The 93,237-nt window shown below is 56.7% G+C and carries 85 protein-coding genes; 47 read left to right on the top strand and 38 right to left on the bottom strand.

The genetic code is table 11. The features are described 5' to 3' along the window. The first annotated feature begins 164 nt into the window (after window positions 1-164). The 4 genes from metA (at window position 165) to aceK (ending at window position 6,115) form a co-directional block, all read left to right on the top strand. Window positions 165-1,094 (top strand): homoserine O-succinyltransferase, encoded by a 930-nt coding sequence (gene metA, locus N5C09_RS19700; protein ID WP_063865536.1) that lies wholly within the window; start codon window positions 165-167, stop codon window positions 1,092-1,094. Between the two features lie 270 nt (window positions 1,095-1,364). Beyond that, window positions 1,365-2,966, top strand: a complete 1,602-nt coding sequence (gene aceB / locus N5C09_RS19705; RefSeq protein WP_279749720.1) for a malate synthase A — start codon at window positions 1,365-1,367, stop codon at window positions 2,964-2,966. Between the two features lie 31 nt (window positions 2,967-2,997). After that, window positions 2,998-4,302 carry an isocitrate lyase gene (gene aceA, locus N5C09_RS19710; protein ID WP_063449886.1) on the top strand — a complete coding sequence of 435 codons (1,305 nt, stop codon included), beginning with the start codon at window positions 2,998-3,000 and terminating at the stop codon, window positions 4,300-4,302. A gap of 49 nt (window positions 4,303-4,351) precedes the next feature. After that, entirely contained in the window at window positions 4,352-6,115 is a 1,764-nt protein-coding gene (aceK, locus tag N5C09_RS19715; RefSeq protein WP_279749722.1) for a bifunctional isocitrate dehydrogenase kinase/phosphatase, read from the top strand. On the opposite strand, the gene iclR is transcribed toward aceK, so the two are convergent. Beyond that, on the bottom strand, window positions 6,069-6,896 hold the full coding sequence (gene iclR / locus N5C09_RS19720; RefSeq protein WP_000258962.1) for a glyoxylate bypass operon transcriptional repressor IclR: 828 nt from the start codon (window positions 6,894-6,896) through the stop codon (window positions 6,069-6,071). The two genes, aceK and iclR, sit on opposite strands and share 47 nt — an antisense overlap. Before the next feature lie 193 nt (window positions 6,897-7,089). On the opposite strand from iclR, the gene metH reads away from it, so the two are divergent. The 5 genes from metH to rluF all read left to right on the top strand — a co-directional run bounded on the left by metH (window position 7,090) and on the right by rluF (window position 14,255). After that, the gene (gene metH, locus N5C09_RS19725) at window positions 7,090-10,773 is read left to right on the top strand and encodes a methionine synthase (RefSeq protein ID WP_279749723.1); all 3,684 of its coding nucleotides are present in this window, start codon (window positions 7,090-7,092) and stop codon (window positions 10,771-10,773) included. 217 nt (window positions 10,774-10,990) lie between these two features. Next, entirely contained in the window at window positions 10,991-12,622 is a 1,632-nt protein-coding gene (locus N5C09_RS19730; RefSeq protein ID WP_102751035.1) for a Na/Pi cotransporter family protein, read from the top strand. 95 nt (window positions 12,623-12,717) lie between these two features. Continuing rightward, window positions 12,718-13,011: a type II toxin-antitoxin system CcdA family antitoxin gene (locus N5C09_RS19735; protein ID WP_279749724.1), complete on the top strand. Its 294-nt coding sequence runs from the start codon at window positions 12,718-12,720 to the stop codon at window positions 13,009-13,011. Continuing rightward, a complete protein-coding gene (locus N5C09_RS19740; protein ID WP_279749725.1) occupies window positions 13,011-13,328 on the top strand; it encodes a CcdB family protein in 318 nt (105 codons plus the stop codon). Before N5C09_RS19735 ends, N5C09_RS19740 begins: the two co-directional genes overlap by 1 nt. Window positions 13,329-13,382: 54 nt before the next feature. Then, on the top strand, window positions 13,383-14,255 hold the full coding sequence (rluF, locus tag N5C09_RS19745) for a 23S rRNA pseudouridine(2604) synthase RluF (RefSeq protein ID WP_022646725.1): 873 nt from the start codon (window positions 13,383-13,385) through the stop codon (window positions 14,253-14,255). Here rluF and N5C09_RS19750 read toward each other — a convergent pair whose 3' ends face one another. The 3 genes from N5C09_RS19750 to lysC form a co-directional block, all read right to left on the bottom strand. Continuing rightward, entirely contained in the window at window positions 14,256-14,528 is a 273-nt protein-coding gene (locus N5C09_RS19750; RefSeq protein WP_017382612.1) for a DUF3811 domain-containing protein, read from the bottom strand. It abuts the gene before it with no gap. A 50-nt stretch (window positions 14,529-14,578) separates the two neighbouring features. Beyond that, entirely contained in the window at window positions 14,579-15,523 is a 945-nt protein-coding gene (gene panS, locus N5C09_RS19755) for a ketopantoate/pantoate/pantothenate transporter PanS (RefSeq protein ID WP_279749726.1), read from the bottom strand. 93 nt (window positions 15,524-15,616) lie between these two features. Beyond that, entirely contained in the window at window positions 15,617-16,966 is a 1,350-nt protein-coding gene (gene lysC / locus N5C09_RS19760; protein ID WP_063449878.1) for a lysine-sensitive aspartokinase 3, read from the bottom strand. Window positions 16,967-17,340: 374 nt separating this feature from the next. Between lysC and pgi the strand changes: the two genes are divergently transcribed. The 6 genes from pgi (at window position 17,341) to psiE (ending at window position 23,685) form a co-directional block, all read left to right on the top strand. After that, the gene (gene pgi, locus N5C09_RS19765) at window positions 17,341-18,990 is read left to right on the top strand and encodes a glucose-6-phosphate isomerase (RefSeq protein WP_063449877.1); all 1,650 of its coding nucleotides are present in this window, start codon (window positions 17,341-17,343) and stop codon (window positions 18,988-18,990) included. Between the two features lie 365 nt (window positions 18,991-19,355). Continuing rightward, window positions 19,356-19,598 (top strand): exopolysaccharide production protein YjbE, encoded by a 243-nt coding sequence (gene yjbE / locus N5C09_RS19770; RefSeq protein ID WP_003860341.1) that lies wholly within the window; start codon window positions 19,356-19,358, stop codon window positions 19,596-19,598. Between the two features lie 63 nt (window positions 19,599-19,661). Beyond that, on the top strand, window positions 19,662-20,300 hold the full coding sequence (locus N5C09_RS19775; RefSeq protein WP_063449876.1) for a YjbF family lipoprotein: 639 nt from the start codon (window positions 19,662-19,664) through the stop codon (window positions 20,298-20,300). Further along, window positions 20,297-21,034 (top strand): capsule biosynthesis GfcC D2 domain-containing protein, encoded by a 738-nt coding sequence (locus N5C09_RS19780; RefSeq protein ID WP_204644088.1) that lies wholly within the window; start codon window positions 20,297-20,299, stop codon window positions 21,032-21,034. Before N5C09_RS19775 ends, N5C09_RS19780 begins: the two co-directional genes overlap by 4 nt. Then, entirely contained in the window at window positions 21,034-23,130 is a 2,097-nt protein-coding gene (locus tag N5C09_RS19785) for a YjbH domain-containing protein (protein ID WP_063449874.1), read from the top strand. The genes N5C09_RS19780 and N5C09_RS19785 overlap by 1 nt, the downstream gene beginning before the upstream one ends. Window positions 23,131-23,274: 144 nt before the next feature. Then, entirely contained in the window at window positions 23,275-23,685 is a 411-nt protein-coding gene (gene psiE / locus N5C09_RS19790; RefSeq protein ID WP_063449873.1) for a phosphate-starvation-inducible protein PsiE, read from the top strand. A gap of 96 nt (window positions 23,686-23,781) precedes the next feature. Here the strand turns inward: psiE and malG are convergent, their stop codons facing one another. The 3 genes from malG to malE form a co-directional block, all read right to left on the bottom strand. Continuing rightward, window positions 23,782-24,672, bottom strand: coding sequence for a maltose ABC transporter permease MalG (malG, locus tag N5C09_RS19795; RefSeq protein WP_279749727.1), 891 nt, complete (start codon window positions 24,670-24,672; stop codon window positions 23,782-23,784). A 14-nt stretch (window positions 24,673-24,686) separates the two neighbouring features. Further along, window positions 24,687-26,231: a maltose ABC transporter permease MalF gene (gene malF, locus N5C09_RS19800; RefSeq protein ID WP_193037757.1), complete on the bottom strand. Its 1,545-nt coding sequence runs from the start codon at window positions 26,229-26,231 to the stop codon at window positions 24,687-24,689. A gap of 116 nt (window positions 26,232-26,347) precedes the next feature. Beyond that, window positions 26,348-27,538, bottom strand: a complete 1,191-nt coding sequence (gene malE, locus N5C09_RS19805; RefSeq protein WP_063865508.1) for a maltose/maltodextrin ABC transporter substrate-binding protein MalE — start codon at window positions 27,536-27,538, stop codon at window positions 26,348-26,350. A 371-nt stretch (window positions 27,539-27,909) separates the two neighbouring features. Between malE and malK the strand changes: the two genes are divergently transcribed. From malK to ubiA, 5 genes are all read left to right on the top strand, one after another. Beyond that, on the top strand, window positions 27,910-29,019 hold the full coding sequence (gene malK / locus N5C09_RS19810; RefSeq protein WP_063449869.1) for a maltose/maltodextrin ABC transporter ATP-binding protein MalK: 1,110 nt from the start codon (window positions 27,910-27,912) through the stop codon (window positions 29,017-29,019). A 42-nt stretch (window positions 29,020-29,061) separates the two neighbouring features. After that, window positions 29,062-30,372 (top strand): maltoporin, encoded by a 1,311-nt coding sequence (locus N5C09_RS19815; RefSeq protein WP_026080558.1) that lies wholly within the window; start codon window positions 29,062-29,064, stop codon window positions 30,370-30,372. Window positions 30,373-30,486: 114 nt separating this feature from the next. Continuing rightward, window positions 30,487-31,425 (top strand): maltose operon protein MalM, encoded by a 939-nt coding sequence (malM, locus tag N5C09_RS19820; protein WP_063449868.1) that lies wholly within the window; start codon window positions 30,487-30,489, stop codon window positions 31,423-31,425. A gap of 172 nt (window positions 31,426-31,597) precedes the next feature. Continuing rightward, on the top strand, window positions 31,598-32,095 hold the full coding sequence (gene ubiC, locus N5C09_RS19825) for a chorismate lyase (RefSeq protein WP_279749728.1): 498 nt from the start codon (window positions 31,598-31,600) through the stop codon (window positions 32,093-32,095). 12 nt (window positions 32,096-32,107) lie between these two features. Continuing rightward, entirely contained in the window at window positions 32,108-32,977 is an 870-nt protein-coding gene (gene ubiA / locus N5C09_RS19830; protein WP_064910185.1) for a 4-hydroxybenzoate octaprenyltransferase, read from the top strand. A 90-nt stretch (window positions 32,978-33,067) separates the two neighbouring features. Here ubiA and plsB read toward each other — a convergent pair whose 3' ends face one another. Then, a complete protein-coding gene (plsB, locus tag N5C09_RS19835) occupies window positions 33,068-35,488 on the bottom strand; it encodes a glycerol-3-phosphate 1-O-acyltransferase PlsB (protein WP_063865506.1) in 2,421 nt (806 codons plus the stop codon). Window positions 35,489-35,642: 154 nt separating this feature from the next. Between plsB and N5C09_RS19840 the strand changes: the two genes are divergently transcribed. From N5C09_RS19840 to N5C09_RS19855, 4 genes are all read left to right on the top strand, one after another. After that, window positions 35,643-36,011, top strand: coding sequence for a diacylglycerol kinase (locus N5C09_RS19840; RefSeq protein WP_063449864.1), 369 nt, complete (start codon window positions 35,643-35,645; stop codon window positions 36,009-36,011). 108 nt (window positions 36,012-36,119) lie between these two features. Continuing rightward, a complete protein-coding gene (gene lexA, locus N5C09_RS19845) occupies window positions 36,120-36,728 on the top strand; it encodes a transcriptional repressor LexA (protein ID WP_279749729.1) in 609 nt (202 codons plus the stop codon). Between the two features lie 63 nt (window positions 36,729-36,791). Next, window positions 36,792-38,129 (top strand): MATE family efflux transporter DinF, encoded by a 1,338-nt coding sequence (gene dinF, locus N5C09_RS19850; RefSeq protein ID WP_193032836.1) that lies wholly within the window; start codon window positions 36,792-36,794, stop codon window positions 38,127-38,129. Window positions 38,130-38,248: 119 nt separating this feature from the next. After that, on the top strand, window positions 38,249-38,458 hold the full coding sequence (locus tag N5C09_RS19855; protein WP_003860314.1) for a CsbD family protein: 210 nt from the start codon (window positions 38,249-38,251) through the stop codon (window positions 38,456-38,458). 46 nt (window positions 38,459-38,504) lie between these two features. Here the strand turns inward: N5C09_RS19855 and zur are convergent, their stop codons facing one another. After that, complete coding sequence (gene zur, locus N5C09_RS19860) at window positions 38,505-39,017, bottom strand: zinc uptake transcriptional repressor Zur (protein ID WP_006810484.1); 513 nt, start codon at window positions 39,015-39,017, stop codon at window positions 38,505-38,507. Between the two features lie 116 nt (window positions 39,018-39,133). Between zur and N5C09_RS19865 the strand changes: the two genes are divergently transcribed. The 4 genes from N5C09_RS19865 (at window position 39,134) to pspG (ending at window position 42,558) form a co-directional block, all read left to right on the top strand. Beyond that, window positions 39,134-39,622 (top strand): cupin domain-containing protein, encoded by a 489-nt coding sequence (locus N5C09_RS19865; RefSeq protein WP_063449861.1) that lies wholly within the window; start codon window positions 39,134-39,136, stop codon window positions 39,620-39,622. Between the two features lie 168 nt (window positions 39,623-39,790). Beyond that, on the top strand, window positions 39,791-41,101 hold the full coding sequence (gene traF, locus N5C09_RS19870; RefSeq protein WP_063865504.1) for a conjugal transfer protein TraF: 1,311 nt from the start codon (window positions 39,791-39,793) through the stop codon (window positions 41,099-41,101). 82 nt (window positions 41,102-41,183) lie between these two features. Next, window positions 41,184-42,179, top strand: a complete 996-nt coding sequence (gene dusA / locus N5C09_RS19875) for a tRNA dihydrouridine(20/20a) synthase DusA (RefSeq protein ID WP_063449859.1) — start codon at window positions 41,184-41,186, stop codon at window positions 42,177-42,179. 136 nt (window positions 42,180-42,315) lie between these two features. Then, on the top strand, window positions 42,316-42,558 hold the full coding sequence (pspG, locus tag N5C09_RS19880; protein WP_112792373.1) for an envelope stress response protein PspG: 243 nt from the start codon (window positions 42,316-42,318) through the stop codon (window positions 42,556-42,558). Window positions 42,559-42,742: 184 nt separating this feature from the next. On the opposite strand, the gene N5C09_RS19885 is transcribed toward pspG, so the two are convergent. Beyond that, complete coding sequence (locus N5C09_RS19885; protein WP_063865502.1) at window positions 42,743-43,726, bottom strand: quinone oxidoreductase; 984 nt, start codon at window positions 43,724-43,726, stop codon at window positions 42,743-42,745. A 60-nt stretch (window positions 43,727-43,786) separates the two neighbouring features. Between N5C09_RS19885 and dnaB the strand changes: the two genes are divergently transcribed. The 6 genes from dnaB to N5C09_RS19915 all read left to right on the top strand — a co-directional run bounded on the left by dnaB (window position 43,787) and on the right by N5C09_RS19915 (window position 49,432). Continuing rightward, complete coding sequence (gene dnaB / locus N5C09_RS19890) at window positions 43,787-45,199, top strand: replicative DNA helicase (protein WP_003860298.1); 1,413 nt, start codon at window positions 43,787-43,789, stop codon at window positions 45,197-45,199. Window positions 45,200-45,215: 16 nt separating this feature from the next. Then, window positions 45,216-46,295 carry an alanine racemase gene (gene alr / locus N5C09_RS19895; RefSeq protein ID WP_279749730.1) on the top strand — a complete coding sequence of 360 codons (1,080 nt, stop codon included), beginning with the start codon at window positions 45,216-45,218 and terminating at the stop codon, window positions 46,293-46,295. 109 nt (window positions 46,296-46,404) lie between these two features. Then, on the top strand, window positions 46,405-47,598 hold the full coding sequence (gene tyrB, locus N5C09_RS19900; RefSeq protein WP_279749731.1) for an aromatic amino acid transaminase: 1,194 nt from the start codon (window positions 46,405-46,407) through the stop codon (window positions 47,596-47,598). Window positions 47,599-47,833: 235 nt separating this feature from the next. Continuing rightward, complete coding sequence (gene aphA / locus N5C09_RS19905) at window positions 47,834-48,547, top strand: acid phosphatase AphA (protein WP_107534472.1); 714 nt, start codon at window positions 47,834-47,836, stop codon at window positions 48,545-48,547. Between the two features lie 112 nt (window positions 48,548-48,659). Beyond that, window positions 48,660-49,076, top strand: coding sequence for a secondary thiamine-phosphate synthase enzyme YjbQ (locus tag N5C09_RS19910; protein WP_112792377.1), 417 nt, complete (start codon window positions 48,660-48,662; stop codon window positions 49,074-49,076). A gap of 2 nt (window positions 49,077-49,078) precedes the next feature. Next, entirely contained in the window at window positions 49,079-49,432 is a 354-nt protein-coding gene (locus N5C09_RS19915; protein ID WP_063449853.1) for an MmcQ/YjbR family DNA-binding protein, read from the top strand. Between the two features lie 3 nt (window positions 49,433-49,435). Here the strand turns inward: N5C09_RS19915 and uvrA are convergent, their stop codons facing one another. Then, a complete protein-coding gene (uvrA, locus tag N5C09_RS19920; protein ID WP_003860287.1) occupies window positions 49,436-52,258 on the bottom strand; it encodes an excinuclease ABC subunit UvrA in 2,823 nt (940 codons plus the stop codon). A gap of 251 nt (window positions 52,259-52,509) precedes the next feature. Between uvrA and ssb1 the strand changes: the two genes are divergently transcribed. Beyond that, window positions 52,510-53,040, top strand: coding sequence for a single-stranded DNA-binding protein SSB1 (ssb1, locus tag N5C09_RS19925; RefSeq protein WP_006810470.1), 531 nt, complete (start codon window positions 52,510-52,512; stop codon window positions 53,038-53,040). A 63-nt stretch (window positions 53,041-53,103) separates the two neighbouring features. On the opposite strand, the gene N5C09_RS19930 is transcribed toward ssb1, so the two are convergent. Then, entirely contained in the window at window positions 53,104-53,385 is a 282-nt protein-coding gene (locus N5C09_RS19930) for a YjcB family protein (RefSeq protein WP_022646751.1), read from the bottom strand. 782 nt (window positions 53,386-54,167) lie between these two features. On the opposite strand from N5C09_RS19930, the gene N5C09_RS19935 reads away from it, so the two are divergent. Beyond that, window positions 54,168-55,733 (top strand): EAL domain-containing protein, encoded by a 1,566-nt coding sequence (locus tag N5C09_RS19935; protein WP_279749732.1) that lies wholly within the window; start codon window positions 54,168-54,170, stop codon window positions 55,731-55,733. A gap of 6 nt (window positions 55,734-55,739) precedes the next feature. Here the strand turns inward: N5C09_RS19935 and soxS are convergent, their stop codons facing one another. Then, window positions 55,740-56,066: a superoxide response transcriptional regulator SoxS gene (gene soxS, locus N5C09_RS19940; RefSeq protein ID WP_003860277.1), complete on the bottom strand. Its 327-nt coding sequence runs from the start codon at window positions 56,064-56,066 to the stop codon at window positions 55,740-55,742. Window positions 56,067-56,164: 98 nt separating this feature from the next. Between soxS and soxR the strand changes: the two genes are divergently transcribed. The 4 genes from soxR to N5C09_RS19960 all read left to right on the top strand — a co-directional run bounded on the left by soxR (window position 56,165) and on the right by N5C09_RS19960 (window position 61,104). Beyond that, complete coding sequence (soxR, locus tag N5C09_RS19945; RefSeq protein ID WP_003860275.1) at window positions 56,165-56,623, top strand: redox-sensitive transcriptional activator SoxR; 459 nt, start codon at window positions 56,165-56,167, stop codon at window positions 56,621-56,623. A 362-nt stretch (window positions 56,624-56,985) separates the two neighbouring features. Continuing rightward, a complete protein-coding gene (locus N5C09_RS19950) occupies window positions 56,986-57,657 on the top strand; it encodes a glutathione S-transferase (protein ID WP_203465514.1) in 672 nt (223 codons plus the stop codon). A 297-nt stretch (window positions 57,658-57,954) separates the two neighbouring features. Next, window positions 57,955-59,304 (top strand): guanine/hypoxanthine transporter GhxP, encoded by a 1,350-nt coding sequence (ghxP, locus tag N5C09_RS19955; RefSeq protein WP_279749733.1) that lies wholly within the window; start codon window positions 57,955-57,957, stop codon window positions 59,302-59,304. A gap of 153 nt (window positions 59,305-59,457) precedes the next feature. Next, the gene (locus N5C09_RS19960) at window positions 59,458-61,104 is read left to right on the top strand and encodes a Na+/H+ antiporter (protein WP_063449847.1); all 1,647 of its coding nucleotides are present in this window, start codon (window positions 59,458-59,460) and stop codon (window positions 61,102-61,104) included. A gap of 81 nt (window positions 61,105-61,185) precedes the next feature. Here N5C09_RS19960 and N5C09_RS19965 read toward each other — a convergent pair whose 3' ends face one another. After that, the gene (locus N5C09_RS19965) at window positions 61,186-62,073 is read right to left on the bottom strand and encodes a LysR family transcriptional regulator (protein WP_063449846.1); all 888 of its coding nucleotides are present in this window, start codon (window positions 62,071-62,073) and stop codon (window positions 61,186-61,188) included. Between the two features lie 102 nt (window positions 62,074-62,175). Between N5C09_RS19965 and N5C09_RS19970 the strand changes: the two genes are divergently transcribed. Further along, window positions 62,176-62,586, top strand: coding sequence for a CidA/LrgA family protein (locus N5C09_RS19970; protein WP_063865496.1), 411 nt, complete (start codon window positions 62,176-62,178; stop codon window positions 62,584-62,586). Then, window positions 62,579-63,268, top strand: a complete 690-nt coding sequence (locus tag N5C09_RS19975; RefSeq protein ID WP_279749734.1) for an LrgB family protein — start codon at window positions 62,579-62,581, stop codon at window positions 63,266-63,268. The genes N5C09_RS19970 and N5C09_RS19975 overlap by 8 nt, the downstream gene beginning before the upstream one ends. Window positions 63,269-63,300: 32 nt before the next feature. On the opposite strand, the gene actP is transcribed toward N5C09_RS19975, so the two are convergent. The 3 genes from actP to acs all read right to left on the bottom strand — a co-directional run bounded on the left by actP (window position 63,301) and on the right by acs (window position 67,308). Further along, window positions 63,301-64,950, bottom strand: coding sequence for a cation/acetate symporter ActP (gene actP / locus N5C09_RS19980; protein ID WP_107534475.1), 1,650 nt, complete (start codon window positions 64,948-64,950; stop codon window positions 63,301-63,303). After that, window positions 64,947-65,261, bottom strand: a complete 315-nt coding sequence (locus N5C09_RS19985) for a DUF485 domain-containing protein (RefSeq protein ID WP_279749746.1) — start codon at window positions 65,259-65,261, stop codon at window positions 64,947-64,949. Before N5C09_RS19985 ends, actP begins: the two co-directional genes overlap by 4 nt. Before the next feature lie 88 nt (window positions 65,262-65,349). Further along, complete coding sequence (gene acs / locus N5C09_RS19990) at window positions 65,350-67,308, bottom strand: acetate--CoA ligase (protein ID WP_279749735.1); 1,959 nt, start codon at window positions 67,306-67,308, stop codon at window positions 65,350-65,352. Window positions 67,309-67,731: 423 nt separating this feature from the next. Here acs and gltP point away from each other — a divergent pair, with 423 nt between their 5' ends. Further along, entirely contained in the window at window positions 67,732-69,045 is a 1,314-nt protein-coding gene (gltP, locus tag N5C09_RS19995) for a glutamate/aspartate:proton symporter GltP (RefSeq protein ID WP_063449840.1), read from the top strand. An 80-nt stretch (window positions 69,046-69,125) separates the two neighbouring features. Here the strand turns inward: gltP and N5C09_RS20000 are convergent, their stop codons facing one another. The 3 genes from N5C09_RS20000 to fdhF form a co-directional block, all read right to left on the bottom strand. Beyond that, window positions 69,126-69,800 carry a tetratricopeptide repeat protein gene (locus tag N5C09_RS20000; protein ID WP_279749736.1) on the bottom strand — a complete coding sequence of 225 codons (675 nt, stop codon included), beginning with the start codon at window positions 69,798-69,800 and terminating at the stop codon, window positions 69,126-69,128. A gap of 121 nt (window positions 69,801-69,921) precedes the next feature. After that, window positions 69,922-70,074 carry a Hok/Gef family protein gene (locus tag N5C09_RS20005; protein WP_063865490.1) on the bottom strand — a complete coding sequence of 51 codons (153 nt, stop codon included), beginning with the start codon at window positions 70,072-70,074 and terminating at the stop codon, window positions 69,922-69,924. Between the two features lie 320 nt (window positions 70,075-70,394). Continuing rightward, the gene (gene fdhF / locus N5C09_RS20010; RefSeq protein ID WP_279749737.1) at window positions 70,395-72,542 is read right to left on the bottom strand and encodes a formate dehydrogenase subunit alpha; all 2,148 of its coding nucleotides are present in this window, start codon (window positions 72,540-72,542) and stop codon (window positions 70,395-70,397) included. Between the two features lie 305 nt (window positions 72,543-72,847). On the opposite strand from fdhF, the gene yjdP reads away from it, so the two are divergent. Continuing rightward, window positions 72,848-73,171, top strand: a complete 324-nt coding sequence (yjdP, locus tag N5C09_RS20015; protein ID WP_058652447.1) for a DDRRRQL repeat protein YjdP — start codon at window positions 72,848-72,850, stop codon at window positions 73,169-73,171. Between the two features lie 81 nt (window positions 73,172-73,252). Here yjdP and phnP read toward each other — a convergent pair whose 3' ends face one another. From phnP to N5C09_RS20095, 16 genes are all read right to left on the bottom strand, one after another. Next, entirely contained in the window at window positions 73,253-74,011 is a 759-nt protein-coding gene (gene phnP / locus N5C09_RS20020) for a phosphonate metabolism protein PhnP (RefSeq protein WP_279749738.1), read from the bottom strand. A gap of 9 nt (window positions 74,012-74,020) precedes the next feature. Further along, on the bottom strand, window positions 74,021-74,455 hold the full coding sequence (phnO, locus tag N5C09_RS20025; protein WP_063865487.1) for an aminoalkylphosphonate N-acetyltransferase: 435 nt from the start codon (window positions 74,453-74,455) through the stop codon (window positions 74,021-74,023). Beyond that, on the bottom strand, window positions 74,448-74,999 hold the full coding sequence (phnN, locus tag N5C09_RS20030) for a ribose 1,5-bisphosphokinase (RefSeq protein WP_107534481.1): 552 nt from the start codon (window positions 74,997-74,999) through the stop codon (window positions 74,448-74,450). Before phnN ends, phnO begins: the two co-directional genes overlap by 8 nt. Beyond that, the gene (phnM, locus tag N5C09_RS20035) at window positions 74,996-76,132 is read right to left on the bottom strand and encodes an alpha-D-ribose 1-methylphosphonate 5-triphosphate diphosphatase (protein WP_279749739.1); all 1,137 of its coding nucleotides are present in this window, start codon (window positions 76,130-76,132) and stop codon (window positions 74,996-74,998) included. The genes phnN and phnM overlap by 4 nt, the downstream gene beginning before the upstream one ends. Continuing rightward, complete coding sequence (phnL, locus tag N5C09_RS20040; RefSeq protein WP_279749740.1) at window positions 76,129-76,809, bottom strand: phosphonate C-P lyase system protein PhnL; 681 nt, start codon at window positions 76,807-76,809, stop codon at window positions 76,129-76,131. Before phnL ends, phnM begins: the two co-directional genes overlap by 4 nt. A gap of 106 nt (window positions 76,810-76,915) precedes the next feature. After that, the gene (gene phnK, locus N5C09_RS20045; RefSeq protein ID WP_063449830.1) at window positions 76,916-77,671 is read right to left on the bottom strand and encodes a phosphonate C-P lyase system protein PhnK; all 756 of its coding nucleotides are present in this window, start codon (window positions 77,669-77,671) and stop codon (window positions 76,916-76,918) included. After that, a complete protein-coding gene (phnJ, locus tag N5C09_RS20050) occupies window positions 77,668-78,513 on the bottom strand; it encodes an alpha-D-ribose 1-methylphosphonate 5-phosphate C-P-lyase PhnJ (RefSeq protein ID WP_063449829.1) in 846 nt (281 codons plus the stop codon). Before phnJ ends, phnK begins: the two co-directional genes overlap by 4 nt. Beyond that, on the bottom strand, window positions 78,506-79,570 hold the full coding sequence (locus N5C09_RS20055) for a carbon-phosphorus lyase complex subunit PhnI (protein WP_279749741.1): 1,065 nt from the start codon (window positions 79,568-79,570) through the stop codon (window positions 78,506-78,508). The genes phnJ and N5C09_RS20055 overlap by 8 nt, the downstream gene beginning before the upstream one ends. Next, window positions 79,570-80,154 carry a phosphonate C-P lyase system protein PhnH gene (gene phnH, locus N5C09_RS20060; protein WP_028015210.1) on the bottom strand — a complete coding sequence of 195 codons (585 nt, stop codon included), beginning with the start codon at window positions 80,152-80,154 and terminating at the stop codon, window positions 79,570-79,572. Before phnH ends, N5C09_RS20055 begins: the two co-directional genes overlap by 1 nt. Further along, on the bottom strand, window positions 80,151-80,603 hold the full coding sequence (phnG, locus tag N5C09_RS20065) for a phosphonate C-P lyase system protein PhnG (protein ID WP_063865482.1): 453 nt from the start codon (window positions 80,601-80,603) through the stop codon (window positions 80,151-80,153). Before phnG ends, phnH begins: the two co-directional genes overlap by 4 nt. Then, on the bottom strand, window positions 80,604-81,329 hold the full coding sequence (gene phnF, locus N5C09_RS20070; protein WP_063865481.1) for a phosphonate metabolism transcriptional regulator PhnF: 726 nt from the start codon (window positions 81,327-81,329) through the stop codon (window positions 80,604-80,606). Between the two features lie 20 nt (window positions 81,330-81,349). Beyond that, on the bottom strand, window positions 81,350-82,129 hold the full coding sequence (phnE, locus tag N5C09_RS20075; protein ID WP_032646912.1) for a phosphonate ABC transporter, permease protein PhnE: 780 nt from the start codon (window positions 82,127-82,129) through the stop codon (window positions 81,350-81,352). Window positions 82,130-82,231: 102 nt separating this feature from the next. Then, window positions 82,232-83,248: a phosphonate ABC transporter substrate-binding protein gene (gene phnD / locus N5C09_RS20080; protein ID WP_279749742.1), complete on the bottom strand. Its 1,017-nt coding sequence runs from the start codon at window positions 83,246-83,248 to the stop codon at window positions 82,232-82,234. 23 nt (window positions 83,249-83,271) lie between these two features. Further along, window positions 83,272-84,060, bottom strand: coding sequence for a phosphonate ABC transporter ATP-binding protein (gene phnC, locus N5C09_RS20085; RefSeq protein ID WP_063865479.1), 789 nt, complete (start codon window positions 84,058-84,060; stop codon window positions 83,272-83,274). 173 nt (window positions 84,061-84,233) lie between these two features. Next, complete coding sequence (gene yjdN / locus N5C09_RS20090; protein WP_131637909.1) at window positions 84,234-84,665, bottom strand: VOC family metalloprotein YjdN; 432 nt, start codon at window positions 84,663-84,665, stop codon at window positions 84,234-84,236. Window positions 84,666-84,745: 80 nt separating this feature from the next. Further along, entirely contained in the window at window positions 84,746-85,081 is a 336-nt protein-coding gene (locus tag N5C09_RS20095; RefSeq protein ID WP_063449823.1) for a zinc ribbon domain-containing protein YjdM, read from the bottom strand. Window positions 85,082-85,670: 589 nt separating this feature from the next. Here N5C09_RS20095 and crfC point away from each other — a divergent pair. Continuing rightward, window positions 85,671-88,025, top strand: coding sequence for a clamp-binding protein CrfC (gene crfC / locus N5C09_RS20100; RefSeq protein WP_279749743.1), 2,355 nt, complete (start codon window positions 85,671-85,673; stop codon window positions 88,023-88,025). Beyond that, window positions 88,022-88,900, top strand: a complete 879-nt coding sequence (locus N5C09_RS20105; protein WP_279749744.1) for a diguanylate cyclase regulator RdcB family protein — start codon at window positions 88,022-88,024, stop codon at window positions 88,898-88,900. The genes crfC and N5C09_RS20105 overlap by 4 nt, the downstream gene beginning before the upstream one ends. Before the next feature lie 32 nt (window positions 88,901-88,932). Here the strand turns inward: N5C09_RS20105 and kdgT are convergent, their stop codons facing one another. Further along, on the bottom strand, window positions 88,933-89,925 hold the full coding sequence (gene kdgT, locus N5C09_RS20110) for a 2-keto-3-deoxygluconate transporter (protein WP_063865474.1): 993 nt from the start codon (window positions 89,923-89,925) through the stop codon (window positions 88,933-88,935). 645 nt (window positions 89,926-90,570) lie between these two features. Between kdgT and proP the strand changes: the two genes are divergently transcribed. Next, on the top strand, window positions 90,571-92,073 hold the full coding sequence (proP, locus tag N5C09_RS20115; protein ID WP_063449819.1) for a glycine betaine/L-proline transporter ProP: 1,503 nt from the start codon (window positions 90,571-90,573) through the stop codon (window positions 92,071-92,073). Window positions 92,074-92,106: 33 nt separating this feature from the next. Here the strand turns inward: proP and N5C09_RS20120 are convergent, their stop codons facing one another. Continuing rightward, window positions 92,107-93,060, bottom strand: coding sequence for a nickel/cobalt transporter (locus N5C09_RS20120; RefSeq protein ID WP_279749745.1), 954 nt, complete (start codon window positions 93,058-93,060; stop codon window positions 92,107-92,109). Window positions 93,061-93,237 lie beyond the last annotated feature (177 nt).

Here is a 93,237-nt window from a genome sequence, read left to right on the forward strand (position 1 = left end):
TGTTTTTCCCCCTCTCCCTCTGGGTGAGGGCATCAAACCGCACCATCCCCTCCTTGAAACTTTCTCACCTTCTGCTTGCAGACTCGACATTAAGCCCGTTTCTGGGTATCGTTAGCTGTCTGGATGTCTAAACGTTTATACGTATGCTGTGAGGATTTAAGGTTATGCCGATTCGGGTGCAGGACGAGCTACCAGCCGTCAATTTCTTGCGTGAAGAGAACGTCTTTGTCATGACAACTTCACGTGCTTCTGGTCAGGAAATTCGCCCGCTGAAGGTGCTGATCCTCAATCTGATGCCAAAGAAGATCGAAACGGAGAACCAGTTCCTGCGTTTGCTTTCGAACTCTCCGCTTCAGGTTGATATCCAGCTGCTGCGCATCGATGCACGAGAATCACGCAACACGCCCGCCGAGCATCTGAATAACTTCTATTGTAATTTTGCGGACATCCGCGATGAGAACTTCGACGGACTGATCGTCACTGGCGCACCGCTGGGTCTGGTGGAATTTAATGACGTTGCCTACTGGCCGCAGATCAGACAGGTGCTGGAGTGGGCAAAAGATCACGTTACATCCACCTTGTTTGTCTGCTGGGCGGTACAAGCCGCGCTCAATATTCTCTATGGCATCCCTAAGCAAACCCGTAGCGAAAAGCTTTCTGGTGTGTATGAACATCACATCCTTCATCCTCACGCGCTGCTGACACGCGGCTTTGATGACACTTTCCTTGCGCCTCACTCCCGCTATGCCGATTTCCCGGCACAGCTGATCCGCGATTACACCGATCTGGAAATTCTGGCCGAAACGGAAGATGGCGATGCCTACCTGTTTGCCAGTAAAGACAAACGTATTGCGTTCGTTACCGGCCATCCTGAGTATGATCCCGACACCCTCGCGTCAGAGTATTTTCGTGATGTCGAGGCGGGTCTTAATCCGGATGTCCCGTACAACTATTTCCCGAAAAACGATCCGCAAAACAAACCAGGAGCCACCTGGCGCAGCCACGGAAATCTGCTGTTCACTAACTGGCTCAACTATTACGTCTACCAGATTACGCCGTACGATCTTCGCCACATGAATCCGACGCTGGAGTAATCGTCTGCATTAAACGATCCTAAAGCGTTTCAGCTATTCAGATCAGGCACCTTCGGGTGCCTTTTTTATTTCCGAAATCCTGTTCAACATGTCAGGAAACTTTAACTCTATATTAATCATCAAGTTGCGTTGCAATTAAAATTAAAATGGAAATTGTTTTTGATTTTGGAAAATTTATAGGTAGTCTTAATTCTGCTGAGCGAAAACTACACAACGATCTTTCGTTCGCATTGGGGGCGTGATTTTGGATCTTTGATGAGGAGCAGAACGATGACTCAACAGGCAACCACGGTCGATGAATTGACCTTTACCCAGCCGAATGGTGAGCAAGAACAGCAGATTTTGACGGCCGAAGCGGTAGAGTTCCTGACTGAACTGGTGACCCGCTTTACGCCACAGCGCAATAAACTGCTGGCGGCACGCATTCATCAGCAGCAGGAAATCGATAACGGCAAGTTGCCAAGCTTTATTTCGGAAACTGCTTCCATTCGTCATGGTGAGTGGAAAATTCGCGGAATTCCTGAAGATTTACAGGATCGTCGCGTGGAGATCACCGGCCCGGTAGAGCGCAAAATGGTGATCAACGCCATGAACGCCAACGTCAAAGTCTTTATGGCCGATTTTGAAGACTCGCTGGCACCGGACTGGCGGAAAGTGATCGACGGGCAGATCAATCTGCGCGACGCCGTCAACGGCACCATCAGCTACACCAACGAAGCCGGGAAAATCTACCAGCTCAAACCGAATCCGGCGGTGCTGATCTGTCGCGTACGCGGTCTGCATCTGCCTGAAAAACACGTTACCTGGCGCGGAGAAGCGATTCCGGGGAGCCTGTTCGACTTTGCGCTCTACTTCTTCCACAACCACAAAAGCCTGCTGGCGAAAGGCAGCGGCCCCTATTTCTATCTGCCGAAAACCCAGTCCTGGCAGGAAGCGGCGTGGTGGAGTGAAGTATTCAGCTACGCAGAAGACCGCTTCAGCCTGCCGCGCGGCACCATTAAAGCCACGCTGCTGATTGAAACCCTGCCTGCCGTATTCCAGATGCATGAGATCCTCCATGCGCTGCGCGACCATATTGTGGGCCTGAACTGCGGCCGCTGGGATTACATCTTCAGCTACATCAAGACGCTGAAAAACCATGCCGACCGGGTATTGCCGGATCGTCAGGTTGTCACCATGGATAAACCGTTCCTCAGCGCCTATTCGCGCCTGCTGATCAAGACCTGCCACAAACGCGGGGCGTTTGCGATGGGCGGCATGGCGGCGTTTATCCCGAGCAAAGACGCAGAGCGAAACAATCAGGTGCTCAACAAGGTGAAAGCCGACAAAGAGCTGGAAGCGCGTAACGGCCACGACGGAACGTGGATCGCGCACCCCGGCCTGGCCGATACGGCGATGGAGGTCTTTAACCGCGTGCTGGGCGACAACAAAAACCAGCTGTTTGTCACGCGCGAGGATGATGCCCCAACGGCTGAAGAACACCTGCTGGCACCGTGTGCGGGTGAACGCACGGAAGAGGGGATGCGCGCCAACATCCGCGTCGCCGTGCAGTACATCGAAGCGTGGATCTCAGGCAACGGCTGCGTGCCTATCTACGGCCTGATGGAAGATGCGGCGACGGCAGAGATCTCCCGCACCTCTATCTGGCAGTGGATCCACCATCAAAAAACGCTCAGCAACGGCAAACCGGTCACCAAAGCCCTGTTCCGTCAGATGCTGGCCGAAGAGATGCGGGTCATCCAGGACGAACTGGGCGAGCACCGCTTCAGCAGCGGGCGCTTTGACGACGCTGCGCGCCTGATGGAGCAAATCACCACCTCAGATGACTTAATCGACTTCCTGACCCTGCCGGGCTACCGCTTCCTGGCGTAATTCACCACATAACAATATGGAGCATCTGCACATGAAAACCCGTACCCAACAAATCGAAGAATTACAGAAAGAGTGGACTCAACCGCGCTGGGAAGGCATCCGTCGCCCGTACAGCGCAGAGGAAGTGGTGAAGTTACGCGGCTCGGTAAACCCGGAATGTACGCTGGCGCAGAACGGCGCGGCGAAAATGTGGGATCTGCTGCACGGGGGATCTAAAAAAGGCTATATCAACAGCCTCGGTGCTCTGACCGGCGGTCAGGCATTGCAGCAGGCGAAGGCCGGCATAGAAGCCATCTACCTTTCCGGCTGGCAGGTCGCGGCGGACGCCAACCTGGCCTCCAGCATGTATCCGGATCAATCTCTTTATCCGGCCAACTCGGTACCGTCGGTGGTGGATCGGATCAACAATACCTTCCGCCGCGCGGATCAGATCCAGTGGGCCGCAGGCATCGAGCCCAACGATCCGCGTTTTATTGATTACTTCCTGCCGATCGTGGCGGATGCGGAAGCGGGTTTCGGCGGCGTACTTAACGCCTTTGAACTGATGAAATCGATGATTGAGGCCGGTGCAGCGGCCGTTCACTTCGAAGATCAGCTGGCGTCGGTGAAGAAGTGCGGGCATATGGGCGGAAAAGTTCTCGTCCCGACCCAGGAAGCGATTCAGAAGCTGGTTGCCGCGCGTCTGGCTGCTGACGTGCTCGGCGTGCCGACGCTGGTGATTGCCCGTACCGATGCGGATGCGGCGGACCTGATCACCTCTGACTGCGATCCGTACGACAGCGAATTTATTACCGGCGAGCGCACCAGCGAGGGGTTCTATCGCACGCATGCCGGTATCGAACAGGCCATCAGCCGCGGTCTGGCCTATGCCCCTTACGCTGACCTGGTCTGGTGTGAAACCTCCACGCCGGATCTGGCGCTGGCGAAGCGTTTTGCCGATGCGATTCATGCGAAATATCCGGGCAAGCTGCTGGCCTATAACTGTTCGCCGTCCTTCAACTGGCAAAAAAATCTGGACGACACGACCATTGCCAGCTTCCAGCAGCAGCTGTCGGATATGGGCTACAAGTACCAGTTCATCACCCTGGCGGGTATCCACAGCATGTGGTTCAACATGTTCGACCTGGCGCACGCCTACGCGCAGGGCGAAGGCATGAAGCACTACGTTGAAAAGGTACAGCAGCCAGAATTTGCGGCAGGAAAAGAGGGCTATACCTTTGTTTCTCACCAGCAGGAAGTGGGAACCGGCTACTTCGACAATGTGACCACGATTATTCAGGGCGGCACTTCCTCCGTCACGGCATTAACGGGTTCAACCGAAGAAGCACAGTTCTAATTTTTCCCCCTCTCCCCTTTGGGGAGAGGGCCGGGGTGAGGGGGAATCTATGTCGCGTGGTCTGGAATTATTGATTGCCCAAACCATTCTTCAGGGCTTTGACGCCCAGTATGGCCGTTTTCTGGAAGTGACCTCCGGCGCGCAGCAGCGCTTTGAGCACGCCGACTGGCATGCGGTTCAGCAGGCTATGAAGCAGCGTATCCATCTTTATGACCACCACGTAGGCCTGGTGGTGGAGCAGCTGCGCTGTATTACCGACGGTAAAAGTCCGGATGCGGCATTTTTACTGCGCGTGAAAGAGTGTTACACCCATCTGTTACCCGACTACCCTCGCTTCGAGATTGCGGAGAGCTTTTTCAACTCCGTCTATTGCCGGTTATTTGACCACCGCTCATTATCTCCTGAGCGGTTATTTATCTTCAGCTCCCAGCCTGAGCGCCGCTTCCGTACCATTCCGCGTCCGCTGGCGAAAGATTTCTTTCCCGATCGCGGATGGGAAAAGCTCCTGCATCGCATCTTAACGGATTTGCCGCTGCGCCTGCCGTGGGAGAACAAACTCCGGGATATCGGCTATATCCATGCGCATCTCCGTGAAACCTACGGCGAGGAGGTGCTCAGCCGCAGCCATGTGCAGGTGGCTAACGAGCTGTTCTACCGGAATAAGGCCGCCTGGCTGGTGGGCAAACTGATTACGCCGACGGCCATTGTGCCGTTTCTGCTGCCCATTCACCGTACCGACGACGGCGAACTGTTTGTCGATACCTGCCTGACCACCAGCGCCGAGGCCAGCATCGTTTTTGGTTTCGCCCGCTCCTATTTCATGGTTTATGCTCCGCTGCCGGCCGCCCTGGTGGAGTGGCTGCGCGAGATCCTGCCGGGCAAAACCACCGCCGAGCTGTATATGGCGATCGGCTGCCAGAAGCATGCCAAAACGGAAAGTTATCGGGAGTATCTGCGCTATGTCACCGCGGCGGATGAGCAGTTTATCGAAGCGCCGGGTATCCGCGGCATGGTGATGCTGGTCTTCACGCTACCGGGCTTCGATCGGGTGTTTAAGGTGATTAAGGATAATTTCGCCCCGCAGAAAGAGATGACCGCCGCCCACGTCCGCGCCTGCTATCAGCTGGTAAAAGAGCACGATCGCGTCGGGCGAATGGCCGATACCCAGGAGTTTGAAAACTTTGTGCTGGATAAGCAGCAGATTGATCCGGCGCTCATGTCGCTGTTAATGCAGGAAGCGCCAACGAAAATCACCGATCTGGGCGATAAAATAGCAATTAGCCATCTCTACATTGAGCGCCGTATGGTGCCGCTCAACATCTGGCTGGAACAGTCAGAGGGCCAGGCTTTGCGTGATGCCATCGAAGAGTACGGCAACGCCATCCGTCAGCTCGCCGCCGCCAATATTTTTCCCGGCGATATGCTGTTTAAAAACTTCGGCGTCACCCGTCACGGGCGGGTGGTGTTCTACGATTACGATGAAATTTGCTACATGACCGAGGTAAACTTCCGCGACATACCGCCGCCGCGCTACCCGGAAGACGAGCTGTCCAGCGAGCCGTGGTACAGCGTTTCGCCGGGCGATGTGTTTCCCGAGGAGTTTCGCCACTGGCTGTGTGCGGACCCACGCATCGGGCCGTTATTTGAAGAGATGCATGAAGATCTGTTCCACGCCAGCTACTGGCGCGGGCTACAAACGCGGATCAAAAATGGGCATGTAGAAGATGTGTACGCTTACCGCCGCAAGCAGCGGTTTTGTGTGCGGTTTAACGAATCCCTCCATACGCCAGCGTCACCTCTTTCGCGGCCTTAATCACCAGCGCGCCCAGCTCGGTGACGCGATCGTCGGTCATGCGCGAAATCGGCCCGGAAATCGAGATAGCGGCGAACGGCTCGCGGTGCTCGTCGAAAATACAGGACGCGAGGCAGCGCAGGCCAAGGGCGTGTTCTTCGTCATCAAACGAATAGCCGCGCTTGCGGGTCAACGCCAGATCTTCTTTCAGATGCACCGGCGACACCAGCGTGGCGTGGGTGTAGGCGTGCAGCCCTTTACGGTGCAGCAGCCCGGTCACCTGCTCTTCACTCAGCTGCGACAGAAACGCTTTACCCGCCCCGGAGGCATGCATCGGCAGCTTGCCGCCAATCGGTGCGGACATGCGCATCAGCTGCGTGCACTGCACCTGGTCGATAATAATGGCCTGATGATCGCTCTGGTCCAGCACCGCAAGGTTGACCGTCTCGCCGGACTCTTCCATCAGCTTGCGCAGGATCGGGTGAACAATTGCCAGCAGGTTGCGGCTTTGCAGAAAACTGCTGCCGACAATAAACGCATGCGCGCCCACTGCCCAGTGTCCCAGCTCGCCCACCTGACGCACGAAACCCAGCTGCTGCATGGTCGTCAACAGACGGTGGGTAGTGGAGTTCGGTAATCCCGCCTGTTGCGCCAGCTCCGTCAGGGCCACGCTACCATGCGATTCGGCTATCCATTCCAGCAGCTTCAGGCCGCGCGTCAGGGACTGAACCTGTCCGCCGGGCTGTGCGGCAGGGTTGGCAGCAGGTTTTCTGCCGCGTTTAGCGGGAACGGTCGTAACCATGACGAACTCCTTTTTCTGTATCGTGGAAATCATTTTCGTTTTATTTGGTGAATTTGCAACCGCTTTCCTGACTGATCGGAGGAGTGATGGTGAACATGTCTCATGTTCCCGCCGTGTGGCTTTTCGGCCCTGCGAGATTATGCCAGTATGGAACGCAGCCTTTTGGCCATGTTGAGCGTTGTCGGGAGCAAGTGTGAGCAGCAAAGTAGAGCAACTGCGTGCGCAGTTAAATGAACGAATTCTGGTGCTGGACGGCGGCATGGGCACCATGATCCAGGGCTATCGTCTGAGCGAAGACGATTTCCGCGGCGAGCGCTTTGCCGACTGGCCTTGTGACCTGAAAGGAAACAATGACCTGCTGGTGTTGAGCAAACCGTCCGTCATCCGGGATATCCACAACGCCTACTTTGAAGCGGGTGCGGATATTGTAGAAACCAACACCTTCAACTCGACAACCATCGCCATGGCGGATTACCAGATGGAATCCCTGTCGGCGGAGATCAACTTTGAGGCGGCCAGGCTCGCCCGCGCCTGCGCCGACGAATGGACCGCCCGTACCCCGGATAAACCGCGCTACGTTGCCGGGGTGCTTGGCCCGACGAACCGCACCGCGTCAATTTCACCGGACGTAAACGATCCGGCGTTTCGTAACATCACCTTCGACCAACTGGTGGCCGCCTATCGTGAGTCTACTAAAGCGCTGGTGGAAGGCGGTTCCGACCTGATCCTGATTGAAACCGTATTCGACACCCTCAATGCCAAAGCCGCGATTTACGCGGTGAAAGAGGAGTTCGAGGCGCTGGGCATTGACCTGCCGATCATGATTTCCGGCACCATCACCGACGCCTCGGGGCGCACGCTTTCCGGCCAGACCACCGAAGCCTTCTATAACTCGCTGCGCCACGCTGAAGCCCTCTCCTTCGGCCTGAACTGCGCGCTGGGGCCAGACGAGCTGCGCCAGTACGTGCAGGAGCTTTCGCGCATCGCAGAATGCTACGTCACCGCCCACCCGAACGCCGGTCTGCCGAACGCGTTTGGCGAATACGATCTGGATGCCGACACCATGGCGGCGCAAATCCGCGAGTGGGCCGAGTCTGGCTTCCTGAACATCGTTGGCGGCTGCTGCGGCACCACGCCGGAGCACATCACCGCCATGAGCCGCGCCGTGGACGGGCTGCCGCCACGCAAGCTGCCCGAGCTTCCGGTTGCCTGTCGCCTTTCCGGCCTTGAGCCGTTGACCATCGGCGACGACAGCCTGTTTGTGAACGTGGGTGAACGTACGAACGTCACCGGTTCCGCAAAGTTTAAGCGCCTGATCAAAGAAGAGAAGTACAACGAAGCGCTGGACGTCGCCCGCCAGCAGGTCGAGAGCGGCGCGCAGATTATTGATATCAATATGGACGAGGGGATGCTCGACGCCGAAGCGGCGATGGTGCGTTTTCTCAACCTGATCGCCGGTGAGCCGGACATTGCCCGCGTGCCAATCATGATTGACTCCTCCAAATGGGACGTCATCGAAAAGGGGCTGAAATGCATTCAGGGTAAAGGCATCGTCAATTCCATTTCGATGAAGGAAGGGGTCGATACTTTTATTCACCACGCGAAGCTGGTGCGCCGCTACGGGGCCGCCGTGGTGGTGATGGCCTTCGATGAAGTGGGCCAGGCCGATACCCGCGAGCGCAAAATTGAGATATGCCGCCGCGCGTACAAGATTTTGACCGAAGAGGTGGGCTTCCCGGCGGAAGACATCATTTTCGACCCGAACATCTTCGCCGTCGCGACCGGCATTGAAGAGCACAACAATTACGCCCAGGACTTTATCGGCGCGTGTGAAGACATTAAACGCGAGCTGCCGCATGCGCTGATCTCCGGCGGCGTGTCGAACGTCTCGTTCTCGTTCCGTGGTAACGACCCGGTGCGTGAGGCGATCCACGCCGTGTTCCTCTACTACGCCATCCGCAACGGGATGGACATGGGGATCGTTAACGCGGGCCAGCTGGCGATTTACGACGACCTGCCGGCGGAGCTGCGCGACGCCGTCGAGGACGTGATCCTCAACCGTCGCGACGATGCCACCGAGCGCATGCTCGACATGGCGGAAAAATACCGCGGCAGCAAGTCGGATGAATCAGCCACCGTTCAGCAGGCCGAGTGGCGCGCCTGGGACGTGAAAAAGCGTCTGGAATACTCGCTGGTGAAAGGGATTACCGAGTTCATCGAGCAAGATACCGAGGAAGCGCGTCAGCAGGCAGCCCGCCCGATTGAGGTGATCGAAGGGCCGCTGATGGACGGCATGAACGTGGTCGGCGATCTGTTCGGCGAGGGCAAGATGTTCCTGCCGCAGGTGGTGAAATCCGCCCGCGTCATGAAGCAGGCTGTGGCTTATCTTGAACCCTTCATCGAAGCCAGCAAAGAGAAGGGCTCCAGTAACGGTAAAATGGTTATCGCCACCGTGAAGGGCGACGTGCACGACATCGGCAAAAACATTGTTGGCGTGGTGTTGCAGTGTAATAACTACGAGATTATTGACCTCGGGGTGATGGTTCCGGCGGATAAAATCCTCAAGACCGCACGCGAAGTCAACGCTGACCTGATTGGTCTTTCAGGGCTGATCACGCCGTCGCTGGACGAAATGGTCAACGTGGCGAAAGAGATGGAGCGTCAGGGCTTCACCATTCCGCTGCTGATTGGCGGGGCCACCACCTCGAAAGCCCACACGGCGGTGAAAATCGAGCAAAACTACAGCGGGCCGACGGTGTATGTCCAAAACGCCTCGCGCACCGTGGGAGTGGTCTCCGCGCTGCTTTCCGATACCCAGCGGGATGAGTTTGTCGCCCGCACCCGCAAAGAGTACGAAACCGTCCGCATTCAGCATGGCCGTAAGAAAACGCGCACGCCGCCGGTGACGCTCGCCGCCGCGCGCGATAACGACCTGGCCTTCGACTGGGCAAGCTATACGCCGCCGGTCGCGCACCGTCTGGGCGTGCAGGAGGTGGTCGCCAGCATCGAGACGCTGCGCAACTATATCGACTGGACGCCGTTCTTTATGACCTGGTCGCTGGCGGGCAAATATCCGCGCATCCTGGAAGACGAGGTGGTAGGCGAAGAGGCGAAGCGCCTGTTTAAAGACGCCAACGACATGCTCGACAGGCTGAGCGCAGAGAAAGCCCTCAATCCGCGCGGCGTGGTGGGCCTGTTCCCGGCAAACCGCGTGGGCGACGACGTGGAAATCTATCGCGATGAAACCCGTACCCACGTGCTGGCCGTGAGCCATCACCTGCGCCAGCAAACGGAGAAAGTGGGCTTTGCCAACTATTGTCTGGCGGATTTCGTTGCGCCGAAACTGAGCGGGAAAGCCGACTATATCGGCGCGTTTGCCGTCACCGGGGGTCTGGAAGAAGATGCGCTGGCGGATGCGTTCGACGCACAGCACGATGATTACAACAAAATCATGGTGAAAGCGATTGCCGACCGTCTGGCGGAAGCCTTTGCTGAATACCTGCACGAACGCGTACGTAAGGTGTACTGGGGCTACGCGGCGAATGAGAACCTCAGCAACGAGGAACTGATCCGCGAAAACTACCAGGGCATTCGTCCGGCACCGGGGTATCCGGCCTGTCCGGAACATACCGAGAAGGGCACTATCTGGAAACTGCTGGACGTAGAAGCGCATACGGGCATGAAGCTCACCGAGTCATTTGCCATGTGGCCGGGCGCGTCCGTTTCCGGATGGTACTTCAGCCACCCGGACAGCAAGTACTTCGCCGTGGCGCAGCTTCAGCGCGATCAGATTGAAGATTACGCCCAGCGTAAAGGCATGAGCGTGTCAGAGGTAGAACGCTGGCTGGCGCCGAATTTAGGCTACGACGCAGACTAACGTCACTTTTCCTTACAACAAACAGGGCACCTCCAGGGTGCCCTGTCTCTTTCTTACGTTTAAACCCTTATACTGGATGAAGGTTCTTATCACATTGCCCGGTGGCGCTGCGCTGACCGGGCCTACGCGTAGGCCGGATAAGGCGTAGCCGCCATCCGGCAAGACAACGCGCAACAAACCTCAGGAAAACAGATAACGATAAGGAGGAAAACCGACCGTGTTGACGTTGTTACACCTGCTCTCCGCAGTCGCACTGCTGGTATGGGGCACCCATATCGTTCGTACCGGCGTAATGCGCGTGTTTGGCGCACGTTTACGTACCGTTCTCAGCGGCAGCGTTGAGAAGAAGCCGCTCGCCTTCTGCGCGGGTATTGGCGTCACGGCGCTGGTGCAAAGCAGTAATGCTACCACCATGCTCGTCACTTCGTTTGTGGCGCAGGATCTGGTCGCCCTCGCTCCGGCGCTGGTGATCGTTCTCGGCGCTGATGTGGGGACCGCGCTGATGGCGCGTATCCTGACCTTCGATCTCTCCTGGCTGTCGCCGCTGCTGATTTTTATCGGCGTCATTTTCTTCCTCAGCCGTAAGCAAAGTCGTGCCGGGCAGCTCGGACGCGTCGGCATCGGCCTCGGGCTGATCCTGCTGGCGCTGGAGCTGATTGTGCAGGCGGTTACGCCGATCACCCAGGCCAACGGCGTGCAGGTCATCTTCGCCTCGTTAACCGGCGATATTATGCTGGATGCGCTGATTGGCGCGGTGTTTGCAATCGTCAGCTACTCCAGCCTGGCAGCCGTTCTGCTGACGGCGACGCTCACCGCTGCGGGGGCCATCTCTTTCCCGGTGGCGCTGTGCCTGGTGATCGGCGCCAACCTCGGTTCTGGCCTGCTGGCGATGCTCAACAACAGCGCCGCCAATGCTGCCGCCCGCCGCGTGGCGCTGGGAAGTTTACTGTTTAAGCTGGTGGGCAGCCTGATCATTCTGCCGTTTGTGCATCCGCTGGCCAACCTGATGGATAACATCTCTCTGCCGAAAGCGGAGCTGGTGATCTACTTCCACGTCTTCTACAACCTGGTGCGCTGCCTGGCGATGGTGCCGTTTGCTGCCCCAATGGCCCGCTTCTGCGAACGTCTGATTCGTGATGAACCGGAGCTGGACGCACGCCTCAAGCCGAAGCATCTGGATACCTCGGTGCTGGACACGCCCGCGCTGGCCATCGCCAACGCCGCCCGCGAAACGCTGCGCATGGGCGACGCGATGGAAACCATGCTCGAAGGGCTGAAAAAGGTGATGCACGGCGAGCCGCGCGAGGAGAAGGAGCTGCGCAGACTGGCGGACGATATCAACGTGCTGTACACCGCCATCAAGCTCTATCTGGCGCGCATCCCCCAGGACGAGCTGGCGGAAGAGGAGTCCCGCCGCTGGGCGGAAATCATTGAGATGTCGCTTAACCTGGAGCAGGCCTCGGACATCGTCGAGCGTATGGGCAGCGAAATCGCGGACAAATCCCTGGCCGCGCGTCGGGCCTTCTCCGTGGAAGGGCTGAAGGAGCTGGAAGCGCTGCACGAAAAGCTGGTGAGCAACCTGAAGCTGGCGATGTCGGTGTTCTTCTCCAGCGACGTGCCGAGCGCGCGCCGCCTGCGCCGCAACAAGCATCGTTTCCGCATTCTTAACCGCCGATACTCGCACGCTCACGTTGAGCGTCTGCACCAGCAGAACGTTCAGAGCATCGAGACCAGCTCCCTGCACCTGGGGCTGCTGGGGGATATGAAGCGTCTTAACTCGCTGTTCTGCGCGGTGGCGTATAGCGTGATGGAACAACCGGATGAAGACGACGAGCGGGATGAGTATTAATCTCTGAAAGCGCCTCGCAAAACCCATTTGCGAGGCGTGACACTCTATAAAGAGCATTTTACTCTTCAGACCTTACATTTTTAAGGGAATAGAAAATGCTCGTTTATTACGCTACACTTCGCCAATTCATGCGCATTCCAATGGAGGTTATCATGCGCACTACTAACGGCATAAAAAAATCCGTCAATGTTTCGTTAGCACCTGACATTCTTGAAGAAGCGCGACGTCTCAAACTCAATCTCTCTGCTGTACTCACTGCCGCCCTACAGGAACAGTTTCGTGCGCACCAGCGCGCAGAGTGGTTAGCAGAAAATAAAGCGTCTATAGAGGCCATCAACCAGTGGGTTGATGAAAACGGCTCTTTCAGCGACTTTCAGAGGTCATTCTGATGGAGCAATATTTTGCTTATGAGAATGCAGGGTATGGGAAAAATGCCTATCCATGGCTTATCAATATGCAGCACCCTGTTGCTAATGTGATGAAACATGTACTGGTTGCTCCCGCTGTAGAATTAAGCCAGCTGGGCGGCATTCGTCCGCCTGCGAAAGTGTGCCCTGTCGTTGAAATCGCGGGTAAGCCCTGCGTGGTCATGATGCATATGCTGTCAGGCATCTCTTCAAAAGAGTTAGGTGAACGCGTTTCCGATCTCACTGACAGCAGTGCTTCATTGCGTGATGCACTTGATTTTCTGATCAACGGTTACTAGGTCTTTTTTGTCAGCCACAAGGTAAGGTATATTTCGCCCTTCACAGGAGAAACTATGCTGCCAACTCAATCAACCCGATTAAACAAATACATTAGCGAGAGCGGGATCTGCTCACGTCGCGAGGCTGACCGTTACATTGAACAGGGGAACGTGTTTCTCAACGGCAAACGCGCCACCATCGGCGATCAGGTGGTGCCTGGCGATGTGGTTAAAGTGAATGGTCAGGTCATCGAACCCCGTGATGCCGAAGACCTGGTGTTTATCGCGTTGAACAAACCGGTTGGGATTGTCAGCACCACGGAAGATGGCGAGCGGGACAACATCGTTGATTTCGTTAACCACAGCAGCCGTATCTTCCCGATTGGTCGCCTGGATAAAGACTCTCAGGGGCTGATTTTCCTTACCAACCACGGCGACCTGGTGAACAAAATCCTGCGTGCCGGTAACGACCACGAGAAAGAGTACATCGTGACGGTGAACAAGCCGGTGACGGACGAGTTCATTCGCGGGATGGGCGCAGGCGTGCCGATTCTGGGCACCGTGACGAAGAAGTGCAAGGTCAAAAAAGAAGCGCCGTTTGCCTTCCGCATTACCCTGGTGCAGGGCTTAAACCGCCAGATCCGCCGCATGTGCGAGTATTTTGGTTATGAAGTGACGAAGCTGGAACGCACGCGCATCATGAACGTCAGCCTGTCCGGGATCCCGCTGGGCGAGTGGCGCGACCTGACGGACGACGAGCTGATCGAGCTGTTCAAGCTTATCGAAAACTCCTCGTCCGAAGCGAAGCCGAAAGCCAAAGCCAAACCGAAAACGCAGGCGATTAAACGTCCGGTGGTTAAGGCACCGCAGGCGGAAGAGAAAGGGCGAGGCAAGCCGGGTAACGGAAAACGCTTTACCCAGCCGGGGCGCAAAAAGAAAGGGCGCTGATTAGCGCCTTCCACGGGTTGATGTGCTGGCGGACCAGGAAAAGGTTGCCTCTGCATCCGGTTTATAAGCCTGCTCTTTTTTCAGCTTGCGGGCTTTTTTCGCCGCGGCATCACGTTGTGCCATCAGCTTGTCGATGTACTCTTTTTTAACCTGATTGGTTTCGGCATTCGTCAGCGTGCGGCCATGCGCGATGCGGGCGCGGTCGAGAAGCGTTTTCAGTTCGCGCTGCTCGGCTTCCGTCATGTCTTTCTGGGTCAATCGTGGTGTCGCCATTGCTGAAGCCTCCTGATGGGGAGGCTCCAGTGTAAAGCAAGCCGGGTTAATTAACCCTGTTTCAGCGCATCTTTTTTCGGTTGCTCATCAATCGGCTTACCGGACCAGTAGCCCGCCAGCAGCGAACCGGACAGGTTGTGCCAGACGGAGAACAGCGCGCCCGGCAGGGCTGCAAGCGGCGAGAAGTAAATTTTTCCGAGCGCCGCCGCCAGGCCGGAGTTCTGCATTCCCACTTCGATCGCCAGCGTGCGGCAGGTGGATTCGTCAAAGCCAAACAGCTTCCCGCCCCAGTATCCGCCCAGCAGGCCGATGGTGTTGTGCAGCACCACCGCGACGATCACCACAAAGCCCACCGAGGCAATGTGCGAGGCGGAACCGGCTACCACGGCGCTGATGATCGCCAGAATGCAGACCATCGAAAACGCGGGCAGGTACGGCTTAACCGCTTTCACCACGCGTGGGAACAGATGGTGAATAACCAGCCCCAGCGCAATCGGGATCACCACAATTTGCAGAATGCTGAGCAGCATGCCCATCACGTCCACCTGAATATGCGCGTCCACGTACAGGCGGGTTAACAGCGGTGTGGCAATCACGCCCACCAGCGTGGAAACGGACGAGATGGTGACGGACAGCGCCACGTCGCCTTTCGCCAGGAAGATCATCACGTTAGATGCCGTACCGCTGGCAACGCTGCCCACCAGCACCATCCCGGCGGAAAGGTCCGGTGGCATTTTGAAGGCCATCGCCAGCAGCCACGCCGCGAGCGGCATCACCAGGTAGTGCAGGAAAATACCCGCGGCAACCGGCGCCGGGCGAGACAGCACGCGTTTAAAATCGTCGATTTTCAGGTGTACGCCCATGCCGAGCATAATCAGCATCAGCAGCGTGGTGACCCACGGACCAATGCCCGTGAACGTGGTAGGGGTGTAATACGCGAGTATGGAGAGCAGCAGCGCCCATAGCGGGAACAGCCGGGTGATAGCGGATAACATAGTGAATTCCTTGCAGTATTGTCGTGTTGTTTTGTAATAAAAAAGCCGAGTCTGTGCCCGGCTTATTGGTATTGTTTATCGTGCTAACGAATTTTATTCAAACAAATTCTGATGAAGTTTCTGAACGACCTGCTCGGCCTGATCGGCAGGCACCAGGAAGCAGAGGTTATAGCTGGAGGCGCCGTAGCAAATCATGCGGATGCTGAACGGGTCGAGCACGCCGAAGACCTCTTTGCCCACGCCGCAGGCGCGCGACAGCTTGTTACCGATGATGGCAACCAGCGCCAGATCTTCTTCCACTTCCACGCGGCACAGTTCGGACAGCTCAATCAGCAGCGACTGCGTCAGCAGGGTATCGCCGGTAGAGGTGGAGCCGGTGGTGTCGAGCGTCAGTGCGATGCTCACTTCCGAGGTGGTGATCAGATCCACGGAGATATTATGGCGCGCCAGGATACCAAACACTTCTGCCAGGAAGCCGCGGGAGTGCAGCATATTATGGCTGTGCAGGGTGACCAGCGTCTGCTTGCGGCGCAGGGCCAGCGCGCGGAACAGCGGTGGGTTCTCGGTTTTCTTGCAGACCAGCGTCCCGCCCGCCTTTGGATCTTTACTGGAACCAACGAAAACCGGAATGTCGCTGCGCACGGCAGGCAGTAGCGTGGCCGGATGCAGCACTTTCGCGCCGAAGGTGGCCATTTCCGCCGCTTCTTCAAAGGCGATCACGTCAATACGTTTTGCCGCAGACACCACGCGCGGGTCGGTAGTGTAAATACCCGGCACGTCCGTCCAGATATCCACGCGGGTCGCGTGCAGGGCTTCGCCCAGCAGGGCGGCGGTGTAGTCGCTGCCGCCGCGGCCCAGCGTGGTGGTGCGTCCTTTGGCTTCGCTACCGATAAAGCCCTGGGTGATCACAATGCCTTCATCAAGGCGCGGGGCAAGCTGCTGGCTGGTCAGCTCGGCCAGCGCTTCCACGTCCGGCTCGGCGCGGCCAAAGCGGTCGCTGGTGCGCATCACTTTGCGCACGTCAAACCACTGCGCCTGAATATTGCGCTCGCGCATGATCTCAACGAACAGCAGGGTGGACATCAGCTCGCCGTGGCTGACCAGCTCGTCGGTCAGCGCGGTTGAGGTGGCCAGCGACGCGGCTTCTGCCAGGGTGGTGATATTTTCCAGCAGGCGTTCCACTTCCTCACGAATGACGTTCGGGTTTTGCAGACGCTCAAGGATGTCGAACTGAATTTTGCGTAGCGCATCCAGTTTCACGAAACGCTCGGTCGCCTCCAGTCCTTCAGACAGCGAAACCAGCAGGTTCGTCACGCCGGCTGAGGCGGACAGCACCACCAGGCGGGTATTCGGATCGGCCAGCACCACATCGGCGCTGCGGTTCATGGCAGCGTAGTCTGCCACACTGGTGCCGCCAAACTTGGCGACCACAAAACTCGTCATAACAACCTCGTGTCAGGGAATGAATAGAGCGACCTTGGCACAAGAGTGAAGCGAGGACAGGTGCAGGCGCAAAATACGGCCCTATAAATAAAATGCGGGGGAGGTCCTGTCAATGCTGGGATTATGCGGATTTTTCATGGGGGGGTACCCCTCAGAAACAGGACTTATAACAGGCCCATATTTTATGCTTCTTTTTACCCCCTTTTGACCGACATTTCGCCACGCCGGAAGGGCGCGACAGCAGCTATACTTTTCGGGTCTTTTCACCTGCGTTTGATGCAGACCAGGGCAATGGCATAAAAACCATCACAATTTTTATTTGCAGGCGCTACAATCGACCGCAGTCACAATTCTCAAATCAGAAGAGTATTGCTATGAAAAACATCAACCCAACGCAGACCGCTGCATGGCAGGCACTACAGAAACATTTTGATGAAATGAAAGACGTCACTATCGCGGATCTGTTCGCGAAAGATGCCGATCGTTTCAGCAAGTTCTCCGCCACCTTCGATGACCTGATGCTGGTGGATTTCTCCAAGAACCGTATCACCGAAGAGACGCTGGCGAAGCTGCAAGATCTGGCGAAAGAGACCGAGCTGGCTGATGCCATCAAATCCATGTTCTCTGGTGAGAAGATCAACCGCACCGAAGATCGTGCCGTACTGCACGTGGCGCTGCGTAACCGTAGCAATACTCCAATCATCGTTGACGGCAAAGATGTGATGCCGGAAGTGAACGCGGTGCTGGAAAAGATGAAAACCTTCTCTGAAGCGATCATCTCCGGCAGCTGGAAAGGCTACACCGGCAAGGCGATTACCGACGTGGTGAACATTGGTATCGGCGGCTCTGACCTCGGCCCGTTCATGGTGACCGAGGCGCTGCGCCCTTACAAAAACCACCTCAATATGCACTTCGTCTCTAACGTCGATGGGACCCACATCGCTGAAGTGCTGAAAAAAGTGAACCCGGAAACCACCCTGTTCCTGGTGGCGTCCAAAACCTTCACCACCCAGGAAACCATGACCAACGCCCACAGCGCGCGCGACTGGTTCCTGAAAACCGCGGGTGACGAAAAGCACGTCGCGAAACACTTTGCGGCGCTCTCCACCAACGGTAAAGCGGTGGGCGAGTTCGGCATTGATACGGCGAACATGTTCGAGTTCTGGGACTGGGTTGGCGGCCGCTACTCTCTGTGGTCTGCTATCGGCCTGTCCATCATTCTGTCCGTCGGCTTCGACAACTTCGTTGAGCTGCTCTCCGGTGCGCACGCGATGGACAAACACTTCTCCACCACCGCGCCTGAGAAAAACCTGCCGGTGCTACTGGCGCTGATCGGTATCTGGTACAACAACTTCTTCGGCGCTGAAACCGAAGCGATCCTGCCGTACGACCAGTATATGCACCGCTTTGCGGCCTACTTCCAGCAGGGCAACATGGAATCCAACGGTAAGTACGTTGACCGTAACGGCAACGCGGTGGATTACCAGACTGGCCCAATCATCTGGGGCGAGCCGGGCACCAACGGCCAGCATGCGTTCTACCAGCTGATCCACCAGGGTACCAAAATGGTACCGTGCGATTTCATCGCCCCGGCGATTACGCACAACCCGCTGTCCGACCACCATCAGAAGCTGCTGTCTAACTTCTTCGCCCAGACCGAAGCGCTGGCGTTCGGCAAATCCCGCGAGGTAGTTGAGCAGGAGTATCGTGACCAGGGTAAAGATCCGGCCACGCTGGACCACGTTGTGCCGTTCAAGGTGTTCGAAGGCAACCGTCCAACTAACTCCATCCTGCTGCGCGAAATCACCCCGTTCAGCCTGGGCGCGCTGATTGCGCTGTATGAGCACAAGATCTTCACCCAGGGCGCTATCCTCAATATCTTCACCTTTGACCAGTGGGGCGTTGAGCTTGGCAAACAGCTGGCAAACCGCATTCTGCCGGAGCTGGGCGACGATAAAGCAATCGACAGCCACGACAGCTCCACCAACGGTTTGATTAACCGCTATAAAGCATGGCGTGGGTAATAAATATGTCATGAAAAATGCCGGCGATATGCCGGCATTTTTTTATCGGATAATTCCTGATGTCTGTTAGTTAACTCAAATTTCGGGTCTGAGTTTAATCCGAAAAACGCGGCTAACCCGTTAATTGCTGCGGTTTATTTTAAGAAAATACGCAGAAATACTTTAGCATGTTTATATTATAACTAATTGATTTATATTGGTTATATATTTTATTTATTCTTCTTTCGTTTCATTTTTATCCATTAGTCCGAAAACCCTTTCCCTATTTCCCCGCACGGTAAACCCTCAGCGTTAGTTGTGTATACTCGAATCCGCCTGAATTTCTTTCGGGCAAATCTCCATTCATTCATTGAAGGGAAATTGTTATGAAGAAAGTACTGTATGGCATTTTTGCCATATCTGCACTTGCGGCGACATCTGTCTATGCAGCTCCGGTCCAGGTCGGGGAAGCAGCAGGGTCGGCAGCGACGTCTGCGTCTGCGGGGAGTTCTACCGCAGCCAGCACCAGCGCCGTAAGTTCAGCCGTGGGTGTCGCGCTGGCGGCAACCGGTGGCGGTGATGGCTCCAATACCGGAACCACGACCACTACGACGACCAGCACCCAGTAATACCGGGTGTTTTAATCATAACCACACTTCGGTGTGGTTATTTCGCCCCTTCGGAGAAGAGTCGTGAAGCGACCTGCAATCATCCTGATTTGCCTGCTGTTGCAGGCGTGCTCAGCTACCACTAAAGGGCTGGGCAACTCACTGTGGGACAGCATGTTCGGCACGCCGGGCGTGCATCTGACCGATGACGAACTTCAGAACATGCCGTATGCCAGCCAGTACATGCAGCTAAACGATGGCCCGCAACTGTTTGTGGTGCTCGCTTTCGATGAAAACGGGCAGCAGAAATGGGTGACGCAGGATCAGGCCACCATCGTCACGCAGCATGCCCGAATCGTGAAAACGTTGCTCGGCGGCGACAACCTGATCGAGGTGAATAACCTGGCTGAAGATCCGCTCATTAAGCCGAATCAGATTGTCGATGGCGCAAGCTGGACGCGCACGATGGGCTGGACCGAACACAAACAGGTGCGTTATGCCACGGCCCGCTCCACTTTCCGCTGGGACGGTACGGACAGCGTAAAGGTGGGCAGCGACGAAACGCAGGTTCGCGTGCTGGATGAAGAGGTGACAACCGACCAGGCCACCTGGCATAACCGCTTCTGGGTGGACGAAGAGGGGCAAATCCGCCAGTCCTTGCAGTATCTCGGTGCCGGTTTCTTCCCGGTGAAGACCACCCTGATCAAGGCGGCGAAATCATGAAAACGCTCATCCACGTTGCGCTTCTCGCCAGCCTTGCCTCACCGCTGGCGTGGTCTGCGGGAACGGTACAGGTCTACACCCCGGACAGTGAAAAACCCAAAACCTTAACCAATGCCGGGCATCTGCTCGATCTGGTGGGGCAGCCGAGACTGGCGAAAAGCTGGTGGACCGGGGGCGTTATCAGCGAGCGTCAGGCGACGATTGTCGCGGAACAAAGACATCAGGCGCTGCTCGCCAGATTATCCGGGCTGGCACAGCAGGAAGACGCCGACGATGCCGCGGCCATCAACAGCCTGCGCCAGCAGCTTCAGGCTCTGAAGGTGACGGGCCGGCAGAAGGTGAACCTCGATCCGGATGAGGTGCGCGTCGCGGAAAACGGCAATCCGTCGCTGGAGGGGGACTATACCCTGTGGCTTCCGGCTCAGCCTTCTACCGTCACCGTGATGGGGCTCATCAGCAGCCCTGGCATTAAGCCGTTTACGCCGGGCCGGGACGTCGCGAGCTATCTTGACGAACAAAGCCTGCTCAGCGGTGCCGATAACAGCTATGCCTGGGTGGTCTATCCGGACGGGCATACGCAGAAAGCGCCGGTGGCTTACTGGAATAAACGCCATATCGAACCCATGCCGGGCAGCATCATTTTTGTCGGTTTTGCCGACCATTTCTGGACGAAAGCGTATGACGGGCTTAATGCCGATATCCTTCGCTCCCTGATACAGCGGATACCGGAATAATGAAAAAAACCTATCTCTACAGCATGCTTGCACTGTGCGTGAGTGCCGCCTGTCATGCAGAAACGTATCCGGCACCGATTGGCCCGTCGCAGTCCGATTTTGGCGGCGTCGGTTTGCTGCAAACGCCCACCGCGCGGATGGCGCGCGAGGGGGAAATCAGCCTTAACTATCGCGATAACGATCAGTACCGCTACTATTCTGCGTCCGTGCAGCTGTTCCCCTGGCTGGAGACCACGCTGCGCTACACCGACGTGCGAACGAAACAGTACAGCAGCGTCGACGCCTTCTCCGGCGATCAGACCTATAAAGACAAAGCCTTCGACGTGAAGCTGCGCCTGTGGGAAGAGAGCTACTGGATGCCGCAGGTCTCCGTCGGGGCAAAAGATATTGGCGGTACCGGCCTGTTTGATGCGGAATACATCGTTGCCAGTAAAGCCTGGGGGCCGTTTGATTTCTCGCTGGGTCTCGGCTGGGGCTATCTTGGGACCAGCGGCAACGTAACCAATCCGTTCTGCTCCTACAGCGACAAATACTGCTACCGCGATAACAGCTACAAAAAAGCGGGCTCCATCAACGGCGACCAGATGTTCCACGGCCCGGCCTCGCTGTTTGGCGGCGTAGAGTATCAAACGCCCTGGCAGCCGCTGCGCCTGAAGCTGGAGTATGAAGGCAACAACTACAGCGAAGATTTTGCCGGCAAGATTGAGCAGAAGAGCAAGTTTAACGTCGGCGCCATTTACCGCGTGACCGACTGGGCCGACGTTAACCTCAGCTACGAGCGCGGCAATACCCTGATGTTTGGCTTCACGCTGCGCACCAACTTTAACGACATGCGTCCGCGCTACAATGACAACCCGCGGCCTAAATACCAGCCGGAGCCGCAGGATGCGATCATTCAGCACTCCGTGGTGGCGAATCAGCTGACGCTGCTGAAATATAACGCGGGGCTGGCGGATCCGAAGATCCAGACCAAAGGCGATACGCTGTACGTCACCGGCGAGCAGGTGAAATACCGTGATTCCCGCGAAGGGATCGAGCGCGCCAACCGGATCGTTATGAACGATCTGCCGGAGGGGATCCGCACGATCCGCGTGACGGAGAACCGTCTCAACATGCCGCAGGTCACAACCGAAACCGACGTTGCCAGCCTTAAGCGTCATCTTGAAGGTGAGCCGCTGGGACATGAAACCGAGCTGGTGCAAAAACGCGTTGAGCCGGTGGTGCCAGAGAGTACCGAGCAGGGCTGGTATATCGATAAGCCCCGCTTCGATTTCCATATCGATCCGGTGCTGAACCAGTCCGTCGGCGGGCCGGAAAACTTCTACATGTATCAGCTGGGCGCGATGGCGACGGCCGATCTGTGGGTGACCGACCACCTGTTGACCACCGGTAGCCTGTTCGGCAACCTTGCCAACAACTACGACAAATTTAACTACACCAACCCGCCGAACGATTCAAAACTGCCGCGCGTGCGTACCCGCGTGCGTGAATACGTGCAGAACGATATCTACGTGAATAACCTCCAGGCCAACTACTTCCAGTACTTCGGCAACGGTTTCTACGGCCAGGTTTACGGTGGCTATCTGGAAACCATGTTTGGCGGCGCGGGGGCGGAAGTGTTGTATCGTCCTGTCGACAGCAACTGGGCCTTCGGGATTGACGCCAACTACGTGAAACAGCGTGACTGGCGCAGCGCGCAGGATATGATGAAGTTCACCGACTACAGCGTCAAAACCGGCCACCTGACCGCCTACTGGACACCGTCGTTCGCGCAGGACGTGCTGGTGAAAGCCAGTGTCGGGCAGTATCTGGCGGGCGATAAGGGCGGCACGCTGGATATCTCCAAACACTTCGACAGCGGCGTCGTGGTGGGCGGCTACGCCACCATCACCAACGTTTCGCCGGACGAATACGGAGAAGGGGACTTCACCAAAGGGGTGTACGTGTCGATTCCGCTGGATCTGTTCTCATCCGGTCCGACCCGCAGCCGTGCGGCAGTGGGCTGGACGCCGCTGACGCGTGACGGTGGTCAGCAGCTTGGACGTAAGTTCCAGCTGTATGACATGACCAGCGATAAGAACATTAACTTCCGCTGATGCTTGTTTGCCCGGCCTACGGTTTTTGTAGGCCCGGTAAGCGCAGCGCCACCGGGCGAATGCGCCAAACATAAACAAAAAATATAGATCCCTGTCACATTTTTGCGTTATACAGGAACCTCGCCCTGGAGAATGAGGTGCTGTATGACATCCCTGACTCGCCCGCGCGTTGAGTTCATCTCAACGATACTCCAGACCGTGCTGAACCTCGGTCTGCTGAGCCTTGGCCTGATCCTGGTCGTCTTTCTCGGTAAAGAGACGGTGCACCTGGCTGATGTGCTATTTGCCCCTGAGCAAACCAGCAAATATGCGCTGGTGGAAGGGCTGGTGGTCTACTTTCTCTACTTCGAGTTTATTGCCCTGATTGTGAAGTACTTCCAGTCCGGCTTTCACTTCCCGCTGCGCTATTTCATCTACATTGGCATCACCGCCATTGTGCGGCTGATCATCGTCGATCATAAATCCCCGCTCGACGTGCTGATCTACTCGGCGGCGATCCTGCTGCTGGTGATCACCCTCTGGCTGTGCAACTCGAAGCGGCTGAAACGCGAATAAAAAAAGGGCGCTCCGAAGAGCGCCTAACAACAGTCACAAGTTGGTTCAATACAATACGTCTAAAGTTGAGGGTTGCAGTGGCATAACAGATGAAACTTAACCTTTCACACCGCCCGCCGTCAGGCCGTTGACCAGCCAGCGCTGGGCCAGCAGGAACACTACGGTAATCGGGATGGCAGAGAGTACCGCCGCTGCGGCAAAGTCGCCCCACAGGTAGTTTTGCGGGTTGAGGTATTGCTGCATGCCAACGGCCAGGGTGTAGCTGTTCACATCGCGCAGCAACAGTGAGGCGACCGGTACTTCGGTGATCGCCGCGATAAACGACAGGATAAACACCACCGCCAGAATCGGCACCGACAGCGGCAGCAGCACCAGACGGAACGCCTGCCACGGGGTGGCGCCATCCAGCGCGGCGGCTTCTTCCAGCGAACCGTCGATGGTTTCGAAATAGCCTTTAATGGTCCACACATGCAGGGCGATACCGCCAAGATAGGCGAAGATCACGCCGCCATGGGTGTTCAGACCGATAAACGGCACATACTGACCCAGACGGTCAAACAGGGCGTACAGCGCCACCAGCGACAGCACCGCCGGGAACATCTGGAAAATCAGCATCCCTTTCAGCAGCGTCGCTTTGCCCGGGAAACGCATGCGGGCGAAGGCGTAAGCACAGGTGGTGGAGAGCGTGACGATGCCGATGGCGGTGATGGTCGCCACTTTCACCGAGTTCCACAGCCACAGCAGCACCGGGAACGGTGGCGGCGTGACGCGGCCATCGGCGTGCTCAACGCTGAAGCCCAGCGCGAGCCTCCAGTGCTCCCAGGAGATTTCATCCGGGATCAGGCTCCCGGTCGCAAAGTTACCCGAGCGCAGGGAGATGGCGATAACCATCAGCAGCGGGAACATGATGGCCGCGATGAACATCAGCAGGCCTAAGTGCGTCGCGAGGAGGCGCAGCTTCTGAGATTTGGGTTGTACCATAGCCATGATCGATGCCCTCCTTAGTCAAATTTCATACGTGTGGCTTTCAGGTTCACAATCGCCAGGGCGCCAACCAGCAGGAAGATCAGGGTGGCAATGGCCGCTGCCAGACCGAAATCCTGGCCGCCGCCGCCTTCAAAGGCGATACGGTAGGTGTAGCTCACGAGCAGGTCGGTATAGCCCGCCGGCGTGGTGGTGCCGAGACGGTCCGGGCCACCGTTGGTCAACAGCTGAATCAGCACGAAGTTGTTAAAGTTAAAGGCGAAGCTGGCGATCATCAGCGGCGTCAGCGGCTTAATGAGCAGCGGCAGCGTAATTTTAAAGAAGTTCTGGAACGGGCCCGCGCCGTCCATTGCCGAGGCTTCGTACAGGTCGTCCGGAATCGCCTTCAGCAGCCCCATGCACAGGATCATCATGTACGGATAACCCAGCCAGGTGTTGACGATGATAATCATCGAACGGGCGGTGGTCGGGTCGCTGAACCAGGCCGGTTTGATGCCGAACAGCGCGCTCAGCATCATGTTGATTTCACCGAAGCTCTGGTTAAACAGCCCTTTGAAAATCAGAATCGAGATAAACGATGGTACGGCGTACGGCAGAATCAGCAGCACGCGGTAAATCGCTTTCCCTTTCAGGGATTCCCACTGCACGAGGCAGGCCAGCACCATGCCCACGGCAACGGTCAGGATCACGGTCAGGATGGAGAAGACTACCGTCCAGACGAAGATGGCGAAGAACGGCTTCTGGATGCCTTCGTCGGTAAACACGCGGGTAAAGTTATCCCAGCCGATGGTGACGGTATAGCCTGGGCTGAGCTTGTCGTCTCCCCAGCTGCCGTCGGCATTCACAGACTGATAAAAACCGATATCGTTGTTCGGACGATACTTCACGCCGCTCTGGTTGTTGGTCAGCGTGCCGTCATCCGCCAGGGTGTAAAGCGGCTGCGTACCGGAGAACTGGCGCAGCGAGCTCATGGTTACTTTGCTGTCATCGGGCAGCACGGCGGTGAGCTGCGTCAGCGCCTGGCGATTCTGGGTAATGATACGCAGGTTCGCGCGTTCGCCTTCCGGCAGGGCTTCGGCCTCTTTTAAGACCAGCTCTTGCTCGCCGCCAAATTTGAACGCGTCGGAAAGATAGTTTTTGCCGCTCTCACCGTCAGTGAGCGCTAACTTCCACTCATCTCCCTCAGGATACAGACCGAAGTTAAAGGTCTTACCGGCCTGATAAGAACGGTCCAGAAGCACCTGGGTGGCGCGCTCTTGCGCGAGCTGGTTGGTGCTGCTGTAGTTGGTAAAGGCAATGGCGATGGTGCAGATCAGCGGAAAGAGGACAAACAGCCCCATCCCGGCCACGCCAGGGTAAACATAGCGCCACGCGTACGCTTTACGGTTGGCGAAAATATACAGGCCAACCGAGCTTAAAATCAGCGTCATGATGGCAAAAAGGTATTCCCCTTGCACGTACATTAAAACAACAAGGTAACCCACCAGCAGACACAGCAGACCTATCGCTGACCACTTCAGCGCGTCGCTTTGCCACCAGCGTTTCTTTTTAATGACATCCATGGGGTTCTTCCTCTACAACGGTGGAAACTTTTCGTCAGGTGGCGCTGCGCTTACCTGACCTACGGATCGTGCCGTAGTTGTAGGGCGGGCAGCGTACGCGCCACCCGCCGTTCTTCTTACTTGGTAATACGACCCTGAGCATCTTTCAGCGCGGCATCAACAGTCTGGCGACCGCTGGCAGCATTGATGACGGCGGTACGGGTGGCGTACCAGAACGCGGCCATCTGTGGGATGTTCGGCATGATTTCGCCTTTCTGGGCGTTATCCATGGTGGCCGCAATGCGCGGATCTTTCGCTAACTGATCCTGGAAGGATTTCAGCGCCACGGCGCCCAGCGGTTTGTCCTTGTTCACATCACCCAGACCTTCATCGGTCAGCAGGTAGTTTTCCAGGAACTCTTTCGCCAGCTCTTTGTTCGGGCTGGCGGCGTTGATACCCGCGCTCAGCACGCCAACGAACGGTTTAGACGGCTTACCGTTAAAGGTTGGCAGCAGGGTCACGCCGTAGTTGATTTTGCTCTTGTCGATGTTGGTCCAGGCCCACGGACCGTTGATGGTCATCGCGGTTTCGCCTTTGTTGAACGCCGCTTCCGCGATGGAGTAGTCGGTATCCGCGTTCATGTGTTTGTTCTTGATAAGGTCAACCAGGAAGGTCAGGCCCGCTTTCGCGCCCGCGTTGTCTACGCCTACGTCCTTCACGTCATATTTGCCGTTTTCAAACTTGAACGCGTAGCCGCCGTCGGCAGCAATCAGCGGCCAGGTGAAGTACGGCTCTTGCAGGTTGAACATCAGGGCGGATTTACCTTTCGCCTTCAGCTCTTTATCCAGGGCAGGGATCTCTTCCCAGGTTTTCGGTGGGTTTGGCACCAGGTCTTTGTTGTAAATCAGTGACAGAGCTTCAACGGCGATTGGGTAAGCGATCAGCTTGCCGTTATAGCGTACGGCGTCCCAGGTGAACGGGAACAGTTTGTCCTGGAAGGCTTTATCTGGCGTGACTTCAGCCAGCAGGCCAGACTGCGCGTAGCCCCCGAAACGGTCATGCGCCCAGAAGATAATGTCCGGACCGTCGCCCGTGGCCGCAACCTGCGGGAACTTCTCTTCCAGCTTGTCCGGGTGCTCTACGGTCACTTTGATACCGGTGTCTTTCTCGAATTTTTTGCCCACTTCGGCCAGGCCGTTATAGCCCTTGTCGCCGTTAATCCAGATAACCAGCTTACCCTCTTCAATTTTGGCGAGAGCCGGTGCGGAAATCATCATTGCTGCGAGGGCGGACAATGCGAAAACGCGTGCGCCAGTCTTGATCTTCATATCTGCCATCCTTTATTGGTGATGTGCTCGTGGATACATAAGGTGGTTCAACGTGACTCAGTCTCCTTATTTGACATCCTCTTTCCATCCTCCCAGTCCCTACGCCCCACCCCCCGTTTGTGTGATCCCTGTAACATAAATTTAAGTTATGAGTGCTGGCGCACATAAAAACCCACTGAATTTTGCAGGCCGCTTCACGATTTTCGCCTCAGCCCCTCCGCTGCGGTCGCAGAGCCTGCTCTCTCATCCTCCCGCCTCCTCCCCCACAAAAAAGCCGGGGGGTGGAGGATTCACGAAAGTAATGGAACACGCATAGTGAACTTATCTTGAATGTTTCTGTCGGTGACAGGTTGTAACGAAGGGAGAAGGGCATGGCGAGCGTACAGCTGCGTAATGTAACGAAAGCCTGGGGCGACGTAGTGGTGTCAAAAGACATCAATCTGGACATCCACGAAGGTGAGTTTGTGGTGTTCGTGGGTCCATCAGGCTGTGGTAAATCGACTCTGCTGCGTATGATTGCCGGTCTTGAAACCATCACCAGTGGCGATCTGTTTATTGGTGATACCCGAATGAACGACATCCCGCCTGCCGAACGTGGCGTAGGCATGGTGTTCCAGTCTTATGCGCTTTATCCGCATCTTTCCGTTGCCGAGAACATGTCCTTTGGCCTGAAGCTGGCCGGCGCGAAAAAAGAGATTATTAACCAGCGCGTCACGCAGGTGGCGGAAGTGTTGCAGCTGGCGCACCTGCTGGAGCGTAAGCCGAAAGCGCTTTCCGGCGGTCAGCGTCAGCGCGTGGCGATTGGCCGTACGCTGGTGGCCGAGCCGCGCGTCTTCCTGCTCGATGAACCTCTCTCTAACCTGGATGCCGCCCTGCGCGTCCAGATGCGTATCGAAATCTCCCGTCTGCACAAGCGCCTTGGCCGCACGATGATTTATGTCACCCACGATCAGGTCGAAGCGATGACCCTCGCCGACAAAATCGTGGTGCTGGACGCCGGTCGCGTGGCGCAGGTGGGCAAACCGCTGGAGCTGTATCACTACCCGGCAGACCGCTTTGTAGCGGGCTTCATTGGCTCGCCAAAGATGAACTTCCTGCCCGTCAAAGTGACCGCGACGGCGATTGAACAGGTACAGGTGGAGCTGCCAAACCGCCAGCAGGTCTGGCTGCCAGTCGACAGCGCCAACGTACAGGTGGGGGCCAATATGTCCCTCGGTATCCGTCCTGAGCATCTACTGCCAAGCCACATTGCGGATGTGACGCTGGAAGGTGAAGTTCAGGTCGTCGAACAGCTTGGTCACGAAACACAGATTCATATCCAGATCCCCGCCATCCGTCAGAACCTGGTCTACCGCCAGAATGACGTGGTGTTGGTAGAAGAGGGTGCCACATTCGCTATCGGTTTGCCGCCAGAGCGTTGCCATCTGTTCCGTGAGGATGGCACAGCATGTCGTCGGCTGCACAAAGAGCCAGGCGTTTAAGCATTCCAATTACAAAGAAAAGCAATGATCTCAGGAGATAGAATAATGATTACTCTGCGCAAAGTCCCTCTGGCTGTCGCCATTGCGGCAGGCATCCTGTCTGCCCAGGCGGGCGCCGTAGACTTCAAAGGTTATGCTCGTTCCGGCATCGGCTGGACCGGAAGTGGCGGTGAACAACAATGTTTCCAGGCAACAGGTGCACAAAGTAAATACCGTCTCGGTAACGAATGTGAAACCTACGCCGAGCTGAAGCTGGGCCAGGAAGTGTGGAAAGAAGGCGACAAGAGCTTCTATTTCGACACCAACGTAGCGTACTCTGTTTCTCAGCAGAACGACTGGGAATCCACCAGCCCGGCCTTCCGTGAAGCTAACGTGCAGGGTAAAAACCTGATTGAATGGCTCCCAGGTTCAACCATCTGGGCCGGTAAGCGCTTCTATCAGCGTCATGACGTACACATGATCGACTTCTACTACTGGGATATCTCTGGTCCTGGTGCCGGTATTGAAAACATCGATCTGGGCTTTGGTAAGCTCTCTCTGGCCGCCACCCGTTCTTCTGAGTCCGGCGGTTCTGCAACCTTCGCCGATCGTGACGCGAACGGTGACCGTATTTATGACAACGTGGTACCAAACGACGTCTTCGACGTTCGTCTGGCCGGTCTGGAGACCAACCCGGGCGGTACGCTGGAGCTGGGCGTTGACTACGGTCATACCAACATTCCTGACGACTACTATCTGCAACCTGGTGCCTCTAAAGATGGCTGGCTGTTCACCGCTGAACACACCCAGAGCATGATGAAAGGCTTCAACAAGTTCGTGCTGCAATACGGTACGGACTCCATGACCTCTAACGGTAAAGGTATTCCGCAGGGCGGCAGCATCGATAACGACGGCTCTATGTGGCGCGTGCTGGACCACGGTGCAATCACCCTGGCAGACCGTTGGGACCTGATGTATGTCGGTATGTACCAGAACATCGATCGTGATAACAACAACGGTACCGAGTGGTGGACCGTGGGCGTTCGTCCAATGTTCAAATGGACGCCGATCATGAGCACCCTGCTGGAAGTGGGCTACGACAACGTTAAGTCTCAGAAAACTGACGACAAAAACAGCCAGTACAAAATCACCCTGGCACAGCAGTGGCAGGCAGGCGACAGCATTTGGTCCCGTCCGGCTATCCGCGTCTTCGCAACCTACGCGAAGTGGGATGAGAAATGGGGCTACGCGAACAACGACTCAGGTGCAGGTTACACCTCTGGCGTAGCGTATAGCGACACGTCCGCGAAAACCTTCAGCCGTGGCGACAACGATGAGTGGACCTTCGGCGCCCAGATGGAAATCTGGTGGTAATTCGTCAAGCCTGACGTAATAACCTGAAAAGAGGGGCGTAAGCCCCTCTCTCCTTAGGGTGCTGCGCGCTATTGCCTGGCCACCGCAGCGCTCACGCTATCAGAGGTAATAACAATGAAAATGAAGAAAAGTCTCGTCGCGCTGTGCCTCTCTGCGGGGCTGCTGGCCTGTGCGCCTGCGGTCACCTTTGCAGATGTGAATTTTGTTCCTCAAAATACCAGCGCTGCGCCAGCGATTCCGGCGGCGGCGCTTCAGCAGCTGGTGTGGACACCAGTCGATCAATCAAAAACGCAAACCACTCAGCTTGCTGCGGGCGGCCAGTCGCTGAACGTTCCCGGCATCAGCGGCCCGGTTGCAGCGTTCAGCGTGCCCGCTAACATCGGCGAGCTGACCCTGACGTTGACCAGCGAAGTGAATAAACAGACCAGCGTTTTTGCGCCTAACGTGCTGATCCTCGATCAGAACATGACACCATCGGCCTTCTTCCCGAGCACCTACTTTAGCTATCAGGAGCCGGGCGTAATGAGCGCTGACCGGCTGGAAGGTGTTATGCGCCTGACGCCGGCCCTGGGCCAGCAAAAGATCTACGTTCTGGTGTTCACAACCGAAAAAGATTTGCAGCAAACCACGAAGCTGGTCGATCCGGCAAAAGCCTATGCGAAAGGCACCGGTAACGCCGTCCCGGATATTCCGGACCCACATGCCCGTCATACCACCGATGGCCTGATTAAGCTGAAAGTCTCTACCAACAGCGCCTCCAGCGTACTCGTAGGGCCGCTGTTTGGCTCATCTGGCCCGGGCCCGGTAACGGTGGGCAATACTGCCGCGCCTGTTTATGCCGCACCAGCCGCAGCGCCTGCCGCAGCCCCGGCTCCGACGAAAAAAGCCGAGCCGGTGCTTAACGATACTGAAACGTATTTTAACAACGCCATCAAGCAGGCGGTCAAAAACGGCGATGTCGATAAAGCGCTGAAGCTGCTTGATGAAGCCGAGCGTTTAGGTTCAACCACTGCCCGTTCCACCTTTATCAGCAGTGTAAAAGGCAAGGGGTAACCGTCTCCCCACAGTGCTGATTTTGTCAGTAGTTTAGTGCGCCTTAACGGGCGCACTTTTTTTGGCTTAGTTGCATCATTGTTGCGATAGTGATCGCTAAATTTGGTTTGCTCGTCCTCATTTCGCCAATCTGCGATACAATGCCTTTACGTTATGTATCGGAGAGTCTGGCATGTCACACCCCGCGCTAACGCAGCTGCGTGCGCTACGCTATTTCGACCAAATACCCGCGCTTGACCCGGAGCAGCTTGACTGGCTGCTGCTGGAAGATTCCATGACAAAACGTTTTGAGCAACAGGGTAAAACGGTCACGGTGACGATGATCCAGGAAGGATTTGTCTCGCCTGAGGAGATTGGCAGCGAGTTGCCGCTCCTGCCGCAAGAAGAACGCTACTGGCTGCGTGAAATTTTACTGTGTGCGGATGGCGAGCCGTGGCTTGCCGGGCGAACGGTGGTTCCCGAGTCTACACTTTCCGGGCCGGAGCTGGCACTGCAACGCCTCGGCAAAACGCCGCTTGGGCGATATCTGTTCACCTCGTCTGAACTGACCCGTGATTTTATTGAAATTGGTTGCGATGCCGATTTATGGGGGCGCCGTTCCCGCCTTCGTTTGAGTGGCAAGCCGTTAATACTGACGGAACTCTTTTTGCCTGCATCGCCGTTGTACTAAGAGGGAGAGAAAATGGAGTGGAGTCTGACGCAGAATAAGCTGCTGGCCTATCACCGCTTAATGCGTACCGATAAACCGATTGGCGCGCTGCTGCTGCTGTGGCCGACCTTATGGGCGCTGTGGGTTGCCACGCCGGGCATACCGCCGCTGTGGATCCTGGCGGTGTTTGTCGCGGGCGTCTGGCTGATGCGCGCTGCGGGCTGCGTGGTAAACGACTATGCTGACCGAAAATTTGATGGGCATGTTAAGCGCACCGCGAATCGTCCTCTGCCGAGCGGTCAGGTGACCGGGAAAGAGGCGCGCATCCTGTTTGTCGTGCTGGTGCTTCTCTCTTTCATGCTGGTGTTAACGCTTAACACCATGACTATTCTGCTGTCCGTTGCGGCTCTGGCGTTGGCCTGGGTCTACCCGTTTATGAAGCGATACACCCATCTGCCGCAGGTGGTATTGGGTGCGGCATTTGGCTGGTCGATCCCCATGGCATTTGCTGCGGTCAGCGAGTCTGTTCCGCTCAGCTGCTGGCTGATGTTCCTGGCAAATATTCTGTGGGCCGTTGCGTACGACACCCAGTACGCGATGGTCGATCGCGATGACGATCTCAAGATCGGCGTTAAATCGACGGCGATCCTGTTTGGCCGTCACGACAAATTGATCATCGGCATATTGCAGGTGGCGGTGCTGGCGCTGATGGTGGCGATTGGTCGCCTGAACGGGCTGAACTGGGAGTTTTACTGGTCCGTGCTGGTGGCGGGGCTGCTGTTTGCATATCAGCAGAAGCTGATCGTGAAGCGCGAGCGTGAAGCCTGCTTTAAAGCGTTTCTGAATAACAACTACGTCGGGCTGGTGCTGTTTATGGGGCTGGCGATGAGTTACTGGTCATAAAAAAGCCGGGTGGCGGCTTCGCCTTACCCGGCCTACGATTTAGCAGAACATGTAGGCCGGGTAAGGCGAAGCCGCCACCCGGCTTTAACATCATTCGCCCTGCGTCGAACTCTCAATCGTCAGACGCACATCCGAGGTAATCAGCTCTGCCAGCATCTGGTAAACCTTTATCGTCTCTTCCGGCTCGGCATCGCCCGTATCGCTAATATACCCTTCGTCGCGCAGCGTCAGCACCAGGGAGCTGAATACCGCTTTGTCGAAGAATTCCGGGGCGTTAATGCCGTGCAGAACGGAGAGGCGCTGAGCCAGCGTCCGGCTCTCTTTTTCCAGCGTACCGCGGTTGATTGACGGATTTGCACTCAACAACCAGAAGGTGATGGCGTAGCGCTGCAACGTCTCACGCGCGCCGGATGCCAGTAGCTGCAAGGTACGAGAACGTGACGGATTGATATGCAGTTCATCATCACTAATGGTAATCAGCCCCTGACGATGCATTTCTGCGGTCATTTTATCGAGCTCTGCCGCCAGCTCATCTTCACTCCAGCGCAGGAACAGCTCCGCTTTCAGCATCGGATAGATGGTCTGAATATGGCGCAGCAACTCCTGACGCGAAATGCGGCGGTGCTGGGTAATGATGGCGGCCATCAGCGACGGCAACATCAGCATATGCGTGATGTTGTTACGGTAGTAGGTCATCAGCACGGCCTGCTCGCGCGGCAGAATGATGATGTCACCGATGGTATCTTTCTCCACTTCGAACTTGTTCATCTGCAACGCGTGATCGATAAGCTCGCTGGCGGTAGCAGACGGCACGGTCGAATCCACGGAGTACGGCACGTTACGCATGATGTCGAGGTAGCAATCAATCTGCTCGGTCAGCTGCTCGCGGGTCAGTGAACGCTGGCGAGAAGCCAGAAGCGCGGTACAGCACAGGTTCATGGCATTCGCCGCACCGGCATTGTTGATGCGTACCATCAGTTCGGATGCGATGCCGTTGACCGTCGGCGTCAGCCAGGCCGGACGCACCGCTTCGATAGGATCGATAGATTCGCGCCACTCCGGAACATGATGGTTCAGATATGTCATCAGCGGCAGGGGCTCGCCAAAGTTCACGTAGCCCTGACCGAGGTTGCGCAATTTGCTCAGCCCACGCAGCATCTGCGGCAGACTCTCTTTCTCTTTGGTCGCACCGCGCAGCTCTTTCGCATAGGTACCTACTTCCATCACGTGTTCATAGCCGATGTAGATAGGCACCAGCGTGATAGGACGCGTACCGCCGCGCAGCATCGCCTGAATGGTCATCGACAGCGTGCCGGTCTTCGGATCGAGCAGGCGGCCCGTACGGGAGCGCCCGCCCTCCACAAAGTACTCAACGGAATAGCCGCGGCTGAACAGCTCGCCAAGGTATTCACGGAACACGGTGGAGTAGAGCTTGTTGCCCTTGAAGGTACGACGAATGAAGAACGCCCCCAGACGGCGGAAAATCGGGCCTGCTGGCCAGAAGTTCAGGTTGATACCGGCGGCAATGTGTGGCGGCACCAGCCCCTGGTGATAGAGCACGTAAGAGAGCAGCAGGTAGTCCATGTGGCTGCGGTGGCAGGGCACGTAGACAATCTCGTGGCCGTCGTGCGCGAGCTGACGCACGCGCTCGGCGTTGTGGACGTTAATCCCCTGGTAGAGGCGGTTCCACGTGAAGCCGAGGATACGGTCTGAGAGACGAATCATCTCGTAGGAGAAGTTCGCGGCGATCTCTTCCATCAGCGCGATCGCGTTCTGCTGCGCTTTCTCGTGTGAAATTTTCTTGCTGCGCGCTTCGTCTTCTACGGCACGGGCAATCGCTTTGGAAGCGAGCAGCTTGTTGAACAGATCCTGACGCGCCGGGAGACGTGGCCCAACGGCCGCCAGACGCTGACGTGCAAAGTGCATACGCGCAACGCGCGCCAGCTTTTGCGCAATGATCTTATCGGTGCCGTGTTCATCCGCCATGCGGCGCAGTGAAACGGAAGGCGAGAAGCGGACAAAGCTGTCGCGTCCCAGCCAGGAGACGGCGAAGAACTTCTGAATGCCGTTAAGCATACGCAGCGGCGGGTTCTCTTCCCCTTTTTCGCGCCCCGGACGACGACCAAACATCACCGACACCGGCACCATCTGAACGTCCAGATCGGGGTTGCTGCGGTGCAGATCGAGGTAATCATGGAACAGCTTAATGGACTCTTCTTTCGGCGTGTAATAGGTGAACACGCGCGGCCCGCCGTGGATGAACACGTAGCGCGGCAGCAGCGTACCGTCGACTTCCAGGGGTTCAAGCGGGTCAGGTAAATCGTGCGCCAGACATTGAGCGCGAAGCGTGAGCAGGTCTGCCTTCGAGTTATAAGGCAAAACGTACATAATAGGGCGTGACGTATCGAGCCCTAATTCCAGCGCGGGTTCTGCTGGGATAGACTTACTTTTTACCAGTACGCTTAATGGTAAATTAAGTAATTTGTAGTAAATTCGTGGCCAGCCGGACATAAACGATGTAAAGCCTCTGGTTAATAATGCAATTGCGGCGCAAGGATAACAGAAAGCGCGCAAAATTTCTGTTGTTACCCGTCATACTTCAGGTTGCAGCAAAACGCGCTGAAGCTTTAGTTACTGACGCTATTTCTCATAAAAGGTTCTTTAGATGGCCAATAATACCACTGGGTTAACCCGAATCATTAAAGCTGCCGGTTATTCATGGAAAGGCTTTCGCGCCGCATGGGTTAATGAAGCTGCCTTCCGCCAGGAAGCGGTTGCCGCGATCGTTGCAGTTATCATCGCCTGCTTCCTTGATGTTGATGCTATCACCCGCGTGCTTCTCATCGGTTCTGTCCTTCTGGTGATGATAGTGGAAATTCTTAATAGCGCTATTGAGGCCGTTGTTGACCGGATAGGGTCGGAATTCCATGAACTGTCTGGCCGGGCGAAAGACATGGGTTCCGCTGCCGTGCTGCTGTCGATTATCACCGCGGCGATCACCTGGGTCACGCTGCTTTGGTCACATTTCCGATGAGCCTCGAGGAATAATTAAGTCCCTGGTTTTTTGTGCAGTTTTTGGTTCCAAAATCGCCTTTGACTGTATATACTCACAGCATAACTGTATATACACCCAGGGGGCGGTATGAAAGCGTTAACGACCAGGCAGCAAGAGGTGTTTGATCTCATTCGGGATCATATCGGCCAGACGGGTATGCCACCCACGCGTGCAGAAATTGCACAGCGTCTGGGCTTCCGTTCTCCTAATGCTGCCGAAGAGCACCTTAAAGCGCTGGCGCGTAAGGGCGTGATTGAGATTGTTTCCGGTGCCTCACGCGGTATTCGTCTGTTGGTGGAAGAAGAGACCGGTATTCCGCTGGTGGGCCGCGTCGCCGCAGGTGAACCCCTGCTGGCACAGCAGCATATTGAAGGGCACTATCAGGTTGACCCAGGCATGTTCAAGCCGAGCGCCGATTTCCTGCTGCGCGTTAGCGGAATGTCCATGAAAGATATCGGTATTCTGGATGGCGATCTGCTTGCGGTACACAAAACGCAGGACGTGCGTAACGGGCAAGTCGTGGTAGCGCGCATTGATGACGAAGTGACGGTTAAGCGCCTGAAAAAACAAGGTAATACCGTTCAGCTTCTGCCAGAAAACAACGAATTCTCCCCAATTATGGTGGATCTCCGCGAGCAGAGCTTCTCCATTGAAGGCCTGGCGGTAGGCGTTATCCGCAACGGTGAATGGCTGTAATCTCTTCCTGACAGGCTGTAGCTCCTCTACAGCCTGGCCTATTTTCTGATTCCGGTAATTTCCATGGCATTGCTAACTTCTGCCGATAAGGCGTTGTGGCGTCTTGCGCTACCGATGATTTTTTCCAATATTACCGTTCCCCTGCTGGGGCTGGTGGATACGGCGGTAATCGGGCATCTGGATTCGCCGATTTATCTGGGCGGCGTCGCGATCGGCGCAACGGCGACCAGCTTCCTCTTTATGCTGCTGCTCTTTTTGCGCATGAGTACAACAGGCCTGACGGCTCAGGCGTATGGTGCAAAAGATCCCCTGCGTCTGGCGCGTGCGCTGGTTCAGCCGCTCATGCTGGCGTTCGGTGCCGGCGCGTTAATCGTCCTGTTGCGTACGCCGCTCATTGATCTGGCGCTCCATATTGTGGGCGGCAGTGATGCCGTGCTGGAGCAGGCCCGGCGCTTCCTCGAAATTCGCTGGCTCAGCGCGCCCGCTTCCCTGGCAAACCTGGTCCTCCTGGGCTGGTTACTGGGCGTGCAGTACGCCCGCGCGCCGGTGATCCTGCTGGTGGTGGGCAACCTGCTTAACATTGTGCTCGATCTCTGGCTGGTAATGGGACTGCACATGAACGTTCGCGGCGCGGCGCTGGCCACGGCGATTGCTGAGTACGGTACGCTGCTGATCGGTTTGTGGATGGTCTGGCGCGTGCTGACGATGCGCGGCATCACCCTCGATCTTCTGAAAACGGCCTGGCGCGGCAATATGCGTAAGCTGCTGGCGCTTAATCGCGACATCATGCTGCGCTCGCTCCTGCTGCAACTCTGCTTTGGTGCGTTAACCGTTTTTGGTGCGCGGCTTGGGCCAGAAATCGTCGCGGTCAATGCAGTGCTCATGACGTTACTGACCTTTACCGCTTACGCGCTGGATGGTTTTGCTTACGCCGTGGAGGCGCATTCCGGGCAGGCTTATGGCGCGCGTGAAAGCGGCCAGCTACGCGAGGTGTGGCGGGCTGCCTGCCGTCAGGCGGGTCTGGTGGCGCTGATCTTTGCCCTGGTTTACGCCTGTTTTGGTGGGCATATTGTCGCGCTACTTACCTCGCTGCCCGCGCTTCAGGCGCTTGCCGATCGCTACATCCTCTGGCAGGTGGTATTACCGGTGGTGGGCGTGTGGTGCTATCTGCTGGACGGCATGTTTATTGGTGCCACGCGAGGGGCGGAGATGCGCAACAGCATGGCCGTCGCGGCGGCGGGCTTCGGCCTTACGCTGCTGACCGTGCCGTATCTTGGCAATCATGGCCTGTGGCTGGCGCTGGCGGTTTTTCTCTCATTGCGTGGCCTTTCGCTGGCCGTTATCTGGCACCGTCACTGGCGAAACAATACCTGGTTTCCTGCCCGACCTGATATGTCGTAGCGGTTAAAGATTCCGAATATAAAAATAACTTCCGAATCCTTAACTACAATAATAATCACGTCCAGCAGAAAAGAACGAAGCGGACGATACTCATAGACGCTTAACACGAGGACACGATTATGAATAAAGACGAAATCGGCGGCAACTGGAAGCAATTCAAAGGTAAAGCGAAAGAACAGTGGGGTAAGCTGACGGATGACGATATGACCGTCATTGAAGGTAAGCGCGATCAGCTGGTAGGTAAAATCCAGGAGCGCTACGGTTATGAAAAAGATCAGGCGGAAAACGAAGTCAAAGACTGGGAAACCCGTAACGACTACCGCTGGTAACCGACACTATCCCCAAGGGCGGCCATGAGCCGCCTTTTCTTTGGCCTTAACGCGGTTTTTTCTTCACCAGAATCGAGTGATCGTGCTGACAGGCATCCTGATGGCGGCATGACTCCACCTCTACGCAGGCAGAACATAAACCGTGTGCTTCGATTACGTTATGGCGCAGGGCAAAGCCCATTCTGGCCGCCAGCGTATGCATAATATCTTCCACCCCTTCCGCACACTCCTCCTTCACCACGCCACAGCGATCGCAGATAAACATGGCGGACGTGTGGGTCGGCTGGTCAAAAAGATGGCACAACACATAGCTGTTTGTTGACTCCACCTTATGCACAAACCCTTGTTCCAGCAGAAAATCCAGCGCCCGATAGACGGTTGGCGGTTTTGCCTGCGGCTCGCTTTCACGTAACAGATCGAGCAGATCGTAGGCGCTGATGGCACCCTGTTGCAGGCTCATCAGACGCAGGACCTCAAGGCGCTGTGGGGTCAGGCGCACATTGCGTTGCGCGCACAGCTTTTCAGCTTGCGCTAACAGCTCTTTTGTGGACTTGTCCATCGGGCACCTCGGATGTGATAAGGGTTCAAACCCTCACTTTATCATGTTCTGGTAAAAACACCGAGATCCGCCAGGCTGTGCTATACCTGACGCATCGCAAACCGGGAGATCGCGCAATGAAAAGACCTGACTGTATTCGGCACTGGCGGGACGTGGAAGGTGCCGATGACGCCACTTATCCTGACAGCAACGAACGTTTCTCAATTGGCGCGCCGCTGGCCCGCAAGCTGGGTCTCGGCCGCATTGGTATTCACCATGAACGGCTGCCGCCCGGACGCCGCACGTCTTATCCGCATGCGGAAAGTGATGAAGAAGAGTTTGTATACGTTCTGGAGGGTTATCCTGAGGCCTGGATCAATGGCTATCTGTGGAAACTCGAACCTGGCGACAGCGTCGGGTTTCCTGCTGGCACGGGTGTGTGCCATACCTTTATCAACAATACCGAGGAAGAGGTGCGCTTACTGGTGGTGGGCGAGGCCAATAAAAAGCACAACCGCATCTACTATCCGCTTAATCCGGTTTATGCCGCAACGCGCGAAGACCGCTGGGTAGACCATCCGCCTCAGTTTTTTGGGCCGCACGATGGAAAACCTGGGCGAAAATAATTTCCTCTTCTATAAATATTGATGGTCGTCACACATTAGAACAGGCCGGGATGGAATTTAACTTAGGGAAATAGCGGGTCTTTTTGTACTTATTCACAGCAATAGTTCGTTCCTGTTTGGGTGATAACAGACAGGGTTAACTAATAACAAACTATTTACGAGCACACTGTGAAAAAACATTTTAAATTTTCGATGGTTAGCATCGCTGTCTCCTTTTTTATGGCAAATCAGGCGGGAGCAGCCAATACCTGGACGGAAGCGCGTAGCGACGCAATGGGTGGCACGGGCGTAGCGGCCGGAAGTTATGGCAGCGGCGCCTTGATCAACCCGGCGCTGCTGGCAAAGTCAAAACCTGAGGATGACGTGACGGTTATTTTGCCGTCCGTCGGCGTGCAGGTGACCGATGAGGACAATCTTCAGGACGAGATTGATACCATCAATGACAAAATCAATCGCTATCAGGACGTGGTGGATAGCCTGACGCCGATTGAAATCATCACCAACCCGTTAGGCTCAATCAACCAGTTCCAGGGCGCAGCGAAAGATCTCGCGGATGAGCTGGACTACCTGAAAGGCAAAACCGCGCACGCCACCGCAGGGGCGGGGATTGCCGTCAGCATTCCTAACGACGTGCTTTCCGTGGCCTTTATGGCGAAAGGCTATGCCCACGGGCGCGTGAGCACTTCTATCGACCAGCAGGACATTGATTATCTGCGCGGGATTCAGCGTAGCGACGCGGTGGCGGCCGGTGTGGCGCTGGACGCTGCGCTAAACGGTACCGATCAAATCACCAAAAACCTCAACTCGACGGCCTCTGGCCGGGCGGCGATTGTGTCCGACTACGGTATTGCGGTGGCCCGCCAGTTCGATCTTGGCGGCGTTCCGGTTTCCGTTGGCGTTACGCCAAAGCTGCAAAAAACCTGGCTCTATAACTACACCACCTCAATCTACGATTACGACAGTAATAAGTGGAACGACAGCCGCTACCGTACCGACGACACTGGCTTCAACGTCGATGCCGGTATTGCTGCTGATTTCGGTGAAAACTGGACGGTCGGCGTGAGCGGGCAAAACCTGATGTCCCGCGATATCGATACCAAAGATATCCGCATCCGCAACGGGCGCACGGGAGAGGTGGTGAGTTATAAAGATACCTACCAGATCCGTCCGCTGGTGACCGCCGGAGCGGCCTGGCATAACGATCTGGTGACCCTGACCGCAGACGGCGACCTGACCGAGACCAAAGGCTTCAAAAGCGAAGATACGTCCCAGTACGCTGGCATTGGTGCAGAAGTCACACCGCTGAGCTGGCTGGCGGTGCGCGCCGGTTATCGTGCGGACATGAAAGGTAACGACAGCAACGTCTTTACCGGCGGCCTCGGTTTTGCGCCGTTCAGCTCCGTTCATGTTGACCTGATGGGGCTTTATGGCGAAGACGAGACCTGGGGGGCAGGGGCACAGTTGAGTATGACGTTCTAAAGTACACCGGAGGCGCTGCGCCTCCGGCTTTTCTTTGTGCTATAGTAGCGCCCCTTTTCCACCAGATGCTTAAAAGTTCGCCATGTCGTCAGAATTCCAGACCGCTTTCCCTGCACACCGTTTCTCTATCGCGCCGATGCTCGACTGGACGGACAGACACTGCCGCTATTTCCTGCGTCAGCTCTCCCGCCATACGCTGCTCTACACCGAAATGGTCACTACCGGCGCAATTATTCACGGCAAGGGTGACTATCTGGCTTACAGCGAAGAAGAGCATCCGGTTGCGCTGCAACTCGGTGGCAGCGATCCGGCTGCGCTGGCGCAGTGTGCGAAGCTGGCTGAAGCGCGCGGCTATGACGAGATTAACCTTAACGTCGGCTGCCCGTCCGACCGTGTGCAAAACGGTATGTTCGGCGCGTGCCTGATGGGTAATGCAAACCTGGTGGCGGACTGCATCAAAGCGATGCGCGACGTCGTCTCTATTCCGGTCACGGTCAAAACCCGTATCGGCATCGACGACCAGGACAGCTACGAATTTCTGTGTGATTTCATCAACACGGTGTCCGGGAAGGGCGAGTGCGAGATGTTTATCATCCACGCCCGTAAAGCCTGGCTCTCTGGCCTTAGCCCGAAAGAGAACCGCGAGATCCCGCCGCTGGACTACCCGCGAGTGTACCAGCTGAAGCGCGACTTCCCGCACCTGACTATGTCGATCAACGGCGGCATTACCTCGCTGGACGAGGCCAAAGCGCATCTTGAACATATGGATGGCGTGATGGTCGGACGCGAGGCGTATCAGAATCCGGGCATTCTGGCGACGGTCGACCGGGAAATTTTCGGCATTGAAGGTGCCGATACCGATCCGGTGGCCGTAGTGCGCGCTATGTATCCGTACATTGAGCGCGAACTGAGTAAGGGTACGTACCTGGGCCATATTACCCGCCATATGCTTGGCCTGTTCCAGGGCATTCCTGGCGCGCGCCAGTGGCGTCGTTACCTCAGCGAGAACGCGCATAAAGCCGGTGCGGACATTGAGGTTCTGGAACACGCGCTGCGTCTGGTTGCGGATAAACGTTAAATTTCGCTAAAAGATGGTCAATTACACCACGCCCTGCAAGAGATTGCGGGGCGTTTTGCTTTCAGAACAACGACTTATTTTTGGCACGTTTCTTGTAATGATCGCAGCATCATTCGGGAACTCGTGGGAGAGCACCATGCTGGAACTACTTTTTGTGATTGGCTTTTTTATGATGCTGATGGTCACGGGCGTGTCGCTGCTCGGTATTCTGGCCGCGCTCGTGGTGGCCACGGTGGTAATGTTTGTCGGCGGCTTATTTGCCCTGACGATTAAGCTCCTGCCGTGGTTACTTCTGGCGATTGCGGTGGTATGGGCGATACGGGCGATTAAATCACCAAAACTCCCCACTTATCAGCGTAATAACCGCTTCCGTTACTAAGGTATTGAGGGGTTCGTCACATACCTGCAACTTTTCCGGCAGCAATCCTTAGAACAGAATAGGATTTACTTATCGAATCTGTCACTATGGCTGCCGCTAAAGAATTCATCGAGCTGTACCCTACATACAGCCGAACTAAAAAAAGAAAGGGCTTCCCACGGGAAGCCCAATTTCTTTTTATGGCTCAGGGAATTAACAGGCTTGATCCCTGCGTTGCCCGGCTCTCCAGCACTTCATGCGCGCGTTGTGCATCGGTTAGCGCGAATTTCTGCGCATCCGCCACGTCTACTTTGATGACGCCGCTGGCAATCAGCGAGAACAGCTCATTGCTGGCTTCCTCAAGTTCTTCCCGGTTGGTGATGTAACCTTGCAGGGAAGGGCGTGTGACGTACAGCGACCCTTTCTGATTCAGAATGCCGAGATTGACGCCGGTGACAGCGCCAGAGGCGTTACCGAAGCTCACCATCAGCCCGCGACGTTGCAGGCAGTCCAGCGAAGACTCCCACGTATCTTTCCCCACCGAGTCATACACGACGCGCACCTTTTTGCCGCCGGTGATCTCTTTTAGCCGCTCAACGATGCTCTCTTCCCGGTAGTTGATCACCTGCCAGGCGCCCGCGTCCAGCGCACGCTGCGCTTTTTGCGCGCTGCCTACAGTGCCGATCAGCTTCGCGCCCAGTGCTTTCGCCCACTGGCAGGCAATCAAGCCCACGCCACCTGCGGCAGCATGGAACAGAAACTGCTCATCGGGCTTAATTTCATAGGTTTTGCGCAGCAGATAATAGACCGTCAGCCCTTTGAGGAATGAGGCGGCGGCCTGCTCGAAGCCAATCGCATTCGGCAGAAGCGCCGCTTTCTCGGCCGGAACATTGTGGACGGAGCTGTAAGCGCCCAGCGCAGACTGCGCGTACACCACGCGATCGCCTTCTTTGATGTGCTTGACCCCGCTACCCACTTTGCTGACGATACCGGCCGCCTCGGTGCCCAGCCCGCTCGGCATCGACGGAGGCGGATAGAGGCCGCCGCGAATATAGGTATCGATGTAGTTAATGCCAATCGCTTTGTTTTCAACCTGGATTTCATTCTCACCAGGCGCGGCGGGGGTGAACTCCACCGCGTTGAGTACGTCAGGGCCACCATGCTTGTGAAATTCAATACGTGTTGCCATGCTTCCTCCAGAATGTGGTAATCTTTCGACCCACTCTTTATCTCGGTAACTCCATTCACTATGGCAGGAAACAAACCCTTCAACAAACAGACTGAACCCCGTGAACGTGATTATCAGGTCGCCGGGTTAAAAGTCCCGCCGCACTCGATTGAAGCGGAACAGTCGGTGTTGGGCGGTTTAATGCTGGATAACGAACGCTGGGACGACGTTGCCGAGCGCGTCGTCGCAGAAGATTTCTATACCCGTCCGCACCGTCATATCTTCACGGAAATGGCGCGTTTGCAGGAGTCGGGCAGCCCGATTGACCTGATTACGCTCGCAGAATCGCTGGAGCGCCTGGGGCAGCTGGACAGCGTCGGCGGCTTTGCCTATCTGGCAGAACTGTCAAAAAACACGCCAAGCGCCGCGAACATTAGCGCTTATGCTGACATCGTCCGCGAACGCGCCGTTGTCCGCGAGATGATTTCGGTGGCGAACGAGATCGCCGAGGCCGGTTTCGACCCGCAGGGCCGCACCAGCGAAGATCTGCTCGACCTGGCGGAATCTCGCGTCTTTAAAATCGCCGAAAGCCGTGCCAATAAAGACGAAGGCCCGAAAAACATTGCCGACGTGCTCGACGCCACCGTTGCGCGTATAGAGCAGCTTTTCCAGCAGCCGCACGATGGCGTGACGGGGGTGAACACCGGCTATGACGATCTCAACAAAAAAACGGCGGGTCTTCAGCCGTCGGATTTGATTATCGTCGCGGCGCGTCCGTCGATGGGTAAAACGACATTTGCGATGAACCTCGTCGAAAACGCGGCGATGTTGCAGGATAAGCCGGTGCTTATCTTTAGTCTTGAGATGCCCTCAGAACAGATTATGATGCGTTCTCTGGCATCCCTGTCGCGCGTGGATCAGACCCGCATCCGTACCGGCCAGCTGGACGACGAGGACTGGGCGCGTATCTCCGGCACCATGGGCATTTTGCTGGAAAAACGGAACATCTACATCGATGACTCCTCCGGCCTGACGCCAACGGAAGTGCGCTCCCGCGCGCGCCGCATCGCCCGTGAACACGGCGGCATCGGCCTTATCATGATCGACTACCTTCAGCTGATGCGCGTCCCATCGCTCTCCGACAACCGTACGCTGGAGATCGCCGAGATTTCCCGCTCGCTCAAGGCGTTAGCTAAAGAGCTGCACGTTCCGGTGGTGGCGCTGTCGCAGCTTAACCGCTCCCTGGAACAGCGTGCAGACAAACGCCCGGTCAACTCCGACCTGCGTGAATCCGGCTCCATTGAGCAGGATGCCGACTTAATCATGTTCATCTACCGTGATGAGGTCTATCACGAGAACAGCGACCTGAAAGGGATCGCCGAAATTATTATTGGTAAGCAACGTAACGGCCCCATCGGTACGGTGCGTCTCACCTTTAACGGCCAGTGGTCGCGTTTCGACAACTATGCCGGTCCTCAATATGATGATGAGTAATTTCTAAGGAATTCAAATGCAAGCGGCAACTGTTGTGATTAACCGCCGCGCTCTGCGACACAACCTGCAACGTCTGCGAGTACTGGCGCCCGCCAGCAAGCTCGTTGCAGTCGTGAAAGCGAACGCTTACGGACACGGTCTTCTTGAGACCGCGCGAACGCTCCCCGATGCCGACGCCTTTGGTGTCGCCCGTCTCGAAGAAGCCCTCCGCCTGCGCGAAGGCGGTATTACGCAACCGATTCTGCTTCTAGAAGGCTTTTTTGAAGCCAGCGATCTGCCGACCATTGCAGACCAGCAGCTGCACACGGCGGTCCATAACGAAGAACAGCTGGCCGCGCTGGAAACGGCTGAACTGAGCGAGCCGGTCACCGTCTGGATGAAGCTCGATACGGGCATGCATCGTCTGGGCGTGCGCCCGGAAAACGCGGAGGCGTTTTATCAGCGTTTGTGCCAGTGCAAAAATGTGCGTCAACCGGTCAATATCGTCAGCCACTTTGCCCGTGCCGACGAACCTGAATGCGGCGCCACCGAGCAGCAGCTTGATATCTTCAACACCTTCTGCGAAGGCAAGCCGGGAATGCGCTCCATTGCGGCGTCCGGCGGCATTCTGCTGTGGCCGCAGTCCCACTTCGACTGGGCGCGTCCGGGCATTATCCTGTATGGCGTTTCCCCGCTTGAGAACAAACCCTGGGGACCGGACTTTGGCTTTAAGCCGGTGATGTCGCTGGTTTCAAAGCTGATTGCCGTGCGTGAGCACAAAGCAGGCGAGCCGGTAGGTTACGGCGGCACCTGGACCAGCGAGCGCGACACGCGGCTTGGCGTGGTGGCGATGGGCTACGGCGACGGCTATCCCCGCGCCGCACCAACGGGCACGCCGGTGCTGGTTAATGGCCGCGAAGTGAAGATTGTCGGCCGCGTGGCGATGGACATGATTTGTGTCGATCTGGGACCCGATGCGCAGGATAAAGCGGGCGACGATGCGGTGATGTGGGGCGAAGGGCTGCCCGTCGAGCGCATTGCTGAGATTACAAAAGTGAGTGCTTACGAACTTATTACGCGTCTGACGTCGCGGATGGCGATGAAATACATCGACTGAGCTTTAACGGGATGCGATGCATCCCGCTTCTGTTAACATCCTCTCGATCTTCTCCTGCTTCCGGTTTATTGTTGAAAACCCTGCCTCATAATAATCCGGAGAACATCGCGTGTTTCAGAAAGTAGACGCCTACGCCGGCGACCCTATTCTCTCCTTGATGGAGCGTTTCAAAGAAGATCCTCGCAGCGATAAAGTGAACCTCAGCATTGGTCTTTATTACAACGAGGACGGCATCATTCCTCAACTGAAAGCCGTTGCCGAAGCTGAAGCGCGTCTTAACGCAACCCCGCACGGGGCTTCGCTTTATCTGCCGATGGAAGGGTTAAATACCTACCGTAATACCATTGCGCCGCTGCTGTTTGGTGCGGACCACGCGGTGCTCGCGCAAAAGCGCGTGGCGACTATCCAGACGCTGGGTGGCTCGGGTGCGCTGAAGGTAGGCGCAGATTTCCTGAAAAAGTATTTCCCGGACTCGGGCGTGTGGGTCAGCGACCCGACGTGGGAAAACCACGTGGCCATCTTTGAAGGCGCGGGCTTTAAGGTTGCGACCTATCCGTGGTTTGACAGCGAAACTAACGGCGTGCGCGTTGACGCGCTGCTGGAAAAACTGAACACCCTGCCGGCGCGCAGCATCGTGCTGCTGCACCCGTGCTGCCATAACCCGACCGGAGCCGATCTCACCAATCCACAGTGGGATGCCGTAATTGAGGTACTGAAGTCGCGTGACCTTATCCCGTTCCTCGACATCGCCTATCAGGGCTTTGGCGCGGGCATGGAGGAGGACGCCTACGCCATTCGCGCGATTGCCAGCGCGGGTCTGCCGGCGCTGGTCAGCAACTCTTTCTCAAAAATCTTCTCCCTTTACGGCGAGCGCGTCGGCGGTCTTTCCGTGGTGTGTGAAGACGCCGAAGCTGCGGGGCGCGTACTCGGCCAGCTGAAAGCGACGGTCCGCCGTATCTACTCCAGCCCGCCGAACTTTGGTGCGCAGGTGGTGGCGACCGTTCTGGGCGACGAACAGCTGAAAGCCACCTGGCTTGCGGAAGTGGAAGCGATGCGCAAGCGCATTCTGTCGATGCGTCAGGAGCTGGTTAACGTGCTGAAAGAGGCGGTGCCGGGGCAGAACTTCGACTATCTGCTTAAGCAGCGCGGGATGTTTAGCTACACCGGGCTGAGCGCTGCACAGGTCGATCGCCTGCGTGACGAGTTCGGCGTCTACCTGATCGCCAGCGGCCGTATGTGCGTGGCGGGGCTAAATGCCGGCAACGTCCAGCGTGTGGCGCAGGCCTTTGCTGCTGTGATGTAAGTATTCACTTACTTGCATGCTATTTGTAGGCCGGGTAAGGCGCAGCCGCCACCCGGCTTTTTTATTCGCGCCGGTGCCAGTCATGTCCCGTCCACGCTTTGTGATCGTCTTCTTTTTATTCAGCTTCATAACTAAAAACTCCTTTCCTTCCCCTCCCGCTGGGGTTATGGTCGGATAGTTTTTTGACCATTCGCTCAAAATAAAACGATAACAAACTGAATATTCAGGGGAAAATATGCGCAAGATCACACTGGCGCTCAGCGCCGCCTGCTTATTGTTCTCGCTTAATAGTACCGTTGTTGCGCGGGCTTCTGCCCCGACGCCGCTTTACACCGGAACCACCGCCGCCATTCTTGCCGAACAGGCGCCCATTCACTGGGTTTCCGTGGCACAAATCGAAAACAGCCTGACGGGCCGCCCGCCCATGGCCGTGGGCTTCGACATTGACGATACCGTGCTCTTCTCCAGCCCCGGTTTCTGGCGCGGCAAAAAAACCTACTCGCCGGACAGCGAGGCCTATCTGAAAAACCCGGAATTCTGGGAAAAGATGAACAACGGCTGGGATGAGTTCAGTATCCCGAAAGAAGTTGCCCGCGCGCTGATCGCCATGCACGTTAAGCGCGGCGACAGCATTTACTTCGTGACCGGACGTAGCCAGACCAAAACGGAAACCGTCTCGAAAACGCTCCAGGATGATTTCCTGATCCCGGCCTCCAGCATGAACCCGGTCATTTTTGCCGGCGATCGTGAAGGGCAAAACACCAAAACCCAGTGGCTGGAAAAGAAAAACATCAAAGTGTTCTACGGGGATTCCGATAATGACATCACGGCGGCGCACGACGTGGGGGCCAGAGGCATCAGGGTGTTACGCGCCTCGAACTCTACCTACCGACCGCTGCCGATGGCCGGAAAATTTGGCGAAGAGGTGATCGTTAACTCCGAATACTGATGCGTTAACGGCGGGATGGGTGCTTTTTTAAGCAAATCTCGCCGCGCGGGTTTTACCTTTCGCTTTCTTGCTGCACACTTAGAAAGATTCACCTTTCATAATGGAGCAGCACATGTGGTATCAACAGACCCTGACCTTAAGCGCAAAATCACGCGGTTTTCATTTGGTGACGGACGAAGTCATCGGGCAAATCCGCGACCTGTCGCGCGTCAAAACGGGTTTGCTGCATCTGCTGCTCCAGCACACGTCTGCTTCTCTCACGCTCAATGAAAATTGCGATCCCACCGTCCGGTCTGACATGGAGCGGCATTTTCTGAAGACCGTCCCGGATAACGCCCCGTATGAGCATGATTACGAAGGGGCGGATGATATGCCTTCGCATATCAAATCCTCTTTGCTGGGCGTCTCGCTGACGCTGCCGGTTCACAACGGGCGGTTACTGCTGGGCACGTGGCAAGGGATCTGGCTGGGAGAACATCGCATTCACGGTGGTTCGCGTAAAATTATCGCAACGCTACAAGGGGAATAAAGATGACAATTTCGGAGATACTTCAGTACTGCATGAGCAAGCCGGGCGCGGAACAAAGCGTTCACAGCGACTGGAAAGCCACGCAGATCAAAGTGGGTGATGTTCTGTTTGCGATGGTGAAAGAGGTGGAGGCGCGGCCTGCGGCATCACTGAAAACCAGTCCGGAACTGGCCGATTTACTGCGCCAGCAGCACGATGATGTCAGGCCAAGTAAGCATCTTAACAAAGCGCACTGGAGTACGGTGTTTCTCGACGGCTCGCTGCCAGATTCGCAAATTTACTACCTGGTGGATGCGTCGTATCAACAGGCGGTGGAACTGCTGCCGGAAACGATCCGACAGCAGCTCTCCGTGTGACGATTACAGCAACGGTTTAAGGAAGCGCGCGGTGTGCGAGGCTTCGCACTCTGCAACGGTCTCTGGCGTACCGGAGACGAGGATTTCACCGCCGCCGCTGCCGCCTTCCGGGCCGAGATCGACAATCCAGTCCGCGGTTTTAATCACGTCCAGATTGTGCTCAATCACCACGATGGTGTTGCCCTGATCCCGCAGCTGGTGCAGCACGTCCAGCAACTGCTGGATATCCGCAAAGTGCAGGCCGGTGGTCGGTTCATCCAGAATGTACAGCGTCTGGCCGGTACCGCGTTTGGACAGCTCACGCGCCAGCTTCACGCGCTGCGCCTCACCGCCGGACAGGGTTGTTGCTGACTGACCCAGGCGAATGTAGGTCAGGCCCACGTCCATCAGGGTTTGCAGCTTACGCGCCAGCGCAGGGACGGCGTCAAAGAACTCGCGCGCCTCTTCGATGGTCATATCCAGCACTTCGTGGATGGTCTTGCCTTTGTACTTAATTTCCAGCGTTTCGCGGTTATAGCGCTTGCCTTTGCACTGGTCGCACGGCACGTAGATATCCGGCAGGAAGTGCATCTCAACCTTGATCACGCCGTCGCCCTGGCACGCTTCACAGCGGCCGCCGCGCACGTTAAAGCTGAAACGACCTGGCGTATACCCGCGTGAACGTGCTTCCGGCACGCCAGCGAAGAGTTCACGTACGGGCGTAAAGACGCCGGTATAGGTCGCCGGGTTGGAACGCGGCGTACGACCAATCGGGCTCTGGTCGATGTCGATAACCTTGTCGAAATGCTCCAGCCCCTGAATGTCGCGGTACGGTGCAGGCTCGGCCAGCGTCGCGCCGTTCAGCGCCGTCTGCGCAATCGGGAACAGCGTGTCGTTAATCAGCGTCGATTTACCGGAACCGGACACGCCGGTAATGCAGGTAAACAGGCCAACCGGCAGCGTCAGCGTCACGTCCTTCAGGTTGTTGCCGCGCGCACCGGTCAGCTTCAGCACTTTTTCCGGGTTCGCCGCGACGCGCTGTTTCGGCACTTCAATCTTGCGTTTGCCGCTCATGTACTGGCCGGTCAGCGACTCGGGCACCGCCATAATGTCCTTCAGCGTCCCTTCCGCCACCACCTGGCCGCCGTGCACGCCCGCGCCCGGGCCGATGTCGATCACGTGGTCTGCCGCGCGAATGGCGTCTTCGTCGTGCTCCACCACGATCACCGTGTTGCCGAGGTTGCGCAGGTGTACCAGCGTGCCGAGCAGACGCTCGTTGTCGCGCTGGTGCAGGCCGATAGAGGGCTCATCGAGCACGTACATCACGCCCACAAGACCGGCGCCAATCTGGCTCGCCAGACGGATACGCTGGGCTTCACCGCCGGAGAGCGTTTCCGCCGAGCGGGAAAGCGTCAGGTAGTTCAGGCCGACGTTCACGAGGAACTTGAGGCGGTCGCCAATCTCTTTCAGCACTTTTTCGGCAATTTTCGCGCGCTGGCCGGAAAGCTTCAGGTTGTTGAAGAAGTCCATCGCGTGGCCGATGCTCATGTCTGAGATGGTCGGCAGCGCCGTATTTTCAACAAACACGTGGCGCGCTTCGCGACGCAGACGCGTGCCCTCACAGGTGGCGCAGGAGCGATTGCTGATGAACTTTGCCAGCTCCTCGCGCACCGCGCTGGATTCGGTCTCTTTGTAGCGGCGCTCCATGTTGTGCAGCACCCCTTCGAACGGGTGGCGACGCACGGAGGTATCGCCGCGATCGTTCATGTACTTGAACTCAATGTTCTCTTTACCGGAACCAAACAGGATCACTTTGTGCACGTTCGCGCTCAGGCTGGCCCACGGCGCTTCAACGTCGAATTTGTAGTGCTCTGCCAGCGATTTCAGCATCTGGAAGTAGTAAAAATTACGCTTATCCCAGCCGCGAATGGCGCCGCCCGCCAGTGACAGCTCCGGGTTCTGGATCACGCGGTCCGGATCGAAATACTGCTGAACGCCCAGGCCGTCACAGGTCGGACACGCGCCTGCCGGGTTGTTGAATGAGAACAGGCGCGGTTCCAGCTCGCGCATGCTGTAGCCGCAAATCGGGCAAGCAAAGTTGGCGGAGAAGAGCAGCTCTTCCGCTTTGGCGTCGTCCATATCGGAGACCACCGCCGTGCCGCCGGAGAGCTCCAGCGCCGTTTCAAAGGATTCCGCCAGACGCGTCGCCAGATCTTCACGCACCTTAAAGCGGTCAATCACCACTTCAATGGTGTGCTTCTTTTGCAGCTCCAGCTTTGGTGGATCCGACAGGTCACACACTTCACCGTCGATACGGGCGCGGATATAGCCCTGGCTTGCCAGGTTTTCCAGCGTTTTGGTGTGCTCACCCTTACGCTCTTTAATGATTGGCGCCAGCAGCATCAGGCGCTTGCCTTCCGGCTGCGACAGCACGTTATCCACCATCTGGCTGACGGTCTGAGCCGCCAGCGGGACGTCGTGGTCCGGGCAGCGCGGCTCGCCTACGCGCGCATACAGCAGGCGCAGGTAGTCGTGGATTTCGGTAATGGTACCGACCGTGGAACGCGGGTTATGCGACGTGGATTTCTGCTCAATGGAGATAGCAGGGGATAACCCTTCAATGTGGTCGACATCCGGTTTTTCCATCAGCGACAGGAACTGACGCGCGTACGCCGAGAGCGATTCAACGTAACGACGCTGTCCTTCGGCATACAAGGTGTCGAAAGCCAGTGAGGATTTGCCAGACCCCGAAAGCCCGGTCACGACGATAAGTTTGTCGCGAGGGATTATGAGGTTGATATTCTTGAGATTGTGGGTGCGGGCGCCCCGAACTTCGATCTTATCCATTCACCTTTCCCGGTTGGAACACGGATTGCCTGATTTGTTTGAAGGACAAACGGCTGTCAGAAACGGCTAATTATGACACAAAATGACCTGTTTGAATATACAGTATTGGAATGCATTTTCTGATTCACTGTGTAACAATGTCGAGTCCGCGAGAGAACTCTGGAACATGCTACGCAACTATCAAAGTGTCGCATGGAAATGGTACACTCGCGCGTTTACACTATTAAGAAACGTATTCAGGAGACACGAACATGGCCAGCAGAGGCGTAAACAAGGTGATTCTCGTCGGTAATCTGGGCCAGGACCCGGAAGTACGCTACATGCCGAGTGGTGGCGCAGTTGCCAACATTACGCTGGCTACTTCCGAATCCTGGCGTGATAAAGCGACCGGTGAAATGAAAGAGCAGACCGAATGGCACCGCGTTGTGCTGTTTGGCAAACTGGCCGAAGTGGCCGGTGAGTATCTGCGTAAAGGCTCTCAGGTTTACATTGAAGGCCAGCTGCGTACCCGCAAATGGACTGACCAATCCGGTCAGGAAAAATACACCACGGAAGTGGTGGTGAACGTGGGCGGCACCATGCAGATGCTGGGTGGCCGTCAGGGCGGTGGCGCACCGGCAGGTGGCGGTCAGAACCAGCAGCAGGGCGGTTGGGGCCAGCCTCAGCAGCCTCAGGGCGGCAACCAGTTCAGCGGCGGCGCGCAGTCTCGTCCGCAGCAGCAGTCTGCTCCGGCACCGTCTAACGAACCGCCAATGGATTTCGACGACGACATCCCGTTCTGATATCCAGACGCGTAAAGCACAAAAAAACCCAGACACCAGTCTGGGTTTTTTATTAACAGGCTATCAGGTAATCACCATCGGCCAGTCTGGTGGAGTATGGCTCATGGCTTCAACCATCACTACTTTGATGTTTTCCCAGACGGCGGCCATATCCACCAGCGTAATGCCGAGCAGACCTGTCGCGAACCAGCATGCGGCGCCCAATCCCAGCAGGGTGCTAATTACAGCGAGACCTGCGTAGTCGGACTTTCGGAACTGAATGTTTAACGTGCTGGCCAGGAACATCAAAACCGCGCTCAACAACGGCCAGCGCAGGAGCACCATGCTGGTGGTAATGGTTGCCATATAACCCATCCTCGACAAAACAGACGAACTGAAATGAAACAATGTTTCTCGTTACATAAGATGTGTGAACTATATCACATTTGCTGTTTTATTCGCCAGTGTCTGCGTGGAGTAAAAGTGGTTTTATAACTCAGGAAAATATATCGTCGACGCTCACTTCAGCGTCTGCGGTGAATTTTTATATTTAATTCATTCAGATAGCAAAACCTTTGCAATACACGATCGGCTGTAAAGGGTTTACAGCAGTCAGTCTATCGATTAATGACCTGTGAAAGATAAAGGCGCGAGATGACTAACGACAGCATGCTGGCCGTGGTGAAGCTGACGTCGCAACGCAACGTGCACTGGGGGCAAGCCCCTCCTGAGTCAGCGTTGAGTCCGCTGACGAGCCGCGCATGGCTGAAGTGTGTCAGAGGCAACGGGATACTTCAGCCATACTGATGCGTGCCGATAAACCATTATATGACGCCAGACGTACGGGAAGAGGAAAATCGATTCTGGCATCTGATTATTTATAAAACAGCAGAAGAAAAAATAGCAGGCTATTTCAGTTAGGGAACTTTAACGCCCATCGCGAAGAATTATTCTTCTTATTGAAAACGAAACCAATACTTTTAGTTTGGCTTACGGGAGAATATTATCGGCATCACGAATTTTAGGATTTTTAATAGCAAAAGTCAGTTGCTAACTTCCTGTGATTCATGCAACGTAATCGCCTGTTTATCAAAGCAGCCGGCCTTCATTGCTACAGGCGTACATCATGCAGGGATACAGAGCGGGAAATGAATCGTAGCGCGCAGCGCAAGATGCTCAACGTGGCAGGGATTATCATGGTAGTTATGCTGCCGGTGATGCTTGCGCTATGGTTTGCTCAGCTGAGAGCCGAGTCGGAAATCAGCTCCCAGCTGCGCACGTTCGCTGAACTGGCTTTAAACAAAACTGAACGGGTTATTCAACAGGTTGATCTGGCCCGTGAAGACGCGGAAAAATATCAGGGCAAAGTTTGTACGCCAGCACATCGTCAATATATGTTGAACGTTTCCCGCGGTCGTCTTTTTGTTGCTGATTTAATATATGCTGAAGGTCAGAATTTTCTCTGTTCAACCATTTATACACCGGACCACCCTTACACCATCCCCGCAGCCAATTACACACGGAAACCTGACGTTTCCATCTATTATTTTCGCGATACGCCATTTTTTAATGGCTATAAAATGATATATGTGCAGCGCGGAAATTATGTCGTCGTGGTTAACCCGCTATCGTACAGTGAGGTGATGTCAGACGATCGTTCCCTATCGTGGGGAGTATATGACACCGTCAGCAATGCATTCTTTTCCGTTAGCCAGAAAGCCAATATCCCTTTATTGCATTCGATGATTCGGCATGAGGAAACGACTTTTCAGCAGGATGACCGTTTTTATACGATCGTGAAATCCGGGCAGCGGCCCATTGCGGCCATCGTTTCAACGTCCAGTGCCCGTTTTTATGAAACGTTTTATCACCAGGCTACCCTGACGCTACCGTTGGGGATGATTTGCAGCATAATTATTCTGCTGGTGTGGTCGCGTACACACCGCGAATTCAATTCGCCTGGCCGTCTTCTGCATCGGGCGCTGAATAATCGCCAGCTGTGCGTACATTATCAGCCCATTATTGATATTAAAAATAATCAGTGCGTGGGGGCGGAGGCGCTATTGCGCTGGCCTGGATTTAACGGGCAGGTCATGAGCCCGGCCGAATTTATTCCGCTGGCAGAAAAAGAGGGCATGATCGCGCGCATCACCGATTACGTCGTGGAGGAGGTGTTCAGCGATCTTGGGTATTTTCTTGCCGCTCATCCCGATCTGTATGTCTCGATTAACCTGTCGGCTTCGGATTTCCATTCCTCGCGTCTTATCGCCCTGATCTCAGATAAAGCCCGCTTTTACTCGGTTCGCGCGCAGCAGATCAAAATAGAGGTGACGGAGCGGGGGTTTATCGACGTGCCAAAAACCACGCCGGTTATCCAGGCGTTTCGCCAGGCGGGCTATGAGGTGGCAATCGATGACTTCGGAACCGGCTACTCAAACCTGCATAATCTCTATTCCCTGAACGTCGATATTCTGAAAATCGATAAATCTTTTATCGATACCTTAGCCACTAACAGCACCAGCCACCTTATTGCTGAGCACATCATTGAGATGGCGCAAAGCCTGCGGTTGAAAACCATAGCGGAAGGGGTGGAGACCGCCGAGCAGGTTAGCTGGCTGCTGAAGCGAGGCGTGCAGTATTGTCAGGGATGGCACTTCGCGAAAGCGATGCCGCCCCAGGCATTTATGGCCTGGCAGCAGCAATCCTCGCGTTAACGCGCATTAATTAAGCTGGTGGCGGTAGTCGCTCGGCGTCCGGTCAAACTCGCGGCGGAAGACGCGGGAAAAGGTCTGCTGCGACACATAGCCCAGATCCATTGCGATATCAAAAATGGGCCGCTGCGTTGAGCGTAACGCCTGCGCCGCCAGCAGTAGCCTGCGCTGGCGAATGTAGTCACCCAGCGTTTGATGCATCACGGTGCGGAACATTCTCTGTAAATACCATTTCGAATAGCCCGACTTCTTCGCGACCACATCAATGTTCAACGGCTGGTCGATATGTTCATCAATCCATTCAATAAGCGTCTGAATAATTTGCTGATGCGACATAAGGTTGCCCCTCTGTAGATACAACTTTCTCGGTTGATTCATCGTTTTCTCTGCGGGGGAGTATAATTCCTCAAGTTAACTTGAGGTAAAGAGGTTTTATGGAAAAGAGATTACCGCGCATCAAAGCGCTGTTAACCCCCGGTGAAGTGGCGAAGCGAAGCGGCGTGGCGGTGTCGGCGCTCCACTTCTATGAAAGCAAAGGGTTAATAAAAAGTATCCGTAACGCCGGAAACCAGCGGCGCTACACCCGCGACGTGCTCCGCTACGTGGCGATTATCAAAATTGCGCAACGTATCGGTATCCCCCTGGCCACCATCGGCGACGCGTTCGGCGTATTGCCGGAAGGACACTCGCTGAGCGCGAAAGAGTGGAAGCAGCTGTCGTCCCAGTGGCGTGAAGAGCTTGATCGTCGTATTCACACGCTGGTGGCCCTGCGCGATGAACTGGACGGCTGCATTGGCTGCGGGTGTTTATCACGTAGCGACTGCCCGCTGCGTAACCCGGGCGACAGGCTGGGCGAGCAGGGAACGGGGGCGCGTCTGCTGGAGGAGGATTGAGATTCTGCGGCCCCTTCACCGGGTGGCGCTTCGCTTACCCGGCCTACAAGACCGGGAATGTCGGCCGGGTAAGCAAACCGCCACCCGGCAACAAGCATAAAGAACTAAAGCGCCACTAAGGGCGCTTTAGTTTTTTCCGGTCTTTGTCTTTCTCTCTATCCCGCTGGTTCACGGGAGGGTTTCCCCCGACATCAGTACCCCTCGTGTCGAGCTTGTGGAGGAGGTTCCGGTTTGTACTGACACTTTAATTTTATGTCTGGCCGCCGTTTTTGCCACCGCAGACGATCGGATTTTAGCCGATTTTTTTTCGTGAAGTTGTTCAGTTTTCTATAGTTAAAAAGTAGCAATCACCGGAGAACATCATGCTAACGGTCCACCACCTTAACCAGTCTCGTTCCCATCGCGTCCTCTGGGCGCTGGAGGAGCTGGGTCTGACGTACGACATCGTGCGCTACCAGCGCGAAAAAACCATGCTCGCACCAGACTCGCTCAAAAAAGTGCATCCGCTGGGAAAATCCCCGGTACTCGAAGATAACGGACTGGTTCTGGCCGAATCAGGGGCGATTCTGGAATATCTTCAGGAAACGTACGATCCGGAATCACGATTCAAACCGTTAGATCCCGCCAGCAAGGTGCAGTACCGTTTCTGGCTGCATTACGCCGAAGGATCACTGATGCCGCTGCTGTTAATGAAGCTGGTGTTTAACAGCCTCAGCAAGCCTCCGGTACCGTTTGGCCTGCGCACGCTGGGCAAAGCGCTGGGGCAGGGAGTGCAGAAAGCATATCTCAACCGCCAGCTGGAAACGCACGCGCGATTTATTGACGCGCATCTTGCCGAAAACCCCTGGTTTGCCGGCGACGCGCTGTCCATGGCGGATATCCAGATGAGTTTTCCGATCTTCGCCCTGCTGGCGCGGGGCGGTATCGACAATCTCAGTCACATAGCGGCATGGAAACAGAACGTGGAGGCGCGTCCGGGCTGGCAGACCACGTTGGAGAAAGGCGGCCCGCTGACCATCCCCGGCGAGGCGTGAAATGTAACGAAATTGCGCATGGACGATAACGTTTGCGCATCCTCTGCTTAATTCTTCATCGCCATGAGGTGATTTTAGCGAAAAACGAGAAAGTTCAGTTGAAAAGGGCGGGTATTAGGCTAGATAATCGTTTGCCTACATTTGACCACCCGTTTTGTAAGCGCGGAGCTAAACGTTTGCTTTTTTTGTGACGCCCCTTTCGTCGCAAACGCAGCACAAGGATTTGACGTTTCGCTGGCAGTGGAGTCTCCACCACGCTTACGGACTTTCAATAAAAATTTTCAGGGGATGTTTTCTATGTCTACGCCATCTGCGCGTACCGGCGGTTCACTTGACGCCATGTTTAAAATTTCTGCTCGCGGCAGTACCGTGCGCCAGGAAATTGTTGCCGGTCTGACCACGTTTCTGGCGATGGTGTACTCCGTCATCGTGGTGCCGGGCATGCTCGGCAAAGCCGGCTTCCCGCCCGCAGCGGTCTTCGTTGCCACCTGTCTGGTCGCGGGCGTTGGCTCCATCGTGATGGGGCTGTGGGCGAACCTGCCGCTGGCGATCGGCTGCGCCATCTCCCTGACCGCGTTTACCGCTTTCAGCCTGGTGCTGGGCCAGCAGATCAGCGTCCCCGTAGCGCTCGGCGCGGTGTTCCTGATGGGCGTGCTGTTCACCGTGATTTCTGCCACCGGCATCCGCAGCTGGATTTTGCGCAACCTGCCGCAGGGCGTGGCGCATGGCACCGGTATCGGTATTGGCCTGTTCCTGCTGCTGATTGCCGCCAACGGCGTGGGTCTGGTCATCAAGAATCCGCTGGACGGCCTGCCGGTTGCGCTGGGTAACTTTGCGAGCTTCCCGGTGATCATGTCGCTGGTGGGGCTGGCGGTGATTATCGGCCTGGAAAAACTGAAGGTGCCGGGCGGCATTCTGCTGACCATTATCGGCGTGTCCATCGTCGGGCTGATCTTCGACCCGACCGTTCACTTCTCCGGTATTTTCGCCATGCCGTCGCTGAGCGACGACAACGGCAACTCACTGATCGGCAGCCTGGATATCGTGGGCGCGCTGAACCCGGTGATCCTGCCAAGCGTGCTGGCGCTGGTGATGACGGCGGTGTTTGACGCCACCGGCACCATCCGCGCGGTGGCGGGGCAGGCTAACCTGCTGGATAAAGACGGCCAGATCATCGACGGCGGCAAAGCGCTGACCACCGACTCCCTGAGCAGCGTCTTCTCTGGTCTGGTGGGCGCGGCGCCTGCGGCGGTGTACATCGAATCCGCAGCGGGTACGGCAGCAGGCGGCAAAACTGGCCTGACGGCCATCACCGTTGGCGTGCTGTTCCTGCTGATCCTGTTCCTCTCTCCGCTCTCCTACCTGGTGCCTGCGTATGCGACCGCGCCAGCGCTGATGTACGTCGGCCTGCTGATGCTGAGCAACGTGGCGAAAATCGACTTCGCGGATTTTGTCGACGCCATGTCCGGCCTGATCACCGCAGTATTCATCGTGCTGACCTGTAACATCGTGACCGGCATCATGATCGGCTTCGCCTCGCTGGTGATTGGCCGCCTGGTCTCCGGTGAGTGGCGCAAGCTGAACATCGGCACCGTGGTGATCGCCGTTGCGCTGGTCGCCTTCTACGCGGGCGGCTGGGCAATCTAAATTATCCATTGATGCGAAAACGGGTGGCTCAGGCCGCCCGTTTTTATTTTCAGGACTCATCCCGTTGCCTTTTGCGTTACTCTGGAGAGGATAGAATAAGAGGCACGACGCCTCAGGTTTGGCTTAAAAAGAAACACAGCAAACAGGGAACGCATGGAAATTTTCTTCACAATACTCATCATGACCCTTGTGGTCTCATTATCCGGGGTGGTTACACGCGTACTGCCCTTCCAGGTCCCCCTGCCTTTAATGCAAATAGCCATCGGCGCGCTGCTGGCGTGGCCGACGTTCGGCCTGCACGTGGAGTTCGATCCGGAACTGTTCCTCGTGCTGTTTATCCCGCCGCTGCTGTTTGCCGATGGGTGGAAAACGCCGACGCGCGAATTTCTTGAGCACGGGCGAGAGATCTTCGGTCTGGCGCTGGCGCTGGTGGTCGTTACCGTGGTCGGGATAGGTTTCCTGATCTACTGGGCCGTACCGGGTATCCCGTTAATTCCCGCCTTTGCGCTGGCCGCCGTGCTGTCGCCGACCGACGCCGTGGCGCTGTCCGGCATCGTAGGCGAAGGGCGCATTCCAAAGAAAATCATGGGCATTTTGCAGGGTGAAGCGTTGATGAACGACGCTTCCGGCCTGGTGGCCCTGAAGTTTGCCGTGGCGGTAGCCATGGGCACCATGGTCTTTACCATTGGTGGCGCGACCCTGGAATTCTTCAAGGTGGCGATTGGCGGGATCCTCGCAGGCTTTGTGGTGAGCTGGCTGTACGGTCGTTCGCTGCGCTTCCTCAGCCGCTGGGGCGGCGATGAACCGGCGACGCAAATCGTTCTGCTGTTCCTGCTGCCGTTTGCCTCTTATCTGATTGCCGAACATATCGGCGTGTCGGGCATTCTGGCAGCGGTAGCCGCGGGGATGACCATCACCCGCTCCGGCGTGATGCGCCGCGCGCCGCTGGCGATGCGCCTGCGTGCAAACAGTACCTGGGCGATGCTGGAATTCGTGTTCAACGGCATGGTCTTCCTGCTGTTGGGTCTACAGTTGCCGGGCATTATGGAATCTTCGCTGATCGCGGCAGAAGCCGATCCGAACGTTGAAGTCTGGATGCTGTTTACCGATATCGTGCTCATCTACCTTGCGCTGATGCTGGTGCGTTTCGGCTGGCTGTGGACGATGAAAAAGTTCAGCGTCCGCTTCCTGACGAAAAAGCCGATGGAGTTCGGCTCCTGGACCACGCGCGAGCTGCTGATTGCCTCTTTCGCCGGTGTGCGCGGGGCGATCACTCTTGCCGGTGTGCTCTCCATTCCGCTGCTCCTGCCGACGGGCGACGTCTTCCCGGCGCGTTACGAACTGGTATTCCTGGCGGCGGGCGTGATCCTCTTCTCGCTGTTTGTCGGCGTGATTATGCTGCCGATTCTGCTGCAACACATTGATGCGGGTGACTCTTCGCAGCAGCATAAAGAGGAGCGGATTGCCCGCGCGGCGACGGCGGAAGTCGCGATTGTCGCCATTGAGAAGATGGAGGAGCGTCTGGCAGCCGATGCCGAAGAGAACATTGATAATCAGCTGCTGAAGGAAGTCAGCTCACGCGTGATTGGTAATTTGCGCCGTCGTGCTGACGGACGTAACGACGTGGAAAGTTCATTGCAGGAAGAGAACCTCGAGCGTCGTTTCCGCCTGGCGGCGCTGCGCTCCGAGCGTGCCGAGCTGTATCACCTGCGCGCGACGCGTCAGATCAGCAACGAGACGCTGCAAAAGCTGCTGCACGATCTGGATCTGCTGGAAGCGCTGTTGATAGAGAATCAGTAGCGCGTTGTTGCCCGGTGGCGCTGCGCTTACCGGGCCTACATTTGAACCGTAGGCCGGGTAAGGCGAAGCCGCCACCCGGCACTATTCAGACCGCACCCAAAACCCCTCACAACATTGCAGCCACGCCTGTGCGCTGTGCGACAGATACACCCCTTCACGCCAGATCATCCCTAACTGCCAGTGCAGGTCGCTCTCCAGCGGGATCCAGCGCAGCGTGTTTTTATCCAGCCGTTCGCAAATCGGCTGCGGCAGAATGGCAATCCCCACGCCCGCCTGGACCATTGCCGCGAGGAAATCCCACTGGCCGCTGCGCACCGCAATGCGGGGCTTCACGTTATGGTGATTAAACAGCGCCATCAGCTGGCGGCTTAAGGCGAAATCTTCGTTGTAAATCAGCAGCGGGTGCTCGCCGAGCCGCTCGGGGTTCACCGACTCAACCTTCAGCCAGTCGCCGGAGCGAGGCACCAGCACGCACAGCGGATGGCTGAACAGCGGCAGCGTTGCCAGCCCGCTCTCTTCCTCCACGGGAAGGGCCGTCATGGCCACGTCCAGCTCGCCGTTGATCACCGCCTGCTGCACGGTCAGGCCGCCAAACTCAGAAATTTTAAGCTCAACGCCGGGGTAGCGCTGGCGGAAGAGGCTTATCGGCCCGGCCATCATCATGCCGACCATCGGCGGAATGCCGAGCCGCAGCAGCCCTTTTGTCAGGTGATTAATGTCGCCAAGCTCGGCCTCCAGCTGGCGGAATTCTGCCAGGATCGCCAGCCCGCGCTCGAACACCACGCGCCCGGTATCGGTCAGCAGCAGCTTGCGTCCGTCACGAATAAGCAGGGTACAGTTCAGCTCGTCTTCGAGGTTTTTCAGCATCTTACTGATGGTGGGCTGGGTAACGAACAACTTCTCCGCTGCGCGGGTAAAACTTTGCTGGCGAACCACCTCGACAAAATAGCGCAGCGTTCTTATGTCCATGATTATTCCTCGAAACTATACCTTCGATGATTTTAATTCATTTCAGTCGATGACGTACGCTCACTATACTGGCGCCTCGTCTCAATTCTGAGGAAAAAACCCATGGCCGTGGCGTTAAGCCGTGTTACGCCTGCCGTTGTGCAACGACTCCAGGTCCCGGTTCAGGTACTGCTCTACGCGGGACTGTTTGTTTTTGCGGAATATCTTGTCGACTGGCTGCACCTGCCTTTACCCGCCAACCTGGTGGGGATGGTACTGATGCTGGCGCTGATCCTCTGCCGCGCGTTGCCCCTCAGCTGGGTGCGCGCCGGCGCGCGCTGGCTGCTGGCGGAGATGCTGCTGTTTTTCGTTCCTGCCGTGGTGGCGGTGGTGAACTATGCGCAGCTGCTGATGGTCGACGGCTGGCGCATCTTCGCGGTCATCGCCCTGAGCACGCTGATGGTGCTGGGGGCCACCGCCTGGGTGGTGGATAAAGTGTACCGGTTCGAAATCAGCAGGCAAAAGCATGACTAACTTTCAGATAAGCGTGCTGTGCCTGATCGTGACGGTCATCATCTACTTTGCCAACAAGCGCCTGTATCGCCGCTTTCGCACGCTGCCGCTGATGCCGCTGGTCTTCACGCCCATCCTGCTGGTGCTGATGCTGGTCTTCGGCCATATCTCCTGGCAGAACTACATTGGTGAATCCCACTGGCTGCTGTGGCTGCTCGGCCCGGCGACTATCGCCTTTGCGGTGCCGGTGTATGACAACCTGGCGATTATCAAACGCCACTGGATGTCGCTCAGCGCGGGGGTCGTCACCGCGACGGTGGTGGCGGTCTGTAGCTCCGTCTGGCTGGCGCGGCTGTTTACCCTCTCCGATGAAATTCAGCGCAGCCTGGCCGTGCGCTCGGTGACCACGCCGTTTGCGCTGGCGGCCGCCAAACCGCTCGGCGGACAGCCGGACCTGGTGGCGCTGTTTGTGGTCGTCACCGGCGTATTCGGCATGGCGGTGGGCGATATGCTGTTTCTGCGGCTGTCCATTCGGGAAGGGATGGCGAAAGGGGCGGGCTTTGGCGCGGCGTCGCACGGTGCGGGAACGGCGCGTTCGTATGAACTCGGTCAGCAGGAGGGCGTGGTGGCAAGCCTGGTGATGATGCTGTCGGGCGTGACGATGGTGCTGATTGCGCCGCTGGTGGCGTGGGTGATGTTTTAAGCTCCCCGGCCAGCATGACCGGGGAGAAAGGCTTAGTGCGCGCGGCCCTGCTCAACGCCCAGGCCGGTTTGCGAGCGGATAAACTGGGCGCGGAACTTCTCACGCTCCAGGTTACCCTCCGGCGAGTTGTCGGTGGCCGAGAAGAACCAGATCCCGATAAACGCCACGGCAATGGAGAACAGCGCCGGGTATTCATACGGGAAGATAGCGCTTTCGTGACCAAGGATCTGCACCCAAATTGTCGGGCCGAGGATCATCAGAACCACCGCCGTCAGCAGCCCCAGCCAGCCGCCAATCATCGCCCCACGGGTGGTCAGCTTTGACCAGTACATGGAGAGCAGAATGATCGGGAAGTTACAGCTCGCCGCAATCGAGAAGGCCAGCCCTACCATGAAGGCGATGTTCTGCTTCTCGAAGAGAATGCCCAGCAGAATGGCGACCACGCCCAGTACCAGCACGGTGATTTTGGAAACCTTCAGCTCGTCGCGCTCGCTCGCGCCTTTACGGAAGACGTTGGCGTAGAGGTCGTGCGATACCGCAGACGCGCCCGCCAGCGTCAGCCCGGCGACCACCGCAAGGATGGTGGCGAAGGCCACGGCGGAGATAAAGCCGAGGAACAGGTTACCGCCCACCGCGTCGGCCAGGTGCACCGCCGCCATGTTGTTACCGCCAATCAGCGCGCCCGCCGCGTCTTTAAACGCCGGGTTCGCCCCCACCAGCATGATCGCGCCGAAGCCGATAATGAAGGTCAGAATGTAGAAGTAGCCCATGAAACCGGTGGCGTAGAACACGCTCTTGCGCGCTTCACGCGCGTCTGACACGGTGAAGAAACGCATCAGAATGTGCGGCAGCCCCGCAGTACCAAACATCAGGCCGAGACCGAGCGAGAGCGCGGATATCGGATCCTTCACCAGCCCGCCCGGGCTCATGATCGCTTCTCCTTTCGGGTGTACCGACATCGCTTCGGTAAACAGGTTATTGAAGCTGAAGCCGACGTGTTTCATCACCATGAAGGCCATAAAGCTGGCGCCGAACAGCAGCAGCACGGCTTTGATGATCTGCACCCAGGTGGTGGCCAGCATGCCGCCGAACAGAACGTACATCACCATCAGCACGCCCACCAGCACCACCGCGACGTGATAGTTCAGGCCGAACAGCAGCTCGATCAGCTTGCCTGCGCCCACCATCTGGGCAATCAGGTACAGCGCCACGACCACCAGCGAACCGCAGGCGGACAGCATGCGGATAGGGCCTTGCTTCAGACGGTAGGAGGCCACGTCTGCAAAGGTGTAGCGACCAAGGTTACGCAGGCGCTCGGCAATCAGGAACAGAATGATCGGCCAGCCGACGAGGAAGCCGAGGGAGTAGATCAGGCCGTCGTAGCCGGAGGTGTAAACCAGCGCGGAGATCCCGAGGAACGAGGCGGCAGACATAAAGTCACCCGCAATCGCCAGCCCGTTCTGGAAGCCGGTTATGTTGCCGCCCGCGGTGTAGTAATCGTTACGGGAGCGCACGCGTTTCGATGCCCAGTACGTAATGTACAGCGTCAGCACCACGAAAATCAGGAACATGACGATAGCCTGCCAGTTGGTGGGCTGGCGCTGAACCTCGCCGGTAAGGGCATCCGCCGCCTGGGCAGCAAAGGGAAGTGTGGCGGCAAGCGCCGTCAGGACTCGCTTCATGATGCTTTTACCTCTTGCAGTACTGCTTTATTAAGACGATCGAATTCACCGTTCGCACGCCAGACGTACACACCCGTCAGCACAAACGAAATAACGATAACGCCAATGCCAATCGGGATACCGCGCGTAACGCTGGTTCCGGCGTGCAGCTGCGTCCCAAGCCACTGCGGCGCAAAGGCGATCAGCAGAATAAAGCCGACGTAGATAATCAGCATGATGATGGAAAGGATGAAGGCAAACCGTTGCCGTTTTTCGACGAGCTCCCTGTAGTGCGCACTATTCTCTATCTGCTGACAAATATCATGATTCATCACAGAAATCTCCAGAGGTAAGGTTGGTTTGTTTTATCCCCTCTCCCCTATGGGGAGAGGGTTAGGGTGAGGGGAGAGGGAGAAAAGATTATGATGGCATCGCGATGGCCTGCTTCTCTTCGAGCAGTTTGTCCACCACGCCAGGATCGGCAAGCGTTGAGGTATCGCCGAGGTTGCTGGTATCGCCTGCCGCGATTTTGCGCAGGATACGGCGCATAATCTTGCCGGAACGGGTTTTCGGCAGCGAGTCTGTCCAGTGCAGTACGTCCGGCGTGGCAAGCGGGCCAATCTCTTTACGTACCCAGTTGCGCACCTCGGTATACAGCTCCGGCGACGGCTCTTCACCGTGGTTCAGCGTGACGTAGGCGTAAATCGCCTGGCCCTTGATGTTGTGCGGAATGCCAACTACCGCCGCTTCGGCAATCTTCGGATGCGACACCAGCGCGGACTCAATCTCTGCCGTACCCAGACGGTGGCCGGAAACGTTCAGCACGTCGTCCACGCGTCCGGTGATCCAGTAATAACCGTCTTCATCCCGGCGCGCGCCGTCGCCGCTGAAGTACATGTTTTTGAAGGTCGAGAAGTAGGTCTGCTCGAAGCGCTCATGGTCGCCGAACAGGGTGCGTGCCTGGCCTGGCCAGGAATCGACGATCACCAGGTTGCCTTCGGTGGCGCCTTCCTGCGGATTGCCTTCGTTGTCCACCAGCGCAGGCTGCACACCGAAGAACGGGCGGGTGGCCGAACCGGCTTTCAGCTGCGTGGCGCCCGGCATTGGCGTGATCATGAAGCCGCCGGTTTCGGTCTGCCACCAGGTATCCATCACCGGGCACTTCTCATTGCCGATTTTCTTCCAGTACCACTCCCAGGCTTCCGGGTTGATCGGCTCGCCTACGGAGCCGAGGATGCGCAGGGAAGAGCGGTCAGTTCCCTCGATGGCTTTATCCCCTTCCGCCATCAGCGCACGGATTGCCGTTGGCGCGGTGTAGAGAATGTTAACCTGGTGCTTATCAACCACCTGGCACATGCGCGCCGGGGTCGGCCAGTTCGGTACGCCTTCAAACATCAGCGTCGTTGCGCCGCAGGCCAGCGGGCCGTACAGCAGGTAGCTGTGACCGGTGACCCAGCCCACGTCGGCGGTGCACCAGTAGATATCGCCCGGATGGTAGTCGAAAACGTATTTAAAGGTCGTCGCGGCGTACACCAGATAGCCGCCGGTGGTGTGCAGTACGCCCTTCGGCTTACCGGTGGAGCCGGAGGTATAAAGGATAAACAGCGGATCTTCCGCGTTCATCTCTTCCGGCTGATGCTGATCACTCGCGTTTTCAATCAGATCGCTCCACCACAGGTCGCGCCCCTCGTGCCAGTCGATGTTGCCGCCCGTACGTTTGAAGACAATGACGTTATTGATGGACTTCACGTTCGGGTTTTTCAGCGCTTCATCGACGTTTTTCTTCAGCGGAATACCGCGACCGGCGCGCACGCCCTCGTCAGCGGTGATCACCAGCTTCGAATTAGAGTCAACGATGCGTCCGGCAACCGCTTCAGGGGAGAAGCCGCCGAAGATCACGGAGTGGATCGCACCGATGCGCGCGCAGGCCAGCATAGCCACCGCGGCTTCCGGCACCATGGGCATATAGATAGCCACCACGTCGCCTTTTTTAATGCCCTGGGCCAGCAGCACGTTGGCAAAGCGGCAGACGTCGCGGTGCAGTTCTTTATAGGAGATGTGTTTGCTCTGAGAGGCGTCGTCGCCTTCCCAGATAATGGCTGTTTCGTTGCCGCGTTCGGCAAGATGGCGGTCCAGGCAGTTCGCCGTCAGGTTCAGCGTGCCGTCTTCATACCATTTAATGGAGACGTTACCCGGCGCGAAAGAGGTGTTTTTTACCTTCTGATAAGGTTTGATCCAGTCGAGGATGTGGCCCTGCTCGCCCCAGAACGCGTCAGGGCTGGAAATAGACTGCTGATATTTCTCCTGGTACTGCTCCGGGCTTATCAGGCAACGGTCCGCAATGTTTGCGGGAATGTCGTGTTTGTGTATTTGGCTCATGGCTTTTTTTCTCCTTGTAAGATGTTAATAATATGTCGCAAAAACGTTAATAGTAGGGGCTTTACAAGCTTTGTTTAGTATTTGGGCGACAGATCACGCATTGTCTGAAGCGTATGAAAATTGAGCGAATGAAACTTTGAAGGGAAATAATTCATCTAAAGAATTATTCACTTTTTTGCAGTGAAAATATTTTGTATAACAAACGGTTATTTATGCGAATTGCTATAAATTACCGCCAGTGACCCTTTTTGCAGTGAAATGCCTTGTTCTTTAAGGCTTGCGCAGCATGCCGTGCAAATGATACTCATACGGCGCGTTAAAAAATCCCATAAACCAACGCAACACAATTCATACCCTTTCAGTATGTCTCCATATTCATGCAGTTTTGCTGGTGCGGAGATTTCATTGAGGAAGTCAGTTTCTATGAAAAATTTGAAAGTCAGCCTGGCCTGGCAGATCCTGCTGGCCCTTGTGCTGGGCATCTTGCTGGGCAGTTACCTCCATTATCATAGCGACAGCCGCGAGTGGCTGATTGCGAACCTTCTCTCCCCTGCGGGCGATATCTTTATTCATCTGATCAAGATGATTGTGGTGCCCATTGTGATCTCGACGCTGGTGGTCGGAATTGCCGGAGTAGGTGATGCGAAGCAGTTAGGCCGCATCGGTGCAAAAACCATTATCTATTTCGAAGTGATCACCACGGTTGCCATCATTCTTGGCATCACCCTGGCGAACGTATTCCAGCCAGGTTCCGGGATCGATATGTCGCAGCTGGCGACGGTGGATATTTCGAAATATCAAAGCACGACCGCTGACGTGCAGAGCCACGCTCACGGCCTGATGGGCACGATCCTGTCGCTGGTGCCCACCAACATTATCGCGTCGATGGCGAAAGGCGAGATGCTGCCGATCATCTTCTTCTCGGTACTCTTTGGACTGGGGCTCTCCTCCCTGCCGGCAACGCACCGTGAGCCGCTGGTGACCGTGTTCCGCTCTATCTCCGAAACCATGTTCAAAGTCACCCACATGGTCATGCGCTATGCGCCGGTTGGGGTCTTTGCGCTGATCGCCGTGACCGTGGCGAACTTCGGTTTTGCCTCCCTGTGGCCGCTGGCGAAGCTGGTGATCCTGGTGCACTTCGCCATTCTGTTCTTCGCGCTGGTGGTGCTGGGGATTGTGGCGCGCCTGTGCGGGCTGAGTATCTGGATCCTGATCCGCATCCTTAAGGATGAGCTGATTCTGGCGTACTCCACCGCAAGCTCCGAGAGCGTGCTGCCGCGCATTATCGAGAAGATGGAGGCGTACGGTGCGCCAGCGTCGATAACGAGCTTCGTGGTGCCGACCGGCTACTCCTTTAACCTGGATGGCTCGACGCTGTACCAGAGTATTGCGGCGATCTTTATCGCGCAGCTGTACGGCATTGACCTGTCGCTGTGGCAGGAGATCGTACTGGTTCTGACGCTGATGGTGACCTCAAAGGGCATCGCAGGCGTGCCGGGCGTCTCCTTCGTGGTGCTGCTGGCGACGCTGGGCAGCGTGGGTATTCCGCTGGAAGGCCTGGCGTTCATCGCCGGTGTGGACCGTATCCTCGACATGGCGCGTACCGCGCTGAACGTGGTAGGTAACGCGCTGGCGGTGCTGGTTATCTCCAAGTGGGAACACAAATTCGACCGTAAAAAAGCGCTGGCGTATGAACGCGAGGTGCTGGGTCGTTTTGATAAGACGGCTGACCAGTAACATCCTAAGCCCGGTGGCGCTGCGCTTACCGGGCCTACGGGTTTTGTAGGCCGGGTAAGGCGAAGCCGCCACCCGGCACGTTATTCTCCGCTCAACGCATCAAACTCCTCACACCCCGTATCAAACCCTTCGGTACAGCTCAGGTTTAGCCAGTAGAGCGCTTTCTGCGTATTCGGCGTGATAAACCCTTTCTCCCCCTGCTGGAACAGCATTCCTGCCCAGTACTCCGCATAACCGGTACGTGACAGTGACGAGCTGCGTTTAAACCACGACGCGGCCTGCGCGTCATCCTGAGGGACGTCAACACCGTTGGCATAAATCAGCCCCAGCAGCAGCTGCGCGTCCACCGCCGCGTCGCTATCGATATCTTCGGTCGCCGATTGCAGGAGCTTGATGGCCTGGGGATAGTCGGTTTTACCCGCCTGCGTGTTCACCAGAATGCGCGCCAGCATAATTGTGCCGCGCTTGCTGCCTGCGATGGTGGCCTGCTGCGCCAGCGTTTTGGACTGAGCATAATCCCCCTGCGTAAAGAGGATCTGCGAGAGTAACCCCATGGCGTCAATATCACCGCCTTTCGCGGCTTTCTCGGCCCACAGCGCTGCCTGTATTTTGTCACCGGAGCTGAAGTACGTATCGGCGAGATAATACTGCGCGCGCGCATTGCCCGCTTCAGCCTGCTTTTTATACTGGCCGCCAATCTCATCGGCATGGGCAAATGCGGTTAAAAAGAACAACATCAGAAAAAGGGTTTTCATGGATTCTTATCATCTGGGTACACGCCGCGCAGTATAATCGCGGCGACAGAAGAAAAAAACGGGTGCGTTAAGACCTCAGCATCCCACAAGCCGGGCGGAACACGCGTTCCGCCCGAAGAGGTTAGCCCGCGGTGCAGGCTAATTTTGCCGCCACCTCCTGATGTTCACTCTTTATTGAAAACTCACATAACTTATCGCGAGTAATAAAGGTAAAGATCACTATCGTCAGGCAAATAATAAAGACGATGCCTAACGCAGTTTTTAATGGCGTCATGCCTTTTACTCCTTGCTTACAAAAGAATAAGAGGCTACTCTCAACCTGTTGGTTGTTGAGGGGTAGCCTCGGGTAAATAAAAATTTCCCGGGGCTTTCCACTTTCTGTCCCTCAACAATGCTCAAGACAGAAAGTCTTAAGCACCCGCCGCATATCTTATCCCTCTGAATTAAAATGCAAAGATGTAATTTATTTACGCGCAAATTACATTTTTCTGCGAGACGCCTTCAGAAATATATATAGATGTAATTAATATTGATGCCAGAAATAATAATGGGGTGAATATCTCACCCCATTTAGTCAGCGATTATTTAACAGCATTAACCCATTGCGCTTTCACGCAGTCGGGCCTTCAGCTTGTTATATTCGTCGATCACATACTGTTCCGCCGCGTGCTGGTCCGCAATCGGCTCCACGTTGACGGCGCAGTATTTATACTCCGGCGTTTTGGTTATCGGACTGAGGTTCTCCGTCACCAGTTCGTTACAGGCGCCAATCCACCACTGGTAGGTCATGTAGACCGCCCCTTTGTTCGGACGGTCGCTGACCTGCGCGCGGGTAATGATGCGGCCCTTACGCGAGTTCACCCACACCAGCGCTTCATCTTCAATACCGAGCCGTTCGGCGTCGGCGGTGTTGATCTGCGCGTAGCCCGGCTCGTCCGCCAGCGCCGCAAGCGCGGCACAGTTGCCGGTCATTGAACGGCAGGAGTAGTGGCCCACTTCGCGCACGGTAGAGAGCACCATCGGAAACTCGTCAGTGAGTTTATCGATCGGCGCGACCCAGTCGCAGGTGAAGAACTGCGCCAGCCCGTTCGGGGTGTCGAATTTCTCCTTAAAGAGATAAGACGTCCCCTGGTCGGCCTCCGACTCGTCCCGGCACGGCCACTGGATATACCCCAGCTCGCCCATTTTTTCATAGGTTGCCCCGTAAAAATCCGGGCAGAGATGGCGCAGCTCGTCCCAGATCTCCTGGGTGTTGTTGTAGTGCATCGGGTAGCCCATGCGAGTGGCGATTTCGCTGATAATCTGCCAGTCGGTTTTCAGATCCCACTTCGGCTCAACGGCCTTAAAGAAGCGCTGGAAACCGCGGTCCGCCGCCGTGTAGACGCCTTCATGCTCGCCCCAGGAGGTCGACGGGAGAATCACATCCGCCGCCGCCGCGGTTTTGGTCATGAAGATATCCTGGACAATCACCAGCTCCAGATCCTCAAAGCCTTTGCGCACCGCAGACAGCTCGGCGTCGGTCTGGAGCGGATCTTCACCCATGATGTAGGCCGCCCGCACTTCGCCGTGCGCCGCGCGGTGCGGCAGCTCGCTGATGCGGTATCCGGTGTGTTCCGGCAGGCTCTCCACGCCCCAGGCCTTCGCAAACTTCTCGCGGTTTTCCGGGTACTTCACGTACTGATAGCCAGGATACGTGTCCGGCAGCGCGCCCATGTCGCACGCGCCCTGCACGTTATTCTGACCGCGCACCGGGTTCACGCCGACATGCGCTTTACCCAGATTTCCGGTAAGCATCGCGAGGCTGGTCAGGGAACGCACGGTTTCCACGCCCTGATAGAACTGGGTCACACCCATGCCCCACAGAATGGCGGCGGTTTTGGCCCCGGCGTACATGCGTGCAGCCTGGCGGATCGCCTGCGCGCTCACGCCGGTTATCGACTCTACCGACTCCGGCGTGTAGCCTTCGACAATTTTCCGGTACTCTTCAAACCCTTCCGTACGCGTGGCGACAAACGTCTGGTCGTACAGGTTTTCCTCAATAATGACGTGCCCCATCGCGTTCAAAAGCGCGATATTCGAGCCGTTTTTCAGTGCGATGTGCATATCCGCAATGCGCGCGGTTTCGATTTTGCGCGGATCGCAGACGATGATTTTCGCCCCGTTCTGTTTGGCGCGAATCACGTGGTTCGCGACGATAGGGTGAGAATCCGCCGGGTTATAACCGAAGATAAACACCAGATCGGTGTTATCTATCTCATTGATGGCATTGCTCATTGCGCCATTACCGACCGACTGGTGCAGACCTGCAACCGATGGGCCGTGTCAGACGCGAGCGCAGCAGTCGACGTTATTGGTACCAATAACGGCGCGCGCGAATTTTTGCATCACATAGTTGGTTTCATTCCCCGTCCCGCGCGAGGAGCCGGTGGTCTGAATCGCATCCGGGCCATACTTGGCCTTGATGGCGCTGAGGCGCGTGGCGACATAATCCAGCGCTTCATTCCAGGAGACGGCTTCCAGCTTGCCACCGCGCTCGCGGCGGATCATGGGGGTTTTCAGGCGCGGCGTGAGGATTTGGGTATCGTTAATAAAATCCCAGCCGTAATACCCTTTCAGGCACAGCGTGCCCTGATTGGTTTTACCCTGCGCCGCTTCCGCCCGGACGATTTTGCCGTTATCGACCACCAGGTGGATCTTGCAACCTGAGGCACAATAAGGGCAAACCGTGACGACCTTTTTCATCACTTTGCTCCCGTTAAACAGTTCTTACCTGCCCTTTATGCAGCATCTATGCCATGTTTTTAATAGGGGTATTTCCTGACGTTACGGCCGTTTGCGGAGCAAAACCCTGACGAAAAACAGCCAATCGTCAAAATTGACGTGTCGAAAGGGCAGGGATGTGACGTGGATTGAATTTCCGTCACGTCAAAAAGATGTCGGCAAGCCTGAGCGGCACTGCGCAGGTGAGGGCAATTTGAGATTCCTCCGCTACTCCCGCCAATAGCCAGTCATTACCTTAAGGCCAGTTCACCTGCGAGTCTGGCCTTATGAAACGTTACTCTACCGCCCTGTTATTTGGCTTGCTGACTTTAACCAGCCAGCTGGCGCATGCTGATGTGATTGATGATGCCATTGGCAATATTCAGCAGGCGATCAACGACGCCTATAACCCCGGCAGCAGCCGTAATGACGATGACGACGATCGTTACGATCGCAGCCGTCAAACCGACAGTCGGCAGTACGACGATCGTCGCCGGCAGTTAGAGGATCGACGCCAGCGTTTAGACGAGCGTCAGCGCCAGCTGGATGACGACAGGCGTCGGTTAGAAGAAGATGAGCGTCGGTTAGAGGATGATTACGATCGAGGCTAAAGCCTGGTGGCGCTTCGCTTACGCAGGCCTACAAAACCTGGAGCGTAGGCCGGATAAGGCGCAGCCGCCACCCGGCAGAATTCAGTCGAGAACCAAAACCATCCCGTCATATCCCGCTTCAATGCCGTCCGGCAGTTGGTTATCCATCATCCACGCGTCAAACTGATGGCTGATATGCGTCAGGATCACCTGCGGACAGCCAATCACCTCGTTCAGGGCCATCACCGTATTTAAATCACAGTGGTTACGCGGCGTCTCCGGACGCGGTTCATGGCTACAGTCGATAATTATCGCCTGCGGCTGGTTGTTAAGCAGAAACGTCACCGTTTTATCCGGCAGTCCGGCGGTATCAGACAGCCACGCCACGCGGCTGTGGGCGGACTCCAGCAGATAGCCAAACGTGAGTTTAGAATGGTTGAGCGGCAGCGGCGTCACCCGCAGGCCCTGTAGCTCAAACATCACGAACGGCTCGACCGTGTGGCTGAAATCCAGGATGCCCGGATGTTTGAACAGATCGTCACAGCCTGCCTCGTCTGGCGGACCGTAGACGGGAATGGTGGCGCCTACGCCCCAGCGCAGAGGGAAAAGCCCCTGAACGTGATCCATATGATAATGAGTAAGCAAAAACTGCTGGAAGCTGCCCGCAGGCCAGTCGTCCATCAGATGCGGAATACCCGCGTCCAGCAAGGTGACCGCATCGTTGAATTTGACCGCCGCGCTACAGGGGCGACGGCGATAATTATCCTGCAAGCGCGCCCTTCGGCACGCGGCACAGTCGCAGCCAAACACCGGCACCAGCTGTGCGCTTCCGGTTCCCGTTAACGTGATGGTCAGACTCATAACGCACCTCTACAGCGGTTTGGTGAAGCGGAAATGGCTTTGCGTATACCCTTCACGAACATAAAAACGGTGTGCATCCACGCGCTTTACGCTGGTGGAAAGTTCGGTCAGCTCGGCACCTGCCTGCCTCGCGATGTCCTCTGCCCAGGCCAGGAGCTGGCTGCCCACTTTCAGTCCGCGCGCCTGCGGCATCACCACCAGCTCCTGGATCTCGCCGATCCAGCGGGCATGGTGCAGGTGAAACTGCATGTGCAGGCCGATCATGCCGATGACCTGCCCGTCCAGCTCAGCAAGCTGGTAGCGCATATTGTGATCCTGAAGGTTGGCCAGAAATCCGGCGTGAAACGCCTGGTGATCGAACTCTGCCTGCTTCAGTTCACAGATCAGGGCGTAAACAATTTGCGCATCGTCGGCGGTGGCGGGGCGAAGCTGGCAGTCAGGCATGCTGTCTCTCCTTCTGGCGAATAAGCGATAAAAAGGTCTCGACTGACTGTAGCAAACTTCCGTCGTTATTGAGGACGTGACAGCCCGATGGGGTGTAGCGCGCCGCACGTTCCAGCCGCTGGTCGATCTCACGCGCATTTTCGCGCCCCCGGCTTTGCAGGCGGCTGCGCAGAATATCCGGAGAAACCTGCAAACAGACCGGCAGCAGCGCCGCTTCGTACCGGGCTATGGCCTGCGGCAGATGCGCGCGTGAACCGTTGACCAGCACGTCGAAGCCCGCGTGCAGCCAGAGGTCGATCTCGATGCCGACGCCGTAATAAAAGCCGTTCGCGTGCCAGCTCAGCGCCAGCAGGTTTTGCCCGGCGCGGGTAAAAAACTCCTGCTCGCTCAGGGCGATATGGTTTTCACTCCCGGCGTTCGCCGCGCGGGTAATGTAGCGGTGCGCCACCAGCAGCTGTGAATGTTCCCGCTGCCGTAACGCCGACAGCAGGCTGTCCTTCCCGGAGCCGGACGGGCCCATTAACCAGATGAGTCTTCCCATCAGAACACCCTTTTTCCCTGACGCCAGACGTGGTCGATATGAATGTGCTCGCCCTTACGGTGCGCCAGCACCAGATCCGCCCGTTTGCCTTCGGCAATCTCACCGCGATCGTGAAGGTTGAGCGCGCTGGCCGGGTTTTTCGTCACCAGACGGATCGCCTGCGGCAGCGTGAAGCTGTTACCTTCATCGTCCGCCACCCGAAACGCCGCGTCCAGCAGGCTGGCGGGGTAATAGTCAGACGAGAGGATATCCAGTAGGCCAAGTGAAGCGAGTTTGCTTGCCGCCACGTTGCCGGAGTGCGAGCCGCCGCGCACGATGTTCGGCGCGCCCATCAGCACGTTCATACCGTGCTTACGGGAGGCTTCAGCCGCCTCGAACGTGGTGGGAAATTCGGCGATCACGCTGCCAAGCTGGTGGGATTCCCGTACGTGCTCGTGCGTGGCGTCGTCATGGCTGGCCAGCGCGATGTTGCGGTCGCGGCACATCGCGGCAATGGAGAGGCGGTTCGGCTGCGACCACCGGGCTGCCAGCGCCAACTGCTCTTCTTCATAGCGCGCCATCTCCGCGTCGCTGAGTGAATACTTGCCCTGATAGTATTCGCGATATTTTTCAATGTTGGCGAACTGGCGCTGCCCTGGCGAGTGGTCCATCAGGGAGACCAGCGACACCGGCTCGCGCCCGACCAGCTTTTCAAACAGCGGTAGCGTGGTGTGGTGTGGTAGCTCGCAGCGCAGGTGCAGGCGGTGCTCGGCGCGGTTGAGGCCGCGCTTTTGCGTCTCTTCCACGGCGTTGATCATCTTTTCCAGATTTTCCAGACGATCGCCGCCGTCGCGCACGTCGCCGATCGCCACCGCGTCCAGCACCGTGGTGATACCGCTGGCGACCATCAGCGCGTCGTGGCTGCTCATTGCCGAATGGGCGGGCCAGTCCACCTTCGGGCGGGGAGTGAAGAATTTATCGAGATTATCGGTGTGCAGCTCAATCAGCCCCGGCAGCAGCCAGCCGCCTTCGCCGTCCATCGCCTCCGGGGAGCGGCTCTGGGTTTCGGCAAACGCGCGGATGACGCCGTCCCGGACCTCAACCGAGCCGTTCACGACCTCATTTTCCAGCACCAGCCTGACGTTATTGATAATCATACATTTGTCCCCATTGGGTGCAGCCTGTCCGCCACGCGATTGCGGACGGCGTCGTCGTGGAAGATCCCGACGATCGCCGCGCCGCGCGCTTTGGCCTGTTCGATCAGAACCATCACCGCTGCGCTGTTTTTAGCGTCGAGCGAGGCGGTGGGTTCATCGAGGAGCAAAATCGGGTAATCGACGATAAAGCCGCGCGCGATGTTCACGCGCTGCTGTTCGCCACCGGAAAAGGTCGACGGGGCGAGGTGCCACAGACGCTCCGGCACGTTGAGGCGCGTCAGCAGGCTGGCGGCTTTAGCGGCACAGGTTTCGCGCGGGACGCCAAGATCCAGCAGGGGCTGCATCACCACGTCCAGGGCGGAGATCCGCGGGATCACCCGCAGGAACTGGCTGACCCAGCCGATCGTTGTACGGCGCACTTCCAGTACTTTGCGCGCAGGGGCCTGGACCAGATCGACCCATTCATTGTTATGGCGAATATGGATATGGCCTTCGTCCGGTAAATAGTTAGCGTACAGGGAACGCAGCAGAGTGGATTTCCCACTGCCGGAGTGACCATGCAGCACCACGCATTCGCCGCCGCTGACCTCTAACGAGGCATTTTGCAGTACCGGCAGGCGGACGCCGTTTTGCTGGTGGAGCACAAAGGTCTTACTGACATTTTCAACGTGGATCATTTTGGCCTCGCGATTCGTTTTGCCGGGTGGCGGCTTCGCCTTACCCGGCCTACAGGTGCGCTGTTCGTAGGCCGGGTAAGCGCAGCGCCACCCGGCAACAGCGCCCTCAGTTCTGCAACACCGACGACACCAGCAGTTGGGTGTACGGATGATGTGGATCGTCGAGCACGCGGTCGGTCAGCCCACTTTCCACCACCTGGCCCTGCTTCATTACCAGCAGACGGTCCGCCAGCAGGCGCGCAACGCCCAGATCGTGGGTGACAATCACCACCGCCAGGTTCAGCTCCACCACCAGGCCGCGCAGCAGGTCGAGCAGGCGCGCCTGCACGGAGACGTCCAGCCCGCCGGTCGGTTCATCCATAAACACCAGCTTCGGATGGGTGACCAGATTGCGGGCAATCTGCAAGCGCTGCTGCATGCCGCCGGAGAAGGTCGTTGGCAGGTCGTCGATGCGCGAGGCGGGGATCTCCACCTCCTCCAGCCAGCGCTGCGCGGTGGCGCGGATGTTGCCGTAGTGGCGCGCGCCGGTGGCCATCAGGCGTTCGCCGATATTGCCTCCCGCCGACACCTGACGGCGCAGGCCGTCCATCGGATGCTGATGCACCACGCCCCACTCGGTGCGCAGCAGGCGGCGGCGCTCGGCCTCGCTCATGGCGTACAGGGATTTGCCTTCATACAGAATGTCGCCGTTCTGCGGCGTCAGGCGCGCGGAGATAGACTTCAGCAGGGTGGTTTTACCGGAGCCGGACTCGCCGACAATGCCCAGCACTTCGCCCGGCCACAGCTCAAACGACACGTCGCTGAAGCCTTTGCCCGGCGCATAAAGGTGAGTCAGGTTATTAACCGAAAGCAGCGGTTTCATTGGCCGTTCGCCTCGCTCTGTTGGCGGCAGTAATCGGTGTCGGAGCAGACAAACATTCGTTTGCCCGTGTCGTCCAGCACCACTTCATCCAGATAACTGTGTTTGGAACCGCAGATGGCGCACGGCTCGTCCCACTCCTGCACCGTAAATGGGTGATCGTCAAAATCCAGGCTTTCGACACGCGTATACGGCGGTACGGCGTAAATGCGTTTTTCACGTCCGGCACCAAAGAGTTGCAGGGCAGGCATCATGTCCATCTTCGGGTTATCGAATTTCGGGATCGGCGACGGGTCCATCACGTAGCGGCCGTTCACCTTCACCGGGTAGGCGTAGGTGGTGGCGATATGGCCGAAGCGGGCGATGTCTTCATACAGTTTGACCTGCATGATTCCGTACTCTTCCAGGGCATGCATGGTGCGGGTTTCGGTTTCCCGCGGCTCGATAAAGCGCAGCGGCTCCGGGATCGGCACCTGAAAAATCAAAATCTGATCTTCCGTCAGCGGGGTTTCCGGGATGCGGTGGCGGGTCTGGATCAGCGTCGCATCCTCGGTTTTCTCTGTGGTGTTGACGCCCGTTACGCGCTTAAAGAAGTGGCGGATCGACACGGCGTTGGTGGTGTCGTCTGCCCCCTGATCGATGACCTTCAGCACGTCCGCTTCGCCAATCACGCTGGCGGTGATCTGAATGCCGCCGGTGCCCCAGCCGTACGGCATCGGCATTTCACGGCCACCAAACGGCACCTGATAGCCGGGGATCGCCACTGCTTTAAGAATGGCGCGGCGGATCATGCGTTTCGTTTGCTCATCCAGATAGGCAAAGTTGTAGCCGCTTAAGTTAGCCATTGGCGCGCTCCCGTTGCAGGCGTTTCAGCAGTTCCAGTTCGGCCTGGAAATCGACGTAGTGCGGCAGCTTGAGGTGCGAGACAAAGCCTGCGGCCTCAACGTTATCCGCGTGGGCCAGCACGAACTCTTCGTCCTGTGCCGGGCCGGAGACTGGCTCGCCGTAGTCCGGCGCCTGGAGCGCACGGTCAACCAGCGCCATCGCCATCGCCTTACGCTCGCTCAGGCCGTACACCAGCCCATAGCCGCGGGTAAAGTGCGGATCTTCATTGTCTGGCGCGACAAAACCGTTGACCATTTCACATTCGGTCATCAGCAGTTCGCCGATGTTCACCGCAAAACCCAGCTCTTCGGGCACAATGTCGATGTCGAGATAGCCGCTGCGGATCTCTGCCGCGAACGGGTGGTTGCGCCCGTACCCACGCTGTGTGGAGTAGGCCAGCGCCAGCAGATACCCTTCGTCGCCGCGCATCAGCTGTTGCAGGCGGGACGAGCGTGAGCACGGGTAGACCGGCGGCGTGCGGGTGATGTCATCCGGTGTGCTGCCGGTGTCCTCCTCCGCCTTCGCCAGCCCCTGGTTTGCCAGCAGGCTAAAAACGTGCGGAGAGGCGTCTTGTTCAGCGTCAGAGGCTTTGAGCTGAGGGGCTTCACCGTTCGCCAGCAGCGTGAAGTCCAGCAGACGATGGGTGTAGTCGTAGGTCGGGCCAAGGAGCTGGCCGCCGGGAATGTCTTTGTACACCGCTGAAATGCGGCGCTCTAAACGCATTTCCGCCGTGTTCACCGGCTCGCTCACCGCCAGCTTCGCCAGCGTAGTGCGGTAGGCGCGCAGCAGAAAGATAGCTTCCACGTTATCGCCGCTGGCCTGTTTCAGCGCCAGCGCCGCCAGCTCGCGGTCCGCGATGCCGCCTTCGGTCATTACGCGGTCGACGGCCAAATTTAACTGCTGTTCAATCTGGGCGACGCTGAGTTCGGGAAGCGCGTCATCCCCCCGGCGTCTGTGCTCCTGTAAGGCATGGGCGGCGGCGATCGCCTTTTCCCCCCCTTTGACGGCAACGTACATCAGCACACCTCCACGTGAGTGGTCCGCGGGATCGCCAGCAGGCGTTCGCCGCAGGTCAGGATCAGGTCAATGCCGAGCGGGAACGGGTGCGGACGCTCGGTCAGCTCATGGATGATGCACTCCGGCAGCTGGGGCGCGACCATCCGCTCGTCGGCGATGCCTGCGCCCGTCAGGCGAAGCATGCGGCCACCGCTCAGGCTGGAAACTTGCAGGATCAGCGTGGCGCTGGTTTCCGGTGCGACGGCACTGCCTTCGCTCAGGGCGTTAAGCTGTTCATGGCTGATCTGTTCGTCGGCCACGGCAAAGACCGCCTGCTGGGGCTGCTCGACCAGCGGCGCGCTGGTGTGAAAGCGCAGGTTCTGGCTGGCGATATCGTTCAGCAATGCGCCTGACAGCCATACCGGGGTGTCGTTGTCCGCCAGCGTCAGCAGCACGCTGGTAGAGGCGAGGTTGAGCGGCAGCCAGCCCTGCGAAAGCTGGTGCAGGGAGACGATCACGCCCGGCTCGCTCATGGCCTTCAGCAGGCGACGGAAACTCTGTTGGGCATCCTGGACGGCCAGGGTAAAGGCAGGTTGAAGCGTCATGCGTTGTCTCCGCGAACGAGCGTAAAGAAGTCGACCCGGCTGGTGTTCACTTCGGCCTGACGCGCGGCAAGACGTGCGGCGCGGTCAGCTTCCAGCGGGGCAATAAGGGTTTCCATTAACGTCTGGAAATGCGGGTGTTCCTGTAAAAGCGCGTCGATCACCGCGCAGCGCTCGGCGTGCGTTTTGTCGCGCCCAAGTACGTAGCTGTAACCCAGCGTGCCGCTGTTAAGGCGGATCACCGCGCGGGTGAGAGTGGCATCGCCAGCGAAGAAGCGCTCGCCGGTGCCGCCCATGCGTGCCTGGATCTGCACCAGGCCGATCTCCGGCGCGCGGATCGTGTCGTAGTCCGGCGTCAGGCCGAGAGCGTTCATGCGGGCGGCCAGCGCAGCAGGCTGGCTGTGGGCCAGCACGCGCATCCAGCGCTGACGAGTGGAGGTGTCGAAGTGCATTCAGTGCTCCATGGTGAATTCAATCATGTCGGCGCGGGTCAGGCTGACGGAGTATTCCGTTGCGTTGACCTCGCCGTCACGGTGGTTGAGGGTGCGCACGCAGAGCAGCGGGGCCATATTGGGAATTTCGAGCACCTTGCTCTCTTTCGCCTGTGCACGGCGGGCGCTGATGCGCGTCTGGGTGCGCTTGAGCGCAATGCCGGTCGCGTCCTGAAGAAAATCATGCAGGGAACCGCTGGCGAAATGTTGCAGCACGGGCCAGAGGGTGAGGTCCGCGAAGTAATGGTCAATCTGGCAGACCGCCACGCCGTTGACCCGGCGCAACGTGCGCAGGTGTACGACATTGTCACCCTCCTGAATCCCGAGCGCGTCCGCCACGTGGCGGGAGGCCGGTCGCAGGACCGAAAGCAGCTTTTCGCTGGTGGGATGGCTGCCCTGATCGAGCAGGTTCTGGCTAAAGCGCGCCTGGGCGTTGAGCGGGTAGTCAAACGGGCGCATCAGCACCAGCACGCCGACGCCCTGACGGCGCTGGACCCAGCCGCGCTCGACCAGTTGGTCAATGGCGCGGCGCAGGGTGTGGCGGTTCACTTCGTAGCGGTCGGCAAGCTGCTGCTCGGCGGGCAGGTAGTCACCGCAGCGGTAATGCGTGCGCAGCTCCACTTCGAGCCTGGCCGCAATCTCTTGCCAGCGGGTGGGGTAACTGGTCGGATGTCTGGATAAGTGCATACCAATCAAAGCCTCGCTTATCAGATGAAGTGCTTACGCAAGCGTTGAGAGAGGAAATCCAGCAGGCTGACGGTGACGATGATAAGTACCATCAGGGCGCAGGTTTGCTGGAACTGGAAACCGCGAATCGCTTCCCACAGCGTGACACCAATCCCGCCTGCGCCCACCATGCCGACCACGGTGGCGGAGCGGACGTTGGACTCGAAGCGGTACAGCGAGTAGGAGATGAGCAGCGGCATCACCTGCGGCAGGACGCCGTAGAGGATCTCTTCGATTTTGTTGGCGCCGGTTGCGCGGATGCCTTCCACCGGGCCGGGCTCGATGGCTTCAACCGCTTCCGAGAGCAGCTTGGAGAGCACGCCGGTGGTGTGGATGAACAGCGCCATCACGCCCGCGAACGGCCCCAGACCGACGGCCACCACGAACAGCATCGCAAAGACCATTTCGTTGATGGCGCGACAGGCGTCCATCAGGCGGCGCATCGGCTGGTATACCCACCACGGCACGATGTTCTCGGCGCTCATCAGGCCGAAGGGAATGGAGAGAATGACGGCGAGGGCGGTGCCCCAGACGGCGATTTGCAGGGTGATCGCCATTTCACCGAGGTAGTCCTGCCACTGGCTGAAGTCCGGCGGGAAGAAGTCGGCGGCGAAGGTCGCCATATTGCCGGAATCTTTGAAGAGCAGCAGCGGATCCATCTCTGCGCCTTTCCAGGAGATAACCAGCACCGCCAGCAGAATGGCCCAGCTTATAAGCGAGAACCAGCTGCGCTTCGGCGGCGGGAGGGTGATGGTTTGCATGTTTGACTCCGTGGGTCTTTGTGTGCCGGATAGCGCGACGCTTATCCGGCCTACGATCCAAAATGTAGGCCCGGTAAGCGCAGCGCCACCGGGCGAAAAGCGTTACTGCACCGCTTTATTCACGCTGGTCATTGCGCCGAGCGCGGCGGTCAGGCGGTCGAGATCGTCCAGCTGCGCCTGAAGCTCAGAGACCTTGCTGGTTTTCTCTTCTTCCTTGAGCCCTTTGTTGTCCTTCACGCCCTGCATCTGTTTGAACAGCGCCAGCTGGCGAATCGGCACCAGCTGCAAATCGCTGGACGCGCGGAACGGTGCCCAGCCCAGGCGCGCCAGCACTGCTTTCTCTTCCGGCGTTTTGCCGTAGTTCATAAAGAAGTCGTAGACCTTGTCCTTGGTGCTTTCGGAGAGGTTTTTACGCCACACGATCGGGTCGCCCGGGATCAGCGGTGATTTCCAGATCACCTTCAGCGCTTTCAGCTTGTCCGGCGCAGAGGTCTTCAGCTTGTCGAGGTTTTCGGTGTTGTTAGTCGCAACGTCTACCTGCTTGTTCGCTACGGCCAGGGCGTTGGTTTCGTGGCCGGCGTTGACCGTGCGCTTGAAGTCGCTGGCGGAGATGTTGTTTTTCGCGAAGACGTAGTAGCCAGGGACGAGGAAGCCGGAGGTGGAATTCGGATCGCCGTTACCAAAGGTCAGCTCTTTGCGTTTGGCGATCATGTCGTTGAGGGTGTTGATCGGGCTGTCTTTGTTCACGATCAGCACGCTCCAGTAGCCTGGGGAGCCATCTGCCGCAACGGTCTGGGCAAAGACCTGGCCGTTGGCGCGGTCCACCGCTTCCATGGCAGAGAGGTTGCCGTACCACGCGATGTCCACTTTGTTGAAGCGCATTCCCTGAATGATGCCCGCGTAGTCCGGGGCGAAGAAGGCGTTCACTTTGATCCCCAGTTTGGTTTCCATATCTATCAGGAACGGTTCCCACTGCGGCTTCAGGTTTTGCTGTGATTCCGTTGAAATGATGCCAAAGTTCAACGCTTTTTCCTGCTCTTCGGCGTACGCCGGGCTTAACAGGGTGCTGATGCTGAACATGCTGGTGAAGGCCAGCGCGGCAACGGCTTTGTAGTTCATTTCCATTCCTCGTTATCGGGGCGTTAAGCAGCCTGCGCGCGTTCTTCGACGCGGTTTACGCTGCGGTAGAGATGATCAAAACGTTCGTTATCAAACTGGTGGCTGGCGCCATCGAAGAACACGTGGCCCTGACGCAGGGCGACGATGCGCTCGCAGTAGCGCAGGGCGTAATCCACCTGATGCAGTGTCACCACCACGGTGATGCCGTCGTTCTGGTTGATGTCGCGCAGGGTTTCCATCACGATGCGGGCCGACTCCGGGTCCAGCGAGGCGATGGGCTCATCGGCCAGAATGATTTTGGCTTTCTGCATCAGGGCGCGGGCGATGGCGACGCGCTGCTGCTGCCCGCCGGACAGCGTGGACACGCGCTGGTGGGCGAAATGCGCCATGCCGACGCGAGTCAGCGCCTGTAAGGCTTCTTGTTTCTGGGAAGGGGAGAACCAGCGCAGGCAGGTACGCCAGAACGGGGTGCTGCCGAGCGCGCCAATCAGCACGTTCTCGAGCACCGTCAGGCGGTTCACCAGATTGAACTGCTGAAAGATGTAGCCCGTCTGGGCGCGGCTTTTGCGAATATCGCTCGCCAGACGGCCCGCATGCTGCACGGTGTTACCCAGCAGCTCGACGCGGCTTTCCGGTGTTTTGTCGCAGGTGATAAGGCCGCTTAAGTGGCGCAGAAGGGTAGATTTTCCTGAACCGGACGGCCCCAGCAGCGCTACCATTTCGCCCTGCTGGACGGTCAGATCAACGGCATGCAGCGCCTTGTTGTGATTGAAGGTTTTGCTCAGTTTCTCGACGCGGATGACAGTGTGCATGTGCTGGGCCTCACGATAAATGTGGCCTCATGCTGGCGCATCAATATGACATTTGGGTTAAGTCTCGGTTGCGGAAAGTTGAAGAGTTGAGGGGGATTTGATGACAATTACCGTAGGCCCGGTCAGCGCAGCGCCACCGGACGCTGTTGCCGGATGCGCTGCGCTTATCCGGCCTACGATTTAACGACGTTAATCATCCACGGCACGCCGTATTTATCGGTCACAGTACCGAAACCGTGCGCCCAGAAGGTTTCCTGCCAGGCCATTTCGATATTCCCGCCGTCGGCAAGGTTGTCGAACCAGCGCTTGCCTTCCGACACATCCTGGGTGTCGAGCACCAGCGTGAAACCCGCGTATTGCGCGCTGCTGCCAGGCGGTATCCCGTCGCTCATCATAATATCGCTGCCCGCGATGCGGACGTTAGAGTGGGCGATGGCGGAATCCGGGAACTGCATGCCTGACGGACAGCCTTCTTCGCTGTTTTCGTCTTTAGGCATTTCGCCGAAGGTGATTTTGTAGAGGAGTTCTGCGCCGACGGCCTGCTGATAGAAGGCGGTGGCCTCCGCACAGTTGCCGGCGAAAGAGATGTAGGGACTTAACGGCATAATCTTTACCTCACGTAGGAAAAGCCCGTTAAGTGTAGTTCCCGAACGCCCGGTAAGCGAAGCGTCACCGGGCGGGTAAATCAGTTCTTTTTCACGAACTCAGATTTCAGTTTCATCGGACCGAAGCCGTCAATTTTGCAGTCAATATTATGATCGCCTTCAACCAGACGGATATTTTTGACTTTAGTGCCGATCTTCAGCATGGAGGAGCTGCCTTTTACCTTCAGATCTTTCACAACGGTAACGCTGTCGCCGTCTGCCAGCAGGTTGCCGTTCGCGTCTTTTACGATCGGCGTATCGCTGTCCTGCTCTGGCTCCGCATCGTTCCATTCATGAGCGCATTCCGGGCAAACGAACATGCCGTTGTCTTCATAGGTATATTCAGAATTGCATTTCGGGCAGTGGGGAAGTTGCATGTTGGTATCCTCAAAAGTGTTAACACGCTGGAAAATGCCAGCTAAATGACGGCAGTGTGCCGAAAAAGGCAGCGAGTATAACGCAAATCCCCACTTTTGTCGGTGATATTGTTTAAGGAAAATAGTGCGCCAGCGCGCCAGAGATGACGCGTACCGTCAGTGAATAAAAAGAAGCGTATGCCCTGAACGGCAGAGAGCGAAGGGATGTTAAATATATCGAATATTTTATTACAGCAAATTGCTACGCTGGGCCATTTCGGATAAGGTGAAGGAACAAGCCGTTATTTATCTCCCTCTCTGAGGCCATACATCTTTTGGCGTCAGGGAATACCTCTCTTTTTTGGTGGGTAAATAACGATGATATATCCTGATGTTTCCTGAAAATGCGTTTTGTCTATTCACTTTTGGCTTTCTGGCCAGAGGGAAGTTTTACACGTATTACAAGTCAGGATTTAAATTCTCATTACCTTCAGTTAGTTGTATTAAATGAACATGTTTTCCATACGTGATCATATAAGCCTGAAAAGTATAATTAAAACAATGTGGCTTAATAAAAGTAATAAATTTGCGTTAAGGAAAGGCTTTTATCATGCACACACAGACCATATTTGAATTAAGCCAGGAAGCTGAACGTTTGTTACAGCTCGCGCTGAACAATCTTGATTCATTAAAATCAATGCCGATCGCAAAGCTGGATAGCACAGCCGCTGCCATGAGCGGCGTTAATAACAACGTTTTGCCATTACATTTTAGCTCCCGGGGCGTCGACGCGCAGCAGGCGATGCTGAATAACGAATTACGCAAAATAACCCGCCTCGAAATGGTGCTGGCGATTGTGGGTACCATGAAGGCAGGAAAATCGACCACCATTAATGCGATTGTGGGCACTGAAGTACTGCCGAACCGCAATCGTCCGATGACGGCACTTCCCACGCTGATCCGCCACACGCCGGGCCAGAAGGAGCCGGTGCTGCATTTTTTGCACGTTTCGCCTATTGATACCCTGATCTCCCAGCTACAAAAGAAGTTGTGCGATAACGATCGCGGCAAGCTGGCGCGGCGGCTGGAGATCGACAAGGACATGAATACGCTGCTGGAGCGCATCGAAAAAGGGGAGGCGTTTGAAAAACACCACCTCGGCGCGGAGCCCATCTTTCATTGTCTGAAAAGCCTGAACGATCTGGTGCGGCTTTCCCAGGCGCTGGGCGTGGAGTTTCCTTTTTCTGAGTATGCCGCGATTGAACATATACCGGTGATTGAGGTGGAGTTTATGCATCTCGCCGGTCTGGATGCGCACCTGGGGCAACTGACGCTGCTCGACACGCCGGGGCCGAACGAGGCCGGTCAGCCGCACCTGCAAAAAATGCTCAGCGAACAGCTGGCGCGCGCCTCCGCCGTGCTGGCGGTGATGGACTATACCCAGCTAAAATCCATTTCTGATGCAGAGGTTCGTCAGGCAATTTCGGCGGCGGGGAAATCCGTGCCGCTTTATGCCCTGGTCAATAAATTCGACCAGAAAGATCGTAACAGCGACGATGAAGAGCAGGTGCGGGCGATGATTTCCGGCACGTTGATGAAAGGAAATATCTCTCCAGGGAAAATTTATCCGGTCTCGTCCATGTGGGCCTATCTGGCGAACCGCGCCCGCTATGAGATGAACTTCCACGGGCGGCTGCCCGATCATCAGGATCAGCCCTGGGTGCAGGATTTTGCCGAGGCTGCGCTGGGTCGTCGCTGGCGAACGGCCGATCTGGACGATATTGACCATATTCGCCATGCGGCGGATCTGCTGTGGGAGGATTCGCTGTTCGAACAACCGATCCGTAAATTGATTTACGCGGCTTACGCCAACGCCTCGCTGTTCGCGCTGCGGTCGGCCTCGCATAAGCTGCTCAATTATGCACAAAACGCCAGAGAATACCTGGATTTTCGCCATCAGGGACTGACGGTCGCCTTTGATGAGCTGGAGCGGAATATTACACGCCTGGAAGAGGATATGGCGATGCTGCATCAGCGGCAGAGCGTGGTGGGCGATGAAGTCCAGCATGAAGTAGAAGAGGCGCTCAACGCAGCGGATGCATTCCTGCTTCGTCAGAAAGGTGAGCTTCACCAGGCGCTGGCCGACATCTTTAGCCGCCCGTCTGTTCTTGATTTAGCGGGAGGCGACCCAGCCCGTTTGCGTGCAGACGACGCGGATGCGATCCAACAGCTGGTGCTTGACGATGAAGGGCAGGCGCAGATTGTGCTGAGTAAGATCCGATCGTCATGCGAGCGGATTATGCTGGATGCGCAGAGCAAAATTGGCCGGGAGCTGGCGTTACGCTTCGATCAGCTGGAATCCACGCTGGCCCGATCGCTGAATGAGGCGATGCGCCCCATCGAGACGCGAATTAAAGAACAACTCAGTCATGCCGGCTTTCGGGCGCGGATTAGCTTTCCGGCGTTTCAGGCAAACCAGCTTAATTTCAATACGCGCGGCCTGTTTAATGATGCCATTGTGCAGGACATCCCTCCCGCCACTCCGCCAACAGGAGCGGGCAGCGTGCGCGATACCGTCGCGCGCTGGCTCAATCATCCCGGCTGGGGCTGGGAAGAGTACGTGGTGACGCGCACCCGATATGTTATCGACATCGCTCAGCTTCGTGGCAAATTTACGCAGCATACCGATCAGTTTTGCGATCAAATCCGTAAAGCTTTGGCCGCGCAGGTCGATGTCTCTGTTACGGCGGGTATGGCAACGTTCTTTGCGGAGTTTTCGTTATGCCTGTCCGTGTTACAGGAAAGCTTGCGTGATAGCCTTGCCGTGCGGCAGCAGAATGAGCACTCAACCCGAGCGCTTAGCCAGTTGTTGAAGCAAAGTATGACCACTGCGGCGTGGATTCAGGAAGATACCCGACTGTTACGCGATGATATTCAAACCCTTTTCGCGGCAGAGCAACCATGACAACACGGCTACTGGACGGTCCCGGGCGGACGCTGGAGTGTATTCATCCAAAATTTATGGTCGATTTGGTCCAGGGGGCGGATGCTGCACGTCACTCTCTTCTGGGGCCACAGCAGCTGCAATTTCGTGAGCGTTTGACGCAGGAGATTGTTACGCAGACCCGGCTGCGGCCGTGGGCAATGGCGGGAATGCTCAACGAAAATGCAGCACTACGGCTGGGGCTGGCGGAGAAACTGGTCGGTATGCTCGACCCCGGACACCTTGCGCTGACCCGTATGGCCGACAGGCTGGTAGCCCTGCGCCAGCAGGTTAATCCACGCATCTCTCAGTCTCCCGGATTGTTGCAACAGTACGAAGCGCTCTCCGCCCATTTCAACCAGCGTGCCGCCTATAAAGAGAAAGCGCTCGCGCAGCGCGGCCTCATAGTTCAGGCGGGTGAGCACAGCGAACAAATTTTTACCCGCTGGCGAGCCGGGCAGTATGACGGCTGGTCGCTGGCTGGCCGCTGCTTTATCGCGCTGGAAGAGTTGCGCTGGGGCGCTTTTGGCGATGCCTGTCGTCTGGCGAATGGCGATGTGGCGGCCATGCTGAAAGATAACCTGCGCAGCATGGCCGCAAACTATCTGGCCCAGGGGATTAATGCCTCTCCCACGACCCGGCATTTTTACCATCAGTGGCTGTCCACGCCCGCCTCTCCTGGCCTGCTGGAATATAAAGGTATGCTGGGCTGGCTGGGGGACTGGTGTCAGGCGGATAAACATCCGGTAAGCTGGTCAGTGACGCAGAGCTGGCAAACGGTGGCGCTGGGCATGCCGAGACTCTGTTCGGCAAAACGGCTGGTGGATGGCATGGTGGAAGAGATGTTTGGTGCGTGATTGCCCCCTCTTTTAAGGAGGGGGCGAACGGCTTAGTGGTGCATTTCTACCGCTTTAGGTTCTGCCTGGGTCTCAGGCACATGGCCAAAGCGTCTGGCGTACAGCGCCGTGATGATCGGGACCAGAATCGCCGTCACAATCACGCTGGCGGCAACCAGGGCCGTGGCGGACGCGGCAACCGGTTCAAAGGCCGGGTTAATCTGGGCGATAATCACCGGGTTGGCTACCGCAGCGCCTGCGGCTGAAGAAGCGGCCACGCCCGCGGTTCCGTTGCCGCCCCCGATGACGCGGTCTGCGATAATCAGCGGAATACCTGTGATGATGATGACGGCAACACCCAGCACAATCCCCAGCAGGCCGGTTTCCAGAATTACGTTCAGGTTGATGGTATTGCCCAACGCGAAGCCGAAGAACGGGATCAGTACCGGGGTGGCTTTGCTGAAGAAATCGCGCAGATCGTGATCGAGATTGCCCAGCGCAAAGCCAATCAGGAACGGCAGGATCGCCCCGACAAAGTGGTGTGGTTCAAAAGAGGCAAGGCCGGCAGAACCCAGAATCAACATGGTCATCAGCGGACCCGATTCCAGGGACATCAGCACGAACGCACCCGATTCTTCTTTGGTACCATATTGATTCATCAGGCTGGCATAAAGACCGCCGTTGGTCATATCCATTGCGGAGACAATGGCCAGAACGGATAATCCGGCGAAGAAGCCGGTCTGAATGCCATTCTCCGGAATGAACATCGCACAGATCATGGCAACGACCCAGGCGACCGCGATTTTGGTAATGACCAGCGTCCCTGATTTACGTAATACCGTACCTGTTGCACGCAAGTTAATAGACGCGCCGATACAAAAGAACCAGACTGCCAGAATCGGAACCGTTCCGGTAATCATACCTTTTGTAAAACCACCAAAATAAGCACCGGTGTTCGGGGCCAGCGTATTTAATATCGCACCAAGTACCAGCGGGACCAGCATCATCCCACCCGGGATGCGTTCTATTGTTGCTTTAATCTTCATCATTAACCCTCACATCTCGCCCGCGTGGCTGGCGGAAATCTCAAAAAATAGATCAACAAATTCAATAAATTGACCTTTGCGGGGAACAATCCATTCGTGACTTATGCTGTAAAGCGACATTAAGGCTTTCCGTGTTCCTTCATGTGAAAGCCGTTGAGATATCGTGTTCGGATTTATCATGCGATCTTTGGAATTGTGATTCAATGAAAATAAAACACTGTTTTAGTTATCTTCGTCACATATTGAAAGTAAACAGGAATCCACACTGTTAATAATTAAATTTTGTGTAAATTCGGTGTGAAGAAATGTGATTGTTTTTCGTTTTAAGAGGAATAATAACGGGCGTTAAGATGTGTTTGATAAGGGGGATGAGAATGACCTTATTTATAGTGAATTGACAAAACCTGAAGCCAACTTACGCGCAGGAAAAATATATGTGAAGTTGATCACATATATAAACGCTGGTAGGGTAAAAAGGTCTTTAACTGCCCTGACAGGCGTCAACAGGTTCGGTTGTATCGACATAAAACGTCAATGTAAGTAAACCTGCTACGCTTGAATAAGGAGATTCGCATGGAGCGGATCTCGCGTTCACAGCCTGAAATGCGCTGTAAATTGGACGGGGCTGAGTCTACGAGGAAAGCTATGCTTAGAAGGAAAAAAGTAAAACCCATCACGCTGCGCGATGTCACCATTATTGATGACGCAAAACTGCGCAAAGCGATTACAGCGGCCTCGCTCGGTAATGCGATGGAGTGGTTCGATTTTGGTGTCTACGGCTTCGTTGCCTACGCGCTTGGTAAAGTGTTCTTCCCCGGTGCCGATCCCAGCTTGCAGATGATTGCCGCGCTGGGTACGTTCTCTGTTCCCTTCCTTATTCGTCCTCTCGGTGGCCTGTTCTTCGGCATGCTGGGTGATAAATATGGTCGCCAGAAGATCCTGGCTATTACCATTGTCATCATGTCGATAAGTACATTCTGTATCGGCCTTATTCCATCCTATGCGACCATCGGTATATGGGCGCCTATCCTGCTGCTGATCTGTAAGATGGCGCAGGGCTTCTCGGTTGGTGGCGAATATACCGGTGCATCGATTTTTGTCGCCGAGTATTCCCCGGACCGGAAACGCGGCTTTATGGGCAGCTGGCTCGACTTTGGCTCGATTGCCGGGTTCGTCATGGGCGCAGGGGTTGTGGTTCTGATCTCGACCGTCGTCGGTGAACAGAACTTCCTCGACTGGGGCTGGCGTATTCCGTTCTTCCTGGCGCTGCCGCTGGGCATCATCGGTCTTTACCTGCGTCACGCTCTGGAAGAGACGCCTGCGTTCCAGCAGCACGTTGAAAAGCTGGAGCAGGGCGACCGCGAAGGGTTGCAGGACGGTCCGAAAGTGTCGTTCAAGGAGATTGCGACCAAACACTGGCGCAGCCTGCTGACCTGTATCGGTCTGGTGATTTCCACCAACGTGACCTACTACATGCTGCTGACCTACATGCCGAGCTACCTGTCGCATAACCTGCACTACTCGGAAGATCACGGCGTGCTGATTATTATCGCCATCATGGTGGGTATGCTGTTCGTGCAGCCGATTATGGGCCTGCTGAGTGACCGCTTTGGCCGTAAGCCATTCATCATTCTCGGTAGCGTCGCGCTGTTCGCGCTGGCTATTCCGGCCTTTATACTGATTAACAGCAACGTGCTGGGGCTGATTTTCGCCGGCCTGCTGATGCTGGCGGTGATCCTCAACTGCTTCATCGGGGTAATGGCTTCTACGCTGCCGGCAATGTTCCCGACGCATATTCGCTACAGCGCGCTGGCGGCGGCCTTTAATATCTCCGTTCTGATTGCGGGCCTGACGCCGACGCTTGCCGCTTCACTGGTGGAGAGCACGCAGAACCTGATGATGCCTGCTTACTATCTGATGGTCATCGCGGTGATCGGCCTGATTACCGGTATTACCATGAAGGAGACGGCGAACCGTCCGCTGAAAGGGGCAACGCCTGCGGCGTCTGATATTCAGGAAGCGAAGGAGATCCTGCGCGAGCACTACGATAACGTAGAGCAGAAGATTGAAGATATAGACGCAGAGATTGAAGAGCTTCAGAAAAAACGTTCTCGCCTGGTTGACCAGCATCCGAGAATTAACGAGTAATAAGAAAACCCGCCGCCGGCGGGTTTTCTTTTATTAGCATCCTGCGGCGATGTAATCCCCGTTGGCGCTAATGGGGATCACCGTCAGGAACAGGACAGTCGCGAACAGGATCAGCACAATCCCTCCGGCAATTTTGACCATCGGCACCATCCAGTTCAGCGAAGAGCCGCCGCCAAACCAGGCGACTGTTCGTTCACGCGCGTAACGTACCGCCAGCGATAGCCCCATAATCGACAGCGCCGTGCCCAGCGACATTGTCATCACAGCAGCAATCCCCCAGCTAACGATGCCGAGCGCATTCGAGAACATCAGGATCATAATTGCCCCGCTGCACGGGCGTGCGCCAATGGCCAGCACCACGCCCAGACGGGTTTTCCAGTCGCTTTTTGCCAGATCCACCCCTACGCCGTGATGGCCGCAGCCACAGCGTTCATCATGCTGGTGAAGCGGCTTGATGGCGTTAATCGCCATTTTGCGCGGACGCAGGCTGCTTAGCGCCTGATAGATGATAAACGCACCGAAGGCGGCAATCAGTACGGCGCTGATTTTCTCGACATACCAACGGCTGGTGCTGATATCCCCTGACGCGAGGTTCAATCCAACCGCCAGGATAAAGACAAAGAGGATCGCGCTGACGCCCTGCATCAGGCTACCGATAAACGGTACGACGCGCGCCGCGAGCTGGCTCTCTTTATTAGTAGTGAGATACGTGGCGACGATAAATTTGCCGTGCCCCGGTCCAACAGCATGGAGTACGCCATAAAGAAATGCACCGGTTAACAACCACAGCCCACCGCTGTACTGATGGTTATTAAGTTGCAGCAGATACATCACCAGATAACGGTGCAGGGCGATCTGGGTGGCGAGGCACCACTGTATAAAAGCATTCCAGTGAGTATAAAGAACAAAACCTGCCGTAAGCAACACCAGCACGGTGAGCCCGGCGGTTGGTATACGCCAGTCTCGATGAAGTCGCTGTGTCGTCATGATGTTGACCCGTGAGAGAAATATTTGCCGCTAGTATAGTGTTCAATTGACTGGATCACACAAGGATCGTCAATGGATTGTGGATAACTCTGTGCGTAAAAGGGTATAAGGCGGGGTTTTGCTGGGGAATACAGCAGTCAGTCTTTTTTTTGCAACTTTTCTGTTGCGGTCGCTCGG

This window comes from Enterobacter sp. GD03975 (assembly GCF_029838645.1).
In the GTDB taxonomy this organism is placed as follows: Bacteria; Pseudomonadota; Gammaproteobacteria; order Enterobacterales; family Enterobacteriaceae; genus Enterobacter; species Enterobacter quasihormaechei.

What these genes read in the sequence shown, in the direction of transcription:
- metA (WP_063865536.1), top strand. Translation starts at nt 165, where the DNA reads ATGCCGATTCGGGTGCAGGACGAGCTACCAGCCGTCAATTTCTTGCGT.
- aceB (WP_279749720.1), top strand. Translation starts at nt 1,365, where the DNA reads ATGACTCAACAGGCAACCACGGTCGATGAATTGACCTTTACCCAGCCG.
- aceA (WP_063449886.1), top strand. Translation starts at nt 2,998, where the DNA reads ATGAAAACCCGTACCCAACAAATCGAAGAATTACAGAAAGAGTGGACT.
- aceK (WP_279749722.1), top strand. Translation starts at nt 4,352, where the DNA reads ATGTCGCGTGGTCTGGAATTATTGATTGCCCAAACCATTCTTCAGGGC.
- iclR (WP_000258962.1), bottom strand. Translation starts at nt 6,896, where the DNA reads ATGGTTACGACCGTTCCCGCTAAACGCGGCAGAAAACCTGCTGCCAAC.
- N5C09_RS19735 (WP_279749724.1), top strand. Translation starts at nt 12,718, where the DNA reads ATGCTCGTTTATTACGCTACACTTCGCCAATTCATGCGCATTCCAATG.
- N5C09_RS19740 (WP_279749725.1), top strand. Translation starts at nt 13,011, where the DNA reads ATGGAGCAATATTTTGCTTATGAGAATGCAGGGTATGGGAAAAATGCC.
- rluF (WP_022646725.1), top strand. Translation starts at nt 13,383, where the DNA reads ATGCTGCCAACTCAATCAACCCGATTAAACAAATACATTAGCGAGAGC.
- N5C09_RS19750 (WP_017382612.1), bottom strand. Translation starts at nt 14,528, where the DNA reads ATGGCGACACCACGATTGACCCAGAAAGACATGACGGAAGCCGAGCAG.
- panS (WP_279749726.1), bottom strand. Translation starts at nt 15,523, where the DNA reads ATGTTATCCGCTATCACCCGGCTGTTCCCGCTATGGGCGCTGCTGCTC.
- lysC (WP_063449878.1), bottom strand. Translation starts at nt 16,966, where the DNA reads ATGACGAGTTTTGTGGTCGCCAAGTTTGGCGGCACCAGTGTGGCAGAC.
- pgi (WP_063449877.1), top strand. Translation starts at nt 17,341, where the DNA reads ATGAAAAACATCAACCCAACGCAGACCGCTGCATGGCAGGCACTACAG.
- yjbE (WP_003860341.1), top strand. Translation starts at nt 19,356, where the DNA reads ATGAAGAAAGTACTGTATGGCATTTTTGCCATATCTGCACTTGCGGCG.
- N5C09_RS19780 (WP_204644088.1), top strand. Translation starts at nt 20,297, where the DNA reads ATGAAAACGCTCATCCACGTTGCGCTTCTCGCCAGCCTTGCCTCACCG.
- N5C09_RS19785 (WP_063449874.1), top strand. Translation starts at nt 21,034, where the DNA reads ATGAAAAAAACCTATCTCTACAGCATGCTTGCACTGTGCGTGAGTGCC.
- psiE (WP_063449873.1), top strand. Translation starts at nt 23,275, where the DNA reads ATGACATCCCTGACTCGCCCGCGCGTTGAGTTCATCTCAACGATACTC.
- malG (WP_279749727.1), bottom strand. Translation starts at nt 24,672, where the DNA reads ATGGCTATGGTACAACCCAAATCTCAGAAGCTGCGCCTCCTCGCGACG.
- malF (WP_193037757.1), bottom strand. Translation starts at nt 26,231, where the DNA reads ATGGATGTCATTAAAAAGAAACGCTGGTGGCAAAGCGACGCGCTGAAG.
- malE (WP_063865508.1), bottom strand. Translation starts at nt 27,538, where the DNA reads ATGAAGATCAAGACTGGCGCACGCGTTTTCGCATTGTCCGCCCTCGCA.
- malK (WP_063449869.1), top strand. Translation starts at nt 27,910, where the DNA reads ATGGCGAGCGTACAGCTGCGTAATGTAACGAAAGCCTGGGGCGACGTA.
- malM (WP_063449868.1), top strand. Translation starts at nt 30,487, where the DNA reads ATGAAAATGAAGAAAAGTCTCGTCGCGCTGTGCCTCTCTGCGGGGCTG.
- ubiC (WP_279749728.1), top strand. Translation starts at nt 31,598, where the DNA reads ATGTCACACCCCGCGCTAACGCAGCTGCGTGCGCTACGCTATTTCGAC.
- ubiA (WP_064910185.1), top strand. Translation starts at nt 32,108, where the DNA reads ATGGAGTGGAGTCTGACGCAGAATAAGCTGCTGGCCTATCACCGCTTA.
- plsB (WP_063865506.1), bottom strand. Translation starts at nt 35,488, where the DNA reads ATGTCCGGCTGGCCACGAATTTACTACAAATTACTTAATTTACCATTA.
- N5C09_RS19840 (WP_063449864.1), top strand. Translation starts at nt 35,643, where the DNA reads ATGGCCAATAATACCACTGGGTTAACCCGAATCATTAAAGCTGCCGGT.
- lexA (WP_279749729.1), top strand. Translation starts at nt 36,120, where the DNA reads ATGAAAGCGTTAACGACCAGGCAGCAAGAGGTGTTTGATCTCATTCGG.
- dinF (WP_193032836.1), top strand. Translation starts at nt 36,792, where the DNA reads ATGGCATTGCTAACTTCTGCCGATAAGGCGTTGTGGCGTCTTGCGCTA.
- N5C09_RS19855 (WP_003860314.1), top strand. Translation starts at nt 38,249, where the DNA reads ATGAATAAAGACGAAATCGGCGGCAACTGGAAGCAATTCAAAGGTAAA.
- zur (WP_006810484.1), bottom strand. Translation starts at nt 39,017, where the DNA reads ATGGACAAGTCCACAAAAGAGCTGTTAGCGCAAGCTGAAAAGCTGTGC.
- N5C09_RS19865 (WP_063449861.1), top strand. Translation starts at nt 39,134, where the DNA reads ATGAAAAGACCTGACTGTATTCGGCACTGGCGGGACGTGGAAGGTGCC.
- dusA (WP_063449859.1), top strand. Translation starts at nt 41,184, where the DNA reads ATGTCGTCAGAATTCCAGACCGCTTTCCCTGCACACCGTTTCTCTATC.
- pspG (WP_112792373.1), top strand. Translation starts at nt 42,316, where the DNA reads ATGCTGGAACTACTTTTTGTGATTGGCTTTTTTATGATGCTGATGGTC.
- N5C09_RS19885 (WP_063865502.1), bottom strand. Translation starts at nt 43,726, where the DNA reads ATGGCAACACGTATTGAATTTCACAAGCATGGTGGCCCTGACGTACTC.
- dnaB (WP_003860298.1), top strand. Translation starts at nt 43,787, where the DNA reads ATGGCAGGAAACAAACCCTTCAACAAACAGACTGAACCCCGTGAACGT.
- alr (WP_279749730.1), top strand. Translation starts at nt 45,216, where the DNA reads ATGCAAGCGGCAACTGTTGTGATTAACCGCCGCGCTCTGCGACACAAC.
- aphA (WP_107534472.1), top strand. Translation starts at nt 47,834, where the DNA reads ATGCGCAAGATCACACTGGCGCTCAGCGCCGCCTGCTTATTGTTCTCG.
- N5C09_RS19910 (WP_112792377.1), top strand. Translation starts at nt 48,660, where the DNA reads ATGTGGTATCAACAGACCCTGACCTTAAGCGCAAAATCACGCGGTTTT.
- N5C09_RS19915 (WP_063449853.1), top strand. Translation starts at nt 49,079, where the DNA reads ATGACAATTTCGGAGATACTTCAGTACTGCATGAGCAAGCCGGGCGCG.
- uvrA (WP_003860287.1), bottom strand. Translation starts at nt 52,258, where the DNA reads ATGGATAAGATCGAAGTTCGGGGCGCCCGCACCCACAATCTCAAGAAT.
- ssb1 (WP_006810470.1), top strand. Translation starts at nt 52,510, where the DNA reads ATGGCCAGCAGAGGCGTAAACAAGGTGATTCTCGTCGGTAATCTGGGC.
- N5C09_RS19930 (WP_022646751.1), bottom strand. Translation starts at nt 53,385, where the DNA reads ATGGCAACCATTACCACCAGCATGGTGCTCCTGCGCTGGCCGTTGTTG.
- N5C09_RS19935 (WP_279749732.1), top strand. Translation starts at nt 54,168, where the DNA reads ATGAATCGTAGCGCGCAGCGCAAGATGCTCAACGTGGCAGGGATTATC.
- soxS (WP_003860277.1), bottom strand. Translation starts at nt 56,066, where the DNA reads ATGTCGCATCAGCAAATTATTCAGACGCTTATTGAATGGATTGATGAA.
- soxR (WP_003860275.1), top strand. Translation starts at nt 56,165, where the DNA reads ATGGAAAAGAGATTACCGCGCATCAAAGCGCTGTTAACCCCCGGTGAA.
- N5C09_RS19950 (WP_203465514.1), top strand. Translation starts at nt 56,986, where the DNA reads ATGCTAACGGTCCACCACCTTAACCAGTCTCGTTCCCATCGCGTCCTC.
- ghxP (WP_279749733.1), top strand. Translation starts at nt 57,955, where the DNA reads ATGTCTACGCCATCTGCGCGTACCGGCGGTTCACTTGACGCCATGTTT.
- N5C09_RS19960 (WP_063449847.1), top strand. Translation starts at nt 59,458, where the DNA reads ATGGAAATTTTCTTCACAATACTCATCATGACCCTTGTGGTCTCATTA.
- N5C09_RS19965 (WP_063449846.1), bottom strand. Translation starts at nt 62,073, where the DNA reads ATGGACATAAGAACGCTGCGCTATTTTGTCGAGGTGGTTCGCCAGCAA.
- N5C09_RS19970 (WP_063865496.1), top strand. Translation starts at nt 62,176, where the DNA reads ATGGCCGTGGCGTTAAGCCGTGTTACGCCTGCCGTTGTGCAACGACTC.
- N5C09_RS19975 (WP_279749734.1), top strand. Translation starts at nt 62,579, where the DNA reads ATGACTAACTTTCAGATAAGCGTGCTGTGCCTGATCGTGACGGTCATC.
- actP (WP_107534475.1), bottom strand. Translation starts at nt 64,950, where the DNA reads ATGAAGCGAGTCCTGACGGCGCTTGCCGCCACACTTCCCTTTGCTGCC.
- N5C09_RS19985 (WP_279749746.1), bottom strand. Translation starts at nt 65,261, where the DNA reads ATGAATCATGATATTTGTCAGCAGATAGAGAATAGTGCGCACTACAGG.
- acs (WP_279749735.1), bottom strand. Translation starts at nt 67,308, where the DNA reads ATGAGCCAAATACACAAACACGACATTCCCGCAAACATTGCGGACCGT.
- gltP (WP_063449840.1), top strand. Translation starts at nt 67,732, where the DNA reads ATGAAAAATTTGAAAGTCAGCCTGGCCTGGCAGATCCTGCTGGCCCTT.
- N5C09_RS20000 (WP_279749736.1), bottom strand. Translation starts at nt 69,800, where the DNA reads ATGAAAACCCTTTTTCTGATGTTGTTCTTTTTAACCGCATTTGCCCAT.
- N5C09_RS20005 (WP_063865490.1), bottom strand. Translation starts at nt 70,074, where the DNA reads ATGACGCCATTAAAAACTGCGTTAGGCATCGTCTTTATTATTTGCCTG.
- yjdP (WP_058652447.1), top strand. Translation starts at nt 72,848, where the DNA reads ATGAAACGTTACTCTACCGCCCTGTTATTTGGCTTGCTGACTTTAACC.
- phnP (WP_279749738.1), bottom strand. Translation starts at nt 74,011, where the DNA reads ATGAGTCTGACCATCACGTTAACGGGAACCGGAAGCGCACAGCTGGTG.
- phnO (WP_063865487.1), bottom strand. Translation starts at nt 74,455, where the DNA reads ATGCCTGACTGCCAGCTTCGCCCCGCCACCGCCGACGATGCGCAAATT.
- phnM (WP_279749739.1), bottom strand. Translation starts at nt 76,132, where the DNA reads ATGATTATCAATAACGTCAGGCTGGTGCTGGAAAATGAGGTCGTGAAC.
- phnL (WP_279749740.1), bottom strand. Translation starts at nt 76,809, where the DNA reads ATGATCCACGTTGAAAATGTCAGTAAGACCTTTGTGCTCCACCAGCAA.
- phnK (WP_063449830.1), bottom strand. Translation starts at nt 77,671, where the DNA reads ATGAAACCGCTGCTTTCGGTTAATAACCTGACTCACCTTTATGCGCCG.
- phnJ (WP_063449829.1), bottom strand. Translation starts at nt 78,513, where the DNA reads ATGGCTAACTTAAGCGGCTACAACTTTGCCTATCTGGATGAGCAAACG.
- N5C09_RS20055 (WP_279749741.1), bottom strand. Translation starts at nt 79,570, where the DNA reads ATGTACGTTGCCGTCAAAGGGGGGGAAAAGGCGATCGCCGCCGCCCAT.
- phnH (WP_028015210.1), bottom strand. Translation starts at nt 80,154, where the DNA reads ATGACGCTTCAACCTGCCTTTACCCTGGCCGTCCAGGATGCCCAACAG.
- phnG (WP_063865482.1), bottom strand. Translation starts at nt 80,603, where the DNA reads ATGCACTTCGACACCTCCACTCGTCAGCGCTGGATGCGCGTGCTGGCC.
- phnF (WP_063865481.1), bottom strand. Translation starts at nt 81,329, where the DNA reads ATGCACTTATCCAGACATCCGACCAGTTACCCCACCCGCTGGCAAGAG.
- phnE (WP_032646912.1), bottom strand. Translation starts at nt 82,129, where the DNA reads ATGCAAACCATCACCCTCCCGCCGCCGAAGCGCAGCTGGTTCTCGCTT.
- phnD (WP_279749742.1), bottom strand. Translation starts at nt 83,248, where the DNA reads ATGAACTACAAAGCCGTTGCCGCGCTGGCCTTCACCAGCATGTTCAGC.
- phnC (WP_063865479.1), bottom strand. Translation starts at nt 84,060, where the DNA reads ATGCACACTGTCATCCGCGTCGAGAAACTGAGCAAAACCTTCAATCAC.
- yjdN (WP_131637909.1), bottom strand. Translation starts at nt 84,665, where the DNA reads ATGCCGTTAAGTCCCTACATCTCTTTCGCCGGCAACTGTGCGGAGGCC.
- N5C09_RS20095 (WP_063449823.1), bottom strand. Translation starts at nt 85,081, where the DNA reads ATGCAACTTCCCCACTGCCCGAAATGCAATTCTGAATATACCTATGAA.
- crfC (WP_279749743.1), top strand. Translation starts at nt 85,671, where the DNA reads ATGCACACACAGACCATATTTGAATTAAGCCAGGAAGCTGAACGTTTG.
- N5C09_RS20105 (WP_279749744.1), top strand. Translation starts at nt 88,022, where the DNA reads ATGACAACACGGCTACTGGACGGTCCCGGGCGGACGCTGGAGTGTATT.
- kdgT (WP_063865474.1), bottom strand. Translation starts at nt 89,925, where the DNA reads ATGAAGATTAAAGCAACAATAGAACGCATCCCGGGTGGGATGATGCTG.
- proP (WP_063449819.1), top strand. Translation starts at nt 90,571, where the DNA reads ATGCTTAGAAGGAAAAAAGTAAAACCCATCACGCTGCGCGATGTCACC.
- N5C09_RS20120 (WP_279749745.1), bottom strand. Translation starts at nt 93,060, where the DNA reads ATGACGACACAGCGACTTCATCGAGACTGGCGTATACCAACCGCCGGG.